The sequence below is a fragment of the Weissella hellenica genome (genome assembly GCF_005405545.1).
In the GTDB taxonomy this organism is placed as follows: Bacteria; Bacillota; Bacilli; order Lactobacillales; family Lactobacillaceae; genus Weissella; species Weissella hellenica.
In genome coordinates this window covers 1-91647 of record NZ_BJEG01000006.1, presented here as the reverse complement: position 1 = coordinate 91647, position 91647 = coordinate 1, and the positions used below count along the sequence as shown (strand labels likewise).

Annotated in this window: 91 protein-coding genes, 1 riboswitch and 1 other annotated feature; of the genes, 83 read left to right on the top strand and 8 right to left on the bottom strand. The window is 36.4% G+C overall.

Features of this window, described 5'->3' with window-relative positions:
- Positions 1-87: 87 nt before the first annotated feature.
- Entirely contained in the window at positions 88-1020 is a 933-nt protein-coding gene (locus tag FFM61_RS04760) for an NAD(P)-dependent oxidoreductase (RefSeq protein WP_083194477.1), read from the bottom strand.
- Positions 1021-1269: 249 nt separating this feature from the next.
- Here FFM61_RS04760 and FFM61_RS04755 point away from each other — a divergent pair, with 249 nt between their 5' ends.
- The 6 genes from FFM61_RS04755 to FFM61_RS04730 all read left to right on the top strand — a co-directional run bounded on the left by FFM61_RS04755 (position 1270) and on the right by FFM61_RS04730 (position 9156).
- On the top strand, positions 1270-2742 hold the full coding sequence (locus FFM61_RS04755; RefSeq protein WP_137604607.1) for a cytochrome ubiquinol oxidase subunit I: 1473 nt from the start codon (positions 1270-1272) through the stop codon (positions 2740-2742).
- A 3-nt stretch (positions 2743-2745) separates the two neighbouring features.
- Positions 2746-3759: a cytochrome d ubiquinol oxidase subunit II gene (cydB, locus tag FFM61_RS04750; protein WP_074427416.1), complete on the top strand. Its 1014-nt coding sequence runs from the start codon at positions 2746-2748 to the stop codon at positions 3757-3759.
- A gap of 110 nt (positions 3760-3869) precedes the next feature.
- Positions 3870-5600 (top strand): thiol reductant ABC exporter subunit CydD, encoded by a 1731-nt coding sequence (gene cydD / locus FFM61_RS04745; protein WP_074427417.1) that lies wholly within the window; start codon positions 3870-3872, stop codon positions 5598-5600.
- Positions 5597-7354 carry a thiol reductant ABC exporter subunit CydC gene (cydC, locus tag FFM61_RS04740; protein ID WP_074427418.1) on the top strand — a complete coding sequence of 586 codons (1758 nt, stop codon included), beginning with the start codon at positions 5597-5599 and terminating at the stop codon, positions 7352-7354. Before cydD ends, cydC begins: the two co-directional genes overlap by 4 nt.
- 177 nt (positions 7355-7531) lie before the next feature.
- On the top strand, positions 7532-8005 hold the full coding sequence (locus tag FFM61_RS04735; protein WP_240005969.1) for a glycoside hydrolase family 73 protein: 474 nt from the start codon (positions 7532-7534) through the stop codon (positions 8003-8005).
- 26 nt (positions 8006-8031) lie between these two features.
- A complete protein-coding gene (locus FFM61_RS04730) occupies positions 8032-9156 on the top strand; it encodes an ATP-grasp domain-containing protein (protein ID WP_074427420.1) in 1125 nt (374 codons plus the stop codon).
- Positions 9157-9230: 74 nt separating this feature from the next.
- Here FFM61_RS04730 and FFM61_RS04725 read toward each other — a convergent pair whose 3' ends face one another.
- Entirely contained in the window at positions 9231-9353 is a 123-nt protein-coding gene (locus FFM61_RS04725) for a DUF4044 domain-containing protein (protein WP_074427421.1), read from the bottom strand.
- 116 nt (positions 9354-9469) lie between these two features.
- Between FFM61_RS04725 and FFM61_RS04720 the strand changes: the two genes are divergently transcribed.
- The 7 genes from FFM61_RS04720 to FFM61_RS04690 all read left to right on the top strand — a co-directional run bounded on the left by FFM61_RS04720 (position 9470) and on the right by FFM61_RS04690 (position 13147).
- A complete protein-coding gene (locus FFM61_RS04720; protein ID WP_074427422.1) occupies positions 9470-9844 on the top strand; it encodes a DUF3397 family protein in 375 nt (124 codons plus the stop codon).
- A 15-nt stretch (positions 9845-9859) separates the two neighbouring features.
- A complete protein-coding gene (locus tag FFM61_RS04715) occupies positions 9860-10069 on the top strand; it encodes a cold-shock protein (protein WP_074427423.1) in 210 nt (69 codons plus the stop codon).
- A 17-nt stretch (positions 10070-10086) separates the two neighbouring features.
- Entirely contained in the window at positions 10087-10650 is a 564-nt protein-coding gene (locus FFM61_RS04710) for an NUDIX hydrolase (protein ID WP_074427424.1), read from the top strand.
- Between the two features lie 9 nt (positions 10651-10659).
- A complete protein-coding gene (locus FFM61_RS04705) occupies positions 10660-10941 on the top strand; it encodes a hypothetical protein (RefSeq protein ID WP_137604606.1) in 282 nt (93 codons plus the stop codon).
- A 28-nt stretch (positions 10942-10969) separates the two neighbouring features.
- Entirely contained in the window at positions 10970-11665 is a 696-nt protein-coding gene (locus FFM61_RS04700; RefSeq protein WP_074427426.1) for a 5'-methylthioadenosine/adenosylhomocysteine nucleosidase, read from the top strand.
- 30 nt (positions 11666-11695) lie between these two features.
- Positions 11696-12037 (top strand): cysteine desulfurase, encoded by a 342-nt coding sequence (locus FFM61_RS04695; RefSeq protein WP_074427427.1) that lies wholly within the window; start codon positions 11696-11698, stop codon positions 12035-12037.
- 447 nt (positions 12038-12484) lie between these two features.
- Entirely contained in the window at positions 12485-13147 is a 663-nt protein-coding gene (locus FFM61_RS04690) for a LysM peptidoglycan-binding domain-containing protein (RefSeq protein WP_074427428.1), read from the top strand.
- Between the two features lie 97 nt (positions 13148-13244).
- On the opposite strand, the gene FFM61_RS04685 is transcribed toward FFM61_RS04690, so the two are convergent.
- The 3 genes from FFM61_RS04685 to FFM61_RS04675 are packed head-to-tail and all read right to left on the bottom strand — an operon-like array spanning position 13245 to position 14641.
- Positions 13245-13505, bottom strand: coding sequence for a hypothetical protein (locus tag FFM61_RS04685; protein ID WP_074427429.1), 261 nt, complete (start codon positions 13503-13505; stop codon positions 13245-13247).
- Positions 13506-13522: 17 nt separating this feature from the next.
- Positions 13523-14176 carry a hypothetical protein gene (locus FFM61_RS04680; RefSeq protein WP_074427430.1) on the bottom strand — a complete coding sequence of 218 codons (654 nt, stop codon included), beginning with the start codon at positions 14174-14176 and terminating at the stop codon, positions 13523-13525.
- A 15-nt stretch (positions 14177-14191) separates the two neighbouring features.
- Positions 14192-14641: a class Ib ribonucleoside-diphosphate reductase assembly flavoprotein NrdI gene (locus FFM61_RS04675; protein WP_083194478.1), complete on the bottom strand. Its 450-nt coding sequence runs from the start codon at positions 14639-14641 to the stop codon at positions 14192-14194.
- Between the two features lie 261 nt (positions 14642-14902).
- Here FFM61_RS04675 and nrdH point away from each other — a divergent pair, with 261 nt between their 5' ends.
- From nrdH to FFM61_RS04630, 9 genes are all read left to right on the top strand, one after another.
- Positions 14903-15139, top strand: coding sequence for a glutaredoxin-like protein NrdH (nrdH, locus tag FFM61_RS04670; RefSeq protein WP_074427432.1), 237 nt, complete (start codon positions 14903-14905; stop codon positions 15137-15139).
- 85 nt (positions 15140-15224) lie between these two features.
- Positions 15225-17396 (top strand): class 1b ribonucleoside-diphosphate reductase subunit alpha, encoded by a 2172-nt coding sequence (nrdE, locus tag FFM61_RS04665; protein WP_074427433.1) that lies wholly within the window; start codon positions 15225-15227, stop codon positions 17394-17396.
- A gap of 32 nt (positions 17397-17428) precedes the next feature.
- Complete coding sequence (gene nrdF / locus FFM61_RS04660; protein ID WP_074427434.1) at positions 17429-18385, top strand: class 1b ribonucleoside-diphosphate reductase subunit beta; 957 nt, start codon at positions 17429-17431, stop codon at positions 18383-18385.
- A gap of 314 nt (positions 18386-18699) precedes the next feature.
- Complete coding sequence (trpX, locus tag FFM61_RS04655; RefSeq protein WP_074427435.1) at positions 18700-19686, top strand: tryptophan ABC transporter substrate-binding protein; 987 nt, start codon at positions 18700-18702, stop codon at positions 19684-19686.
- Between the two features lie 7 nt (positions 19687-19693).
- Entirely contained in the window at positions 19694-20581 is an 888-nt protein-coding gene (locus FFM61_RS04650) for an ABC transporter permease (protein WP_074427436.1), read from the top strand.
- Positions 20582-20587: 6 nt separating this feature from the next.
- Entirely contained in the window at positions 20588-21358 is a 771-nt protein-coding gene (locus FFM61_RS04645; RefSeq protein ID WP_074427437.1) for an ABC transporter ATP-binding protein, read from the top strand.
- A 14-nt stretch (positions 21359-21372) separates the two neighbouring features.
- Positions 21373-21762: a fluoride efflux transporter FluC gene (locus FFM61_RS04640; protein ID WP_083194480.1), complete on the top strand. Its 390-nt coding sequence runs from the start codon at positions 21373-21375 to the stop codon at positions 21760-21762.
- Positions 21750-22118 (top strand): fluoride efflux transporter FluC, encoded by a 369-nt coding sequence (locus FFM61_RS04635; RefSeq protein ID WP_074427439.1) that lies wholly within the window; start codon positions 21750-21752, stop codon positions 22116-22118. The genes FFM61_RS04640 and FFM61_RS04635 overlap by 13 nt, the downstream gene beginning before the upstream one ends.
- A gap of 102 nt (positions 22119-22220) precedes the next feature.
- Positions 22221-23051, top strand: a complete 831-nt coding sequence (locus FFM61_RS04630; protein ID WP_074427440.1) for a Rossmann-fold NAD(P)-binding domain-containing protein — start codon at positions 22221-22223, stop codon at positions 23049-23051.
- A 71-nt stretch (positions 23052-23122) separates the two neighbouring features.
- Here FFM61_RS04630 and FFM61_RS04625 read toward each other — a convergent pair whose 3' ends face one another.
- Entirely contained in the window at positions 23123-23467 is a 345-nt protein-coding gene (locus FFM61_RS04625; RefSeq protein ID WP_074427441.1) for a VOC family protein, read from the bottom strand.
- Between the two features lie 109 nt (positions 23468-23576).
- On the opposite strand from FFM61_RS04625, the gene FFM61_RS04620 reads away from it, so the two are divergent.
- The 3 genes from FFM61_RS04620 to mreC all read left to right on the top strand — a co-directional run bounded on the left by FFM61_RS04620 (position 23577) and on the right by mreC (position 26077).
- Entirely contained in the window at positions 23577-24011 is a 435-nt protein-coding gene (locus FFM61_RS04620) for a JAB domain-containing protein (protein ID WP_074427442.1), read from the top strand.
- A gap of 84 nt (positions 24012-24095) precedes the next feature.
- On the top strand, positions 24096-25100 hold the full coding sequence (locus FFM61_RS04615) for a rod shape-determining protein (protein ID WP_074427443.1): 1005 nt from the start codon (positions 24096-24098) through the stop codon (positions 25098-25100).
- Between the two features lie 131 nt (positions 25101-25231).
- On the top strand, positions 25232-26077 hold the full coding sequence (gene mreC / locus FFM61_RS04610; protein ID WP_074427444.1) for a rod shape-determining protein MreC: 846 nt from the start codon (positions 25232-25234) through the stop codon (positions 26075-26077).
- A gap of 72 nt (positions 26078-26149) precedes the next feature.
- Here the strand turns inward: mreC and FFM61_RS04605 are convergent, their stop codons facing one another.
- Positions 26150-26776 (bottom strand): carbonic anhydrase family protein, encoded by a 627-nt coding sequence (locus tag FFM61_RS04605; RefSeq protein WP_074427445.1) that lies wholly within the window; start codon positions 26774-26776, stop codon positions 26150-26152.
- Between the two features lie 149 nt (positions 26777-26925).
- Between FFM61_RS04605 and mreD the strand changes: the two genes are divergently transcribed.
- The 5 genes from mreD to FFM61_RS04580 all read left to right on the top strand — a co-directional run bounded on the left by mreD (position 26926) and on the right by FFM61_RS04580 (position 31824).
- A complete protein-coding gene (mreD, locus tag FFM61_RS04600; protein ID WP_074427446.1) occupies positions 26926-27546 on the top strand; it encodes a rod shape-determining protein MreD in 621 nt (206 codons plus the stop codon).
- Between the two features lie 48 nt (positions 27547-27594).
- Positions 27595-27820: a binding site (T-box leader), on the top strand.
- A gap of 54 nt (positions 27821-27874) precedes the next feature.
- Positions 27875-28519, top strand: coding sequence for an amino acid ABC transporter permease (locus tag FFM61_RS04595; protein WP_074427447.1), 645 nt, complete (start codon positions 27875-27877; stop codon positions 28517-28519).
- An 11-nt stretch (positions 28520-28530) separates the two neighbouring features.
- A complete protein-coding gene (locus FFM61_RS04590) occupies positions 28531-29181 on the top strand; it encodes an amino acid ABC transporter ATP-binding protein (protein ID WP_074427448.1) in 651 nt (216 codons plus the stop codon).
- Positions 29178-30011 carry an amino acid ABC transporter substrate-binding protein gene (locus tag FFM61_RS04585; protein ID WP_074427449.1) on the top strand — a complete coding sequence of 278 codons (834 nt, stop codon included), beginning with the start codon at positions 29178-29180 and terminating at the stop codon, positions 30009-30011. The genes FFM61_RS04590 and FFM61_RS04585 overlap by 4 nt, the downstream gene beginning before the upstream one ends.
- Positions 30012-30162: 151 nt before the next feature.
- The gene (locus FFM61_RS04580) at positions 30163-31824 is read left to right on the top strand and encodes a formate--tetrahydrofolate ligase (RefSeq protein ID WP_074427450.1); all 1662 of its coding nucleotides are present in this window, start codon (positions 30163-30165) and stop codon (positions 31822-31824) included.
- Between the two features lie 56 nt (positions 31825-31880).
- Here FFM61_RS04580 and FFM61_RS04575 read toward each other — a convergent pair whose 3' ends face one another.
- A complete protein-coding gene (locus FFM61_RS04575) occupies positions 31881-32528 on the bottom strand; it encodes a hypothetical protein (protein WP_074427451.1) in 648 nt (215 codons plus the stop codon).
- Between the two features lie 182 nt (positions 32529-32710).
- Positions 32711-32889: riboswitch (Lysine riboswitch) on the top strand.
- A gap of 95 nt (positions 32890-32984) precedes the next feature.
- On the opposite strand from FFM61_RS04575, the gene FFM61_RS04570 reads away from it, so the two are divergent.
- The 53 genes from FFM61_RS04570 (at position 32985) to rpsP (ending at position 91531) form a co-directional block, all read left to right on the top strand.
- Positions 32985-34460: an amino acid permease gene (locus FFM61_RS04570; RefSeq protein ID WP_074427452.1), complete on the top strand. Its 1476-nt coding sequence runs from the start codon at positions 32985-32987 to the stop codon at positions 34458-34460.
- A 250-nt stretch (positions 34461-34710) separates the two neighbouring features.
- On the top strand, positions 34711-36132 hold the full coding sequence (gene pyk, locus FFM61_RS04565; protein WP_074427453.1) for a pyruvate kinase: 1422 nt from the start codon (positions 34711-34713) through the stop codon (positions 36130-36132).
- Positions 36133-36315: 183 nt separating this feature from the next.
- Positions 36316-37269 carry a 50S ribosomal protein L11 methyltransferase gene (prmA, locus tag FFM61_RS04560; protein WP_074427454.1) on the top strand — a complete coding sequence of 318 codons (954 nt, stop codon included), beginning with the start codon at positions 36316-36318 and terminating at the stop codon, positions 37267-37269.
- Entirely contained in the window at positions 37269-38012 is a 744-nt protein-coding gene (locus FFM61_RS04555; protein WP_074427455.1) for an RsmE family RNA methyltransferase, read from the top strand. Before prmA ends, FFM61_RS04555 begins: the two co-directional genes overlap by 1 nt.
- Positions 38013-38031: 19 nt before the next feature.
- Positions 38032-38412, top strand: coding sequence for a hypothetical protein (locus FFM61_RS04550; RefSeq protein WP_074427456.1), 381 nt, complete (start codon positions 38032-38034; stop codon positions 38410-38412).
- A 270-nt stretch (positions 38413-38682) separates the two neighbouring features.
- The gene (gene mraZ / locus FFM61_RS04545) at positions 38683-39117 is read left to right on the top strand and encodes a division/cell wall cluster transcriptional repressor MraZ (protein ID WP_074427457.1); all 435 of its coding nucleotides are present in this window, start codon (positions 38683-38685) and stop codon (positions 39115-39117) included.
- A gap of 39 nt (positions 39118-39156) precedes the next feature.
- Positions 39157-40101: a 16S rRNA (cytosine(1402)-N(4))-methyltransferase RsmH gene (gene rsmH / locus FFM61_RS04540; protein WP_074427458.1), complete on the top strand. Its 945-nt coding sequence runs from the start codon at positions 39157-39159 to the stop codon at positions 40099-40101.
- Between the two features lie 22 nt (positions 40102-40123).
- Positions 40124-40513: a cell division protein FtsL gene (gene ftsL, locus FFM61_RS04535; protein ID WP_074427459.1), complete on the top strand. Its 390-nt coding sequence runs from the start codon at positions 40124-40126 to the stop codon at positions 40511-40513.
- A 1-nt stretch (position 40514) separates the two neighbouring features.
- The gene (locus FFM61_RS04530) at positions 40515-42698 is read left to right on the top strand and encodes a penicillin-binding protein (RefSeq protein ID WP_083194481.1); all 2184 of its coding nucleotides are present in this window, start codon (positions 40515-40517) and stop codon (positions 42696-42698) included.
- Between the two features lie 35 nt (positions 42699-42733).
- Positions 42734-43729 (top strand): phospho-N-acetylmuramoyl-pentapeptide-transferase, encoded by a 996-nt coding sequence (gene mraY, locus FFM61_RS04525; RefSeq protein WP_074427460.1) that lies wholly within the window; start codon positions 42734-42736, stop codon positions 43727-43729.
- A gap of 63 nt (positions 43730-43792) precedes the next feature.
- Positions 43793-45154, top strand: coding sequence for a UDP-N-acetylmuramoyl-L-alanine--D-glutamate ligase (gene murD, locus FFM61_RS04520; protein ID WP_074427461.1), 1362 nt, complete (start codon positions 43793-43795; stop codon positions 45152-45154).
- Positions 45155-45156: 2 nt separating this feature from the next.
- Positions 45157-46254, top strand: a complete 1098-nt coding sequence (gene murG, locus FFM61_RS04515; RefSeq protein WP_074427462.1) for an undecaprenyldiphospho-muramoylpentapeptide beta-N-acetylglucosaminyltransferase — start codon at positions 45157-45159, stop codon at positions 46252-46254.
- Positions 46255-46284: 30 nt separating this feature from the next.
- Positions 46285-47259, top strand: coding sequence for a cell division protein FtsQ/DivIB (locus FFM61_RS04510; RefSeq protein WP_074427463.1), 975 nt, complete (start codon positions 46285-46287; stop codon positions 47257-47259).
- Between the two features lie 108 nt (positions 47260-47367).
- Entirely contained in the window at positions 47368-48756 is a 1389-nt protein-coding gene (gene ftsA, locus FFM61_RS04505; RefSeq protein WP_074427464.1) for a cell division protein FtsA, read from the top strand.
- Positions 48757-48785: 29 nt separating this feature from the next.
- Positions 48786-50033, top strand: a complete 1248-nt coding sequence (ftsZ, locus tag FFM61_RS04500; protein ID WP_074427465.1) for a cell division protein FtsZ — start codon at positions 48786-48788, stop codon at positions 50031-50033.
- A gap of 11 nt (positions 50034-50044) precedes the next feature.
- Complete coding sequence (locus tag FFM61_RS04495) at positions 50045-50497, top strand: cell division protein SepF (RefSeq protein WP_074427466.1); 453 nt, start codon at positions 50045-50047, stop codon at positions 50495-50497.
- An 11-nt stretch (positions 50498-50508) separates the two neighbouring features.
- Positions 50509-50772, top strand: a complete 264-nt coding sequence (locus FFM61_RS04490; RefSeq protein WP_074427467.1) for a YggT family protein — start codon at positions 50509-50511, stop codon at positions 50770-50772.
- An 8-nt stretch (positions 50773-50780) separates the two neighbouring features.
- Positions 50781-51566, top strand: coding sequence for a YlmH family RNA-binding protein (locus FFM61_RS04485; protein ID WP_074427468.1), 786 nt, complete (start codon positions 50781-50783; stop codon positions 51564-51566).
- A gap of 14 nt (positions 51567-51580) precedes the next feature.
- Positions 51581-52222 carry a DivIVA domain-containing protein gene (locus FFM61_RS04480; protein WP_074427469.1) on the top strand — a complete coding sequence of 214 codons (642 nt, stop codon included), beginning with the start codon at positions 51581-51583 and terminating at the stop codon, positions 52220-52222.
- Positions 52223-52503: 281 nt separating this feature from the next.
- Positions 52504-55296, top strand: a complete 2793-nt coding sequence (gene ileS, locus FFM61_RS04475; protein WP_074427470.1) for an isoleucine--tRNA ligase — start codon at positions 52504-52506, stop codon at positions 55294-55296.
- A gap of 96 nt (positions 55297-55392) precedes the next feature.
- On the top strand, positions 55393-56055 hold the full coding sequence (locus FFM61_RS04470; RefSeq protein WP_074427471.1) for a histidine phosphatase family protein: 663 nt from the start codon (positions 55393-55395) through the stop codon (positions 56053-56055).
- Between the two features lie 17 nt (positions 56056-56072).
- Entirely contained in the window at positions 56073-56741 is a 669-nt protein-coding gene (locus FFM61_RS04465) for a tetratricopeptide repeat protein (protein ID WP_074427472.1), read from the top strand.
- Positions 56722-59262 (top strand): SF1B family DNA helicase RecD2, encoded by a 2541-nt coding sequence (gene recD2 / locus FFM61_RS04460; RefSeq protein ID WP_074427473.1) that lies wholly within the window; start codon positions 56722-56724, stop codon positions 59260-59262. The genes FFM61_RS04465 and recD2 overlap by 20 nt, the downstream gene beginning before the upstream one ends.
- A gap of 52 nt (positions 59263-59314) precedes the next feature.
- Positions 59315-60037, top strand: coding sequence for a YebC/PmpR family DNA-binding transcriptional regulator (locus tag FFM61_RS04455; RefSeq protein ID WP_074427474.1), 723 nt, complete (start codon positions 59315-59317; stop codon positions 60035-60037).
- A gap of 244 nt (positions 60038-60281) precedes the next feature.
- On the top strand, positions 60282-61733 hold the full coding sequence (locus FFM61_RS04450) for an NCS2 family permease (protein WP_074427475.1): 1452 nt from the start codon (positions 60282-60284) through the stop codon (positions 61731-61733).
- Between the two features lie 103 nt (positions 61734-61836).
- Positions 61837-62775 carry a competence type IV pilus ATPase ComGA gene (comGA, locus tag FFM61_RS04445; RefSeq protein WP_074427476.1) on the top strand — a complete coding sequence of 313 codons (939 nt, stop codon included), beginning with the start codon at positions 61837-61839 and terminating at the stop codon, positions 62773-62775.
- The gene (locus FFM61_RS04440) at positions 62726-63718 is read left to right on the top strand and encodes a type II secretion system F family protein (protein ID WP_074427477.1); all 993 of its coding nucleotides are present in this window, start codon (positions 62726-62728) and stop codon (positions 63716-63718) included. The genes comGA and FFM61_RS04440 overlap by 50 nt, the downstream gene beginning before the upstream one ends.
- A complete protein-coding gene (locus tag FFM61_RS04435; protein ID WP_074427478.1) occupies positions 63715-64050 on the top strand; it encodes a competence type IV pilus major pilin ComGC in 336 nt (111 codons plus the stop codon). Before FFM61_RS04440 ends, FFM61_RS04435 begins: the two co-directional genes overlap by 4 nt.
- 1 nt (position 64051) lies before the next feature.
- Positions 64052-64444, top strand: coding sequence for a hypothetical protein (locus FFM61_RS04430; protein WP_074427479.1), 393 nt, complete (start codon positions 64052-64054; stop codon positions 64442-64444).
- Complete coding sequence (locus tag FFM61_RS04425; RefSeq protein WP_074427480.1) at positions 64419-64628, top strand: hypothetical protein; 210 nt, start codon at positions 64419-64421, stop codon at positions 64626-64628. The genes FFM61_RS04430 and FFM61_RS04425 overlap by 26 nt, the downstream gene beginning before the upstream one ends.
- Complete coding sequence (locus FFM61_RS04420) at positions 64601-65038, top strand: type II secretion system protein (RefSeq protein WP_137604604.1); 438 nt, start codon at positions 64601-64603, stop codon at positions 65036-65038. The genes FFM61_RS04425 and FFM61_RS04420 overlap by 28 nt, the downstream gene beginning before the upstream one ends.
- Positions 65039-65383: 345 nt before the next feature.
- Positions 65384-66391: a class I SAM-dependent methyltransferase gene (locus tag FFM61_RS04415; protein ID WP_074427482.1), complete on the top strand. Its 1008-nt coding sequence runs from the start codon at positions 65384-65386 to the stop codon at positions 66389-66391.
- Positions 66392-66497: 106 nt separating this feature from the next.
- Entirely contained in the window at positions 66498-67685 is a 1188-nt protein-coding gene (locus tag FFM61_RS04410; RefSeq protein WP_074427483.1) for an acetate/propionate family kinase, read from the top strand.
- 138 nt (positions 67686-67823) lie between these two features.
- Positions 67824-70244 (top strand): primosomal protein N', encoded by a 2421-nt coding sequence (priA, locus tag FFM61_RS04405; RefSeq protein ID WP_074427484.1) that lies wholly within the window; start codon positions 67824-67826, stop codon positions 70242-70244.
- A 64-nt stretch (positions 70245-70308) separates the two neighbouring features.
- Positions 70309-71259: a methionyl-tRNA formyltransferase gene (fmt, locus tag FFM61_RS04400; RefSeq protein ID WP_074427485.1), complete on the top strand. Its 951-nt coding sequence runs from the start codon at positions 70309-70311 to the stop codon at positions 71257-71259.
- Positions 71252-72622, top strand: a complete 1371-nt coding sequence (gene rsmB / locus FFM61_RS04395) for a 16S rRNA (cytosine(967)-C(5))-methyltransferase RsmB (RefSeq protein WP_074427486.1) — start codon at positions 71252-71254, stop codon at positions 72620-72622. Before fmt ends, rsmB begins: the two co-directional genes overlap by 8 nt.
- A gap of 36 nt (positions 72623-72658) precedes the next feature.
- Positions 72659-73399: a Stp1/IreP family PP2C-type Ser/Thr phosphatase gene (locus FFM61_RS04390; RefSeq protein ID WP_074427487.1), complete on the top strand. Its 741-nt coding sequence runs from the start codon at positions 72659-72661 to the stop codon at positions 73397-73399.
- On the top strand, positions 73399-75360 hold the full coding sequence (pknB, locus tag FFM61_RS04385; RefSeq protein WP_074427488.1) for a Stk1 family PASTA domain-containing Ser/Thr kinase: 1962 nt from the start codon (positions 73399-73401) through the stop codon (positions 75358-75360). Before FFM61_RS04390 ends, pknB begins: the two co-directional genes overlap by 1 nt.
- Before the next feature lie 22 nt (positions 75361-75382).
- Positions 75383-76297 carry a ribosome small subunit-dependent GTPase A gene (rsgA, locus tag FFM61_RS04380; RefSeq protein ID WP_074427489.1) on the top strand — a complete coding sequence of 305 codons (915 nt, stop codon included), beginning with the start codon at positions 75383-75385 and terminating at the stop codon, positions 76295-76297.
- 26 nt (positions 76298-76323) lie between these two features.
- Positions 76324-76983 (top strand): ribulose-phosphate 3-epimerase, encoded by a 660-nt coding sequence (gene rpe / locus FFM61_RS04375; protein WP_074427490.1) that lies wholly within the window; start codon positions 76324-76326, stop codon positions 76981-76983.
- Complete coding sequence (locus tag FFM61_RS04370; RefSeq protein ID WP_074427491.1) at positions 76983-77651, top strand: thiamine diphosphokinase; 669 nt, start codon at positions 76983-76985, stop codon at positions 77649-77651. Before rpe ends, FFM61_RS04370 begins: the two co-directional genes overlap by 1 nt.
- A gap of 118 nt (positions 77652-77769) precedes the next feature.
- On the top strand, positions 77770-77970 hold the full coding sequence (gene rpmB, locus FFM61_RS04365) for a 50S ribosomal protein L28 (RefSeq protein WP_074427492.1): 201 nt from the start codon (positions 77770-77772) through the stop codon (positions 77968-77970).
- A 142-nt stretch (positions 77971-78112) separates the two neighbouring features.
- Positions 78113-78475 carry an Asp23/Gls24 family envelope stress response protein gene (locus FFM61_RS04360; protein ID WP_042493369.1) on the top strand — a complete coding sequence of 121 codons (363 nt, stop codon included), beginning with the start codon at positions 78113-78115 and terminating at the stop codon, positions 78473-78475.
- Positions 78476-78499: 24 nt separating this feature from the next.
- Positions 78500-80188, top strand: coding sequence for a DAK2 domain-containing protein (locus tag FFM61_RS04355; protein WP_074427493.1), 1689 nt, complete (start codon positions 78500-78502; stop codon positions 80186-80188).
- A gap of 126 nt (positions 80189-80314) precedes the next feature.
- On the top strand, positions 80315-82351 hold the full coding sequence (recG, locus tag FFM61_RS04350) for an ATP-dependent DNA helicase RecG (RefSeq protein ID WP_074427494.1): 2037 nt from the start codon (positions 80315-80317) through the stop codon (positions 82349-82351).
- 97 nt (positions 82352-82448) lie between these two features.
- Positions 82449-83483, top strand: a complete 1035-nt coding sequence (plsX, locus tag FFM61_RS04345) for a phosphate acyltransferase PlsX (RefSeq protein ID WP_074427495.1) — start codon at positions 82449-82451, stop codon at positions 83481-83483.
- A gap of 57 nt (positions 83484-83540) precedes the next feature.
- Complete coding sequence (gene acpP, locus FFM61_RS04340; protein WP_074427496.1) at positions 83541-83783, top strand: acyl carrier protein; 243 nt, start codon at positions 83541-83543, stop codon at positions 83781-83783.
- A gap of 122 nt (positions 83784-83905) precedes the next feature.
- Positions 83906-84604 (top strand): ribonuclease III, encoded by a 699-nt coding sequence (rnc, locus tag FFM61_RS04335; protein ID WP_074427497.1) that lies wholly within the window; start codon positions 83906-83908, stop codon positions 84602-84604.
- A gap of 9 nt (positions 84605-84613) precedes the next feature.
- The gene (gene smc, locus FFM61_RS04330; protein ID WP_074427498.1) at positions 84614-88168 is read left to right on the top strand and encodes a chromosome segregation protein SMC; all 3555 of its coding nucleotides are present in this window, start codon (positions 84614-84616) and stop codon (positions 88166-88168) included.
- A gap of 12 nt (positions 88169-88180) precedes the next feature.
- Positions 88181-89368 (top strand): signal recognition particle-docking protein FtsY, encoded by a 1188-nt coding sequence (gene ftsY / locus FFM61_RS04325; protein ID WP_137604603.1) that lies wholly within the window; start codon positions 88181-88183, stop codon positions 89366-89368.
- Between the two features lie 5 nt (positions 89369-89373).
- Positions 89374-89715, top strand: a complete 342-nt coding sequence (locus FFM61_RS04320; protein WP_074427500.1) for a putative DNA-binding protein — start codon at positions 89374-89376, stop codon at positions 89713-89715.
- A gap of 4 nt (positions 89716-89719) precedes the next feature.
- The gene (ffh, locus tag FFM61_RS04315) at positions 89720-91168 is read left to right on the top strand and encodes a signal recognition particle protein (RefSeq protein ID WP_074427501.1); all 1449 of its coding nucleotides are present in this window, start codon (positions 89720-89722) and stop codon (positions 91166-91168) included.
- Positions 91169-91258: 90 nt separating this feature from the next.
- Positions 91259-91531 (top strand): 30S ribosomal protein S16, encoded by a 273-nt coding sequence (gene rpsP / locus FFM61_RS04310; RefSeq protein WP_042493385.1) that lies wholly within the window; start codon positions 91259-91261, stop codon positions 91529-91531.
- Positions 91532-91647: the final 116 nt, after the last annotated feature.

Genomic DNA, 91647 nt, shown 5'->3' with positions numbered 1-91647 from the left:
TGTCTTTTTTTATGTGAAAAAGACAAAATAAAAAGCGTGAAATGTTTAGTTTCACGCTAGAAAGTATAGAGCCTTTTTTATTAGGTATTAATAACCGGTATCATAATTAACAACGTTTACGGATAGTGGTTTATGATCAATAAAATCAGGTAAGTTTTTCATGAAAATAGTAAAGAGTTTTTCTGAATTACCAGCCCATGTTGTATGTTGTGTTAAAAGTAAGTTATCTTGCTGCCATAATTTAGAATCATCAGAGATAGGTTCAGTAGCTGTGACATCAAGCGCAGCATATTTAATCGTACCATCATTGAGCTTTGTTAAAAGATCAGTTTCATTAACTGTAGCGCCACGCCCAATGTTGATAAATAAAAATAAGTCATTAAATAAGTTTAGACTATGTTTATCAAAAAAATGATTCGTTTGCGCTGTGCTGGGCAAGCTATTAATAACAATTGCAATATTATCTGGTAAATTATTTAAATTGTTAATAGCGAAAACTTTATCAAAATTATCTACAGGATGACCAGATGTATTAACACCGTAAACAGGTGTATCAAAAGATTGTAAATACTTAGCAATTTGTTGACCAATTTGGCCAGTACCAAAGATAATAACGGGTAATGCTTGCAAGATAAATTGATTAGTAAAGGGTTGCCAACTTTTTTGATTTTGATAGACATTTAAGCCACGTGCGAAATAAAAAATATAGCTTATAACACTTTGCGCAATAGGTTTGGAACGTTGACCGCTTGCATTCGTTAGGATGATTTTTTGTTCAGCAAGTGTATTTAGAGGCATATAGTCAACACCTGCAGAGTAGGCTTGAATCCATTTTAATTGATGATTTGGTGTTGCTAAGATATGATTAATGATATCGCCATCCCACCCATAACTGATATCAATATCACCGTAATTTTTAATAGTTAAGTTTTCGGGCCTAATAACTACCACGTCATAGGCATTTAATGTTTCAATATCAGCATCTGTCAAAGGTGATAAAGCTAACAAGTTCACAGTCATACTAAGTCCTCCAAAAAGTATATTTTAATTTATTTTAAGCAAAAAATTGGAAAAGGTCTATAAAATTAGTTTGATTTTACGACAAAAATAACAAAAAAATTTGGTTAATGAAATGATTATGAAAATATTCACAAATTATGTATAATTTAGTAAATTAAAGTGGTAAAAAATGACTAAAATAGGGTACAATAAGAATGTATGAGAACTTATTGCGCTTAAAATTAAGTTATCAATTAGGAGGTTAGTTGTATGAACTTGATAGCAGGTCTATCCATTTTAAACCTTGCACGATTCCAGTTCGCAATGACAACGATTTTTCATTTTTTCTTCGTACCGTTGTCAATTGGATTAGGTATTATTGTTGCGACAATGGAAACCTTGTATGTTATAAAAAAGGATGATCAATACAAACGTATGACCAAATTCTGGGGTAAAATTTTCATGCTCAGTTTTGCGGTTGGGGTTGTGACAGGAATCATTCAAGAGTTCCAATTTGGGATGAATTGGTCTCGCTATTCACGTTATGTGGGTGATATATTTGGGCCAGCTTTAGCAGTTGAAGCGCTAGTTGCATTCTTTTTGGAGTCTACATTCTTGGGGCTATGGTCATTTGGATGGGATCGCTTTAATAAGAAATTGCATCTAATGTTTATTTGGTTAACAACCATTGGTTCAGCTTTTTCAGCACTTTGGATTTTAGCAGCTAATTCATTTATGCAAAATCCGGTCGGCTTTAAAGTTGATCATAAATTTGATCGAGCTGTCTTAGTTGATTTTCCGGCTTTGTTACAAAATCATCAATTATGGTTGGAATTTCCACACGTTATTTTCGCAACATTTATGGCTGGGTCTTTTGCTGTGATTGGTATTTCAGCTTGGTCATTATTACGTCGTCCTCATCATGAATTAGACTTCTTCAAAAAGTCGGTTAAGGTGGGTGCTGTGGTTGCATTGATTGGAACAGTTGGTTTGCTATATACTGGTGACCGCCATTCATTGTACTTACAAGATGACCAGCCAATGAAGTTTGCAGCCACTGAAGCACTTGATAAAAATGTTGGTGGTGATGATGAACAAGCACCATGGTCAGTGATTGCATACAGTGATCCGAAGACACATGAGGTTAAATGGTCATTGGATATTCCATACATGCTTTCAATTTTAGCTCATCATTCTCTTGTGGGTGGTAGTCAAGGTTGGCGTGAACTAAATAAAGAGTTACATGAAAAGTATGATGTTAAATTTGGGCACGATATGAATTATTATTTGCCCAATAATACACTTTACTATAGTTTCCGTATTATGGCAGTTTCCGCAGGTGCATTTGGATTTCTTGCGTTAGTTGCATTGTGGGCAGTACGTAAAAAATCAAAAATTGATATTTCAAAATACAAGTGGGTTCTTTGGATATTCGGATTATCAACGTTCCTACCATATGTTGCAATAACGTCTGGTTGGTTGATTACTGAACTTGGTCGTGCACCATGGGTTGTTTACGGGGTTCTTACAATGGCTGATGCAGTGTCACCAAATGTTTCAGCAACGTCATTGTTGACATCCAATATATTGTATTTCGCAACATTCCTTGTGTTAGGGTTAATTATGATTCTTCTTTCACGACGTGTCATGATTGCCGGTCCAGAGTCAGTGGATGAAGAAGTAACAGATGAGAATCTTGATCCATTTTCACCTGAAGCCTTTACAGATGGAAAGGAGGCCTAAATAATGACAGAATATCAAATATTATGGTTTGTCTTGATTGCTGTTCTGTTTAGTGGGTTCTTCTTTTTGGAAGGATTTGACTTTGGAATTGGAATGTCTTTGAAAACCCTAGCTAAGGGTGAAACTGAAGAAGATGCATTGATTAGATCAATTGGACCACACTGGGATGGTAATGAAGTATGGTTGATTACTGCGGGTGGTGCAATGTTTGCTGCAATGCCTTTCTGGTATGCGTCATTGTTCTCTGGTTTTTATTTGATTCTATTTGCTATCTTAATTTGTTTGATTTATCGCGGTGTTTCATTTGAATTCCGTGAACAAATGCGAACAGTTAAGTTTAGAAATTTGTGGACGACCATATCAGCTATTACATCAATGTTAGTACCATTCTTGTTTGGATTACTATTTACTGATGTTGTTCAAGGAATGCCTTTAGATGTACATGGTGATATGTCAGCTGGTTTTTGGGATTACTTTAATGTTTTCTCAGTTATTGGTGGGGTCGCATTATCGTTGCTTTCATACGTACATGGTTTGAATTATGCACGTCTAAAGATTACAAGTGGTTCATTACATGATCGTATTCAAAAACAATTAAAGGTATTATATCCGATACTTTTGATTGGTGAAGTCGCTTTTGCAATTACGTTGTTTATCTATACTGACTTCTTTGTTAAAAAGCCAGTAATTACGGTAGTTTTGTTAGCTGCAATTGTTGTATTGACAGTAATAGCATGGACTGTGACCTTAAAGCAAAAAAATACCTTAGCATTTATTACGTTAGGGTTGGTGATTATTGTGCTAGTAGCACTATTGTTTACAGGTTTATTCCCACGCGTTATCGTTGGTAACGAAGCCGGTATGTCAATTCTTTTGAAGAATGCAACATCAACACCGTATACTTTGAAGTGGATGACAATTATTTCATTAACGGCATTGCCAATTGTATTAGCTTACCAAATCTGGAGTTTTTACGTTTTCCGTGATCGTATTCACGTTAAGAAGATGTCTTATTAATTACGTATTAGCGTTATAGTTGATACATTCAAAAAGGTTGGAACAGTTGCTGTCCCAACCTTTTTATACATATCTGGTTTGCTTTAAAACGAAAGGAATTATTAAAATTTATGTTAGATCCTAGAATATTTAAATTTCCTGGGGCAAAAAAAGCTTTAGGTTTATTATGTATATTAACTTTTATACAAGCAATTGCGATTATTGGTCAAGGACGTGCGTTAAGTATAGCTTTAACTAAAGTATGGGAGCACAAACAGTTACAGTCTGTTGTCATCATCATTTTAGTATTTATTAGTGCGTACGTATTACGTCAACTTTTAAGTGTCCTAAAAGAGTATGTGTTAGCACCATTTGCTGATCAAACGACAGGGCGGCTACAAAGTGAATTAACGAAACAATATGCAAACTTGGGGCCAAGTGCAATTAGTCAATTGGGAACTGGAAAATCAGTAACTTTGGCAGTTGAAGGAATCGATCAAGTGCATGATTACTTTACATTAGTATTAGTAAAATTGTTTGATATGATGATTATCCCTTGGATTATTTTGGCATATGTTTTTACAATCAATTGGAAACAAGCAGTTTTTTTATTCTTTATTTATCCAGTTATTGTGTTGTTTATGATTATTCTAGGATATGCAGCACAAGCTAAGGCTGATCGGGAGTATGAGACTTTTAATCGGTTATCAAATCATTTCGTCGACTCATTACGTGGGCTAACAACGCTTAAACAAGTAGGTTTGTCTAAACAATATGCCGATAATATTTATGATGTGTCTGAAGATCATCGTAAAGCAACGATTAGTACGCTAAAAATAGCAATATTATCGACTTTTGCATTAGATTTTTTTACAACGTTATCTATTGCAATTGTGGCCCTATTTTTAGGTCTAGGTTTAATGAACGGCACGATACCATTGTTACCAGCACTAACGATTTTAGTATTGGCTCCTGAGTATTTTGAACCGATTAGAAATTTTGCTAATGATTATCATGCGACATTAAATGGTAAAAATGCCTTCGCAGATATTATGACTGTTCTTGATACAAAGACAGTTGAAGATACGAATGTTTATCATCGAGGACAACAACGTTGGCAAGCTGATGATACATTAGAAGTAACTAACCTCAATTACCAGTATCCTAATGCTAATAATAATACGTTAAAGGACATTAATGTATCATTTAAGGGCCACCAACGTGTGGCGATTGTAGGAACCTCTGGTTCAGGGAAATCAACCTTGTTAAACCTATTGGGGGGATTCTTAATTGGTGAGGGTAATATCAAAATTAATGATCAAACATTACCACATTTACAGCAAAAAGACTGGCAGTCACAACTACAAGTGTTGCCACAAAAACCTTATATTTTTCACGATACATTACGAAATAATTTAGCGTTTTATGCTAAGAATAAAACAGATGAAGCATTAATTCATGCAATTCAAGTTGTTGGATTAGACGACTGGTATGCGTCTTTGGATGACGGATTAGATACTATAATTGGTGAAGGGGCTGTGCAAGCTTCTGGTGGACAAACACAACGTATCGGGTTAGCACGTATTTTATTAGATCAAGAGCGACGTGTGTTATTGCTGGATGAACCGACTGCTCATTTAGATATTGAAACAGAAATTAAATTAAAAGAAACAATGTTACCATTATTTGATGAACGATTGGTTATTTTTGCAACGCATCGTCTTCATTGGTTAGCACAAATGGATTTGATTTTGGTCATGCGTGATGGCCAAATCGTTGAACAGGGGACACTTTCAGAATTAAATGATAAGCAAGGATACTTTGTTGCTTTGCAATCAGCAATGCGAGGTAGTAAAAAATGAATAAGTTAATAACGTTAATTAAAAAAGATACTTGGGTTTTTCCATATTTAAAATCATATAAAAAATTGTTAGCTTTAATTTTGTTTCTAGGTTTCATGACGATTTTTTGTGGTGCAGCCTTGATGTTTACCTCTGGATTTTTGATTTCACGTTCGGCCCAAATTCCAGAAAATATATTGATGGTTTATGTACCAATCGTGTTAACGCGAGCTTTTGGAATTGGTAGACCATCATTTCGTTATGTTGAACGTCTGGTATCACATGATTGGGTTTTGCGAATTGTTTCTAAGTTCCGTAAAAGACTTTATCAGCTAGTTGAAGTTGGTACAAAATCAGTTTATGCAAAATCACAAACAGGTGAAGTTTTAGGTGTTTTGGATAATGATCTATTTAAAATTGAAAATTTTTATTTGCGGACATTATTTCCAACGGTAATTGGGTTAATCGTATATGTCTTGATTACAGTTGGTATTGGCGTGTTTGATTGGGGATTTGCATTAGCTGTTTTTTTGATGTTAGGTATGATAACAATTTTGACACCGATTATCACAATAGTTGTGAATGGTGCGCGAGATTATAAACAACAACAACTTGAAGGCCAACTGTACACTGATTTAACTGATTCTGTTATGGGATTACAGGATTGGATTTTATCTGGACGTACGTCAGAACTATTTGAACGCCAACAAAACGATTTTAATGCGATTAATAAAATTAAAGCAAAACAAAATCATTTTAATTGGTGGCGGGATATGTTTGGCGCTGTGATAATTGGCGCAACAGCCATTGTTCTATTGATTTTTGCCACTAAGCATTTTGGTAGTGATAGTTTTGGGGTTAACTGGATTGCAGCCTTTGTATTGGCTATTTTCCCAGTGCAAGATTCGCTGACATCAATTAGTACTGGTGTCGGCGAGTGGCCACGTTATAAAAATTCAATTGAACGATTGAATCAAATGGACGACAAAGCACAAGCTGAATTGCAGGGGAATGTAACACAAGAAATGGTGGGTATTACACAACCTGAAATTAAGTTTAATAAAGTTAATTTTGGGTATAATGAAGTTACAGTGTTAGAAAATTTAAATTTAACGATTAAGGACGGTCAAAAATTAGCGATTTTAGGTCAATCTGGCGCTGGTAAGACAACTTTCTTAAAACTTTTATTGGGTGATGAACAACCTAATAAGGGAACAGTTACGATTAATAACTATGATGTTAAAACATTGCAAAAAGAACGTTCTGATATTATTGCAGTATTAGATCAACAGCCATATTTATTTGCTAGTTCTGTGGCCAATAATTTACGGTTAGGTAATTTACAAGCAACGAATGAAGAATTGTGGCGGGCGTTACAACAAGTATCGTTAGCAGATCTTGTGAAAAGTTTACCAGAAGGGTTAGATACACCAATGACTGAAATGGGAAACCGTTTTTCTGGTGGTGAAAAGCAACGATTTGCATTAGCACGGGTATTATTGCAAAATACACCAATTGTTATTTTGGATGAACCAACGGTTGCTTTAGATCCAATTACTGAGTTAAATGTATTAAATACTATTTTTGAAGTATTGGCTGATCGAACAATTATTTGGGTCACTCATCATTTAACTGGGATTGAATTGGTTGATGAATTGATTTTTATTGAAGATAAGAAAGTTTCAATGCAAGGGACACCACAGCAATTGATGGTAACTGAACAAAGATTTAAAAAGTTGTTAGAATTGGATCATGGACATTTAACTGACAAATAAGAGGGTGATTTTCTGGCAAAAAGGAAAAATAAGCAACGTATACAAAAATTCTTTGTTAAGAATGGACAGCTGCAGCGGGGACATGTTTTATTGTGTGTCATCCTGATTTTAGGTTTTGGAATTTGGCAAACAGATATTCATCATCATAAAAATCAACCAGTTAAAGAGGTGAACACAGTGGAACGAACACATAAAGCATTTATCAAAAAAATAGCGCCCCAAGCACAGCAACTTGAACAAGAGTATGGTATATTAGCTTCTATTAGTATCGCGCAAGCAGTATTAGAATCAGATTGGGGAAAATCTGAATTATCAACACAATATAATAATTTTTTTGGTGTTAAAGCAGTTGCTGGTCAGCCAAGTGCATCATTAGCAACGAAAGAATATGAAAATAATCAATGGGTAACCATTAATGCATCGTTTCGTGTTTATGACAGCTGGCAATCATCCATGCTGGACCATGCACAATTATTGGTAAATGGGACAACTGATAATCCACAACGATATGCCACGGTCGTGCAGGCGACAGATTATAAGAGTGCTGCCAATGGGTTAGTAGCCGGCGGTTATGCAACTGATCCAACATATGCAAAAAAAATAATTCAAATGATTGAAACATATCATTTATATAGGTATGATAATAAATAAATTCAGATTGAAAAGGGTGAGATAAGATGAGTTATGAAGTTTTACCAGGAGCAACAATTGGAATCATTGGGGATGGTATTACAAGTCGGTATTTAGCACAAATTGCTCATAATATGGGCTATCATATTGCAGGGTATAGTAGTTATGCAGATTCAGTTCTTTTAAAAGAGGCGGATTATCGTTTTGTAGGCCAAAAAGATAACAATGATGAAATTGAAAGTTTCGTAGCGCTATCAGATATCATTACGTATACTTCAGCATGGTTACCTGTGCAAATTACTGATCAATTAACAAATCAAGTTGTACCCCAAGGGACTAATATCTTAGATATTACTGACGATCATGCATTAGCAAAAGCATTTTATGAAAGTGAATCATTGAATATTTTACCTTACGAAACAGGGAGTTCGTTAGATGAAATTGCACAGGCGGGGACAAAACTAGGTTATCCACTTATTGTAAAACCAGTTTTCAAGCACAAAAATATTGATGATCAAGTTATTTTACGTGGTGAATGGGACTTGGGATTAGTCGCGCCTATGATTGATGGCAGTACGTTGTTAATCGAACCGTGGTTAGATAACACGCAATCATTTGTAATGACAGCAGTACGTAGTGCTAATAATGAGACGGCCTTGTACCCATTACGGCAGGTGCAAACAATTTCATCTAACTTAAACAGCGCGTGGACCGTTGGGAATATAGCTGATGCCGTTGTTGATGAAATAACTAAAGTCACTGAAAAATTAGGAGCTACTTTAAATTATGTGGGGGCATATGATGTGACAGTTTTATTGTCAGATCATGGTACTTTATACTTGCGTAATGTCATCCCTGGCTTGTCTAAGACGACCGTTTTATATGATGTTTCAGTTAATATAAGTGTCGCTGGCCAGCATTTACGTGCTATTACTGGTCAAAAACTTGCTGACGTTGTTTTTGAACACGCAGCAGTTTACCTGCCAATTACGGAAAAAGAAGAGCCGTTACTTTATCGGCATTGGCAAATTCAATCACATTGGCAAATTGCCATGTATCATTTTGACAATCTATTACCACAAACAGGTCATGTTTTAGCTTATGGCACAAGTTCGGAGCAGTTGTTAAACCAATTGCAAGTAGCCGGTATTTGGCAATTTGATAATCAATAAATAAAAAGAGACATCCATACTCGGCCGCAATTCTAAAGTGCCAGTTATGGATGTCTCTTTTTATATGAATAAGTTTAGAAAGAAATTTGTAATATTGTAATAAATACACTTGCGAATGATAGAACTAACATAAAAATAACAAATGTTTGGATGATTTTTTGCATTGTTGACTTTTTCTTTTTATTGTTTTTTTGCATGGTGGAACCTCTAATCTATATCGTTTAGTCTATTGTATCAAAAAAAACAGATAACATACCACAGAGTGAATAATTAAAGGTATAATAAATAGATTAATACATTTTAGGAGGCAGTAATGCTGACATTATTTAATTGGCCAGTAACGGTTTTTATTGCTTTAATTACCTTAGTAGTTATTTGGATTATAAAACAAACCTTTTTGCAAAGTTCTTGGCCAAAAAATTTAAAAACGACAGATTTGGGTGTTTTTATTGTTTGGTGGAGCATTGCTACCACGACATTTGAAGTTTGGCATATAACATTATTAGTACCAATGTTTTTAATGTTTGTTTTGTGGGGAATTGCTTTGGCCTTGTATCAAGGATTTATACGCGAAACATTTGTCACACGGCGCTTTTGGTTAATTTGGTGGCGCATTATTACGTTGACTAGTTATATTATTTTGATTGGTATTGCAATTTATGCTTACATTGTGACAAGTGGCAGATAATAAAGGAGTAAATAAATGGAAAAAATTAGTGGTTATGTAAAAACTTGGCAATCAGATAAAGGGTTTGGCTTTATTGAATTAAAAGGTGAAGATGATGTCTTTGTGCATTTTTCGGCTATTCAAACACCACGTGTACGTGATTTAATAGTTGGTCAAGAAGTTAGATTAGTTGTTATTCAAGGAATTAGAGGACCACAAGCAGCTGCTGTTGAAGTTATAGCGTAAATACTGGAGGAGGTAGAATGGTTAACTTATCAAAAGAAGTTACAAAATTTGCTGAAAAAGTTTTAGACGAAACGACTAAGTATGATGGTCATATTATTCGGGCCGTTGAACAAACAGTTCTTTTACCTGACGGACGACAAACTAAACGTGATGTTGTCTATCATGCTGATGCAATTGCTATCTTAGCATTAACAAAAGATAATAAAATGATTTTAGAAAAACAATGGCGTGCACCAGTAAAACAGGTAACGCTTGAAATTCCGGCTGGTAAGATTGATAAACGTGATCAAAACCCATTGGATGCTGTTAACCGTGAGTTAAATGAGGAAACGCGCCTCGCAGCAAAAAAAGTTGCACCAATTACGGGATTCTATACATCAATCGGATTTGCTGATGAATATATGACATTATATTTAGCAACGGATTTAAGTCCAGTTGTAGCAGAATTACCACAGGATGACGACGAGCAAATTGATTTGATTTATGTTGATTATGAACAAGCAACAGAGTTATTTAATAGTGGTCAATTGAAGGATGCTAAAACAAATATGGCATATTTATATTGGCGTACGTTACAATAATAGGTAAATATGATGTTATTTAATAAAAAATTACGTGATAAAAAGAATGAGTTAGTTAATAATGACATGTCAAGTCTTGATGATTTGGATAATAATCAAAATCAAGGTGCAACGTTATTAACGCGTGAAGAACATCGATTAACACGACATGGTCGTTATGAATTGGATCCACAAACACGTAAGTTAACCAAAACGGGAAAAACAACACGTTTAAAACATCGTTTGAATATGGCAATTGCTATCTTAATTGGGTTAATTTTATTAACGTATGTCATTTTGTTTTTCTTGTAGCAGATTAGAATTAAGGAGAGATAAATAAATGCGGTATGGTGTAATAAATGCAATGGCAGAAGAGAAGGCAGCGCTAGTTGAGGCAATGTCTGATGAAAAGCAAACAACTATTGCAGGAAAGCTATTTCATCACGGTAAAATTGGTAAGGTTGATGTTGTCGTTGTAGAATCTGGTATTGGTAAAGTTGCTTCAGCATTAACGACAACGTTATTAATTACTAATTTTGCAGTTGACGCCATCATTAATTCTGGTTCAGCTGGTGCAGTAGGAAATGGTTTAAAAATTGGTGATGTGGTGATTGCTGATGAACTAGCTTATGCTGATGCTGATGCTCGTGCATTTGGCTATGAATACGGTCAAGTACCTCAACAACCAGCACGGTTTGAAACAGAGGTTGATTTGGTAGCAGGGTTATCAAAGGTGTATGCAGCTGTAACAGATGCACACCTGGTTAATGGTTTAATTGTGACGAGTGATTCATTTATTGCTAGTGATGAACAGAAACAAAATATTTTGTCACATTTTAAAGATGCACAGTCTGCTGAAATGGAAGGTGCTTCGATTGCCCAGGCAGCACATTACTTTGATGTCCCATTTGCTGTAGTACGTGCTATTTCTGATAATGCTAATGGAGAAGCTGGGATGACATTTGATGAATTTATCATTGCAGCTGGTAAGCAATCAGCACAAGTATTGATAGATTTCTTCAAGGCACAATCTTAAAAAATAGTTCTATGGTAAAAGGGGTATAAAATGGCATTTGATACTACTGTTAAGGTAATTGGTGATGATGTTATTTATCAATTTAACCCACAATTAAAACAATATGCTTTAGGTGATACTGGTTTTGTTAAAAATAATGCTGGTTCATATGTAATGAAACGTTCATTAGAACCAGAAAAAGGCTTAGATAATGCTATTAAGCTAAAAGTTGTTGTTGATAAAGCGCTAACGGGAATTAAAATTAAGACGGTTAATCCGAGTGGTAGTGCCACTGTTAATATTTTTAAGCATCAGAAACACGTAGAATTAGAAAAACTGTATCATTTTTACTTAAATGAATTAGTTGATCGAGAAATTCTTAAAATTAAATAAATTGTGGACAGATTGACAATGAGTTAATCTGTTTTTTGTGCTTTTAAGTAAATAAAATGTATATATGTTAACTTTAACACTGTTACACTTTCGTAATCAAAAAACTAATTAGAAGTAAGAAAACGGTTTTATCAGTTTTACTTGTAGATTATTTAAATAATAATCTTCTTATTTAACCGGTTAATTATTATTTTAAAATACTATTGTATCAGTCTTTTAGTTCAAGTTTTCATTTGATATTACAATGAAATTTCTCACAAATTATTATTTGTGATACAGGTGTAACGCTCTGTCGCACCATTGTAACGAATATGGTTGTGAGATTGTTAAACTTATATCTGTTGTTAAAAGCATGAGTTCCCAACGTAGTGAATAGAATCCGCGTTGAAGAGGACTAAGGAAAGTGTCAATGCCAATATAGGTAAACATCAAGGAGATATATTTATAATGAATAAAAAAGTACTAACTGCATTAGCTGTCGCTGGTATTGCAACTGCTGCAATGGCCACAGAGGTATCAGCCGATACATACACTGTTCAAACAGGAGACACTTTGTCATCAATTGCTACTAATCACAATACGACTATCGATCGTCTTATTAGTGTTAACAAGATTGCAAATGCTAACTTAATTTTTGCTGGTCAACAAGTTGAGTTAGATGATCAAGCTGCTGCACCAGTTACACGGCAGGCATCAGTACAAGTAGCTCCTGTACAAGAACAAGTTGCGGTTGCTGCACCGGTTGCACAACAAGCACCAGTACAACAAGCAGCCCCTGTACAACAAGCACCAGTACAACAAGCAGCCCCTGTACAACAAAAGGCAGCACAAGTACAATCTGTATCAACTGCAGCTGCTTCAGGATCAACATATGATCAATTTATTGCTGCTGGTGGTAATTCAGCAATGTGGCAATCAATTGTGATGCCTGAATCAGGTGGAAATGTTAATGCATCAAATGGTCAATATCATGGATTAGGTCAAACTAACCAATCATGGGGCCATGGATCAGTGGCTACACAAACTGCTGGTATGCTAAATTACGCCAACTCACGCTATGGATCAGTGGATAACGCTATTTCATTCCGTGCAGCTAACGGTTGGTGGTAAAAACAACCTCACATGGTGAAATAAATTAATTTAATAAAAAAGCTGTATCTAGTTGACGAAAACATCTGTGTTTTTTCAACATTAGATACAGCTTTTTTTATGCTTTTTGATGATGTGTTTTGGTTTCAGATGGAAATTGATTGCTACGTTGGTCAATTGGCCATAACCAGTAATTAAGGTTAGCTACCAGTTGGGTTTGTTTGGTGTGTAGGGCCATCATGTCAGGTAGTACTATTTGAGATTGTTGTTGTAGTGCAGATGTCTGTAGACAATAAACCTGTGAGACCAACCCTTGTTGATCATCAACTAATAATGCATATGTTACTGTTTCTGATGGTGCTGTATATAATATTGCCATAAAGAGCTCCTTAGGATTTAAATATCACGAAAAATTTCTTGCCAAGCATCTTTATTGAGTTTAGTCGTTTTTTTATGAACTCGTGCTTTTTTAACATAATTATTTTTTTTGTACGTACGCACAATTTCTGCTTGAATATCACGATCTGGCGGTAAATTATCGCTCACAAAATCGGCCGTATGATTAGGTGCATCTGGAAATAAGTCCTGATTAGTCAAAAACCAACGTTGCATAGCAGGATTTAATCCAGCATGACGTCGGATACGTTGCAATAGTTCATCTAAGCCAAAATTCAGACGATGAATTTGAGCTTGCAATTGACGAGCAACCTGTTCAGAAATACCAATATGATCTGCAAAATGCGTAATACCTAGTTTGATTTTTTCACCCAAATCATTGATCAGAATATATTGATGCTTTAAGCGACGACCACAGTCACAATATAATTGTGGTAAATTTTTGGTATCATAATTTAAATTTTCGTGATAGTCGACTAAAGACCAATGGCGACCATGACCAACTAACTCGTAATTCATGAATAAAGATGTTTGCTGATAGCGAATATGTCGCTGAATTGCAAGTTGTTGCGCAGATGATAAATGTAACCAAGTTTCTTGACGTCGTTCTTTAGTTAACGAAACTTTCTTTGACTTTGTATGTGGTAAAAGCATAAATAAGTCCTTCTATTAATGATTGTATTCATAAAAACGTTGATTAATTGCTTGATAAACACGTTCAACGTCACTTTGAGTACCACGTAATTCATAATTGGCAATTAGCGGGGCATTAAAGTCAACAGCATAACGACGAGCGGTTAAAATGTACTGTGCATTAAAATTTTTATTACCGCTACCAATAATACCAATTAAATTTTTGGCATTTTCTGGTATTTCTAGTTGTTCACGTAAAGCATCAGTCATAATTTCGATAATACCATTGCCAATACCGTTACCACCATCTAAATAAGTGGGGACAAAGACAAAAAAGGGACTATTCGTAATTATATCGGGTGAAGCGTCAGATACTTCTATTGGTTCAAAAGATAGTTGGCCTTGTTCATCTGCAAAGGTCGTTAACTTATCAATAAATGAACGTGTGTTACCAGAAATAGAAATATATAAAAGATTAAGTGGCATTATGAAGTCCTCCGGTAATTATTAATGTTACTCTTAAGTCTAAAAAAAAATATTGGATTTAGCAATTATACAACTAACAGAATGTTATTATTTAATCATTTTGTAATAATCACTATAAAAGCTTTCGTACTGCGAAAAAGCCTGTGTCAAGCCTTTTTTTAGTTAATTTAATCCCTTGCAATGAGGTGGCTTAGTGGTTTATACTCAACTTCATATTAACAAAGCGTTAGTTTTTTGAACATAGAAAGTTTAGGTGGAAATATGCAAAATGTTACCGTATATACAAAGAATAATTGTATTCAATGTTTGATGACCAAGAAGACATTGACACAGTATGGCATTAGTTATTCAGAGAAAAATGTTGAGAATGATGCTGAAGCTTTAGCATTTTTAAAGGATAAAGGTTATCAATCAGTTCCTGTTGTCTTTTCAGGAGATAGGGAGCCAGTTCATGGCTTTCGACCAGATTTACTCGCAAAATTAAATCAAGCAATGTAATTCAATAAAAAATAACGATACCTACCTGTCGGTGCAACCAAAATAGGGGTTCCGCTTTACAATAGGTAAAACGTGGGAGAAGTATATGTCATTAGCAACACTAGACTTGGATAAAGTAACTTATTTTGATTTAAACAATCAGTTAAATATTCCAAAGAATAATAGTATCCAATTACAAAAGGATCAAGAAGCATTACAAGCTTTTATCAAAGAAAATGTGAAGCCAAATACATTACACTTTGATACCATTCAAGAACGTTTTGATTATCTTATTGAAAATGATTATGTTGATCAAAAGATGATTAATAAATATACAATGGCATTTATTGAGTCACTTTATGCTTATTTAGAAACACAGAATTTTAAATTTAAATCATTTATGGCAGCATACAAGTTTTATGCACAATATGCTTTAAAAACAAACGATGGTGATTTTTATATTGAAAATTATAAGGATCGTATTGTGATGAATGTGCTATTTTATGCCAATGGTGATGAAAATTTGGCGCTAAACTTAGCTGACGAAATGATTCACCAGCGTTATCAACCAGCAACACCTTCATTTTTGAATGCCGGCCGTTCAAGACGTGGAGAACTAGTGTCATGTTTTATTTTACAAGCAACCGATGATATGAATGCGATTGGACGTGTGATCAATTCAGCGCTACAGCTATCAAAAATTGGTGGTGGTGTTGGGATTGTTCTGTCTAACTTGAGAGAAGCAGGGGCACCTATTAAGGGGATTGCGAATGCTGCATCTGGTGTTGTTCCAGTTATGAAATTGTTAGAAGATTCATTTTCATATTCTAATCAAATGGGTCAACGAAATGGTGCTGGGGTTACTTATCTATCTGTATTCCATCCAGATATTATGAATTTTTTGGCAACGAAAAAAGAAAATGCTGATGAAAAAATCCGTGTTAAGACTTTATCACTTGGATTGACAGTTCCGGATAAGTTCTATGATTTAATTAAAGCAGACGCAGATATGTATTTGTTTTCACCGTATGACGTTGAAAAGGTATATGGTACGCCATTTAATTATGTTGATATTACTGCCGAGTATGATGCAATGGTTGCTAATACTGCTATTCATAAGAAAAAAATCCGCGCCCGTGACTTAGAAACTGAAATCTCAAAATTGCAACAAGAATCAGGATATCCTTATATCATTAATATTGATACGGTAAATAAAGCGAATCCAATTGCTGGTAAGGTTATTTCGTCAAACTTGTGCTCAGAGATATTACAGGTACAAAAGCCATCACAAATTAATAATGAACAAACTTATGATGAGCTTGGAACAGATGTTTCATGTAACTTAGGATCAACTAACATTGTCAACATGATGGCAACTAAAGATTTTGGGAAATCTGTCGACACAATGATTCGTGCTTTGACATTTGTGTCAGATCAAACGGATCTAGATATTGTGCCATCAGTACAGCTTGGAAATCGACAAACACACGCTATTGGATTAGGTGCAATGGGGTTGCATGCATTCTTTGCTAAGAATCATATGTACTATGGTGATGAAGAAGCATTAGATTTTACTAGTGCTTATTTCTTGATGCTAAACTACTATAGCTTAGTTTCATCAAACAAGCTTGCTAAAGAACGGCAGACGAGTTTTTATGAATTTGAAAAATCAGATTATGCCAATGGTACTTATTTTGACAAATATATTAATCAAAATTGGTCACCTAAGACAGATAAGGTAAAAGAAATTTTTTCAGTTCATCATTTTCCAACCCAAGCAGATTGGCTAGCCTTAGCAAAGTCAGTTGAGCAATATGGTTTGTATAATGCTTATCGTATGGCGATTGCACCAACTGGATCAATTTCGTATGTTAATGATGCCACTGCGTCACTACATCCTATTATTAATCGAATTGAAGAACGCCAAGAAAAGAAAATTGGTAAAATTTACTATCCTGCACCATATTTAGGTACGGATACGTTACCATACTATGAATCAGCTTATAATATGGATATGCGTCGTGTAATTGATGTGTACGCAGCAGCACAGCAACATATTGATCAGGGGATGGCGTTGACGCTATTTATGCGCTCAACCATGCCAGATGATTTGTATGATTGGAAAGTAAACCATACAAATAAGATGACGACTCGTGATTTAAATATTCTTCGTTTGTACGCACATAATCGGGGAATTAAGTCTATTTATTATATTCGTACTTATACCGATGATATGGAAGAATTCGGTGTCAACGAATGCGAGAGTTGTTCAATTTAGAACACATTGCAGACAGGAGATAGGATAGATAAATGACAAAATCATATGAAGCAATTAATTGGAATGAAATTGAAGATACAATAGATAAGGCAACTTGGGAAAAGTTAACTGAACAATTTTGGCTTGATACGAGAATTCCTTTATCAAATGATTTAGATGATTGGCGTAAAATGACAGATCAAGAACATTATCTCGTAGGACATGTTTTTGGTGGATTAACTTTGTTAGACACATTGCAATCACAAGATGGTATGTCATCATTAAAGCAATCAACACGCACACAACATGAATTAGCCGTATTGAATAATATTGAATTTATGGAATCTGTGCATGCCAAATCATATTCATCAATTTTTGAAACTTTGCATACACCAGCAGAAATTAATGAGATTTTCGATTGGACTAATACAAATGAATTTTTACAGTATAAAGCTAATCGTATTAATCAAATTTATCAAGAGGGTACACAATTACAGCGCAAAGTCGCATCAGTCTTTTTAGAGACGTTCTTATTTTATTCTGGTTTTTATACACCACTTTGGTATTTAGGCCATAATAAAATGAATAATGTTGCCGAAATTATTAAATTAATTTTGCGTGATGAGTCGGTGCATGGAACTTATATTGGTTACAAATTTCAATTAGGATTTAATGAACTTGGTGAAGATGAACAAGCCGAATTAAAGATGTGGTTGTACGAACTTCTATTAGATTTATATAGTAATGAGGAAAAGTATACCAAGTTACTATATGATGAAATAGGTTGGACAGAGTCAGTACTAACATTCTTGCGTTATAATGCAAATAAGGCTTTGATGAACTTAGGTCAAGATCCTTTGTTCCCAGATGGTGCTGAGGATGTTAATCCAATTGTGATGAATGGTATTTCAACAACGACCTCAAATCATGATTTCTTCTCTCAAGTAGGAAATGGCTATCGGTTAGGTCAAGTAGAAGCCATGTCTGACGATGATTACAATATAGATTAATGATATTGCATAAGTAAAAGTAAAGTGCTATCATTATGAAAATGATATACAAGGTGGTAATTAGTTATGAGTAATTTTGTTTTAAATTTTAATGGTTGGTGGCGCAGATAGCGCGTACGGACTATGGCAAAACATAGATTCGGTACGTGGTTCCTTTGGGAGCAGATGTATTGGGTCTGTGCTGACTAATTTCCGAAATAATGGGAAAGAGTTGTATGGATTATCATGCAGTTCTTTTCATGTGAGACACGAGAAGATACTGTTGTATCTGCTCGTGTTTTTTATTTTGTATAACAATAATTGAGGATAGATAAATGAATAAAAAAATATTGGCTACAATTGGCGCACTGACTTTCTTCACAATTTTTGCAGGGGTATATGATTCAGTTCAAACAAACCAGAAAAAGACAATCCCTAAAGTTGCAATTTTACAATTTATGAAACATCCAGCATTGGATGATATTAATAAAGGCATTCATGAAGGTTTATCCCAATCAGGGTATCATGAGGGAAAAAACATCAAAATTATGTATGAAAATGCACAGGGTGATCAATCTAATTTAAAGACAATGGCGTCAAAATTTGAGAACGCCAATGCTGATGTTTCCATCGGTATCGCTACACCTGCAGCAGTTTCTTTAGCAAATACAATTAAGGATAAAGCGGTAGTTTTTTCAGCATCAACGACGCCCATTCAATCTAAATTGGTTAAAAGTTACAAACACCCTGGTGGTAATGTGACAGGGGTGTCGGATCAAGCGCCCTTGAGTGCACAGTTAAAGATGATGAGAAAATTTGTACCTGATTTAAAAAATTTAGGTGTGATTTATACTTCATCTGATGATTCAGCATCAATTCAAGCTAAGCAAATGATGAATTTAGCTAAAAAAGCAGGTTTACAAGTTAAGCCTTACACGATTTCTTCTTCTAACGATTTAAACCAAACAGCTAAGCAAATGGTCGCTAATAATCAAGTTGATGCAGTGTTTGTTCCGACTGATAATACGATCGCAGGAGCCATGCCGACTTTGATTGATAGTACAAATGCAGCTAAAGTACCTGTATTTCCAACGGTTGATACAATGGTGGCCGATGGTGGTTTAGCAGCTGAATCTATTAATCAAAAAAAATTAGGCGTTCAAACTGGTAAACAAGTTGCTCAAATTTTGGATGGAAAACAACCGAAAGATTTGCCAGTTGGCTTTATTAAAAAAGGTGATTTAGTTATTAATAAGTCACAGTTGGCACGACTTGGCTTGGTGTTACCAAATGAGTATAAACATGCAAAATTTGTAAAGTGAGGCAATTATGGGTATTTTAATTTCAGCCATTGGTCAGGGCTTAATCTGGGCAACCTTAGGATTTGGATTATATTTAACTTTTAGAATTTTAGACGTTGCTGATATGACCGTTGAAGGAACCTTTCCATTGGGTGCGGCAACTGCAGTAACCTTAATTTCTAATGGTATATCACCAATTATTGCAACACTAGTAGCAACTTTTGCTGGGAGTCTAGCAGGATTAGTTACGGGGCTGTTATATACGAAAGGGAAAATCCCAATTTTATTAGCAGGTATTTTGACAATGACAGCAATCTATTCAGTTAACCTCCGAATTATGGGACAAGCTAATCGTTCATTATTAGGTAAAACAAATTTATTTTCATATGACTTTTTGAAGAGCTTACCTCAAAATTTTCCGGTTATTGTTGTTGGCATTGTCATAATTATATTAATTACCATTTGTTTAGCGCAATTTTTAAAGACTGAATTAGGCCAAGCGTTTATTGTCACAGGTGATAATCCTAAAATGGCAAGATCTTTGGGAATTAATACTGATAATATGACCATTTTAGGGTTGATGGTTGCCAATGGTCTAATTGGTCTTGGTGGCGCATTGGTTGCACAAAATAATGGCTTTGCGGATGTTAATATGGGTGTTGGTACCATTGTGGTAGCGCTGGCTTCGATTATCATTGGTGAAGTAATCTTTACCGATACATTAACTCTGCCTGAACGCTTAATTACAATTATTGTTGGTTCAATTTTCTATCGTTTTGTATTGGTGATTGTATTGTACATTGGCTTTAATGCTGACGATTTGAAACTAGTTAGTGCTATTATCCTTGGATTGGCACTAATGCTACCAAGATTACGATCAAAGTTACGATTAAATACGTTTTTAAAGCGAGGATGATGAGATATGGTAGAAACAAAGTTACGATTAGACCATGCGACTGTCATTGTTAATCAAGGACAATCGGGTGAAAAAACAATTTTGGATGATGTGTCATTAACGTTATTACCTGAGGATTTTGTGACCGTTTTAGGATCAAATGGGGCTGGAAAATCAACGTTGTTTAATGTGATTGCTGGCTCATTACCATTGACGCGCGGTAGTATTTATTTGGGTAATCATGATGTTACACATTTAAATGAGGCACAACGAACAAAGTTTTTAGCACGTGTCTTTCAAGATCCTAAATTAGGGACTGCACCTCGCATGACAGTTGTAGAAAATATGTTGTTAGCCGAACGGCGTGGGTTACGGCGACGATTAAAAAATCGTGGGTTAACGGAAGCTAAAAAAGTAGCGTATGCTAAGATTACTGCGACAATGGGGAATGGTCTCTCTGAACGTTTGGATATGGCAGCTGGTGATTTGTCAGGTGGACAACGACAGGCTTTGTCCTTTTTGATGGCAACACAGTTACGACCAGAAGTATTATTACTTGATGAACATACGGCAGCGTTAGATCCTAAAACAAGTACACAACTGATGCAGGTCACAAATCAACGAATTTATGAAGAAAAATTGACAGCGTTGATGATTACACATCACTTAGAAGACGCTATTGAGTATGGTAATCGTTTGATTATAATGTCTGAAGGTAAAATTTCATTGGACGTTAGTGGCGTTGAAAAACAAAAATTAACAATTAATGATTTACTGGGTTATTTTAATCGTTATTAAGATTGGAACATGATATGCATAAAGAAAAAATATTGCTAGAAATATTGGCTGTTGGTAGTGGTGGATTTATTGGTGGTGTGTTACGGGCAAGTATGATGCTACTTTTTCATAATAATTTATTTCCATGGGAGACGATCATTGTCAATCTAAGTGGTACTTTTATTTCGGCCTTGTTGGTTGTTTTATTTAGTAAAATGATAAACCTAAAACAAGTGACATCTGATTTTATTATGGTAGGAATTTTAGGCGCCTACACAACTTATTCGACAGCGCTGGTTGATATGGTTCATTTATCATGGTTAATGGCGTTAGTATACTTAGCTATAAGTGTGGTTGGAGGTGTATTAATGGTAATTTTTAGTCGTTATTTAGGTAATAGAATGGTGTTAAGATGGCAGAAATAATTTTAACTGGTATTGGGGCAGCAATTGGCTCTTTAATGCGATTTGGTTTGTTAACAGTTGCCCCTCGTTGGTTTGGCAATTTATCTGAATTAATGGTCGTTTGTATTAATTTATTGGCTGCTTTTTTTATGGGAATGACACTTTCTATGGTAGCTCCTGATTGGATACACACCATTTTAGCGCCGGGTATTTTGGGTGGATTTTCAACGTTTTCGGCTCCGATTGTTGATATTGCAGATGCTATGCAAAAGCGAACTAGTAATCGGCGCTTATTGATCATTAAAACATTATTAACATTTGTGGGTGGGCTAATTGTTTTATGGTTTGGTGCTTGTGTAGGTAATTGGATTTTTTAAGTCGGTTATCAGTATTTATTAAAAATAATCTTTGTTGAATGGATATCTACCAAATGTTAAACTCATTAATATAGGACAAGAGAAATGCAAGGGGATAGTCATATGAGTTTAATTGATCGAAATCGAATTAATGCTATTCGGCAAGCTAATGACATTCCGGTTCGTGAACTAGCTAATATTGGGATTAGTCGTAATCGTTACTATCGATATTTAAATGATGAAAATGATTTACCAGCAGAAGGCTTTATCTCATTGATGAGTCATTTATTATTAACTGGAACTGAAGTTAATACGGAACTAGTAAATAGGTTAGATACTGTTGAGGGATTAATTAATGCACTACAAGAGGCCGATAAAGAACACGATGCTAATAAGATAAAAGATATTAGTCGTCGTGGATATCATTTATTTCGTAATACAATGGCTCGTGGTTATTTGCGGGTTGCTAGTTTAGCAGACGTATTACATGCCAAAATCATTCCAAATGAACATTCGCAAATTGCTAAAAAGATACTGATTGATTCATTTGAAGCGGTTACAATATGGCGTGAAATGGATGTGGCGTTATTGGCACCAGTAATTACGGATTTACCGGTACAACAAGTTGCTGATTATTTGACTGTTATTTGGGCAAAGAAATGGCCACATCACACGATGGAAATTTTAAATACAATGTCTGCACAATTTTTGATAATGTTGTTAAACGAGCCTGAACGTCCAAAAGACATTTTTGTAGAAGTCACCACCTGGATGATTGAGCAACCACGTGATGCTATGGGATTGGCGTGGTGGTCTAATTTAGTTAATCAGTTGGTTGATAAAAATTGGGAAGCAGCTCATGAAGCATTACTGGTAGCTAAGCAGTTACGAATGCAAAATATGTTTGAAAATGGGGATGCATTAACCGGCACCTGGCAAAAAAGATATAAATAAAAAATGACATCAAGGAAAATTTTCGCCTTGATGTCATTTTTTATAATATTAATTGCAAAGTATCGTCAATATTATTTATTTGCAATAACTTCAATGTGATTGCCATCAATATCGTCAATATGAAAGATAATATGGCGCCCATCTTCACTTTCAGTAGCAGGTTTGGCTTGTGTAACCTCATAATTAATTAGGTGATTAATGACAGTTTCTTTATGATCACGAACGATAACTTGTACAGTAATTGGTTCACCATCGGGTTCTTCATAAAAGACGATTGATTGCTTGTCAAAATATAAATGACGAGCTTCATTAACCCCAAATTCTGTTGGTAAATCAAAAACTTCACGATAAAAACGAACAGTATTTGGAACATTGTTTGCTGGGATACGTAGGGGACTGAATTTTCTTACTCGCATGTTAACACACCTCAATTTTTATAAATGATTCAACTAACTATTATACGCCTAGAAATAAAACAAAGAGAAAAAATTGTCAAAAAGTCGTCTTTATTATTGGAGGCAAATTATGACAATTAAAATTACATCTGTGCGACAATTAGGAGACTTATTGATTCAACGGTATGCGCAATCACCACAGGAAGGATGTTGGGTAATTGCTGTAACAACACAAATGACAATTATTGATATTTATCAGGTAGCATTGGGGACTTTAGATAGTGTTAATATTCATCCACGGGATGTTTTCCGTCACTTGGTCGCCCACAATGCATATGGCTTTATTTTATGCCATAATCATCCAAGTGGTAATTTAACGGCATCAAGTGCTGATCATCTTGCAATGGTCCAAATGGCGATATGTGGGCAGTTAATGCAGTTTCATTTTTTGGATTTTATAATTATTTCAACTCGTGGTTATCGAAGTTACCGTAGTGAGAATTTATTACCAAATGTAGAATTAGAAACACTAATTGATTTATGGACTAAGTTCAACAACATGTGATAAAATTAATAAGAAATTATATGGTGCTTTGTTAAAAGTACATTTAGTAGAATTATCAAAATAAATAAAGAAAAGGGAAATGCTGTGTTTTCATTTGGAACTCGAAATGTTGGAATAGACTTAGGAACAGCTAATACGTTAGTCTATATTGAAGGTAAAGGAATTGTGCTTCGTGAGCCCTCAGTTGTCGCACGTAATACAAAGACAAATGAGGTCGTTGCCGTTGGAACTGCTGCTAAGGAAATGCTAGGTCGAACACCTGGTTCAATTACAGCGATTCGTCCAATGCGTGATGGTGTTATTGCTGATTACGAGACAACAGTTGCAATGCTTAAATACTATTTAGGTAAGGCCTTAGGAACGCGTGGTCCCAAGCCTTACGTTACAATTGGTGTACCATCAGGTGTAACAGCAGTTGAACGTCGTGCAGTTATTGATGCAGCCCGCGTTGCTGGTGCGCGTGATGCGTATGTTATTGAAGAACCATTCGCTGCAGCAGTTGGCGCAGGGTTGCCAGTTATGGAACCGACTGGATCAATGGTTGTTGATTTAGGTGGTGGGACAACTGATGTTGCTACCATTTCGCTTGGTGGTATTGTGTCGTCACGTTCAATCCGAATGGCTGGTGACAAAATTGATGAGGCAATCATGACATATGTCCGCCAAAAGTATTCAGTCTTGATTGGTGAGCAAACTGCAGAACGGCTAAAAATGGCAGTTGGTTCAGCTGACCTTGAAGCTGCTGAGGATATGGAAGGTACCACTGCACGTGGAAGAGACTTAGTTACAGGATTACCTAAAACAATTGATATTAAAGCTAGTGATATTGCGGATGCTATTAAAGATGTTGTTGCTGAAGTTATCGTTGCGATTAAAGAAACTTTGGAAGAGACATCACCCGAAATTGCTGCGGATGTAATTGATCGTGGTATTGTTTTGACAGGTGGTGGGGCGCAACTGGCTCATTTAGATGAAGTGATTGCTGAAGCAACTAAGGTACCTGTATTTGTAGCGCCAGAACCACTAGATGCAGTAGTTATTGGTACTGGTGAGGCTTTAAAGTCTATTGATGTTTTAAAAAACAATTAGGCGATAAGTCTTAGATGATGACTACCCCGTATTATAATTTATAATGCGGGGAGTTTATTATATGTTAGAATTGAACAACAATATAACTTGCTAAGCATAATAGACTAAGAGAAACGAAGGGCAATTTTAAGATGAAGAATATCTTTACGTCACGTCGATTAGTGATTGGTGTAATTGTTGTCATCGCAACAATTGGGGTGATTATATTAGGCGCAAAGGCCCACAATTCACAAGAAGAGCCATCTTTACCAGCTCGAGTCGTATCGGATGTGACAGGTTGGACTTCTAAAATTGTGAATGCTCCACTAAAGTTGGTTCACGGTGGCTATGATTCACTTAATAAACTAACAGATACGTATCAAGAGAATGAACGTTTGACCAAGAAAGTTGATGATTTAGCACAAACAAAAGTGCAATTACAAGTGTTACAACAAGAAAACCGTGCATTAAAAGATCAATTGAAAATTAATGAGACATTAACAGACTACAAAGTTGTGAATGCTGTTGTGACATCACGTTCACCAAGCAATTGGCAGAGTCAACTTATCTTGGATAAAGGAACAAACGCTGGGTTGAAAAAAGGCTTATCTATCATGGGTTCAGGTGGGTTAATCGGACGCATTACAGAAGTAAATACAACTAATGCAAAGGTTGAATTACTATCAGACAATAATCAAATTGCTGATCGTTTTGCTATTCGTATCCAAAATGGTGCGGGTGAGTCAGTTGATGGCATTATTACTAGTTTTAATCAGTCAGATAATTTAATTGTGATGGGCCAAATTACGTCCGATGTTTCAGTTAAAAAGGGTGATTTAGTAACAACTAGTGGTCTTGGTGGTGTTACACCAGCTGGATTATATGTTGGTAAGGTTGAACGCGTCGGTAGTGATAACTATGGCTTGTCAAAGAAGATTTATATTAAGCCAGCGACAGACTTCAATAACATTCCAGTTGTGAGTGTCGCAATTCCTTAAAAAAAAGGAGAACGAAATATGATTGTCAGATTTTAACTGATAATGTCTTTTCGTTCTTTTTTTGTAAAATTTTTAATTTGATGAGATGATTGGTCGACCATTTAAAGCTTGTAAGTCACGATTATTGTGAGAATAAAATGTCTTTAAATGATTTAATTGTTCTACCGACAACGTAACAGGCTGCTTTAAGACATACCATTCAACATTTTCAGTTAATGGTGGTGTTGTTAGTGACCCGATATAGTGATAATAAGTCTTACTTGCTGGCATGATGTCATCAATAGGAATTTCAAAATGCTCAGTTTTGTTCATATGAGCTAATACGGCATCATAAGTTTGGCTAGTAGCGCCACTTTGTACAAGTATAGCGACAACAGCTAAACGACCGTCACTTGCCGCATGGACAAAATGAATTTCAGCATCGTATGCAATATTATTGATCGTATGTTCACTAGGTGTATGAATGTGAAACTGTTTTAAGCTAAATGGCCGATTACCAATGTTAGCAGTTCCTTCTAAGCCAACTTCAATACCAGCACCAGTATCGCGTACATAATTGGCAAGATGCTTATAATTAAATGATAAAACTGTTTCAAAATTATTTTTAATTGCTAACGTATCTGACAAAGCGATTGGAGATTGTTTATCACCTGATATACGTGTCCATGCAGCTTGATTTGAATAGTCTAATTGTTCCATTGGTATTCTCCTTATAAAATATCATATACTTAGTGTAGCAGTTTGAATAAATTATGGTAGAAAATTTTTTGTAAATAAGTTGACGAGTTAGTTCTAAACGGGCTACTATTATGTAGTTACCAATTTTGTAACATCTATGGAGAATAATTATGCTTAAATATATTAGTACAACATGGATCCATTTTATTTTAGTGATTATTGCTGTCATGCTTGATGGTGGTATATCATTATATTTGGCGCCAATATTATTTAAATTACCAATGGCAGCAACCCCGTTATTATCATTGATAGTTGTTATGATGCCAGTTATGACAGGACATACTAAACAAATTAAACCTTATTGGTTATATGCAATTGCTTTTTTTGCTGGTTTGGTTATTGATATTTTTTATACGGGAATTATCGGTCCCTCAGCAATTGGGTTTTTATTAATTTTAAAATTAACTGAATTTATTCAAAGGTATTTAGACTACAGTTGGCTATCGTCATTAGCTGTTTGGTTTGTTTCAACAACAGTTTATATGATTTATGACTATTCTGTTTTTGGTATCATCAATTTAGTCAATCTAAGCATTACTAATTTTATTATGTTTCGTCTATTCCCCACAATTATTGTTAACTTAATGTTATTAATTATTGTATATGAACTTATTATGTACTTATATAATGCGACTAAAAAAACAGATATTTCATCGTATAATGTGACACCAAGAGATTTAAATGGTCGTATTATCTTAGACTCGCGTACGCAAAGAAATATGAAAAGATAATATTGACTTATAGTTTAATTTAATCTATATTATTGTAAACAGTAATTATAAAAAAATTTGATTGGAAGAGTAGTCTAAATATTTTGCTTAGAGAGTTACGCTAAAGCTGAGAAGTAACCAAGATATTAGATGAACCACACCCAAGATTATTGGAGCCTAATCGTTCCCGTGTCATGACGTTATGCATGAGTCCCTTTTAAATTTAAAGGGATTAGAGTACTAATTAGTAATGATTAGTTAAACTGAGGTGGAACCACGATTAATCGTCCTCAAGCAATTTATGTGATTGCTTGAGGGCTTTTTTTATTTAATTTTAAGGAGACAACGTATGGACTATATGATGCAAATTTTGCCAAGTTTATTAAATGGGCTAAAAATGACAATTGGTGTTTTTGTACTAACATTGATTGGATCAGTACCACTGGGTATGGTGATTTCATTGGCATTACGATCAGATATCTATCTACTAAAGTGGGTTATGAATACTTATGTATGGGTAATGCGTGGCACACCGCTATTATTGCAAATCGTCTTTGTTTATTACGGTTTGAGTCTCGCAAATATTATGACATTACCGCGATTTGAGGCTGCAGTAATTACTTTTATCCTGAACTATGCTGCTTACTTTGCTGAAATATTTCGTGGGGGGATTCAAAGTATCCCACAAGGGCAATACGATGGGGCTCAAGTTTTAGGCTTAAGCAAATTACAAACAATGTGGAAAATTATTTTTCCACAAGTTACAAAAATTGTGATGCCATCGGTTGGTAACGAAGTTGTTAACTTAGTAAAAGATTCATCGTTGGTTTATGTCATTGGTTTAGGAGACTTAATGCGTGCTGGTAATATTGCAGCCTCACGTGATGTAACGCTAATACCATACTTATTGGTGGGAGTCATTTATTTGATTCTAATTGCTTTAGCAACACTTATTCAGCGTCGTATAGAGAAAAAAATGAATTTTTATCGTTAAGGAGTAAGCATATGTTAGAGATTAAGAATTTAGCTAAAGTTTTTGGTGAGCGTGTTATTTTTAAAGAAATGAATCTAACAATCAATGATGGTGAAGTTTTGAGTATCGTGGGACCATCGGGAATTGGGAAAACAACTTTTTTGCGTATTTTAGCAGGTTTGCTACCAGCAGATCAGGGTGAATTAATTTTAGATAATGAATCATTAGACATCACGGGAAATCGACAAGGTGCTCAGGTTGGTGTAATTTTTCAAGATTTTAATCTATTTCCTCATTATACGGTTAAACAAAATGTTGCTTTAGCACCGCAATTGGTAAAAAAAGTGGCTAAAAAGGAAGCTGAAAAAGAGGCTGAAGAATTGTTAAAGAACTTGGGATTAGTTGAACAAATGGATCAATATCCATTCCAATTATCAGGTGGTCAAAAACAACGTGTTGCTATTGCAAGAGCTTTAGCAATGAAACCGGGGATTTTAGCTTATGATGAACCAACATCAGGATTAGATGCAGAATCAACTAAGCGTGTTATTAAAGTAATTCAGCAGTTAAAAACACAAGGGGTTACGCAATTAATTGTGACACACGATTTGCCATTTGCGCAGGCAGTTGCTGATCAAACATTCGACTTTGGGGTTGATGTTGCTCGAGGAGGAAGTTTATGATTAAACCAAAGATAAATTGGCGTCGTCAGATAATTGGTAATGGCTTGGTTCTTCTTGTCATTGCTCTGATTGGTGGCTTTTTCTGGTATCGAACAGTTCATAGTCAAGATACATGGCGGCAAGTTACGGCAGATAAAACAGTAGTTGTTGGTATCGATGATACATTCGTACCAATGGGTTTCCGTAATAAAGATGGTAAATTAGTTGGTTATGATGTTGAATTAGCTCGTCAGAGTTTGAAAAAGATTGGTTTGAAAGCTAAGTTCCAAGTGATTGATTGGTCGATGAAGGAAACGGAATTAAAGACCGGACACATTGACATGATTTGGAATGGTTATACAAAAAATGCTGATCGTGCCAAAAAGGTGGCCTTTTCTGATTCTTATCACCATGATAAACAGGTGATTGTCTCAATGAAAAATCAACAAATTAATCATTTACAGGATTTAAAAGGTAAGAATCTGGGTGCTCAGACAGGATCTTCAGGTCTGTTAACTTATAATGAAAAGGGAAATAAGCTAAAGAAAATTGTTGGTGCTGATGCACAACCGTACGATACTTTTGATAAGGCGTTAAATGATTTACAAGTCGGCCGTTTAAATGCAGTATTAATTGATGCTGATTATGCAGGTTATTATATTGCTCATGAAAAAAATCCACAATCCTTTAATATTATTGATACTAATTTTGGTAAAGATGCTTATGGAGTGGGAATGCGAAAAGGTGACGTCACGTTAATCAAAAAAGTTAACGAAGCACTAGCTAAGTCTAAAGCAGATGGTACCATAGATAAACTATCACAAAAATACTTTGGGGTAGATAATAAATAGTAAAAAAATGAAAAGTTTATTAATGGAAGGGTAGTGTAATAAAACCTATATTTCATTAGTAAACTTTTTTATTATTACGATAATTTTATCTGATAATTAAATCATATGATGATATAATGACTGCAATAAATAATAAGGGATGGGGTTAGTTATGAAAACAGATATTGACATTGCACAAGCTGCAGATGTTTGGCCAATTGAAAAAATTGCACAACAAGCAGGTTTAACGTCAGATGAATGGGAACCATACGGACGAGATAAAGCTAAAATTCAATTACATGATTTAACAAAGCAACAAAAATTGGGTAAATTAATTTTAGTTACGTCAATTAACCCAACACCAGCAGGTGAAGGGAAGTCGACAGTAACGGTTGGGTTAGCAGATGCTTTGGTATCACAAAAACATAAAACGATGGTTGCCTTACGTGAGCCTTCGCTGGGACCAGTAATGGGGCTAAAGGGAGGTGCTACTGGTGGTGGATATTCACAAGTAGTACCAATGGCTGACATTAATATGCATTTTACAGGAGATTTTCATGCTTTGACGAGTGCGCATAATACTCTGGCAGCCTTGATTGACAATAGTTTATATCAGGGTAACCCATTGAATTTAGATCCACGACGTATGCTTTGGAAGCGGGCTTTAGATGTCAATGATCGTGCATTGCGTCACATTACAATTGGTTTAGGGGGACCAACGTCAGGTGTACCACGTGAAGACGGTTTTGATATTACAGTGGCTTCTGAACTAATGGCAATTTTAACATTGTCAAAAGACTTGGAAGACATGAAAGACCGTATTTCTCGTATTGTAGTGGGCTATAATTATGATAAAGAACCGGTAACAGTAGCTGATTTAGGGTTTGCAGGGGCCATTACCACCTTGTTAAAAGACGCTATTAAACCTAATTTAGTTCAAACTTTAGCACATACACCTGCTTTAATTCATGGCGGACCATTTGCAAATATTGCACAAGGAACAAACTCAATTTTGGCGACAAAATCAGCGTTGCATTTAGCTGATTTTGTTGTGACAGAAGCCGGCTTTGGGGCTGATTTAGGTGGTGAAAAATTTTTAGATTTCAAAGTCCCTCTGCTTGGCAAAGTTCCTGACACGATTGTGATTGTCGCAACGGTGCGAGCATTAAAAATGCATGGTGGTGAAGATAAAAAAAACCTCAGCACCCCAAATATAGAAGCTTTGCAAAAAGGATTGGCTAATTTGGGACGTCATTTGAAAAGTATGCAACGTTATGGCGTACCAGTTGTTGTAGCAATTAATCAATTTACGGCAGATACTGATGAAGAGCTAAACATGGTTAAAACATATGCTGCTAAATTTGATGTGCCAGCCTATATCGCTGATGTATGGGGTCTAGGGGGGGATGGTGCGCAAGAATTAGCAACGGGTGTTGTTTCAGCAGCTGATGAAGCAAAAAATTATCAACCACTTTATCAACCCGATGATGATGTATTGGTGAAAATTGAGCATATTGTTCATGATATTTATGGTGGACAGGGTGTTGAACTTTCAGATAAAGCTACTAAGCAATTGCAAACCTTTAAAAAGTATGGGTGGGATAAGCTGCCAGTAATTATGGCGAAAACGCAGTATTCATTATCTGATAATCCAAATAAAATTGGTGCTCCTGAGAGTTTTAATATTCATATTCGTGAATTTATACCAAAATTAGGAGCAGGCTTTTTAGTTGCATTAACTGGATCGGTATTAACCATGCCAGGATTACCAAAACATCCAGCAGCATTGGATATCGACATTGATAATGAAAATCATATAATTGGTTTAAATTAAAAAATAACAGAGGTGGCAAGCTTGATATAGCTTGCCACCTCTGTTTAGTTAAAAAATTAATACCATGAATTACTAAAGCCTTTACGTCGATAAAAATCGGGTGCGTAGACACGATAGCCGTTTTCAGAAAATTGTAACCAGACAAGTGCTAGTAACCAACCAGCTAGTGCTGATGCGAAGTTATAATCTGGTAACAAAACTGTGATGATGAAAGTAGCTACCCAACCGAGTAACAAAATAGTCTGTAATATAAACTGGAAGCTACTACGATAAATTTCTGGGACGATAATTAATAAAAAGTATGAAATTAATAGGGTCATATAAAAGGTAGAATGTGCAGGATAAACAACTTGTACATCATTTATTTTACTTTTAAATAATAGCGAAGCAATATTGATGATTAAGAAACCACCCACGTTTGTAATTAACACCCATGTTGCTGGAATTTTAAATTTAAAACCCCACAAGAAAAAAATGATTAAAAATGATATGAAAAATAGACCAAACCCATGACTAAAAAAGTAGAAAGGTTTTAAAAAATTTTCTAACCAATTTGGGATAACTGTTTGTGCAATAGAATGATCTATTCGCATAAGTGAATGTAATAAACCGCTATTGTGATAAGTTAAAATTGAAATCATAATAAAAAGAATTAAACTAACTACCATCGTTACAAAACGAGTACGTGATTTAGCAATAATCATAAGTGAAACTCCCCTTAGCATCTCAGCAAATTAAGATACATACTTGTGTTTAGTTATTTAAGTTTACCACGAAGGTATGTTAAACACATATATGTGTAAGATATTTAAGAACTATTTTAGTTTATGTGAAATAATTCTTGACAATTTGTCAATCATTAAAGTAAAATCAGTAATGAAATTAAATAATATATAGAGGTTGCAATCAACAAGAGTCATTTAACGGAGCTGGTGAGTTAGGATGTTAAATAAAAGGGGCGGTTGCCGAAACAATGATTATGACAATAATCATTGTTGGTGTGTCCATGAATAATGGGCAGATTGTCGCGACAAAAATGGTCGGTCGCGGAGAGCTATCGACAACACTAAAGACTAATGAGTTCCTAGTTTATACGATAGATGTGTAAACTAGGTTTTTTTTATTTTTTATAATGCGTTAGGCCTTGTTTAGGAGGAATTATGACTGAGAATCAACAAGAGACGGGTCATTTAAAGAGGACGATGAAAACCCGTCATCTCTCAATGATTGCTTTGGGAGGAACTATTGGAACGGGATTGTTTGTCGCTTCTGGGGCAACGATTTCACAAGCCGGTCCACTAGGTGCCTTAACTGCATATGCTGTAATAGGCGTTATGGTTTACTTTTTAATGACTAGTTTGGGTGAAATGGCAACTTATATGCCAGTTGCAGGTTCCTTTTCAGTTTATGCTGATCGGTTTGTTGATCCAGCATTTGGTTTTGCAATGGGATGGAACTATTGGTTTAATTGGGCAATTACTGTGGCCGTAGAAGCAGCAACAGTTGGAGTTGTGATGGGATTTTGGTTGCCTGATGTACCAAGCTGGATTTGGTCAGCTGCAGTATTGATTTTGATTACAGCAATTAATTTGTTGTCAGCCAAGGCGTATGCTGAAACTGAATTTTGGATGGCGATGATTAAAATTATCGCTGTCATTGCCTTTTTGCTAGTTGGATTATTAACGGTATTGGGAATTGTTTTCCATCAACCAGATGTTGCCCGCAATTTGTCAGCTGGTGGTCACCATGGCTTTATTGGTGGCTTTGGTGGTATCTTATCAGTCTTTATGGTAGCAGGTTTTTCATTCCAAGGGACTGAAATGGTTGGAATTACGGCTGGTGAGTCTGAAACACCAGAAAAGTCAGTGCCTGCAGCTGTAAAGCAGATATTCTGGCGGATTTTGTTGTTTTATATTCTATCTATTTTCATTATTGGTGCAATTATCTATTATAAAGATCCAAACTTACTACGTTCAAGTGAAACTAATGTCGCTGTGTCACCATTCACGTTAGTATTTAAGTCAGCAGGATTAGCAGCGGCAGCTTCAATAATGAATGCAGTCATCTTAACAGCCGTTGTTTCATCAGCAAATTCAGGGCTTTATGCATCAACTCGTATGCTTTATGCTATGGCTGTCGATGGAATGGCACCTAAGGTATTTAAAAAGGTTAATTCTAAGTCGGGAATTCCAGTCCCAGCTGTTATAGCAACGGTTGTTGTCGGATTACTTACTTTTGTAACATCAATTTTTGGTCAAAACTTGTATTATTATTTGGTAGCTGCATCTGGTTTGACTGGATTTATTGCATGGATTGGTATCGCCGTTTCACATTATCGATTCCGTCGTGCTTTCACAGCACAGCATCGTGATGTTAATAAGTTGCGTTATAAGGCAAAATGGTTCCCAATAGGACCGATAATTGCGTTAACACTATCAATTATTGTTGTAATTGGTCAAGATACAGGGTCATTTAAAGGTTCAATCATGGACTGGAATTGGCCAGGTATTATTACAACTTATATGGCACTGCCTTTATTTGCAATTTTGTACTTTGGTTATAAAATTAAGCATCATACAAAATTACGTAAGTTAACGGAAGTCGACTTGGATACTGATGCACGTTCGCTAGACTAATTAAGAGTTTATTAAAAGATTAGAACATCCTGTTCTAATCTTTTTTATATGTCATTATTTACAAATTAAATTCTATTTTATGATAGCGCTTTAATTATTATTGTAAGTGCGTTTTAATTTTGTTTTAGCGCAATGTGTTCTAATAATGAAACAAATGCTGAGTTGAACTGGTATACAAAGATAGTGATAAATAGTACAATGATTGCAGATAGAAATACCAATATCTTTTACTAAGGAGAAATTTTTAATCATGAAGAAGACCAAGATTGTTTCAACGCTTGGACCAGCCAGCTCTGATGTGGAGACGATTACTAAAATAATCAAATCTGGTGCAAATGTTGTCCGTTTCAATTTTTCACACGGTGATCATGAGGAACACTTAGGACGAATGAATGCTGTTCACGAGGCTGAAAAAGCAGCTGGCAAGAAGGTTGGTTTCTTGTTGGATACAAAGGGTGCGGAAATCCGTACTACTGTACAAGAACCAGGTAAGATTGAATTTAACATTGGTGATGTTGTTCGTATTTCAATGGACGATACAATTGAAGGAACTAAGGAAAAGATTGCCGTAACATATCCAGGTTTGTATGGTGATGTTCAAGTTGGTGGTCACATCTTATTTGATGATGGTAAGTTGGATATGGTTATCACTCAAAAAGATGATGCTAATAAAGAATTAGTAACTGAAGTACAAAATCATGGTATTTTGGGATCACGTAAGGGTGTTAATGCACCTGGTGTTTCAATCAACTTGCCAGGTATTACGGAAAAAGATGCTGACGATATTCGCTTTGGTTTGAACAATGATATTCAATATATTGCTGCTTCATTCGTTCGTAAAGCTGCTGACGTTCTTGAAATTCGTGAACTGTTAACAGAAGCAGACCATGAAGAAGTTATGATTTTCCCAAAGATTGAATCACAAGAAGGAATTGATAATTTTGACGAAATTCTAGAAGTTTCTGATGGTTTGATGATTGCTCGTGGTGATATGGGTGTTGAAATTCCAGCTGAAAATGTGCCATTGGTACAAAAGAATTTGATTCGCAAGATGAATGCTGCTGGTAAGCCAGTTATTACAGCTACTGATATGCTTGATTCAATGCAAGAAAACCCACGTCCAACGCGTGCCGAAGCTTCTGACGTTGCTAACGCTGTGTTTGACGGTACAGATGCAACAATGCTATCAGGTGAATCAGCTAATGGTTCATATCCTATTGAAGCAGTTGCTACAATGGCTCGTATTGATAAAAAAGCAGAAACTTCATTGGCTATGAATGGGCGTCATGATGATCACTTTGATGCAACAGATGTCACTGAATCAGTTGCAGCAGCTGTTGCAACTGCTGCTGGTAACTTAAACATTAAAGCAATCGTTGCTGCTACTAACTCTGGTTATACTGCAAAGATGATTTCTAAGTATCGTCCAAATGCTGATATTTTGGCATTGACGTTTACTGAGAGTGTTGAACGTATGTTGAGTATCTACTGGGGTGTACAACCAACGATCACTGAACCAATGGGTAATACGGATGATATGATCGAAAAGGCTAAGTCAGAAGCTGTTAAATCAGGACTAGCAAGCAAGGGTGATACAATCATCGTTACTGCTGGAATTCCTGTCACAACTTCAGGTACAACTAACTTGATGACAATCGTTACAATTGACTAATTTTAAAAATAAACATCCATAATTTTTCGGTAAAATATGACTCAATGATTAGCAGGCAACGCCTAATGAGTTAAGTTTGATTAACCAAAAATTATGGTTGTTTTTTTATTTTATTGGTAGTATGTGGGCGATAATATCATTTTGTGGTATTCTTAATTAAATTAATATAAACGAGGGATGTTCATGAGTTGGCAAAAAATTGTTGTGGAAACACAAACAGAATCGATTGAAGCAATTAGTAATATTTTAATGACTAATGGTGCAGAAGGTGTTGAAATTGATGACTCTGCTGAATTAGATCATTATCAACCAGCAGATGCAACAGTGATGGTTAAAGCGGAAGATATTGTTCATCGTACATCTGGAGCTAGTGTAAGTGGTTATTTTGCTAATGAGACTGATCTGGTATTGTTAACGAATAAAATACAATCATCAGTAGATGAGTTATCTGATTTTGGGTTAGATGCACATCCTGGAACGGTGACAGTTCAAGCTGTCTTAGAAGACGACTGGGCGACGGAATGGCAAAAATACTACCATCCAGTACGGGTTACAAGACATATTACCGTTGTCCCAAAGTGGGAGAATTATCAACCAATACAAAAGGATGAACAAGTCATTGTTTTAGACCCAGGTATGGCTTTTGGAACGGGCACGCACCCAACCACACAATTAATGATACAGGCACTGGAAGTGGTTGTTCGTGGTGGTGAAACAGTTATTGATGTTGGAACTGGCTCTGGTGTATTAGGAATTACAGCCCGTTTATTAGGCGCTGGTGATATCTTGGGAACGGATATTGATGACGTTGCAGTGACATCAGCACAAGGTAATGTTGATCTAAATCCACAAGTAGCTGATATGCAGTTAATGGTTAGTGATTTATTAAATGATGTACCAAACCAAAAGTATGATATCGTTATTGCTAATATGCTGGCAGAAGTATTAGAGTTATTGATACCAAATGTAGGTAATGTTCTACAGCCTAATGGACGATTATTATTATCGGGTATTTATTATGATAAACGTGATAAGATGATTTTTGATTTGCAAGAAAATGGATTAGTTGTTGAACAATCAATGAAGTTAGGTGATTGGTACGGTATTATTGCTAAATTTAATAGCGAGGACAATTAATGCAAAGATATTTTTTAGACGAAACACCAACGGGTCAACAATTTAAATTGCCTGAAACGGTAGCTCACCATTTTATAACAGTCCTACGCAGTCGTGAAGGGGCTAAAGCTGAGTTTGTCTTACCCAACAGTCAGGATGTCGTCATCGGTGAAATTGCAGAATTACATGATGATTATGTGTTGATGACCATCATATCCCGGCAAACATTAGCTGTTGAATTACCAGTAGATACCACCATTATTATTGGATTAGCTAAGGGAGATAAATCAGAATTTGTTGTTCAAAAGGCAACTGAATTAGGTGCACATCATATAATTATTGTCGAAACAGACTGGTCTGTTTCGCATTGGGGCCAAAAAGCAGCTAAAAAAATAGTGCGATTAAATAAGATAGCAGCTGCAGCTGCAGAACAATCACATCGGTTAAAGATACCTGATGTGACGTATGTTCCTAAACTAACAGAGTTGTCATTACCAAAAGCAATGACTAAAATAGTCGCTTGGGAAGAAAGTGCTAAAAAGGGTGAAACAGGTCAATTAGTACAAAAATTACAGGCTTTGCAGCCAGACGATGCGATTTGTTTTCTATTCGGTCCTGAAGGTGGTTTGACACCGGCAGAAATTGACTACTTGTTAGCGGAAGGTTTTGTAGCCGCTGGCTTAGGACCACGGATTTTACGAGCTGAGACAGCGCCAATGTATGCGCTAAGTACATTAAGTTATGTTATGGAATTAAATAAATAGTAAATATAGAGGTTTTTAGATGAAAAAAATTAATAAAACTTTTGATTGGCGATTTTGGATTTGGATGCCAATTTTGGGTATATTACTCCCTTATATTTTGAATAAAACAGCATTGACTGTGAACTTTAAAATAATTATGTCACTCTTCATTGTTAACATGTTATTTAGTGTACTAACAGGAATGTTTTTACGTCGAACTGGATCTAATTGGGCGTTACTACTTGTTTGGCCAATTATTTATTTGATATCAATTTGGTTGCAAATTAATTCGGCTTTCTATGGATATTATTTAGCAATCTTATATTTGATTATCGAAATTTTTGCCTTTACAAGTGGCCAAGAAGAAGAGCTGGATTTTGAAAAACAAATTTCAGTTGACGGTGGTTTTCGAGAAGTTTAAATTTAAGCTTAAAAAGCGTTATCAGATTATCTGATAACGCTTTTTTGTGTTTAAAAATACCCACAATTGTAAGAATTATGTCAAAAAAACGATTACGCCCCTATATATCAATATTTATGTAGGTAAATCTATTGAAAATAATGGTGGATAATGGTGGGGAAAGGTGGTTGAAAGTGGGATATTGTGGTAAATTAAGAGTATTGAATTGTTAAACAAAGTGGTGTACTGGATTCATTAATAATACGAATTTTTATAAAGGAGGATTGGCTGATGTTCATGGGAACTTTTCAACATGTATTAGATACTAAAAATCGGCTAATTATTCCGGCAAAATTTCGTAATCAACTTGGTGAATCTTTTGTGATTACACGTTGGATGGATCATTCGCTACGTGCCTATACGCTTGAAGGATGGCAAGACTTTTCAAAAAAAATTAATGCATTACCTGAAACAAATACTAAAGCGCGCCAATTTAAGCGGTTTGTTTTTGGGGGTGCTGTTGAAGTTGAATTTGATAAACAAGGACGTATCAATCTCTCACCAACATTGCGTAGTTATGCTCAAATAACAAAAAGCGTAACAGTCTTTGGAATGGGTGATAATATTTTCGAATTATGGAGCACTGAAAAGTGGCAAACATATGAAGATAATACTGCCGAAAATTTTGATGACATTGCAAATGGATTGGAAGAACTAGAGTTTTAATATTAGTTCGAAAAAGGTTTGAAGGGAACAAAGAAGCCAATGACAGAGTTTAAACATGTAACAGTGTTATTAAAAGAAGCGATTGAGGCATTAAATGTCAAACCAGATGGCGTTTATGTTGATGCGACACTTGGTGGTGGCGGTCACTCGCAATTATTAGCAAGCAAATTAACAACCGGTAAGTTATGGTCATTTGATCAAGACGAAACCGCAATTACTTTTAATCAGGAACATCTTAAAAGCGAATTATCACAAGGTAAAGTTAATTTCATTCAAACTAATTTCCGTAATCTTAATGATGCACTAGTTGAGAATGGCGTACCATCGTTTGACGGCATTGTGTATGATTTGGGTGTTTCATCACCACAATTCGATGATGGCCAACGTGGTTTTTCATATAATTATGATGCCCCACTTGATATGCGTATGGACCAATCACAAGCATTAACAGCGCAAACAGTGGTTAATGAATGGTCATTTCATGAGTTATTGCGCATTTTCTCACGTTATGGTGAAGAGAAGTTTGCTAAGCAGATTGCTCGTAAAATAGAACATGAACGTGAAATTAAACCAATTGAAACGACATTTGAATTAGTAGATATTATCAAAGCTGCTATCCCTGCTGCTGCAAGGCGCAAGGGAGGACATCCAGCTAAAAGGACTTTTCAAGCAATTCGAATTGCTGTTAATGATGAGTTAGGTGCTGTAGAAGATTCGTTAGCGCAAGCGTTAGATATGTTAAACGTTAATGGTCGCATTACGGTGATTACCTTCCACTCATTAGAAGATCGTTTAGTGAAGACAATGTTTAAAGAAAAAGTAACAATTCCAGACTTACCATCTGGTTTGCCGATTATTCCAGAAGAAATGCAACCTGATTTTAAATTAGTCGTACGTAAGCCTATTTTGCCTTCCGAAGAAGAACTAGCGATAAATCGTCGGGCACATTCTGCTAAACTACGCGTTATTGAAAGAATCAAGTAAAACTGATAGAGGAAGGCTTATTATGGACGGACTGCCAAAATACCGTAATAATTACAATGAAAATGTCGTTAGTAAACCAGTTAACCAACCAAAAATAAAAACTAATAGTCAAAGTAGAGCTAAGAAAATAAAATTAGCCAAACCTAAGTGGAATGCTATGGATTTAGTTATGGTTGGTGCCGTGGTAGTGACTATTATTGCAGCTGCATTTCTAGTGATTTTTATGGCAAATAAAAGCACAACAACGAATACACAATTAGCAGCAACTTCAGCGCAGCTAGAACAAGTGCGCAATAAAAACAATACATTGAAGCAACAAGTCAGTGATTTATCAAGCCCTAAACGATTAAACAGTATTGCTGAAAAAAATGGGTTAACACTGAAAAATCAAAATATAAGGAACGTAAAGTAGCATGGTAAAAAAACAACGGATGCCAAAACGTAACCAAGCGGATAAAAATAGTCGCAATACAGGTAAACTTTTGCTTATATTGATGATAGGTGTGTTGGTTGTGTTAGGAATCCGTTTTTCTAGTATCTCAATCACAAAAGAGGTAAAAGGTCACAAATTAGACCAAGCAGCGCAACTAATTTATCAAAGTCAAAATGATATTCCTGCAAAGCGTGGCGAAATTTTTGACGCAGTTGGTAATTCCCTAGCAGAGTCCTCAACAACGTATACATTGGCTGCTGTATTAGATAAAAATCAAAAATCAGCAAAAGGAAACCCAATGTACGTTAAAAAAACGCAGGATGCTAAAGTTGGTAAGCAACTAGCAGGTGTCCTTGGTGGTGAAGCCGATTTTTATGAAACATCTATAAAAAATGGACGTAAAAGTAAGCTACAGCAAGTCCAATTTGGTACAGCTGGTTTAAATTTGAGTGTTCAAAAATATAAACAATTGAAGAGTATGAATATTCCTGGATTGACTTTTACGAGTAGTGAATCAAGACTTTATCCGAATGGTACATTTGCATCAGACTTGATTGGTATTACTAAAAAAGAGCATCGCGATGGTGGTCAAACAATTTCTGGTATTTCAGGAATGGAACAATCGTGGAATAAAAAATTGACTGGTCGTAATGGTGTCAAAACAACGTCAACGGATTCTACTGATCATAGTGTTTCAAAGAAAAACTTAGCTGTTAAAAATGGTTATGACGTTTACACAACGATTAATATGAAATTACAATCAAACCTTGAAAAAAGCATGCAGCAATTATCTGATGACATGAAGCCCAAAGCTGCAATAGCCGTTATGATGGATACAAAAACAGGTAAAATTGTAGCCACAACGCAGCGACCAACTTTCAATGCTCAGACAGGTGAAGGATTAGGTGACTTATGGACTAATCAGTTGTATGGTACAGCATTTGAACCAGGGTCTGTATTAAAAGGAATTACACTAGCTGCTGCAATTGACACTGATAATTGGAATCCAAATGCCCTTTATAAATCTGGAACACTTAAAATTGGTAATAAAAAAGTTACTGATTGGAATAATGGTGAAGGATGGGGAACCATTAGTTATGCCCGTGGAATTGCAGCATCATCCAATGTGGCAATGGCCTTAACGGAGCAAAAGATGGGACCAAAAACATGGCAGAAATATCTTAATAAATTCCAATTTTTAAAGTCAACTAAATCAGGATTTCAAGATGAAGCAGTTGGAAACATGCAATTTCAGTATCCAATTGAACAAGCCAATACGGCTTTTGGTCAAGGTATCTCAGTGACACCTTTGCAAATGATTCAAGCATATTCAGCTATTGCAAATAATGGTAAGGAATTACGCCCACAAATCATTGAAAAAATTGTTGATCCGAATACAAAGAAAGTTGTTTCACAACCAAAGCCGGATGTTATTAGTAAACCAATTAGTAAGGAAACGGCTAAGGCAACACGTGAGCAATTAGAAGATGTTATCTATTCAGAACATGGTTTAGGTAAGGATTATGCAATTCCAAATGTTAAAACAACTGGTAAATCAGGTACTGCCCAAATTGCAACTGCACTTGGATACTCAGCACCTGGTAATAACAGTGATGAAATTCATTCATGGATGGGGATGGCACCGTCTGATAATTCAAGGTATTTGATGTATATTGTGACAAAACAACCGCAGAAAAATACTGAAAATATTACCAAAGATATGTCAGATGTTTTCAAGACTAATATGCAACAAGCACTAGATTTATCAGATAATGATAACAAAGTTGTTGTGAGTGAAAACCAACAAGTTAAAGTACCAACGGTTGTTGGTGGTTCGATTAGTGATGCTCGTAAAGAAGTTAAAGCAAATCATCTAACACCAGTTATTATGGGCGATGGTGATGCGGTTAAATCACAATCGCCAATGGCTGGTGATGAATCACTGATTGATCAACGTGTCTTTTTAAACACTGGTAAAAATATTACTGTACCGAATATGCATGGCTGGGCAAAAAGCGATGTCTTATCTTGGGCACAGATGGCGCATGTAAAGGCCATTATTAAAGGTAATGGATTTGTAACCACACAGTCGTTAAATAAGGGAACAGCTCTATCTGATGGATATCATGAGATTACAGTTGAATTTAAAAAGCCAAATGAATAAAAATAGAAACACATGTGAGTGAGAGGAGTAGTCGAATGTCGACTTTTTTACTGGGACTAGTATTTAGTCTTATTGTTACGGTATTAGTAGTATCACGGTTACGTGATTGGTTTAAAAAAATCAAGGTTGCGCAGATGGTCATGCGAACAGGTGAACATGAACCAGATCATGCTGCAAAAGCTGGCACACCAACAATGGGAGGTGCTGCTTTTATTCCAGTAATCGTGATTGGGTTTATTTTACTATCGTTTGTTACTAAAAATACAGGATCAACTGGATGGGCCACTTTAATTGCCATTATTGTATTTGCAATTGTTGGTGCTTTTGATGACAGTATTAAGGTATTTAATCACCGTGATGAGGGATTACGCTTTTTGCCAAAATTATTTTCCGAAATTGCTGCTGCTATTTTAGGAGTCCTTGTTTTGGCTATTGGCAAGTTCGACTTTTTCCTAACCTTACCATTTGGTTTAGGTGAGTTGCACAGTATCGTTGTGTATACCTTATTTACAATCTTTTGGCTGGTGGGATGGTCAAATGCAACCAACTTAACTGATGGTTTAGATGGTTTGGCTTCAGGGACCGCAATCATTGCCTATATTGCCTACTTAGTGATTGCAATTGTTCAAGGTGATACAACAATGATTTTGTTAGACGCTTTGATGATAGGAGCTCTACTAGGATTTCTAGTCTTTAATCATTATCCAGCAACAATATTTATGGGTGATACTGGTTCACTTGCATTGGGAGCGGGCTTGGCTATGAATTCATTGGTGTTACATCATGAATGGTCATTGTTGATTATCGGTTTTGTTTTTATGGTGGAGACATTGAGTGTCATTATCCAAGTAACCAGCTTTCATTTCTTTAAGAAACGCATATTTTTGATGACGCCAATTCATCATAGTTTTGAAAAAGGCGGGTTAACCGGTAATACTAATAAACCTTGGAATGAATGGCAGGTTAATTTCTTTTTCTGGGGCGTTGGGTTAGTTATGGCTATTATCTACTTTCTTATTTGGTTCTATTAAACACATAATAAAACATTCATGGGGGTTACCCCCATATACATATCTAAAAAGAGGTACTAAATAATGAATAAAAACGTATTAATCATTGGATTTGCTCGTTCTGGTGCGGCTGCGGCAAGCTTATTATTAAAAGAAGAGGCCCATGTAATCGTTTCGGATCCCAAGTTAGACGAAACTGATGCGAAAGTTGTCGCATTAAAACAAAAGGGAGCGCAATTTACGACTGAACAATCGGACGCATTGTTGACCGGTATTGATTTAATTGTGAAAAATCCAGGTATTCCATACACAATTCCTATTTTAGTAGCAGCAAGAGAACGACAAATTCCAATTATTGTGGAAGTTGCTTTGGCACAAAAATATATTTTAGATAATTGGGTTGCCGTAACAGGTTCTAATGGTAAAACCACGACAACAGAAATGATTGCATCAGTGTTACGAAAAATATCAACAGCTGAAAAACATGTTTTAGTTGCTGGTAATATTGGTGTGCCAGTCAGTGAAGTTGCGCCAACAATGACCAAAGAGGATGTTTTGGTAACTGAATTATCATCATTTCAATTAATGGGGATGCCACAACCTAAACCGCATATTGCAGTTTTGACAAATATTTTTGCATCACACTTGAATTTTCATGGTAGTCGTGAAAATTATGTTGCAGCGAAAATGAACATTACAAATCAGCAAACATCTCATGATTACTTTGTTGTAAATTATGATACAGAGGAATGGCGTCATTTGGCACAACAAACGAAAGCGCAAGTTATTCCATTTTCACGGCAAGGTAATAGTCAAGCTGGGTCATATCTTGAGGCAGATGCATTATATTACCAACAAGAACGAATTATGGCTGCAAGTGAGTTGGGTGTTCCGGGTGAGCATAATATTGATAACGCTTTAGCAGCAATTGCTGTAGGTAAATTGATGTCAGTACCTACGAAAGATATTGTCCAAGCACTGAGTGAATTTTCAGGGGTTGAACATCGCCTACAATACATTGGTAATTTTGATGGTCGAAAAGTGTATAATGATTCAAAAGCAACCGATATTGAAGCAACTGAGATGGCTTTATCTGGATTTAATGAACCGGTTGTACTATTAGCTGGTGGCCTAGATCGCGGCGATGATCAGATGCGATTGCTATCAGCAATGAGAGAACATGTAAAAACTTTAATTGTATTCGGTCAGACGGCTGATAAATTGGCACAAGTTGGTAAACAACTAAATATTCCTGTTATATATGCACAAGATGCACCACATGCTGTGCAACCTGCATTTTTGCAAAGTAAACCTGGCGAAGTGATTTTGTTATCACCAGCAGCAGCTTCATGGGATCAATTCCCTGATTTTGAAACCCGTGGTAATTTGTTTGTTACTGCTGTTAAAAAAGTAGCACAGTCACAAGAAAAAAATAAGGAGGCTTAAACATGCGTATTATTGTATCTGGTGGTGGAACTGGTGGCCATATCTATCCAGCATTGGCAACTGTTAAACGATTAATGGCACAGGAAAAAAACACCCAAGTATTATACATTGGTAGCCAACGTGGTCTTGAGGGAAATATTGTTCCAGATGCTGGCTTTGATTTTAAGCCTTTACGTGTTCAAGGATTTCATCGTTCATTATCTCTTGATAATGTTAAAACCATTTACTTATTTTTAAAAGCAACGCGTGAAGCAAAAAAGTATTTAGAAGCTTTTAAACCTGACGTTGTGGTTGGAACTGGTGGATATGTATCAGGACCTGTATTGTATGCAGCACAGCAAATGGGAATCCCAACTGTTATTCATGAACAAAATTCAGTAGTCGGTGTCACAAATAAATTTTTGGCACGTAAAGTGACCAAGGTGGGTGTTGCATTTCCAGCAGCATTACCGGCATTTAAAGATAATTTAGCAACGGTTGTTGGTAATCCACGTGCACAAGAGGTAGTGGATGGTCAAGGGAGCTTTAACTGGGATGAAATTGGCTTGAAAGCAGAGGTGCCAACCGTATTAGTATTTGGTGGTTCACAGGGGGCGATTAAGATTAATGCATCAATGGTAGCAACTTTAAATGACTTTGCTGATAAACCTTATCAAGTTATTTTTGTTACGGGGTCTAAGCGGTATGATGATGTTAAACAGCAAATGACAGAAAAAAATATTACGGTAGCTAAAAATGTTGCAGTTGTTCCTTATATTAGTAATATGCCGCAATTGATGCCTAGGGTATCACTAGTTGTTGGTCGTGCAGGTGCAACGAGTTTAGCTGAGCAAACTGCTTTAGGAAAACCCATGATTTTGATTCCTAGCCCTTATGTTACTAACGATCATCAAACTAAGAATGCGCGTAGTTTGGCTAGCGCAGGTGCAGCTGAGATGATTACAGAAGATTCATTATCAGGTACAACGTTGTTTGCAACGATTGATCAATTGATGACTGATGACAATAAGCGTCAAGTTATGGCTAATGCAGCTATGAAAATGGGTGTATCTGATGCAGCTGATCAATTTATTGGCCTAATCAAAAGTGCCATTCAGTAGGACTTGTGTGAAGAAATGTAGGAGATTGCGATGACTGAGAAAAAAGAAAATCCGCATAATGAACAAGACAATGCGAATTCTCCGGATATTCAAACTCATTTAAATGAACTATTATCTGGAGACGATGGGTCATCGAAGACAAAATTGTCTGGTAAAGAAAAAAAATTGTCAAAAATGAGGCGCATTAAAGCCAATAAGAAGAAGGCAAATGAATCAGATAAATTAACACCATTACCAACTGATCAGAATATAGACAATGATAAAACAAAGACTAAGAATTCACAAAATGGTCGACAAATTGAATGGAAACAACTTTTATTTCCACATGAATGGCGGGCCTTTAAAACAATTGTTGTCCTATTAATTGTAGCAGCAGGTTTAATCTATTTAATTTCCCCCGCTAGTCAAGTAAAAAAATATGATGTTGTTGGGACACAAGAACTATCTGATAAAGCTATTTTAAAAGCGGCGGGATTACAAAAAGGACAGCCTTTGTTAACGACGCTATATCAAAGTGATTATTTTAGTCAGGAAGCTAAAAGTAAAAATCCACAGATTGCGCATTTGAAATTAACGCTAAAATCAGATAATACTTTGCAAATTAAAGTTGACGAAATTTTAAAAGTTGGTTATGTAAAAGCAGGGAATAAATATTATCCGATTTTAGAAAATGGGGATATGTTAAATCGCGAAGTGAGTGAGCAACAAGTAGGTGGATTACCACTTTATGATGGATTTACGTCTGCAAAACAATTACATAAAACATTGGCAGAATTTGGTGAATTATCGATGCCTTTGCGACATGCAGTGTCTGAAATTGTGTGGTCACCGACTGAACAGAATAATCAACGTTTATTAATTTATATGAATGATGGTAATGAAGTTTTAATTAGTGCAAATGAATTATCGAAAAAAATGAAGTATTATCCAGGAATGGTGGCACAATTAGACCAAGCTGGGCAAGCAGATTTACAAGTTGGTGCATATTTTAAGCCATATAAGTAATAAAACTAAGCCCAGGTATGGAAGATTGCCCCTAAAGTATGGTATTATTCTTAAAGAATTGTTTATTAAAATGAACTTTTTGTATGGTAGTCAAAAGGAGGAATTGAGATGGCCAACCATGGATTAATTGTTGGTCTTGATGTGGGGACTGACACCATTAAAGTGCTAGCAGCAGATGTTAGAGATCAACAAGCTAATATTGTAGCGGTTGGTCGGTCTGTTTCACACGGTGTCAAGAAGGGTGTTGTTGTGGATATTGATGCAACAGCAACTGATATTCGTCAAGCAGTAGCACAAATAAATGAGCAAATTGAACAACCAATAACTGAAGTTGTCGCAAGCTTGCCTGCAAGTAATATTCAAATTCAACACGTTAAGGGAACTGTAACGGTTAAGGATAGTCAACATATTTCATATGAAGATGTTGCCAATACTGTTCAAGAATCAGTAAAAATCCAATTGCCTGCAGATCGTGAAGTAGTTGAATTAATTCCAACTGAATTTGTTGTTGATGATTTTGATGGTATTCAAGATCCCAATGACATGGTTGGAATGCGTCTTACGATGAATGGCATTGCATATAGTGCACCACGTAATGTTATGGGGAACTTGCGCCTTGCAATTAGTAAGGCTGGTCTAAAACTACGTGATTTTGTTTTAGCACCATTAGCATATAGTAAGACATTATTAGATGATGGTCAGCAAGAATTTGGGACCATCATACTAGATATGGGAGCTGGTCAAACGTCAGCAACAGTCGTTCATGAACATCAATTGAAATTCTTATCTTCTTTCCCAGCTGGAAGTGATAATATTTCGCGCGATATTAGTGCTGTACTTGAGCTTGGCTTACGTGATGCAGATATGTTAAAACTCGATTCTGGTTTTGCAATTTCGGAGTTATCACAAGAAGACAATCAATTAGTAATTAAGAAAATTAGTGCTGAAGAACCTGAACAAATTTCAGAACAGTTACTTGCTCAAATTATTGAAGCAAGAATTATGCAAATATTAGGTAAGCTTGGTGAAAAGCTCGACATGGTCGGTGCATTTCAAATGCCTGGTGGTGTTATTGTAACTGGTGGTGGCGCTGCTTTACGGGGAATTCCTGAAGCAATTCATGCAAGCTATAAGGTGCAAACAAAATTGTTTACACCTAATGATATTGGGTTACGTCATCCAGGGTACGCTGGTGCATGGGCATTAGTCCATTATGCAGCCCAACAAACACCTATTCAATTGATTGTTAAACAGGCTTTATATGGGTTACCATTAGTTGTTTTAGGACAACAAAACAAAATGCCACAGTTAGCAAATGAAAATACAGTTGAAAAGCCAAAGCAAAAACTAAGACAAAAGCAACAACAACCAAAAGTCGCCCAACAAACCAACCTTCAAATTGAAGATGAGGTAGATGAAACGACTGCGTTTACTGATGAAGAACAACCTAAGAAGGAAAATCGAATTAAGACTTTCTTTAAGGATTTCTTTGACTAATTCATAAATTAATAAAAAAGGAGTTCAACATGGATTTTCAAATGGACATGAACCAAGAATATGGTGCAACAATTAAAGTTATCGGAGTTGGTGGCGGTGGTGGTAATGCCGTTAATCAAATGGTAACTGATGGCGTAGAAGGCGTCGAATTCATCGTTGCCAACACTGATGCACAAGCTCTTGAGCGTTCTTCAGCAGAAAATAAGATTCAAATCGGTTCAAAAGCTACTCGTGGCTTGGGTGCTGGTGCTCGTCCTGAAGTTGGAGAAGCTGCAGCCAAGGAAAGCGAACAAGAATTAACAGAAGCATTGCAAGGGGCTGATATGGTCTTTGTTACTGCTGGTATGGGTGGTGGAACAGGTACTGGAGCAGCACCTGTTATTGCAAAAATTGCAAAAGATTCTGGTGCCTTGACAATTGGTGTTGTCACTCGTCCATTTTCTTTTGAAGGACCTCGCCGTGGTAAGTCAGCCAATGAAGGTCTAGCAAAGCTAAAGGAAAACGTCGATACATTAATCGTTATTGCAAATAACAATTTGTTGCAAATTGTTGATAAGAAGGCGCCAATTATGGAAGCCTTTAAGATGGTTGATGATGTCTTACTACAAGGTGTTTCAGGTATCTCTGATTTGATTACAAAGCCTGGAATCATTAACTTGGACTTTGCTGATGTTAAGACGGCAATGGCTGGCCAAGGAACTGCTTTGATGGGAATTGGTTCAGCATCTGGTGAAAACCGTGCTGCTGAAGCAACTCGTAAGGCAATTGCATCGCCATTGTTAGAAGCAAAAATTGAAGGTGCAACAAATGTCTTGCTATCTGTTAAGGGTGGTGCAGACATGTCATTATTTGAGGCACAAGAAGCCTCAGAAACAATTGCACAAGCTTCAGGTACTGATGTTGATATTATTTTTGGTACAACTATTGATATGGAAATGGAAGGCGACCTTGTTGTGACAGTTATTGCAACTGGTATTGATCGACCTGAAACACCACGTCCAGAAATTAATTTAGGATCAACACAACAAGCTAGTCCATTTCAATCAGTAGCACCTGAGCAACCACAGGCGCAACAACCAGTGGTTAACAACGATCCATTTGCTGATTGGGGAACACCAACAGATAAGGTGCAACCACAACAAAGTGCGCCTGCTCAATCAACTGCCCCTACGCAACAACCACAGGCACAACAACCAGCTCCAGCCCAATCAAGTTCAGCTGATGAAGAAATTGAACGTCCAGCTTACTTTAATTGGATGAAGCGTGGTGATAAGTAAGGAGTTCGGTTATGGCATTTAAATTTAAAGATTATATTTTTGGTGGTGAAGATAACTACTACTATGAGGACGAGGAGTCTGAAGAGGGTCAAGATGAGCAAAAATCTAATTTTACTGAATCTAATAATAACAATGCCACTCGTCCAACAAATGAACGTCGTGCAAATGTTATTAAAATGGACGGTTCAAGAGGTGAGCCAGCTAAAATTGCATTATATGAGCCACGTACATATGCTGATGCGCAAACGATTGCTACCCAATTACTTGGTGGTGAAGCAGTGATTGTCAATTTAGGATCAATTGATGAAAATACTGGTAAACGCATTTTAGATTATTTGGGTGGTACAGCATTTGCAGTCGATGGAACGATTGAACGTGTTGGTGAGCGTATTTTCTTAGCAACACCACATAATTTTGAGATTTCAGGCACTATTTCTCAAAATCTTGGACAACAATTTAATTAATAGGTGGTAATATGGCAACAATCCTTGGATTATTGAATTTGCTACTTCGAGCATTAGAATTTGTGCTTGTGATTTGGGTGTTGATGTCTTGGTTACCTGGGGCACAACAATCGTCATTTGGTCAACTACTAGGAAAAATTGCCGGATTAGTGTTAAACCCGTTGCGTCGTTTTATTCCAACAGTCGGTATGTTTGATTTCACACCTTTAGTGGGATTGCTTTTATTACAAGCTGCTGAAATGGGATTGCGAGCTATTGCTCAAACAATGATATAGAGAAATTTATGGTTGATAATATAGCACAACATTTCCGCTCTAATGAAACCACGTTTCTTAATGTAGCGGAGGGTTTGGTTCGTCAGGTATTGGATGAGTATCGTCCAGTTCTGACGAATTTTTTAAACCCAAGAGAAATTTATATTGTAACGACGCTCGTTAATCAGCAAGATGATATTAAAATATTTGAATCTGGTGGGTATTCGAGTGCAGAAAATAAGCGTTTATTAATTGCGCCAAGCTATTATGAACCAGATGCAATTGATTTTGAGGTAATGTTAATTCAAGTTAAATACCCAGAAAAATTCACAATGCTACATCATAGTACAATTTTAGGTACATTGATGCATAATGGTATTGCACGGCATAGTATAGGTGATATCATTAAAGGTGAGTCTGAGACATGGTATTTTAGTACCACGCAAGAAATGGGCACATTTATTTTGAGTCATTTGGATCGCATTGGAAAAACAAAAGTACGTTTTCAAAAAGTTACTGAGAATGATATGACGGTTATTAATGATGATTGGGTGATAGTTAATACAACTGTTAGCTCGTTACGACTAGATAGTATTGTCGCAAATGGGTATAATATTTCTAGAAGCCATACTAAAGAAATGATTGAACATGATTTGGTTAAGGTAAATTGGGCAACAATTAATAAACCAGATTATGTTTTAGCGGTTAATGATTTAATTTCCGTAAGACATTATGGGCGATTAAAGCTTAATGAACTCAATGGTTTAACGAAAAAAGATAAATGGCGTTTAACACTGGCAGTAATTAAAAAATAGATTGGAGACATCTCATGACATTAACCCCACAGGAAATTCATGCAAAAGAATTTACAACAAGTCGTAACAAGTGGTATGACAAGACAGAAGTTACTGACTTTTTGGATCGAATTGTGGATGACTTTGATTCTTTGCAACAAGAGAATCAGACTTTAAAAACACAATTGGCTGAAGCTGATGCAAATGCAAAGCAAGTTGAAGAAATGAAACAATCAGTTAATTCATCAATTTTGATTGCACAAGAAGCAGCAGATCGTTTGAAAAAGCAAACTGAAGCTGAGGCTGAGGCTGCTTTACAACAAGCGCAAGCTGAAGCACAAAAAATTGTAATGGAAGCTAATGCAAAGGCTAATGCACTATTAACTGATTCACAAACTAAAAATGAATCATTGGTTGCAGAAAAAGAAGGCTTGGATCAAGAAATGGGTGCCTTTAAAGCTAAGATTGAGGGCTTGCTACGCGCACAATTAGATATGGTACAAACTGATGAATGGAATGCTTTCCAAACACCTGCAGCCTACCAAGAACCTTCAGCAGCAGCAATTCCCCAACAAACTGAAGAAGAGACTGCTCAAGTAAATCAAGATACTGAAACAGTTGTTATTTTCCCAGAAGATAGTGAAGATTCAGAAAATTTCTTGAATAAAGATAAGTAATTAGCTATTATAGATAGCATAGAGTTTCTGACCAAACGATATAATTTATTCTGACTAGCGACTTAGGGGATGGTGAAAGCCTAAGATGGTAACGAATTATATTTATCAGCAGAAAATTAGTACACATATTTTGAAGAGGCAGTTTAGCTATTTTAAACTGTGAATTCGGGTGGTACCACGTACAAAAACGTCCCGCATTGGTTATTTGACTAATGTGGAACGTTTTTATTTCAGTCATAATTTATAATAAACATATTTCAAAGAAGGGACAGGAAATAATTATGAAGATCAAGAAAACATTAAACCTTGGTAAGACTAAGTTTCCCATGCGTGGTAATTTACCACAAACAGAATTGCAACGCGAAAATATTTGGTTTGAAAATAAAGTATATGAACGTCGTCAAAAGATGAATGAAGGTAAGCCATCATTCATGCTTCATGATGGTCCACCATATGCGAACGGAAACATTCATATTGGTCACGCAATGAATAAAATTTCTAAGGATATTATTGTTCGTTATAAGTCAATGAATGGCTTTTATGCACCATATGTACCTGGTTGGGATACCCATGGATTACCAATCGAGCAACAACTGACTAAAGCTGGTAAGGATCGTAAAAAAGTTGGTCCAGTTATTTGGCGTAAAATGGCGGATGAGTTTGCTCATAAACAAGTCAAAAAGCAAATGGCAGATTTCAAACGATTGGGTGTTTCGGCAGATTGGGATCATCCTTATTTGACACTACAACCAGAATTTGAAGCGGCACAACTACGTGTATTTGGTAGCATGGCCAAGCGTCAATTGATTTATCGTGGCAAGAAGCCAGTCTTTTGGTCATGGTCATCTGAATCTGCTTTGGCAATGGCTGAAATTGAGTATCACGATGTTACTTCAGAATCTGCTTTCATTTCAGAAAAAGTAAAAGACGGTAAAGGTTTACTTGATGAAAATACGTACATGATTGCTTGGACAACAACACCATGGACGGTACCAGCTTCACAAGCACTTGCTGTGCATCCTGACTTTAAGTATGTACAAGTACAATTAGCTGATTCAGAAAAGAAATACTTAATTGCTGAATCTTTGTTGCCTGCACTAGCTGAAAAATTTGGTTGGAAAGAACCAAATTTTTTGGCTACATTTGAAGGTAAAGACCTTGAATACATGGTCACTAAGCATCCATATATGGATCGTGACATTTTAGTTGTTTTGGCTGATTATGTGACCGATGATACTGGAACTGGTTTGGTGCATACGGCACCAGGATTTGGTGAAGATGACTTCATGACAGGTCAACGTTATGACATTAAACCAGTTATGAATGTTGATGATCGTGGTTATTTGACAGCTGAGGCTGGATCAGACTTTGAGGGCGTTTTCTATGAAGATGCTAATGAAATTTCTTTGCAAAAATTACGTGATGTCGATGCACTAGTTAAATCAGAACCAATTACACACAGCTATCCATTTGATTGGCGTACAAAAAAGCCAGTTATTTTCCGTGCTGTACCACAATGGTTTGCTTCAATTGATAATTTCCGTCAAGATATTTTGGATGCCTTAGATGATGTAACATTTAAGCCAGCATGGGGTAAGAAGCGTCTTTACAATATGATTCGTGATCGTGGTGACTGGGTTATTTCTCGTCAACGTGTATGGGGTGTACCACTACCAATCTTTTATGCTGAAGATGGAACAGCTATTGTTGATCCAGAAATTATCGATCATGTCGCTGATTTAGTTGCAGAACATGGTTCAACTGTTTGGTTCGAACGTGATGCTAAAGAATTGTTGCCTGATGGTTATACAAATGAGCATTCACCACATGGTGAGTTCACTAAAGAAACGGACATCATGGATGTTTGGTTTGATTCAGGAACTTCTCATCAAGGGGTTATGGCAACACGTCCAGACTTAGAATTCCCTGAAACATTAGTTTTGGAAGGTTCTGATCAATACCGTGGTTGGTTTAATTCATCACTTATTACATCAGTTGCAGTTACTGGTAAGGCACCATATAAGCAAGTTGTTTCACAAGGATTTGCTTTGGATGGTAACGGTGAAAAGATGTCAAAGTCAATTGGTAATACGATTGAACCAAACGAAGTGATAAAGCAAATGGGTGCTGAAATTATTCGTTTGTGGGTAACATCAGTTGATACGTCAGCTGATGTCCGTGTATCAATGGATATTTTGGCACAAACTTCTGAAACTTACCGTAAGATTCGTAATACGATGCGTTTCTTGTTAGCAAATACAGCAGATTTCAATCCGCGTGAAGACACTGTGAATCATGATGATATGACAGCTGTTGACCAATATTTCTATACACGCTTTAATAAACTAGTTGGAGAATTTAAGGCGGCCTATGATGCTTATGACTTCCAAGCAATTCATAAGTTATTGATTAACTTCATTAACGTTGATTTATCAGCATTTTATTTAGATTTCGCTAAGGATATTTTGTATGTTGAAGCGCCAAATGGGCATGTCCGTCGTTCATTGCAAACGGTTTTGTACAAAATTTTAGTAGCTTTGGATAAGTTGATTTTGCCAATTTTGCCACATACGGCAGAAGAAATCTTTGAGTATCTACCATACGAAACGGAAGACTTTGCGTATCTAACTGATATGCCTGAAGTGGAAGATTTAGGTGATAATACAGCATTATTTGCTAATTGGGATGCTTTCATGACACTTCGTGATGCCGCTAATAAGGCATTAGAAGTAGCTCGTAATGCTAAATTAATTGGTAAGCCTGCTGAAGCTGCGTTAACATTGTACCTAACAGATGAGCAGTCTAAGATGGTTGCATCATTAAATCAAGATGTTCGCATCTTGTTGCTTGTGTCACAATTACATCTAGAGAATATTGCTGATGCACCGGCTGATTCACAAAGTTATAATGGATACCAAGTTAAGATAGATCATGCAGTGGGTGACGTGTCACCTCGTGATCGTATGTATCATACTGATTTAGGGACAGATAAAGATTTCCCAATGTTATCAGCTCACGAAGCAAAAATTGTGCGTGAGAACTTCCCAGAAGCTTTGACAGAAGGATTAGAATAAAATTTTAACAGTAAAACGATTAGAACTTTTGTTTCTAATCGTTTTTTTGATTATAATAAAAGATAATAACCTAAAATTTGATTGGAGAATCACTGCATGACGAAATTATATTTTATCCGCCACGGAAAGACTGTCTGGAATGCTGAAGGACGGTTTCAAGGATCCGGCGGCGATTCACCATTATTACCAGAATCGACTGATCAAATTATCAAGTTGGGGCAACATTTACAGCATATTAATTTTAAACATGCCTTTACAAGTCCGATTAAGCGTGCAGTAGATACAGCTGAACAGACTTTGGCTTATTTAGATCACAAACCAGCGCTAACTGTGCAAGAAGGTCTAAAAGAGTTTTCTTTTGGTATTTGGGAAGGTAAAACTTTTCATGAGGTTAAACAAAATTGGGCAGAGATGTACGAAGCATCACGCCATCATCCAGAAAAATTTGATGCGACTTTAGTATCAGGGGCTGAAACATTTCCACAAGTACAAGCACGCTTTAAAATGGCGGTTCAAGAAGCAGTTACAATGTATGGCGGACCAGATGTTAACTTAATATTCTTTAGTCATGGGGCAGCCTTGACGACAGGAATGGGTGGGCTATTAAATATACCACTTGCTCATTTGCGTGATCGTGGTGGCTTGGGAAATACAAGTACTTCGATTTTGGAAACAACGGATGGGCAAAATTTTACGGAATTATTGCGTAATGATACAAGTTATTTAGATGAGTTAGCTAGTGAATTGAATACAATTTAAATAAATGGAGAAAGCAAATGTCTAAGGTAAATGATAAGGTACAAAAAAATATACAAGATTTAGTTAAAGATATTTCTAAAAATCCAAATCATTGGCAGGCATATGTTGATTTGATAAGTTTATTAACAGTTACTGATGAACTGGTTACGGCTGAAGAATTAGCACTAAAAAGTTTGTCATTGTTTAAAGATAATGATCAAGCACAACAAGCGTTATTATATGCAACTGGAAATGTTTATTATACAGCGGCTGATTACGCACGAGCTGCGACTTTTTTTGATAAAATTACGTCTAAAAAATTACAATATGATGCAATTGTGATGCAAGCACAAAGCTTTTATGCACAAAATAAATTTAAACAAGCACTGGTGTTTGCTTTGACCGCTGTTCAGCAAAATGCGCATGATTTAAAAATTCAAGTTTTACTAGGAAATATTTGGTTGAGTTTAGGCGACTTGTCAAATGCAAAAAAAGTTTTTGAAACAGTACTGCACTTAGATGAAAAAAATTATGCTGCCAACTTTGGCTTAGGCCTGATTACACAAGTAACGATGCCTAAAGACAATTCATGGTTAATGAAGGCTAAGCAAATTGATTCAAAACAATATCAACAAGATGCTAGCCGGCTCGATGAATTAATCACAATTATGTTAGGGAGTCAGAAGAATGGGACCAAGTCAGAATGATAGGTTAGAAGATGAAATGGTTTTAATTCCTCAAGTCACAGGTCAACTACAAACAGTTTTATTTTCAGCATCAGATTCGTTTTATAAAGTATTACGACTTGAAATTTCTGATAAAAATTTTGATTTTAATGATGATGAGATAACCATTACTGGTAGTTTTGGGGATATTCAAATTGGGTCTAGCTATGAATTTACTGGTCAATTAAAAGAGCATCCTCGTTACGGTATACAATTTATTGCTAATAATTATCATCGACAAGCAACAAGTACGGCATCAGGTTTAGTGAAATATCTATCTAGTGAAAACTTTCCTGGCGTTGGAAAAGCAACGGCAACGAAAATTGTTGACGAATTGGGTGTTAATGCGATTGAATTAATTTTAGATAATGCTGAGGTATTAAAGAATCTACATATCTCAAAGGAATTGCAACAAGTCATTGTTGATAAATTGGCTAAAGCTGATGGGATGGAACGTGCGATTATCGCTTTAAATGATTTCGGTTTTGGATCGACTTTATCGATGGCTATATATCAAAAATACCAAAAGAGTACATTACAAATATTAAAAGATAATCCATATCAGTTGGTTAGAGATATCGATGGCGTATCATTCAAACGAATTGATCAGTTTGCTTTACAAGAAGGTATTGATCCTTTAGATGAGCGTCGGATTAAAGCGGGTGTTATTGAGACAATTAACAATAAAACTTTTAATTCGGGCGATACTTATATGGTGCTACCTGAATTATTGAGCAGTGCTAAAGCGTTGTTAGGTAAAGGGCAACAAGCAATTGTGAATGATGAGTTGCTAAAAAAAGCGTTGTTAACTTTAACCACTGAGGGGATTGTAGTTGTTGATGGTAATTATTTTTACATCCAAGAAATATATGAAGCAGAAAATCAAATAGCTGAACGTTTAGTTAATTTAACACAACAAAGTAAGTCTACCTATTCACGTAAACAAGTCGTAGATGTATTGAATGAGGTCGAGTCTGCTAACGATTTTGACTATGATGTGACACAAAAAGAAGCAATTATTGCAGCATTAACTAATCAATTATTTATTTTGACAGGTGGTCCTGGAACAGGTAAAACCACAATTATTAGTGGTGTTGTCGCAACTTTAAAAAAATTATTACGAGCTGATGGCCTAAAAAGTGATCAAATTGATGATAGTATTCATTTAGCAGCTCCCACAGGTCGAGCTGCTAAAAGATTACAAGAATCAACTGGAATGGTAGCAACCACAATACATCATTTATTAGGTATCACAGGGCGTGAGGCCAATATTAATGATATTGATATTGAAGAAATATCAGGTAATTTATTAGTTATTGATGAAATGTCGATGGTTGATACGCAACTATTTGCAATATTATTATTAGCTGTTCAAGCAGACATGCAAATTATTTTAGTCGGTGACAAAGACCAGTTGCCATCTGTGGGGCCAGGACGTGTTTTTTATGACCTATTGGCGAGTGGTTTATTAAATTATCGTGAATTAGAAACTATCCATCGCCAAGGAAAGGGTTCTACAATTATTTCGTTGGCAAATGGCGTTAAAAATGGCCGATTACCAGCTGATTTTACCGAACAACAAATTGATCGGTCATTTTTTCCTGCTAATGTTAATACAGTGCCAAAATTAGTTGAAAAAATTGCTGAAAGCTGGAAAAACAAAGGTAATTCAGTTGCTGATATGCAAATATTGGCACCAATGTACCGGACACAAGCGGGCGTAAATCATTTGAATGAAATTGTTCAAAATATTTTTAACCCAGCAACAAGTAAGAAAAAATCTATCAATATAAAAAAAGATAAGCAATCATTTAATTATCGTGTTGGTGATAAAGTGATGCAAACAGCTAATGATCCAGAAAACAATGTTTTTAATGGTGATATTGGTTATATCACGAGTGTTTTATTAGCTAAGGATAAAACAAACCCTGATAAAAAAGATAAATTGGTAGTTGATTTTGATACAGGTGAAGTCATTTATACGCGCGAAAACTGGCAAAATATTACGCTAGCTTACGCCACAACAATTCATAAATCACAAGGGACTGAATATAAATTAGTCATTATGCCACTTGTAGATGCTTTTTTTAGAATGTTACAACGTAATTTATTGTATACAGGCCTTACGCGGGCAAGTGAATCACTTGTGTTAATTGGCCAACTAAGTGCTTATCAAAAAGCTGTTGTAACTTTAGGTGTGAATCGACATACAAATTTACAGGCGCGTATTATAGAATATGCGACTGGGAAAAAAGATGAGACACAACCAGCTAAAATCGCACAACAAGAGATATTAAAGGTGAGTGAACCTGTTGTGACTGATGGTCAACATGATGATATTAGTTTGCAAGATAAAGACGTGCCAAATAATTCGGCGGCCAAGGATATTGTGTTGACAATGGCATTAATTGAACAAAATGGTATTGATCCAAATATTGGGTTAGAAGGATTAACACCATATGATTTTATGCCGAATAATAATGAAAAACTGGCAAACACTTAATTTATATGGTATAATAAGACGATAAATTTTCGATAGAAAAGGGGTTTCTGAAATGTCAGGACATAGTAAATGGCATAACATCCAAGGACGTAAGAACGCCCAAGATGCGAAGCGTGGTAAGATTTTCCAAAAGTTAGCTCGTGATTTGTACACGGCAGCTAAATCAGGTGGTGTTGACCCAGATTCAAACTCAGGTTTGCGTTTGGTTATCGACAAAGCAAAAGCAGCCAACATGCCAAAAGATAATATCCAACGTGCTTTGGATAAGGCTTCTGGTGCAGATGGTGCTAACTATCAAGAACTAACTTATGAAGGTTATGGACCAGCTGGTATTGCTGTTTTAGTTGAAGCTTTAACAGATAACACTAATCGTACAGCTGCATCTGTTCGTGCTTCATTCAAGCACTTTGGTGGTGAATTAGGAACATCAGGATCAGTTGCATTCCAATTCGATCGTAAGGGTTACCTTGAAATTGAGCGTGATGAAGATACTGAAATTGATGAGGATCAATTGTTTGAAGATATGTTGGATGCTGGTGCAGATGACATGAAAACATTTGATGATCAATTTGAAATTTATACTGAACCAAAGGCCTTTCCAGAAGTACGTGATGCACTAATAGAAAAAGGTTATGTATTCAGTAACGATGAAGTTACAATGGTTGCACAAAATCCAATGGCAGTTCCTGAGGATAAGCAAGAATCATTAGCTGGATTAGTTTCTGAGCTTGAAGAAAACGAAGATGTTCAAGTCGTTTATACAACAGCTGAATAACTCAAAAAAGAACTTGTTATTAAAACAAGTTCTTTTTTTGAAAATGAATTGACTATTTTCTGATTTAGAGATATGGTTAAATTTATTTGAATAAAGTCGTTAACGTGTTTTGCCACAGACTTAAACATAAGAGAATTAATAGATTATCATGTATACACTATATGTATCTAGATGAAAACTCTCTATTGGATAGGCCATGTTTTCAAATGACGTTGACATGTTTTATTAGGGAGAAGAACTTATTATGTTGGAACGTTTCTTTAAGCTATCAGAAAACAATACAAATGTACGTACTGAAATTATTGCCGGTATGACGACTTTTGTTGCGATGGCTTATATTATCTTTTTAAATCCGTCAGTCCTTGCATTGACGGGAATGCCTAGTCAAGGTGTGTTCTTAGCAACTATTTTAACTGCTGTAACGGGTACTTTAATTACAGGATTATTTGCTAATTTACCTTATGCATTAGCACCTTCAATTGGTATGCAGGCCATGTTTACTTATACAATTGTGTTTGGGCTAGGTTACACTTGGCAACAAGCACTGGGGATGGTATTTTTGGTTGGTTTAGTTGATGTTATTATTACGCTAACAAAAGTCCGTTCTTTGATTGTTAAATCAATTCCGGTACAGCTAAAGCATGCCATTGCGGCTGGAATTGGCCTTTACATTGCATACATTGGCTTAAAGAATGCTGGTTTTATTGACTTTTTAGTTGATGGGCAAAATATCATTTCTTTAAATAATAAACCGTTTGACGGTGGTGGTGCGAAAGTTGTTGAAACCCTAACCTCTAATGGGGGAACAACACCACAATTAACTTCTTTTACTGATCCAGCTGTTTTATTAGCATTAATTGGTTTGGTATTATTAGTTTTGTTAGTGATTGCAAACGTGCCAGGTGCCTTCTTGATTTCAGTATTTGTAACGACTTTGATTGGTATACCAATGGGTGTTACGAATACACATATTAGTGGTTTATCAGCATTTTCAACAACCTTCCATGACTTTGGATCTATTTTTGGACAAGCGTTAGGCACACATGGCTTGTGGTCAATGTTTACCTCACCAAAGGACATTTTAATTGTGATTTTAACAGTCTTTTCAATGGGGCTTTCTGGTTTGTTTGATGCAATTGGTACGTTTATTGGAACTGGTATTTCAACTGGTATTTTTTCACCAGCAGATCAAAAAGAATTCTATGAAAATAAAGGGTTTAAATCAAAAATGGATCGTGGGTTAGTTGCGGATACATTTGCAACAATGTTTGCGGGAATTTTTGGAACGTCAAACACAACAACCTTTATTGAAGCATCGATTGGTATTAAAGCTGGGGGTCGTACGGGTCTAACAGCGGTTGTAGTTGCGATCGGTTTCTTGTTCTCAATTATTGCTGCACCATTAGTTAACGTTATTCCTAGTGCTGCAACAGCACCTATCTTGGTCGTTGTAGGAATTATGATGATGAATGAATTTAAGCTAATTGATTGGGATGACATTGAAATTGCTATTCCAGCATTCTTTACAGCGGCATTTATGGCATTTTCATATTCAATTTCATATGGTATTGCTGCTGGATTTATCTTCTTTGTTCTGATTAAGAGTGTTAAACGTAAGTTCAGTGAAATCAGCATTATTTTATGGCTGGTTTCAATATTGTTTGTTTTGAATTTCGTTGTTATGGCGCTAAATTAAATATTATTTTAAAAATCTCAAAGGTGCATCATCACTTTTGAGATTTTTTTTGGACATTTTTAGCATACTGACGTCCCTGTATATGTTAGGAGGTTAAAAAATTGTGCAAATTAAAAAAACGTTTTACGACTTATTAAAAAAAGCAGCAAGTGACCATGTTAGTGACATTTATATTTTACCAAACCAAGAAGGATTTCAAGTATTAACTTATGCTACAAACGGGTTAAACAAGATTGGTCAGTTAGATGGTGACTGTGGGGAAGCAATTATTCGGCATATTAAATTTTCAGCTTGTATGGATATTAGTGAAATTCGCCGACCACAATTAGGACGTTGGCACTATTTGTTAAATGAACAATCCTTGTATTTACGAATTTCTAGTGTAGCAGATTTTTTAAATCGTGAGTCAGTAGTCATTCGTTTAATTTACGATATGGAAGATAATGGGTTACAATGGCGACCTGCAAATAAGATGACCGAATTGGGGCATTTATTAGAATGCCAACAAGGGTTGATATTATTGGCGGGACAAATGGGCTCTGGTAAAACCACGACAATGTATCATGCTGCTTCAAAGTATTTACACAATAAAATGGTCTTAACGATTGAAGACCCAGTTGAATTGGTTGCACCACATTTTTTACAACTTCAAGTAAATGATGCTGCAAATATGAGTTATGAGCAGCTACTAAAACTAGCTTTACGTCACCATCCAGATGTCATGATTATCGGTGAAATTCGCGATGCTGCTACGGCACAAATTGTTGCACAAGCGGCATTAAGTGGTCATCTTATTTTAAGTACAGTGCATGCTATGTCCATTACTGGTATTTGGTATCGATTGCGATCTTTTGGGATTTCAGCAGATATTTTACGGCAAATTTTAGTGGGCTTAGGATATCAAAAAATGAATTACCAATCAACAGCGTCCTACGTTCAATTGGAAATTACCAGTGGTAATAAAATGGATAAATTACTAGTGGAGTTAAAAAATGAAGAAAAAAGTCATGTGGCAGCGCAAAAGGCAAGCGGAATTTTTTGAAAATTTAAGTTATTTGTTATCAGTGGGGTATGATTTAGAAAATGCGCTAAAAATGGTACAAGTGTTGTTAAAAATACCCAAGCAACAAATGCATTTAATTTTAGTAGCATTACAGGCAGGTGAAACATTTTCACAAGTGATGACACCATATGTCAGACAAGAGTTAATTCAACAACTAGACTTTGCAGCCGTACATGGTCGTTTAATAAAATTGTTACAAGCTTTGGGTCATCATGAACGTGAACGCCTATTGCAATACCGTAAATTACGACAAGTGCTTTTGTATCCGGCTGTGTTATTAGTTTTATTGGGACTGATGTTAATGGCGTTTGTCATATTTTTATTACCAGAATTACAGCAATTGGGTGTTAATTTACAATTATTAGATATAAAAATGACTTATTATTGGGCTATCAGTTGGATTTTAAGTATTGTAGGGATCTTTTTTTATTATAAAAAACAGTCATGGTATAAACGATTAAAACTATTAATGAAAGTACCTTTGGTTGGTAAAGTGGTTAAACTGGGTGTTGAATATTACATTTGCTTGCAGCTTGGATTATTGTTAACGAGTGGGGTAGAACTAGCAACAATTGTCAAGCGAGCGCAACAAGCCCGACAATATGAATTAACTGCTTATATTGGTGATCGAGCTTGGCAAGCGTTAAGTGATGGGCGCACAATTGATCAATTTATATTGGAGTTAGAATTATTGCCAAAAGAATGTGCTTTACTGTTCACACGTGGGCAACCACAATATCAAGTTGGTGAAGAATTTCAAATATTAGCACAACGTAAGTTTCAATTACTTGATGAACTTATTCAAAAATATATGACATTCATTCAGCCAATTTGTTTTGCAGTAATTGGTGTGGTTGTGATTGGCATGTACTATTTAACACTTGTACCGATGTATCAAAGTATGGGAGGAATTATCCAATGATTAAAAAGCAACGGCATGTTCGTACACGGAAAGGTTTTACATTAATCGAAGTTGTGACAACTTTATTTATTGTTGGATTATTAGTAGTACTCATTTACCCAAACGTATTTAGTATTCGAAAAATGGCTGAAGAAAAGCAGCAAACAGTATTGTTGAATACTTTGCAAAATCAGGTAAATATGTATCGAATTACGCATAATGATACAGACCGACAAGATATAACGTTATCAACATTAATGAATTCTGGGTATTTAACATCCGCTCAAGTACAGCAGATGGGACGAGCACATTTTGAAATTAAGGGAGATCGCGTTGTGATTCAAGGTAAGTAGGATGATTCGCAAAGGGGTTACATTAGTAGAAACCATTGTTGTGTTAATGATTGGCCTATTAATTTCAATACCCATCGTAATGGTGCCCAATCATCAAGACCGCAACTGGGAGTGTGTAAAAACTGAATTTCAGCAAACGTATTTGTTAATGCAGCAACAAGCTAATCTTGGGTACTTTTCTGAATTTGATATATTCAGTCGACAACAAACCATTTTTATTGGAGAAGAAGAAATTGCGTTACCTGCTGATTGGCAAGCATGTAACTATACTAAAATTCGTTGGAAAAAAACATATGTGACGGCCGGCACGATTAGATTTTTGAATGTAAAAACAAAAGAATGTGTTAGTTTAATTTTTCAATTAGGAGGTGGTACGTATCGTTTTACAACGTAAAGGCTTTTTACTAGTAGAAGCAATGGTTGGAATGACGATTATTGTGGGAATGGTGACAATCTTGTTAACGGTTGTTGAAATGGTTCAACAACAAGGTCGGCAAAATGAAGTGAGTATTGCCAAAATTAAACAAAAATATTATCAGGAACAACAGGCATGGTTAAAAGGCGAGGTTTTATACTAGTTGAGTGTATGATTTCATTACTTATTTTCAGCAGTATTTTACTTGTTTTGGTGATTTCATCGCAAGGATTGCAACAAGTAAAACGACACCAAAAAAATGATGTCCAACAGATGTTAGTGAATCAATTTGTAAAACGATTAGAAATTGATGCAGTGCATTACCGTGTAATGGCGATTAGTGACGATGCCTTAACAATATTTAATACGAAAACTAATACACATTATGAATTAGGTATAAGAAGGGGGTGTTTATGTTTATACCGCTATAATGGTAAATTCATGTCGTATTTACGGGATGTTAAATACACTGGTTTTAAAAAAATTGCGCCACATTGGTACCAAATAACCTTAAAATTCACTAACGATGCAGTTTTTAAAGAAGAAGTTTATATTAATGAGTACACAACGTAAGGGATTCATGCTCAGCCAAATTGTCATATTGAGCTTTAGTTTACTAGGGGCAATGATGCTTTGGGTAGGAAGCCAAATGCATTACCAAACAATGCAAAAGCGAGAATATATTTATTGATCACATAAATATGAAGCAATTAATTATGTACGCAGGACAAAAAAATTGCAGGTTGATACTCAAAGTAATAAATTACCACGAGTTGTTATGATTGACGAGAAAACTTATTATGTAAAGGTCAGTAAAGATCTAAATGTAAGGGTTCCAAAAATAAGTAACGAATGAGCCTTGTCAGTATGCTAGAAACTAGCTAAACTAGTCTCTGTACGAAAGATGAGGTAATTGATATGTATGAAGTGATTGAAAATAGTGTAAAGAGCTTACAAGCTGCACAACAAAAAATAACAAAGTTCGTTGATGGTGCATCCATTGAAGCATTAATTATCTTGTTTGAAATGATGCTAGGTCAAACTGATGAAGGGCTTGAAGATTTGACTAATGAACAAAAGCAAAGTGTTATAGCTGATATTAAGATAGCTGATTTTGATAAATTAAGTGAAACTGACAAACGCCAAGTTTTACAATTTTTATTAGTTGGAACAATTCATCAAGATGGCTTACAAGCTAACTACCAAGTAACACCAGATGCCATTGGTATGTGGGTGACTTTAATTGCGAGTGCTTTCATGGGTCAAAAAAGTAACGTGACGCTTAAAGATTTAGCATTGGGAACTGGTAATTTAATGGCAACAGTCAGCCAATCATTACAGGCTAAGGGTGCTAGTGTTGATGTTATTGGTATCGAAAATGATGACACAATGTTAACGGTTGCGAGTGGTGTTGCTGCTTTATTAGAAGAAAAGTGGGATATTACATTAGCTGATAGTGTTACAATGGCCATGCAAAATGATGCTGATATCGTAGTTGGTGATTTACCTGTTGGCTATTATCCAAAAACGGCACCAGAAAATTATGAAACACGAGTTGATAAAGGGTTAACTTTTGTTCACCATTTGTTAATTGAACAAAGTGTGGCTGCTGTAAAGCCGGGTGGATTAGTTATTTTGACCGTACCAACGAACTTATTTGAAAGCGACCAAAGCAAATCTTTGTTACGTTATATACAAACAGACGATGTCTATTTCCAAGCTTTGATTCAACTACCAAACAATCTATTTAAAGACCCTAAAATGGGTAAAATAATCTTGATGTTGCAACGTTCAGGGGGGGATTCCCGTCAAGCAAAGCCAGTCATGTTAGCTAAAGCGCCTGCATTATCTAACAAAGCTGAAAATAAAAACTTTGTGACAGAATTGACAGATTGGATGAAAGCAAATCACGTATACATGCACTAGTATCAAGGGTTTGTGTTAATCTTAGACTTAACGGATGCGCCTATTTTATGATATACTCATTATAAGATAATTATGAATTCCGTCAGGAAAGAGGAGATAAGTGTACATGGCTAAAACAATGGCGATTAACGCTGGATCATCATCACTAAAATTTCAATTATTTGAAATGCCAGCAGAAACGGTGATTGCAAAGGGACAAGTAGAGCGTATTGGAATGAACGATTCAATCTTTACTTTGAAGTATAAGGGAGAAAAGTTTGAACTTGTACAAGATATTGCTGATCACGAAGCTGCAATTAATCTTTTGCTTGCGCAATTGAAGGAACATGAAGTTATTGCAGACTTTGCAGAAATTACTGGTGTTGGTCACCGTATCGTTGCAGGTGGCGAGTGGTTTAACAAGTCAGTTATTGTTGACGACGAAGTACTAAATAAAATTGAGCGTTTGGCTGATTATGCACCTTTGCACAATGCTTCAGAAGCTTTGGGAATCCGTGTATTCCAAAAGTTGTTGCCTAATGCATTGTCAGTTGCTGTATTTGATACGGCATTCCACCAATCAATGCCAAAGAAGAATTACCTTTACGCTTTGCCATATGAGTATTACACAAAGTATGGTGCACGTAAGTACGGTGCCCACGGAACATCACACAAGTATGTTGCACAACGTACGGCTGATATCCTTGGCAAGAAATTAGAAGATCTAAAAATTATTACTTTGCACTTAGGTGCTGGTGCATCAGTTACAGCAATTAAAGATGGTAAGTCTTTCGACACGTCAATGGGATTCACACCATTGGCTGGTGTTGCAATGGCTACTCGTACAGGAGATGTTGATCCTTCTCTTGTTTACTACATCCAAAATCGTGAAGGCTTGTCTAACGATGAAATGCTTAATATTTTGAATAAGAAGTCAGGATTGTTAGGTGTATCATCACTTTCTTCAGATATGCGTGACTTAGAAGAAGTTGAAGATACAAATGATCATGCAGCATTAGCAATTGAAATGTTTATCGATCGCGTTGTTCGTTACGTTGGTCAATACTACGTTGAATTAGGTGGTGTTGATGCATTAACGTTTACTGCAGGTATTGGTGAAAATGCTGCTAACGTACGTGAAGCAATCATTGAGCGTTTGGCATTCATGGGTATTAAATTAGATGCTGAGCAAAACGAATTGCGTGATGATGAAGTAATCATTTCATCTGAAGATTCAACAGCCAAGGTTTTGAAGGTTGCTACTAACGAAGAGTTGATGATTGCTCGCGATGTGCAAACATTACAAGCAAACTAAACAAACAATTAAGGCTAGAACTGAAAAGTTCTGGCTTTTTATTTGGAGTATTTAAAAGCCACGATAGGTTTAATTCTGGTAAAATGGAGTATGTGATTATTCTTTTGAATAAGTTGTTTTTAAAAAGGGGGATTATTTATGTATGCGCAAGTAATTGTTGATGTGCCAACGATGCAAACTAATCGACCATATACTTATCGTATACCAACACCTATCTTAGAAATCTTAAGACGTGGTATGCGTGTTGTTGTTCCCTTTGGCAAAGGCAATCGTTTCGTACAAGGGTTTGTTGTTGACATTAAAGAAGATGCACAACAAACAGAACAATTAAAAGAAATAGTTCAAGTAGTCGAAATGAACCCAGTGTTAAACGATGAGTTATTGAAACTAGCATCATGGTTAGCAGAGTATAATTTTGCTTTTCAAATTAGTGTTTTACAAACGATGTTGCCTAATGTTATGAGGGCCAAGTATGGTAAAGTATTGCGATTGTTGGAACCTGATCAATTAAGGGACTGGCCACAAATTGCGTTACTATTTTCAGATCGAGGTGAAATACCATTTGATAGCGATAATGTTGATAGTGAATTATTACCACAATTACTAAAATTGCAAAAAAAGCATGTCATTGAAATTGGATATTTAGTTAAGAATCGCGCTAAAGTAAAGATGGTAAATGTTTTAAAACCAATTAAAGATGTTAGTTTTTATCAAAAGCAATTACAGCAGCTAAGACCTTCAGCAGTGAAACAAGCACGGCTGTTAACCTTTTTGCTACAGGCTCCGCAAAAATTTGTTCCAGTAAAAGATGTTATTAATCGTCACCATTTAGACTATGCCATCATTAAACAAGTAGAAAATAAAGGGTGGTTGGTACAGAGTCAAATAGAATCATATCGAATTCCAAAATTGCAGACACCAGTACAACCCAGTCAACCATTACCATTAAATGATGAACAAAAGCAGGCGTATACTGCAATTATAGCGAATGTCGTACAACCAAAAACACAGACTTTTTTGTTGGAAGGTGTGACTGGCTCTGGTAAAACGGAAGTCTATTTACAATCTATCGCACAAGCACTAGCCGTTGGTAAAACAGCGTTAATGTTAGTACCTGAGATTACGTTGACCCCGCAGATGGTGCGACGTGTGAAAAGTCGGTTTGGTGATGATGTAGCGGTTATGCATTCTGGATTATCGGATGGTGAACGTTACGATGAATGGCGACGAGTCCAGCGTGGTGAGGTACATGTAGTTGTTGGTGCACGATCAGCAATCTTTGCGCCATTGACTAATATTGGATTAATCATCATTGATGAGGAGCACGAAACTTCATATAAGCAAGATGATAATCCGCGATACCATGCACGTGATGTAGCACAGTGGCGTGTCGACTATTATGGTGCAACGCTACTATTGGGGTCCGCAACGCCATCGTTGGAAAGTCGCGCACGGGCACAAAAAGGGGTGTATCAACTTTTATCACTAACCAAGAGAGCCACACAGGGTGTATTACCAACTACTGAGATTGTTGATATGCGCGAATCCATAAAATTTAATAATGACGATGTTTTGTCACCACAATTATTAGATAGTATGCAGGAAAAATTGGATCGACAAGAACAAATTGTATTGATGTTAAATAGACGCGGTTATGCTAATTTTATCATTTGTCGTGATTGTGGATATACACCTAGATGTGTCAATTGTGATGTTGCTTTAACGGTTCATAAAGACGTTGGTCGTTTGATTTGCCATTATTGTGGCTATAATGAATTAATACCACATCAATGTAAAATTTGTGGGTCTAAACGAATTCGACAGTTTGGAACAGGAACGCAAAAAGTTGTTGAACATTTAAAAGAAGTATTACCACAAGCTCGTGTACTAAGAATGGATGTTGATACAACACGCAAAAAAGGTGCCGTTGATAAACTTTTGACATCATTTGGTAATCATGAAGCTGACATTCTTTTGGGTACACAAATGATTGCAAAGGGGTTGGATTTTCCAGACGTAACGTTGGTGGGTATTTTAAATGCCGATACAACTTTAACATTACCGGATTTCAGAGCATCTGAACGAACCTTTCAGTTATTAACACAAGTGTCAGGTCGAGCAGGACGTGCACAAAAACCAGGGCACGTTATTTTACAAACTTTTAATCCAGAGCATTATGCTATTCAATTAGCCAAAGATCAAGATTATGAGGCGTTTTATCATCAGGAAATGGCGCTTCGACACGCTTGGCACTATACACCGTACTATTTTACGATTCAAATTAAATTTGCGCATGAACAAGTAGATAAAGCAGCTAAGTTTGCATTTGAAACAACTAATTGGTTAAAAGGAATTGTAGAAAAAGATACAATTATGTTAGGACCGGCGCCTAGTACCATTTCACGTATAAAAAATAAATATTATTATCGTGTGGTTATCAAATATCGCTTTGATCAACATTTAATGCAAGCATTGACCGAATTAATGCATAAAGGGCAACAATTGCAACGACAAGGTGTCACAATCATGATTGATCGTGAACCAGTTAATTTTATTTAAAGACAGTCAGATAATACCTTTAATTAAAGGGTATTATCATACATATAATAGAGGAGTTAAAAAAATGACAAGTATTGTTTTCATGGGGACCCCTAATTTTTCAGCCCCAATTTTACAAACCCTAGTGGACAATCCAAATTATGATGTACAAGCAGTTCTAACACAACCCGATCGTCCAGTTGGGCGTAAGCATGTTTTAACCCCTACACCAGTTAAAGAAGTTGCTGTTAAAGCAGGTATTCCTGTTTTGCAACCGAATAAATTATCTGGTTCAAATGAAATGCAACAAATTATTGATTTAGAGCCTGACTTAATTATTACAGCAGCATATGGGCAATTTTTGCCAACAAAACTTTTAGAGGCTGCTCAGATTGCAGCAATTAACGTACATGCATCGTTGTTGCCAAAGTATCGTGGTGGTGCTCCAATTCATTATGCTGTTTTAAATGGTGACGATAAAACGGGTGTTACAATCATGTATATGGTGAAAGCAATGGATGCGGGTGATATTATCGCACAAAAAGAGTTACCAATTTTGGCGACAGATAATACAGGTATTTTGTTTGATAAATTAAGTATTTTGGGATGTGATTTATTATTGGAAACCCTACCTGATTTGATTGCTGGTAAAATTAAAGCAATCGCACAAAATCCAGATGAGGTCACATTTTCACCAAATATTAAACCAGAAGAAGAAATATTAGACTTCACCAAATCGGCGCAAACGATTCACAATCATGTTAGAGGATTAAATCCGTTCCCAATCGCACATACCACGATTAATGGTGTGCGGACTAAAATTCAGCAAACACATTTGATTGATGAAACAACAACTGCTTTGCCAGGGACGGTAGTAAAAAAAGGTAAACACGAGCTATGGTTAGCTACGGGAGATAGTAAAATAATTGCTATTGATGAACTTCAACCAGCTGGGAAACCTAAAATGACAATTACGGCCTATTTAAATGGTCATGCTAAATTTGCACAAGGAGATCAAGTGATCACACATGAGTAATAAAACGAATCAAAAAATTGCGAACTGGGAGCAAACAAATCCCCGCGCATTAGCTGTACGTGTATTAGAAAAAGTTAACGATGGTGCATATTCTAATTTACAATTAAATAGTGTCATTAAACAGGCTAATCTCTCAGAAAAAAATGTTCATTTAATGACAACCATGGTTTACGGTGTCATTCAACATCGGCTAACCCTCGAGTATTGGTTGAAGCCTTTTGTTAAACGGCCACAGAAGTTGAATCCATGGGTACGTGAGCTATTATTTATTTCTTTATATCAAATGCAATATTTAGATAAAATTCCGGATCATGCTATTTTTGATGAGGCGATTAACCTTGCAAAGCGTCGTGGGCATGATGGTATTCGTAAATTTGTTACAGGAGTCTTACACGCTATTCAACGACAAGGATTACCAGATATTAAAGTGATTGATGATCCGGTTGAACAATTATCAATACAATCATCATTACCAATTTGGCTTATTCAGACATTACAAGATCAATTGGGATGGGAAAAAACAGTCGCAATTGCCGGTGCAATTAATGGGGCACCAGCACAATCAGTTCGTATTAATCATGCTGTTACCACGGGTTCTGAGGTTACCGAATTATTGGAAGAGGCCGGCTTTAATGTTGAACCATCGCATGTAACACCTGATGCATTATTGGTTTCAGGGGGACACGTTGCAAGTTCACAATTATTTAAAGATGGATTATTAACATTACAAGATGAATCAGCCATGTTGATGGTACCAAGTTTGGTAGTGACACCAACTGACCAAGTACTAGATGCAGCAGCAGCACCGGGTGGTAAAACAACCCAAATAGCAACGTATTTAGATGTAACACAAGGTGGTAAGGTCACGGCTTTAGATATTCATGAACATAAAGCTAAACTAATTAAAGAGAATGCCTTGCGATTACATGTTGCTGATCGTATTGAGACACAAGTTTTAGATGCACGAAAAGTAGATGAAAAATTTGCGAATGAAACCTTTGATCGTATTTTAGTAGATGCGCCATGTTCAGGTTTTGGTCTATTGAGACGTAAGCCTGAAATTCGTTATGAAAAATCATTGGACGATAGTTATCAATTACAAAAAGTTCAAAAAGCTATTTTGGATGCCGTGGCAAATAAATTAAAAAAAGGTGGTCGACTAGTTTACGGTACATGTACAATATTAAAGACTGAAAATGAGGACGTTATTGATGCATTTTTGGCAGATCATGATAATTTTAGGTTAGTGCCAACGCAGACAGCCTTAGACTTAGATGCGTTAGATGAACGTGGTATGTTACACATCTATCCAGATGATTTTGGCTCTGATGGTTTTTTCGTTGCAACATTAGTTAAGCAATAAAAGGTAACTATTTTATTTATGAAGGGATGATAAAATATGAAAATTGCCTATGCATCTGATACTGGGCGCATGCGCACCGACAACCAAGATTATGTTAGTGTTTTTATTAATCAATCGGGGATCCAACTGGCCATTGTTGCTGATGGTGTTGGCGGTCAAAATGGCGGTGATGTAGCAGCTACGATGGCAGTATCACATATTGGTAATCAGTGGGAACAAGCTCATATTATCACGGTAGATGATGCCAAACAGTGGTTAGTTGATCATATTAATAGTGAAAATGACACAATTGTTCAAACGGCACATCGTTATCATACTTTAAATGGGATGGCGACAACTTTGGTTGTTGCGGTCATTTTTGCTAATGAGATGGTTGTTGCCAATATTGGTGATTCTAGAGCTTATGTAATTCGTCAACGACAAATGCGCCAATTAACAACAGATCATAATTTAGCAAACGAATTATTACAAGAGGGTGCTATTACGCAAGATGAGGCAGTTACACATCCAGGACGTCATTTAATTACTAGACAGCTAGGTGTAACAGAAGATTCAAAAGCTGATTTATTTGCAATCAGTATTCAGCCAAATGATTATATTTTAATGACTACTGATGGTATGCCAAAACATATTAGTGATGAAGAAATATTACAAATAGTTTTAGCTGCACCTGAAATTTCACAGGCAGTAACACAATTGATCACCCTAACCAATGAGGCGGGCGGGTCAGATAATGTGACAGTGTTGATTGGTCATCAAGAAAGTGAGGTTAACTAATGCGAAAAAATCAATTAATTGGTGAACGTTATCGCATTATAAAGTCACTTGGTGAAGGTGGTATGGCCAATGTCTATCGTGCACATGATATTATTTTAGATCGGGATGTCTCATTAAAATTAATGCGCTTTGATATGCAAGACGATGAAAAAACACGGCGCCGTTTTAGCAATGAAATTGAAGCTACTTCATCAATTTTACATCCAAATATCATTGAAGTGTATGATTATGGTGAAGAGGGTGGCTCACAATATTTGGTTACTGAATTTGTTTCAGGGATGGATTTAAAACGTTATATTGCGCAAAACTGGCCTATTCCGGTTAGTCGCATAATTGATATCATGCGCGAAATTTTAGCTGGAATAGCAGTAGCTCATCAAGCAGGCATTATTCATCGGGATTTAAAACCACAAAATATTTTAATTAGTAATGATGGTGAAGCAAAAATTTCTGATTTTGGTATCGCTAGAGCTCAAAGTTCATTTGGTATGACACAGACTAATACGGCTATTGGGTCAGTTCATTATATGGCACCTGAGCAGGTACGTGGGGATGTTGCATCGAATCGTAGTGACATCTATTCACTAGGTATTATGCTCTTTGAAATGATTACAGGGCATGTTCCATTTGATGGTGAGACCGCTGTTGCCATTGCAGTAAAACATACGCAAAGTCCAATGCCATCGGTCCGTGATGTCGATCCACGTGTACCACAAGCTTTAGAAAATGTTATTTTTAAAGCAACAGCTAAAAATCCAATGAGTCGTTATGCTTCTGCACAAGCTATGTCAGAAGATCTTGCAACAGCCTTGTCAGCAAATCGCATTAATGAACCTCGGTGGCATGATTCGGATATGACGCCAGAAGATAATACAGAAACTAAAATTATCCCGCTAGCTGATATTCAGTCTATGGCTGATCAACAATCGATTCAAACAAGTTCAAATGATTTAAAAGCAACAGCGCAACAAATACCATTAAAGCCACAAACGGCGTCAGATAAAATGACGCTTAAGCCCAAAACTAATAAAAAAAAGAAGCGTTATTTCTTGAGTGCAATCATTTTGATTGTGGTGCTATTAATCGGATTTTTTATCTACGGTGCTATGCAACCAGATAAGGTACATGTGTCTGATGTAACAGGGATGACCCAAGCAAATGCCATAAGGACAATTAAAGAGGACGGCTTAAAGGTTGGTGACATTACTGAAACACGTTCTGATGCAATTGAGCAAGGGAAGGTTGTTAAAACCGATCCAACACGTAATAAGGCTGTGCCGGTTAATACAGTAATTAACTTAGTGGTATCCAAGGGGTCAGCCAAAGTGCGCTTCGGTGACTATGTAAATGAAAAATATAGTTCCGTTCGTGAACAATTAGAAGATAAGGGGTATAAAGTATCCCAAAAGAAAATTGCAGATGACACTGTGCCTAAGGGTTATATTATTGAACAAAATATTAATGCTGAAGATCGGGTTTTACCTGGTAAAACAAAGGTGAAATTTAGTGTTTCAAAAGGTCCAAAGAAACATACTGTTCCTGACTTTACAGGTAAATCTCAAAGTACAGTTTTAGTATGGGCACAAAAAAATGGTGTGATGGTTAATTTTGATAGTGTTAATTCTAATGACATCACACGAGGCAGAGTTGTATCACAATCAATTGTACCCGGTATTAAAGTTGCTAAAAACGAGACAATGTTAGTGACTTTGTCAAAAGGACCAGTTGTTACGTCAAGTTCCGCTGAAGAAAGGCCTTCAGAATCGAGACATGAATCATCAACTTCAGCATCGACGTCATCAAGTGTATCGGATGATGAAGACGATGAGGAATCAGAGCAGTCTAGTGAATCTTCACAAAGTAGTGGTGCAAGTGAGACAAGCAGTGCAGACGAAAATGACAGCGCATCAACACCATCAGTGTCACAATCATCAGGTTCTGAAGATTCAGATGATGATTAACCATATTTAGATAGGAGAATCGATGGCAGAATACCATGGACAAATTCAGTTGGCATTAGCTGGCTTTTACGATGTTTTAACGGCTGAGGGCACTTTGTTTCGTACCCGAGCACGTGGGAATTTTCGTAAAAAAGATTTAAAACCGTTAGTTGGCGATTGGGTAACGTTTAGTGCCCAAACATCTAAAGAAGGTTATATTTTAGCGATTGACCAACGTAAAAATAGTATCGTGAGACCACCCGTAGCAAATGTCGACCAAGTGATTGTCGTGACAGCGGTTAAAATGCCAGACTGGTCAAGCAATTTGTTAGATCGTCAATTAGTTGCTTTAGAAGAAAAAAATATTGAACCAGTTATTTATTTTACGAAAACAGATCTATTGACTAGAGAAGAAACAGCTTCATTTGCAGATATTGTTGCTGGCTATCGAGAAATTGGTTATCAAGTTGTTTGGCCCGATGAGGCTTTTGATGAAACAAGTTTAAAAACGGTTGAAAAACTCTTAGGAGATAAACTAACAGTTTTGATGGGACAAACTGGAGCTGGGAAAAGTACGTTGTTGAATCATCTTTCACCAGAACTTAACTTGGCGACAGGAGAAGTATCGCAAGCATTGAGTCGTGGAAAGCATACGACACGTCAGGTTTCTTTAATTGCGTTATATGGTGGCTTGGTTGCTGATACACCTGGTTTTTCAGCTTTTGAAGTTTTTGATATGCCTGCCCGTGAGTTGGGACAATATTTTCGTGAACTGAACGATTATGCCAGCAATTGTCGTTTTAGAGGTTGTGTTCATCTAAATGAACCAAATTGTGCGGTTAAAGAAGCTGTTTCACAAGGTGAGATTATGGCATCACGTTATGAAAATTATAAATTGTTCTATGATTTGATTGCAGGTCGTCGCCCGGTTTATAATAAACATGATAAAAAACATTAAATAATACGTTAAAGAGGGAAAAAATTATGACAATTAAGGTAGCACCATCAATTTTAGCTGCAGATTATTTGAACTTGGAACGTGATGTCCGTACAGTTGAAGAAGCTGGGGCAGAATTGTTACACATTGATGTGATGGATGGGTTGTTTGTCCCATCAATTGCATATGGTCCTAATTGGGTAAAAGCGTTACGACCAAAAACTAAAATGATTTTGGATGTGCATTTAATGGCCGTTAATCCTGAACGTTATATTGATGAATTTGCCCAAGCTGGTGCTGATATTATTGGCGTGCATTATGAAGCAACAAATCATATCCATCGGGCCTTGCAACAAATTAAGGGACATGGTATTAAAGCAGAAGTTGTTATTAACCCGGGAACCGCAGTATCTTTGATTGAGCCTGTACTACACATGGTTGATCAAGTATTAGTTATGACTGTTAATCCAGGGTTTGGTGGACAAAAGTTTCTGCCTGAAATGATTGCTAAAATTGCAACATTGGCAAAAATTAAAGCAGAAAAAGGCTACGATTTTGATATTGAAATCGATGGTGGTGCTAATGATGAGACGACTAAATTGGCGTATGAAGCTGGCGCAACCGTTGCAGTGGCAGGTTCATATGTATATGATAAAGTAGATCCAGTTGCCAAAATTGCCCGCTTAAAGGCGGTTACGACAGATTAATGGAACGCATACGTTTGTTAGTTGGTGGTCCCATTTCTGAATGGCCTGATAGTCTAAAAAGTGGACAATTGTCGGGGCCTTGGGCTGCTGCAGATCGAGGGTCATTACGTCTGTTGGCTTTGGGACAAACACCGATTTTGACAGTTGGTGATTTTGATTCCGTTACACAAACAGAACGGCGGGATATCATTGAAAAATTGCCTAATATTGGGAGTGTAAAGCCTGAAAAGGATGATACAGATACAGAATTATTATTAACCTTAATTCAAGAACAATATAATCCAGATGAAATTGAAATTTATGGTGCGACAGGTGGCCGAATTGATCAATTATTGTCTAATATTTGGATTTTTACGCAAACTAGATTTGAAAATATGCTTCAAAAAGTCACAATTATTGATCGTATTAACCGCATTAATTTTTACTTACCTGGCGAGCATAAGATTATGAAAGATCCAGATATGAAATATCTTGGTTTTATGCCATTAACACCCGTTACTGGTTTAACATTAGTTGATGAAAAGTACCATCTAAAGGATTGGTCAGGTAATCCATTTTCATTCTCATCTAATGAATTTGTAGGCAATGAAAATCATTTTTCGTTCGAAAGTGGCATTGTCGCAGTGATACAAAGTCGGGACTTAATTGGACAAACTGCGGAGCAATAAAAGTGTAAAGTAAAAATACTTTACACAAAACCCTTGCTTATTGTGCATTGGTTTGGTATTATTATTCAAGTAAATAAAAGCACTGAATTAAAAGAGCTTAAGATTGGAGGGTAAACATATGGCAGTTGATGCAGTCAATGGAAAGCGTACTCGTTTCGGTAACCAACGTTCACACGCCCTTAACTCAAGTCGTCGTAGCTGGAAGCCAAACTTGCAAAAAGTGACGGTTAAGATTAACGGTTCAGCACCTAAGAAGGTGTACCTATCAGCTCGTACTTTGAAGTCTGGTTTGAAGAACGGTTCAATTGAGCGTGTATAAGAATTTAAAGCTACCGTTTGGTAGCTTTTTTCTTTATCTAGCGTTTGTATATTAATAAACATGATTATGATGGTTCATAGATAAATTAAACGGTCAGCACATGTGGTAAAATAATATATAGCTTAATATGGAGGTCATTCTAATGGCAGTGAAGATCCAAACAGCACAAGGTGCAATTGAAATTGAAAATGATGTCATCGCAACAATCGTGGGTGGTGCTGTAACTGATAACTACGGTGTTGTTGGTATGGCAAGCCAAAATCCATTGCGTGATGGTGTAAATCAAATATTAAATGGTGATAGCTTCTCAAAGGGCGTGGTTGTTCGTCAACAAGATGGTGGCGTCACAGTAGATGTTCATATTATTGTTGGGTATGGCTTGAAGATTTCCGAAATTTCAAAAAGTGTACAAGCACGTGTGAAGAATGATTTGAATGTAATGTTAGGCATTGTTGCTAGCAGTGTCAATGTAACGGTTCAAGGTGTGCGTATACTAGGAGATTAGCCTGGTTATAAGGAGTTGAATACGGTGGAAGTTGTAACGACAATTACTAATGTTGAATTTGGTAAAATGATTAACGCAGCAGCTGATGCGTTAAAAAATAATGCGGAAAAAATTAATAAATTAAATGTTTTCCCGGTTCCCGATGGCGATACTGGTACAAACATGACTTTGTCAATGGCAAGTGGCGCTGAATACGAGCGAAACGAAGCTAATACGCACCTTGGTCAGTTAGCTAAAGCGACTGCTAAGGGCCTATTGATGGGAGCCCGTGGTAATTCTGGGGTTATCTTGTCACAAATATTTCGTGGTTTTGCTGCTAAAATTGCAGATAAGGAAAACTTATCAGCACGTGATTTAGCAGATGCACTAATGGGTGGTGCTGAGACGGCTTATAAGGCAGTTATGAAGCCTACCGAAGGAACTATTCTAACTGTTATTCGTGAGGCGGCAGCAGCAGCAAATCGTACAGCTAAAAGTTCTGATGATGCAACACAAGTTATGGCGGATGCTTTGGCAGCAGCTGAAAAAGCTTTGGCCTCGACGCCTGATTTGTTACCAGTATTAAAAGAAGTTGGGGTTGTTGACTCAGGTGGTCAAGGATTAGTGATTGTTTTGAGTGCATTTTATGCTGTTTTATCAGGACAAGAAGTTAAGACTGAGCTAGATAATGCCAACCTAGATGCAATGGTGCTGTCATTGCACAATGCAGGTGTACAAGGTGAGTTGAATCCTGATGATATTACTTATGGCTACTGTACTGAAATTATGGTAGACATTGCCAAGGGAACAACATATAATCAAGATTTTGATTATGATACTTTTTACAATCATTTGGCTAAGTTAGGCGATTCTTTATTGGTTATTAATGATGACGATGTTGTTAAAGTGCATGTGCACACTGAAGATCCAGGTAATGTGATTAACTGGGGGACACAATTTGGTTCACTTCGTAAAGTGAAGGTTGATAACATGCGTGATCAACAAGTAGAAGCAGCAACTGTTGCTGCTGAGCAAAAATCTCAAAATCATGCAGTGCGAACAGAGACACAATCACCTGAGATTGCAGTAATTACAACTGCTGCTGGTGAAGGCATTAAAGAAATTTTTGCTTCTACTGGGGCTACTGTGATCATTGATAGTCAACAAGCACCCTCAACTCAAGATTTGTTGAAAGCTATTACTGATAGTCATGCAACATCTGCTATTATTTTGCCAAATGATGGGAACATTGTGATGGCAGCTGAACAAGCAGTTGAGCTAGCAGATATACCAGTCAAGGTTGTTAAAACAAAGACGATGCAACAAGGCCTAACAGCACTAGTCTTGGGTTATGACCAGATGAAATCACTTGAAGAAAATGTGATATCAATGCAAGATGCATTGGTTGATGTCAAGTCAGGTTCTGTGACGACATCAGTTCGTAGCACAACGATTAACGGTTTGTCTATTCAAACTGGTGATGCGATTGGTTTGTTAGATGGTGAAATCGTTGTTGCAGTGCCAGATGCTAATATTAATCAGGCAGCTGCAAAGTTACTTGAAAAAATGACTGATGAAGAATCAGAATTGGTAACAATTTATTATGGTCAAGATGCCAATGTTGCTGATGCGCAAGCATTGCAACAAGTTGGTGAATCATTGGATGACGAATTAGAATTTGAAATTCATGATGGTGGTCAACCATTATATCCAATTTTGATTTCAGTTGAATAAAGTTCTAACGTGGGTTAGCACATTGACATGAATGAGCTACAGAAGTATGTCAGAATTAAGAAAAGGTCTTTAGTGCTTAGCTACTAAGGATCTTTTATTCGTTTTAATAGATGATCGGAGAGAAGTATGCCTAGTTTACTTGATAGTATTGCAGAATTATCAGGTGTCGGTCCAAAACGAGAACAAGCTTTAAATAAATTAGGCGTCTTTACTGTTAGTGATTTACTAACGTACTATCCACGTCGTTATAATGACTTAGCACAAAAATTACCGTCACAAGCACTAGATGGTGAAAAGGCGACATTTAAGGGCGTTGTGACATCCCCACCTGTAATAAGTCGAATGGGATTTAAAAAAACACGTTTAAATTTTAGGATGACAATTGAGCATGATACGATTCAAATTTCTTTTTTTAATCAACCATGGCTTGGTAAAAATATTGATGTCGGTGATGAAGTTGCGATTTATGGTACATATAGTAAAACGCACCAAAGTTTAGCTGCGATTAAAATGATGCCTAAAAATAGTGAAGATGAATTAGAAGCCATTTATCCATCATCTAAAGAAATTAAAGCTGGAACCATTAAGGATTTAATTTTACAAGCATTAGGAAAGTATAAAGCACAATTATCCCAAGAAATTATTCCAGATGATTTAAGAAAACGATATCGCCTAATGAACTACCATGATACTGTATTTGGAATGCATGCACCGTCTGATGAACAAGTTGCTGCTGCTGCCCGCAGAACAGCATCATTTATGGAATTTTTTATTTTTCAAATGCGGTTACAAGTGATTAAACAAATGGATCGTCATAATCAAGGCCGGTCAGTTGATTATAACAATGACAAATTAAAGGCCTTTATTAAAAAATTGCCGTTTGAATTGACGGCTGCGCAGAAGAAAGTTGTTAATGAAATTGTTCGTGACATGCGCCGACCGGTACATATGAATAGATTATTACAGGGTGATGTGGGATCTGGTAAAACAGTTGTTGCGGTTTTAGCGATGTATGCAGCTATTACTGCGGGTATGCAAGCAACATTGATGGCCCCAACTGAAATATTGGCACAACAACATGCCCAAACCATTGGTAATTTTTTTGATCCAAATGAAGTACGCGTAGAGTTATTAACGGGTTCCACTAAGGCAGCAGCACGTCGCCAAATTTTAGATGATTTAGTGATGGGCGATATTGATATTATCATTGGCACACATGCATTAATTCAACCAGATATTGCGTTTCATAATTTAGGTTTAGCGGTGATTGATGAACAACATCGGTTTGGTGTCCAACAAAGAGCTGCGCTACGAAATGGTGGGATTAATCCGGATATTTTAGCTATGACAGCGACACCTATTCCAAGAACTTTAGCGATTACGGCTTACGGCGAGATGGATGTTTCAATTATTGATCAATTACCAGCAGGCCGTAAACAAACCAAGACTTATTGGTTACGGCATAATCAATTTGAAAAAGCAATTAGTTTCATCAAAGAACAGCTCACTAGTGGTGTACAGGCGTATGTGGTGACACCTCTAATCGAAGAATCAGAAACGTTGGATGTTCAAAATGCGCAGGCTGTTTATGAAGAGCTCTCTGCGTATTTTGCACCAGATTTTAGAGTTGGTCTTTTACATGGTCGTCTGTCAAATGATGAAAAAGAAACGATCATGAGTGCATTTAAGCACAATGAGTTTCAAGTCTTGGTTGCTACGACGGTGATTGAAGTTGGTGTGGACGTACCTAATGCAACAGTCATGATGATTTTAGACGCTGATCGTTTTGGCTTGTCACAACTGCATCAGTTACGTGGCCGTGTTGGACGTGGCTCTCGCCAAGCCTATACGTTTTTAGTAAGTGATCCCAAAACGCAATATGGTATCGACCGAATGGAAGCGATGGTTGCTACGACGGATGGGTTTGTATTAGCGCAAAAAGATTTAGAATTACGTGGTGCAGGTGATGTTTTAGGGAATCGACAATCAGGTGTGCCCGAATTTAGGGTTGGTGATCCGATTGCTGATTTAACAATGATGAATATTGCGCAAGAAGAATCAATTGATATTGTTGCTAACTCAGATTGGGATGAGTCACCTGATATGAAAGCTTTAGCAGAAATGCTGTCGGAAACGATGGATCGTTATCGTAATTTTGATTAAAATAGCATTTAAGTTTTCACCAAATTACTAAAATGTGGTACATTTTATAGTATTGCAATTATAAAAAAGTCTATGTAAATCCGTGAGGGAGTTAATTATGTATAAGATTGCTGTTGATGCAATGGGCGGTGATAATGCCCCAGAGGCGATTGTGGCAGGTATTGAACAGGCACGTGATAATATGCAGGATACTGAATTCTTGCTATTCGGTCAACTTGATAAAGTTAAGCCATTGGTGAAAGATGTAACACGCTTAACTTTAGTCCAATCAGATGAAATAATTGAAATGGGTGAAGAGCCAGTCAAAGCGATTCGTCGTAAGAAAAAAAGTTCATTAGTAATGGCAGCACAAGCTGTTAAAGATGGTGATGCTGATGCGATTTTCTCTGCTGGGAATACAGGTGCGTTGTTAGCAGTGGGAATTTTTACTGTCGGACGTATTCGAGGTATTGATCGGCCAGCTTTGTTGACTGTTTTACCTGCTTTAGATGGCCCAAATGATGCTTTTGCTATGATGGATGTTGGTGCTAATGCTGAAAACAGACCAACTCATTTATATCAATATGGTATTCTAGGCTCATTTTATGCGCAAGAAGTCCTTGGTTTCACAAATCCACGTGTTGGTTTGTTGAATAATGGTACCGAAGAGGATAAAGGAGACGCAGTCCATAAAGAAGCGCATCAATTGCTTAAGCATGGTGGTGAAAAGCAATATATTAATTTCGTTGGTAATGTTGAATCACGTGATATTTTGCAAGGACCGGCAGATGTAGTTGTCGCAGATGGCTTTTCAGGTAATGCAGCATTGAAGGCTACAGAAGGAACTGCGCTATCGATGCTACGCTTGATTAAGCATGCAATTTTAGATGGTAATATTAAAACAAAAGTAGCTGGTTTAATGTTGAAGCCTGCAATGAAAGAAATTCAATCACGACTTGACTACTCACAACATGGTGGTGCAGTTGTTATTGGTGTGAAGGCACCAGTTGTTAAGACTCATGGTTCAGCTGGTCCCAGTGCAGTTGCTAATACGATGAAGCAAATTCACACGATGCTAGAAACAGATTTGGTAACAAAGACGCAACAGTTTGTTGCTGAACATAAATCTGATTTGTCAAAATCAACTGATTAGAATACATTAATTATTAAATTTAAAAATATCATTTTTAGAAGAGGAAGTAACGTAATAATGGAACGACAAGAAATTTTGGATAAAGTAATAACACTAGTCGCTGATCATTTTGAATTGGATGCAGCTAAAGTAACAGGCGAGACTAATTTTACGAAAGACATTGATGCTGATTCAATTGATTTTGTTGAACTAGTACTTGAAATGGAAGATGAATTTGGTGCTGAAATTTCTGATGAGGACGCTGAACAATTAATTACGGTTAATAATACTGTTGATTATATTGCTGCACACACTAAGTAAATAAAAAATGAGGGTTGTGGTCAAGCAACCCTCATTTTTTGTTAATTACCACCTAAAAACTAATATAGAAAGATAATGGTCTGGTATAATAGAATAGTGTATATAAAAAAGAAGGTAGGACTATGTTTAAACAACTACAACAAGATTTAGAAGCAGATCATCATATCCATTTTGATAATATAAAATTGCTAGAAGAAGCTTTAACACAGGCCAATTATATCAACGAGCATCCTGGCTACACAGGTAACGATTACCAACGACTTGAATTTTTGGGGGATGCGGTTATGCAACAATCAACTGCTGTTTATCTATTTAAACGTTTTCCAAATTGGGATGAAGGTCGATTGACAGAGTTGAGAATTTCAATGGTCCAGACAAGAGCATTCGCAGCTTTGTCACGTGAGTTGCATCTAGATCGTTATGTGCAATTAGGACGTGGAGAAGAACTATCAGGGGCACGCAATCGTGATTCGCTATTAGAAGATTTGTGGGAAGCCTTTATTGGTGCTTTATTCCTAGACCAAGGACAAGAAACGGTTATGCAATTCTTAGAAGACATCATGTTTGTAAAGATTGATGAAGGTTTCTATGATCAATTTATTGATTATAAATCAAAATTACAAGAATATTTACAGCGAGATGGTTCTGTAAAAATCACTTATAATAAGTTAGATGAACAAGCTGTTTCAAATAATGAACAAATTTTTACTGTGCAAGTGGCTGTTGATAATGAACCATTAGCAACTGGTACTGGTAAGTCTACCAAGGATGCAGAAAAAAGGGCTGCACGCAAAGCTTACCAATCTTTAATGAACGATTAGGAAGATAAAATGAAATTAAAAACTTTGGAAATAACTGGTTTTAAGTCGTTTGCTGAACGAACCAAAATTGAATTTATGCCAGGAATTACCGGGGTTATTGGTCCCAATGGATCAGGTAAGTCAAATATTATTGAGGCGATTCGTTGGGTCATGGGAGAACAGTCTGCTAAAGGACTACGTGGTGATAAAATGGCAGATGTCATTTTTGGCGGTACGACACAACGTGCACCGTTAAATCGTGCTGAAGTCGCAATAACATTTGATAATACTGATCATTACTTGCATTCAGAATACTCAGAAATCACTATTACAAGACGCCTTTATCGCAATGGTGATTCAAACTATCAAATTAATGGTGTTAATGTCAGATTAAAAGATGTTTATGAATTATTTATGGATTCTGGCTTGGGTCGTGAAAGTTTTTCAATTATCTCGCAAGGGCGTGTAGAAAGTATTTTTAGTGAAAAACCTATCGAACGACGAAGTATTATTGAGGATGTTGCAGGTGTTTATAAATATAAGCAAAATAAAGATAAAGCCAAAAAAGAGTTAGTTGATGTTCATGATAATTTAACACGTGTTGCTGATATTTTATATGAGTTGCAAGATCGTGTGGAACCATTAGCCCAAGAATCTGCAAAAGCGCAAGATTATATTACGACCAAAGCCTCATATGATAAATTAGATCAATCACGAATTGTTTTAGAATTATTAGACTGGTATCAAGAAAAAAATCAATTAGCGGCTAGTATAACGACAAATCAGGCAGCTTATGAACGACAAAAAGGGTTGGTTCAGGATAAAAAAGAAGCAATTGAAAAGCTCAGAGAACAGCGTATTGCACTAAATCAAGAACAACAGTCATATCAGGAAGCATTGCTGTCACACATTCAGCAAATTGAAAAATTAACTGGTAAAAAAAATCTGTTAGCTGAGCGTCATAAAAACCGCACTGAAACTATTAAAACGTTACAAGACCGGTTGGCATTAGCGACAGAACGATTAGCAGTTATTGATCATTCATATGAGCAGTGTGAACATGAATTAATTGTCCAAACAGAAAAATATGAACATTATCAAAAGTTAATACAGCAAGTGGCGACAACGCATCCACGTACAAAATTAAGCGAACTTAATCAAAATATTGAACAAGTACGACAAGCATTAATTACGACAATGCAAGACTTAACTAGTGCTAAAAATGAACGAAACTATTTAGCACAAGAGAATGAACGTAGTGATGCAGAGTCGTTACGTTTAAAAAAGCGGGCAGCACAAATTAAGCAAAGACTCACAGACGTGTCAACTCAGGTTAATGAGGAAAAAACTGCAACTAAAGCGGCTGAACAAAACTTAGAAGAGGCAAAACAAGCCTTTGAAATTACAAAAAAAGAAGGTCAGCGTTTAGAGCAACAGCGGCATGACGTTAGAGAAGCATGGTTTACTAAAATGGCCCAAGAGCAACGATTGAGTACTCGTTTGCAGTCATTACAACATGTTGCTGAAAATTATGATGGTTATTATCAAGGTGTAAAAAACTTGATGAAGGCACAAAGTAATTTTACTGGCATTCAAGGAGTTGTTGCTAATTTAATTACGGTGCAAGAAGAACATAAAATCGCGATTGAAACAGCCTTAGGTGCTGCACTACAGCATGTTATTGTTATCAATGAGCAAGTAGCAAAACAAGCTATTAATTATTTAGCAAAACATCGGTTAGGTAGAGTAACTTTCTTGCCACAATCAACAATTAAGGGTAGGCATTTGTCCGATTATCAGCTGGCTACTTTAAATCAGTTAGAAGGTGTGATTGGAATTGCAGCTGACCTAGTGACAACAAAATCTGAATATCAAAATATTGTTGCCAATTTATTAGGTACAACTTTAATTGTGACTGACATGAATGCAGCGATTATAATTGCAAAGCAATTGCAGCATCGTGTTCGTTTGGTAACTTTAGATGGTCAAGTAATGAACGCAGGTGGTTCAATGACCGGTGGTGCGAATCGGCAACATGGTAATGGATTACTGTCACAAAAAACGGAAATTGATCAGCTGATTAATCAGGAAAAAACATTGCATGCAGAAGTTCTTGCGTTAGAGAACCAGGTTAAGCAAACTGATCATGAGTTGACGGGTACGACAACGACATTTAACAACCAGCAACAACGAGTACTCACACTTAATGAACAAGTACAGACACAAAAAGCTAATTTACAATTAGCCCAAGCCAATCTTGAGCAGTTAAATAAAGAACAAACTGCGCTACAATATGATTATCATCTGGTTGCTGGACAACAAAGTCAACAAAAAACGGTTGCAGAAAACGAACAGGCAGTTTTTGAGTTGGCTAATAAACAGCAACGTTTACAACAGCAACTTGATGAGGACCTTGCAACGCAAACACAATTGCAATCAGAAATTAATCAAGCTGATCAACAACTAAGTGATGATAAGTCCGCATTATCAAAAGCAGAGGCACTAGTATCATCCTTAGAAGTTCGCAAATCAGATTTGTTGACGCAAAAAGAAGCTGAGCACCAACAAATTACAGAATTTACACAACAACTTGATGAATTCATGAAAGATGGCGACGATGTCAAACAACGATTAAGTGCACAAATTAAATTGAATCAGGACAAAAAGCAAATAGCGCAAGAATCTTTGGCAAAGGTGCAAATTGCATTACAAAATGTCGAACAAAAATATGTTGATCTAAATGAAGATTTAAATATAATTCAAGATACATTAAATGATGCAATGACAACTGTTTCAAAACTTAATGGTCGCTTAGGTGAGCTAAAGTCGTTAATAAATAATAATGAAAAGGTATTAGAAACAACATATGATATATCTTTTGAATTTGCTAAATCAGAGTTACTTGATTTGGACATTATGACAATTCGCACAAAGTTAAAGTTATTGCAAAAAGGGTTAGTGGAAATTGGTCATGTTAATATTCATGCTGTTGAAGAATACCGAGAGGTTAAAGAACGATATGACTTTTTGACACAGCAACAAAATGATTTGATTGCAGCCAAGGACAACTTGCAAGAAACAATGTCTGAGATGGATACAGAAGTGATAACACGTTTTAAAACAACCTTTGATGAGATTGCAGAACAATTTTCAAAGATATTTGTCAAGATGTTTGGTGGTGGTCAAGCAGCTTTGGTATTAACCGACCCCGATAATTTATTAACTAGTGGGATAGATATTCAAGCGCAGCCACCTGGTAAAAAATTCCAACAAATGAGTTTGCTTTCAGGTGGTGAAAAAGCATTAACAGCAATTAGTTTGTTATTTGCAATTTTAGCTGTTCGTCCAGTACCATTTGCAATTTTAGATGAAACTGAAGCAGCATTAGATGAAGCCAATGTCGATCGTTTTGCTAATTACTTACATGAAGTTAATCAACGGACACAATTTATTGTCATTACGCACCGCAAGGGTACAATGACACAAGCTGACGTGCTCTATGGTGTGACGATGCAAGAACCAGGAGTTTCGGCAATGGTGTCGGTTAATTTAACGAACTTGGACGAAACGCTCGTAGAAGATTAAGGGGAAATAAGTATGGGTTTATTTGATTTTTTTAAGAAAAAGCCAGTTGAGGATATTGTTGAAATTGAAGTGCTATACCCAAGTAGTTGGGAAAATGGTATGCCACCAGTTAAAGTGGTTGTCGTAGAAGTATTGCAGCCAATGCCAGGTAAAGCAGTTGACATTATTTTGCCAATTCGCAATACTACAGAAACAGAAACAGAAACAGAAACAGAAACAGAAACAGAAACAGAAACAGAAACAGAAACAGAAACAGAAACAGAAAATGCTAGCCAAAAATTAGATTCGGGTCTAAGCAAGACAAAAAAGACATGGTCAGAGCGTTGGAATGCCTTTATGGCAAATTTCCGTTCGGTTGATGAAGACTTTTTTGATGACTTAGAAGAGACTTTAATTGGTGCGGATGTTGGTGCACAAACAGCAATTCAGATAACTGAAGAACTACGTGATGAAGTTAAACTACAAAATGCTAAGAGTAAGCAAGAAGTTTCGGCAGTCATTGTTGATAAGCTGGTTTCGCTATATCGTAGTCAAGGAATTGATGAAGATGCATCAATGCATTTTGCGCCACAAGGCCCAACAGTTATCTTGCTTGTGGGTGTTAACGGTGTTGGTAAAACAACAACAATTGGTAAATTATCAGCTTATTATAAAAATGCTGGTAAAAAAGTAGTCTTAGCTGCTGCAGATACGTTTAGAGCGGGTGCTACTGAGCAATTAGTTGCTTGGGGGGAGCGTAATGGTGTGCCAGTTGTAACAGGAACTGCTAAAGCAGATCCAGCTTCAGTGGTGTTTGACGGGGTTAAAACAGCAATTGATACACAGGCGGATATTTTATTTGTTGATACGGCTGGTCGTTTACAAAATAACGTTAATTTGATGCAAGAATTAGCTAAGATGAAGCGAATCATTACACGTGAATTACCAAATGAACCGCAAGAAGTTTTGTTAGCACTTGATGCAACTACTGGTCAAAATGCTGTTCAGCAAGCAAAATTGTTTAAAGATTCAACCGATGTCACGGGTATTATTTTGACTAAATTAGATGGTACTGCCAAAGGTGGTATTATTTTACCAATTCGAAACGAGCTTCACTTACCAGTTAAATGGGTTGGATTAGGTGAAAATGTAACTGATATCCAACCATTTGAGGCAAATGACTTTGCTAAAAGTTTGTTTGGTAGCTTATTAACGGAGTAAATATCATGGAATTAGCAAAAAGCATGCGTTTGAATATGTTATGTGATTTTTACGAACCATTATTAACCACAAAACAAAATGATTATCTGCAACTGTATTATGCTGATGATTATTCTTTGGGTGAAATTGCTGAAGAATATCAGGTTTCACGTCAAGCTGTTTATGATAATATTAAAAGAAGTACTCAGTTACTAGAAAACTATGAAGTGAAGTTACATCTTTATGATGACTATCAACATAGACAGCAAGTAGCTGACCATTTAAATACGTATATTCAAAAAAAATATCCTAATGACGAGAACTTAATTCGTTTAGCAACGCAATTAGTGACATTAGAAGAGGAGTAAAGCAATGGCCTTTGAAGGTTTAACAGATCGACTACAGCAAGCTTTAAGTGGCTTACGACGTAAAGGTAAAGTTACAGATGCCGACTTACGTGAAACGATGCGTGAGATTCGTTTGGCATTATTAGAAGCCGACGTTAATTTTAAAGTCGTAAAAGACTTTGTGCGCAATGTTCGTGAAAAAGCAACAGGTGCAAAGGTACTGGATGGTTTGAATCCAGCCCAACAAATTGTGTCAATCGTTAATGATGAATTGACAGCAATGATGGGTGAGTCTGATGTACCATTGAACAAATCACCTAAGATTCCAACTGTTATTATGATGGTTGGTCTTCAAGGTGCTGGTAAAACGACAACTGCTGGTAAGTTAGCGCTTAAGTTAAAGAATGAACAAAACGCCCGACCAATGATGATTGCAGCCGACGTTTATCGTCCGGCTGCCATTGAACAATTGAAAACCTTGGGTGAGCAAATTGATGTTCCTGTTTTTGAAATGGGAACGGATGTTAATCCGCGTGATATTGTTAAAGCCGGAATGGAAAAAGCGGCTGAATTGAAGTCAGATTACGTCTTTATTGATGCGGCTGGACGTCTACAAATCGATGAAGAGCTCATGCAAGAGTTAGCTGACGTCAAAGATATCGCACATCCTGATGAAATTATGTTGGTTGTTGATGCCATGACCGGACAGAATGCGGTTGAAACAGCAGAAGGATTTAATAACCGTCTTGATATTACCGGGATTGTTTTAACCAAGTTAGATGGTGATACACGTGGTGGAGCAGCCTTATCAATTCGTGCAGTGACTGGTAAGCCAATCAAATTTGTTGGTCAAGGTGAAAAAATGACTGATTTGGATATTTTCTATCCAGATCGAATGGCTAGTCGTATTCTTGGTATGGGTGATTTGCTGACTTTGATTGAAAAAGCCCAAAAAGATTATGATGAAAAGCAAGCTGCAGAAACCATGGAAAAGATGAAGTCAAATACGTTTGATTTCAATGATTTTATTGATCAAATGGATCAATTACAAAACATGGGGCCGATGGAAGACATTATGAAAATGATTCCAGGAATGGCAAATAATCCAGCTTTAAAGAATGCTAAAATTGATCCCAAAGATATGGCGCATATTAAAGCAATTGTTATGTCAATGACACCAGCTGAACGTGAAAATCCAGATATTTTGAATCCGTCACGTAGACGCCGTCTAGCTGCAGGAGCCGGTCGTCCAATTGTTGAAGTTAATCGCATGATTAAACAATTTAATCAAATGAAGAAGATGATGAGTGGTGTGATGAACGGTAACATGGCGGGTATGGAGCAAATGATGAATGCTATGGGCGGCGGCAGTGGTGCTGGCTTCCCTGGTGGTGGCATGAAGGGTAAAATGGCGAATGTCGCTATGAAACAAATGGCCCGAAAAATGCGGAAAAATAAAAAGAAAAGACGTTAATTTTAAAGTGTAAAGGAAAAACACTTTACAGCAGTTAAATAGTTTGTTATAGTTATACATGTAGAAATCGACTGGAGGAATTATAAAAATATGGCAGTTAAAATTCGCTTAAAGCGCATGGGTTCAAAGAAGCACCCTGTATACCGTATCGTTGTTGCAGACTCACGTTCACCACGTGATGGTCGTTTTATTGAAACAGTGGGAACTTACAACCCACTAGTACAACCATCAGAAGTAAAGCTAGATGAAGAACTAGTTTTGTCATGGTTGAACAATGGTGCACAACCATCAGATACTGTTAAGAACTTGTTGTCAAACGCTGGCATCATGGAAAAGTATCATACTGCAAAGTACTCAAAGTAATTTGATAGTAAAAAAGGAATCCAATAATGGATTCCTTTTTTTGGCTCTATGTCAAACAGCGTGAAAATCGTGAAATTGACTTAAAGAGTTTGTGAAATATAGCTTGCGAATCTGAC

Bases quoted from the DNA above. Each gene is read 5' to 3' on its own strand.
- FFM61_RS04760 (WP_083194477.1), bottom strand. From the start codon at position 1,020: ATGACTGTGAACTTGTTAGCTTTATCACCTTTGACAGATGCTGATATT.
- FFM61_RS04755 (WP_137604607.1), top strand. From the start codon at position 1,270: ATGAACTTGATAGCAGGTCTATCCATTTTAAACCTTGCACGATTCCAG.
- cydB (WP_074427416.1), top strand. From the start codon at position 2,746: ATGACAGAATATCAAATATTATGGTTTGTCTTGATTGCTGTTCTGTTT.
- cydD (WP_074427417.1), top strand. From the start codon at position 3,870: ATGTTAGATCCTAGAATATTTAAATTTCCTGGGGCAAAAAAAGCTTTA.
- cydC (WP_074427418.1), top strand. From the start codon at position 5,597: ATGAATAAGTTAATAACGTTAATTAAAAAAGATACTTGGGTTTTTCCA.
- FFM61_RS04730 (WP_074427420.1), top strand. From the start codon at position 8,032: ATGAGTTATGAAGTTTTACCAGGAGCAACAATTGGAATCATTGGGGAT.
- FFM61_RS04725 (WP_074427421.1), bottom strand. From the start codon at position 9,353: ATGCAAAAAAACAATAAAAAGAAAAAGTCAACAATGCAAAAAATCATC.
- FFM61_RS04720 (WP_074427422.1), top strand. From the start codon at position 9,470: ATGCTGACATTATTTAATTGGCCAGTAACGGTTTTTATTGCTTTAATT.
- FFM61_RS04715 (WP_074427423.1), top strand. From the start codon at position 9,860: ATGGAAAAAATTAGTGGTTATGTAAAAACTTGGCAATCAGATAAAGGG.
- FFM61_RS04710 (WP_074427424.1), top strand. From the start codon at position 10,087: ATGGTTAACTTATCAAAAGAAGTTACAAAATTTGCTGAAAAAGTTTTA.
- FFM61_RS04705 (WP_137604606.1), top strand. From the start codon at position 10,660: ATGATGTTATTTAATAAAAAATTACGTGATAAAAAGAATGAGTTAGTT.
- FFM61_RS04700 (WP_074427426.1), top strand. From the start codon at position 10,970: ATGCGGTATGGTGTAATAAATGCAATGGCAGAAGAGAAGGCAGCGCTA.
- FFM61_RS04695 (WP_074427427.1), top strand. From the start codon at position 11,696: ATGGCATTTGATACTACTGTTAAGGTAATTGGTGATGATGTTATTTAT.
- FFM61_RS04690 (WP_074427428.1), top strand. From the start codon at position 12,485: ATGAATAAAAAAGTACTAACTGCATTAGCTGTCGCTGGTATTGCAACT.
- FFM61_RS04685 (WP_074427429.1), bottom strand. From the start codon at position 13,505: ATGGCAATATTATATACAGCACCATCAGAAACAGTAACATATGCATTA.
- FFM61_RS04680 (WP_074427430.1), bottom strand. From the start codon at position 14,176: ATGCTTTTACCACATACAAAGTCAAAGAAAGTTTCGTTAACTAAAGAA.
- FFM61_RS04675 (WP_083194478.1), bottom strand. From the start codon at position 14,641: ATGCCACTTAATCTTTTATATATTTCTATTTCTGGTAACACACGTTCA.
- nrdH (WP_074427432.1), top strand. From the start codon at position 14,903: ATGCAAAATGTTACCGTATATACAAAGAATAATTGTATTCAATGTTTG.
- nrdE (WP_074427433.1), top strand. From the start codon at position 15,225: ATGTCATTAGCAACACTAGACTTGGATAAAGTAACTTATTTTGATTTA.
- nrdF (WP_074427434.1), top strand. From the start codon at position 17,429: ATGACAAAATCATATGAAGCAATTAATTGGAATGAAATTGAAGATACA.
- trpX (WP_074427435.1), top strand. From the start codon at position 18,700: ATGAATAAAAAAATATTGGCTACAATTGGCGCACTGACTTTCTTCACA.
- FFM61_RS04650 (WP_074427436.1), top strand. From the start codon at position 19,694: ATGGGTATTTTAATTTCAGCCATTGGTCAGGGCTTAATCTGGGCAACC.
- FFM61_RS04645 (WP_074427437.1), top strand. From the start codon at position 20,588: ATGGTAGAAACAAAGTTACGATTAGACCATGCGACTGTCATTGTTAAT.
- FFM61_RS04640 (WP_083194480.1), top strand. From the start codon at position 21,373: ATGCATAAAGAAAAAATATTGCTAGAAATATTGGCTGTTGGTAGTGGT.
- FFM61_RS04635 (WP_074427439.1), top strand. From the start codon at position 21,750: ATGGCAGAAATAATTTTAACTGGTATTGGGGCAGCAATTGGCTCTTTA.
- FFM61_RS04630 (WP_074427440.1), top strand. From the start codon at position 22,221: ATGAGTTTAATTGATCGAAATCGAATTAATGCTATTCGGCAAGCTAAT.
- FFM61_RS04625 (WP_074427441.1), bottom strand. From the start codon at position 23,467: ATGCGAGTAAGAAAATTCAGTCCCCTACGTATCCCAGCAAACAATGTT.
- FFM61_RS04620 (WP_074427442.1), top strand. From the start codon at position 23,577: ATGACAATTAAAATTACATCTGTGCGACAATTAGGAGACTTATTGATT.
- mreC (WP_074427444.1), top strand. From the start codon at position 25,232: ATGAAGAATATCTTTACGTCACGTCGATTAGTGATTGGTGTAATTGTT.
- FFM61_RS04605 (WP_074427445.1), bottom strand. From the start codon at position 26,776: ATGGAACAATTAGACTATTCAAATCAAGCTGCATGGACACGTATATCA.
- mreD (WP_074427446.1), top strand. From the start codon at position 26,926: ATGCTTAAATATATTAGTACAACATGGATCCATTTTATTTTAGTGATT.
- FFM61_RS04595 (WP_074427447.1), top strand. From the start codon at position 27,875: ATGGACTATATGATGCAAATTTTGCCAAGTTTATTAAATGGGCTAAAA.
- FFM61_RS04590 (WP_074427448.1), top strand. From the start codon at position 28,531: ATGTTAGAGATTAAGAATTTAGCTAAAGTTTTTGGTGAGCGTGTTATT.
- FFM61_RS04585 (WP_074427449.1), top strand. From the start codon at position 29,178: ATGATTAAACCAAAGATAAATTGGCGTCGTCAGATAATTGGTAATGGC.
- FFM61_RS04580 (WP_074427450.1), top strand. From the start codon at position 30,163: ATGAAAACAGATATTGACATTGCACAAGCTGCAGATGTTTGGCCAATT.
- FFM61_RS04575 (WP_074427451.1), bottom strand. From the start codon at position 32,528: ATGATTATTGCTAAATCACGTACTCGTTTTGTAACGATGGTAGTTAGT.
- FFM61_RS04570 (WP_074427452.1), top strand. From the start codon at position 32,985: ATGACTGAGAATCAACAAGAGACGGGTCATTTAAAGAGGACGATGAAA.
- pyk (WP_074427453.1), top strand. From the start codon at position 34,711: ATGAAGAAGACCAAGATTGTTTCAACGCTTGGACCAGCCAGCTCTGAT.
- prmA (WP_074427454.1), top strand. From the start codon at position 36,316: ATGAGTTGGCAAAAAATTGTTGTGGAAACACAAACAGAATCGATTGAA.
- FFM61_RS04555 (WP_074427455.1), top strand. From the start codon at position 37,269: ATGCAAAGATATTTTTTAGACGAAACACCAACGGGTCAACAATTTAAA.
- FFM61_RS04550 (WP_074427456.1), top strand. From the start codon at position 38,032: ATGAAAAAAATTAATAAAACTTTTGATTGGCGATTTTGGATTTGGATG.
- mraZ (WP_074427457.1), top strand. From the start codon at position 38,683: ATGTTCATGGGAACTTTTCAACATGTATTAGATACTAAAAATCGGCTA.
- rsmH (WP_074427458.1), top strand. From the start codon at position 39,157: ATGACAGAGTTTAAACATGTAACAGTGTTATTAAAAGAAGCGATTGAG.
- ftsL (WP_074427459.1), top strand. From the start codon at position 40,124: ATGGACGGACTGCCAAAATACCGTAATAATTACAATGAAAATGTCGTT.
- FFM61_RS04530 (WP_083194481.1), top strand. From the start codon at position 40,515: ATGGTAAAAAAACAACGGATGCCAAAACGTAACCAAGCGGATAAAAAT.
- mraY (WP_074427460.1), top strand. From the start codon at position 42,734: ATGTCGACTTTTTTACTGGGACTAGTATTTAGTCTTATTGTTACGGTA.
- murD (WP_074427461.1), top strand. From the start codon at position 43,793: ATGAATAAAAACGTATTAATCATTGGATTTGCTCGTTCTGGTGCGGCT.
- murG (WP_074427462.1), top strand. From the start codon at position 45,157: ATGCGTATTATTGTATCTGGTGGTGGAACTGGTGGCCATATCTATCCA.
- FFM61_RS04510 (WP_074427463.1), top strand. From the start codon at position 46,285: ATGACTGAGAAAAAAGAAAATCCGCATAATGAACAAGACAATGCGAAT.
- ftsA (WP_074427464.1), top strand. From the start codon at position 47,368: ATGGCCAACCATGGATTAATTGTTGGTCTTGATGTGGGGACTGACACC.
- ftsZ (WP_074427465.1), top strand. From the start codon at position 48,786: ATGGATTTTCAAATGGACATGAACCAAGAATATGGTGCAACAATTAAA.
- FFM61_RS04495 (WP_074427466.1), top strand. From the start codon at position 50,045: ATGGCATTTAAATTTAAAGATTATATTTTTGGTGGTGAAGATAACTAC.
- FFM61_RS04490 (WP_074427467.1), top strand. From the start codon at position 50,509: ATGGCAACAATCCTTGGATTATTGAATTTGCTACTTCGAGCATTAGAA.
- FFM61_RS04485 (WP_074427468.1), top strand. From the start codon at position 50,781: ATGGTTGATAATATAGCACAACATTTCCGCTCTAATGAAACCACGTTT.
- FFM61_RS04480 (WP_074427469.1), top strand. From the start codon at position 51,581: ATGACATTAACCCCACAGGAAATTCATGCAAAAGAATTTACAACAAGT.
- ileS (WP_074427470.1), top strand. From the start codon at position 52,504: ATGAAGATCAAGAAAACATTAAACCTTGGTAAGACTAAGTTTCCCATG.
- FFM61_RS04470 (WP_074427471.1), top strand. From the start codon at position 55,393: ATGACGAAATTATATTTTATCCGCCACGGAAAGACTGTCTGGAATGCT.
- FFM61_RS04465 (WP_074427472.1), top strand. From the start codon at position 56,073: ATGTCTAAGGTAAATGATAAGGTACAAAAAAATATACAAGATTTAGTT.
- recD2 (WP_074427473.1), top strand. From the start codon at position 56,722: ATGGGACCAAGTCAGAATGATAGGTTAGAAGATGAAATGGTTTTAATT.
- FFM61_RS04455 (WP_074427474.1), top strand. From the start codon at position 59,315: ATGTCAGGACATAGTAAATGGCATAACATCCAAGGACGTAAGAACGCC.
- FFM61_RS04450 (WP_074427475.1), top strand. From the start codon at position 60,282: ATGTTGGAACGTTTCTTTAAGCTATCAGAAAACAATACAAATGTACGT.
- FFM61_RS04440 (WP_074427477.1), top strand. From the start codon at position 62,726: ATGAAGAAAAAAGTCATGTGGCAGCGCAAAAGGCAAGCGGAATTTTTT.
- FFM61_RS04435 (WP_074427478.1), top strand. From the start codon at position 63,715: ATGATTAAAAAGCAACGGCATGTTCGTACACGGAAAGGTTTTACATTA.
- FFM61_RS04430 (WP_074427479.1), top strand. From the start codon at position 64,052: ATGATTCGCAAAGGGGTTACATTAGTAGAAACCATTGTTGTGTTAATG.
- FFM61_RS04420 (WP_137604604.1), top strand. From the start codon at position 64,601: ATGGTTAAAAGGCGAGGTTTTATACTAGTTGAGTGTATGATTTCATTA.
- FFM61_RS04415 (WP_074427482.1), top strand. From the start codon at position 65,384: ATGTATGAAGTGATTGAAAATAGTGTAAAGAGCTTACAAGCTGCACAA.
- FFM61_RS04410 (WP_074427483.1), top strand. From the start codon at position 66,498: ATGGCTAAAACAATGGCGATTAACGCTGGATCATCATCACTAAAATTT.
- priA (WP_074427484.1), top strand. From the start codon at position 67,824: ATGTATGCGCAAGTAATTGTTGATGTGCCAACGATGCAAACTAATCGA.
- fmt (WP_074427485.1), top strand. From the start codon at position 70,309: ATGACAAGTATTGTTTTCATGGGGACCCCTAATTTTTCAGCCCCAATT.
- rsmB (WP_074427486.1), top strand. From the start codon at position 71,252: ATGAGTAATAAAACGAATCAAAAAATTGCGAACTGGGAGCAAACAAAT.
- FFM61_RS04390 (WP_074427487.1), top strand. From the start codon at position 72,659: ATGAAAATTGCCTATGCATCTGATACTGGGCGCATGCGCACCGACAAC.
- pknB (WP_074427488.1), top strand. From the start codon at position 73,399: ATGCGAAAAAATCAATTAATTGGTGAACGTTATCGCATTATAAAGTCA.
- rsgA (WP_074427489.1), top strand. From the start codon at position 75,383: ATGGCAGAATACCATGGACAAATTCAGTTGGCATTAGCTGGCTTTTAC.
- rpe (WP_074427490.1), top strand. From the start codon at position 76,324: ATGACAATTAAGGTAGCACCATCAATTTTAGCTGCAGATTATTTGAAC.
- FFM61_RS04370 (WP_074427491.1), top strand. From the start codon at position 76,983: ATGGAACGCATACGTTTGTTAGTTGGTGGTCCCATTTCTGAATGGCCT.
- rpmB (WP_074427492.1), top strand. From the start codon at position 77,770: ATGGCAGTTGATGCAGTCAATGGAAAGCGTACTCGTTTCGGTAACCAA.
- FFM61_RS04360 (WP_042493369.1), top strand. From the start codon at position 78,113: ATGGCAGTGAAGATCCAAACAGCACAAGGTGCAATTGAAATTGAAAAT.
- recG (WP_074427494.1), top strand. From the start codon at position 80,315: ATGCCTAGTTTACTTGATAGTATTGCAGAATTATCAGGTGTCGGTCCA.
- plsX (WP_074427495.1), top strand. From the start codon at position 82,449: ATGTATAAGATTGCTGTTGATGCAATGGGCGGTGATAATGCCCCAGAG.
- acpP (WP_074427496.1), top strand. From the start codon at position 83,541: ATGGAACGACAAGAAATTTTGGATAAAGTAATAACACTAGTCGCTGAT.
- rnc (WP_074427497.1), top strand. From the start codon at position 83,906: ATGTTTAAACAACTACAACAAGATTTAGAAGCAGATCATCATATCCAT.
- smc (WP_074427498.1), top strand. From the start codon at position 84,614: ATGAAATTAAAAACTTTGGAAATAACTGGTTTTAAGTCGTTTGCTGAA.
- ftsY (WP_137604603.1), top strand. From the start codon at position 88,181: ATGGGTTTATTTGATTTTTTTAAGAAAAAGCCAGTTGAGGATATTGTT.
- FFM61_RS04320 (WP_074427500.1), top strand. From the start codon at position 89,374: ATGGAATTAGCAAAAAGCATGCGTTTGAATATGTTATGTGATTTTTAC.
- ffh (WP_074427501.1), top strand. From the start codon at position 89,720: ATGGCCTTTGAAGGTTTAACAGATCGACTACAGCAAGCTTTAAGTGGC.
- rpsP (WP_042493385.1), top strand. From the start codon at position 91,259: ATGGCAGTTAAAATTCGCTTAAAGCGCATGGGTTCAAAGAAGCACCCT.